At 44.5% G+C, this 115,343-nt stretch carries 106 protein-coding genes, 5 tRNA genes, 1 riboswitch and 1 other annotated feature (1 of these 113 running past the window's edge); of the genes, 25 read left to right on the top strand and 86 right to left on the bottom strand.

Features of this window, described 5'->3' with window-relative positions:
- The 14 genes from DWW81_RS03350 to DWW81_RS03285 all read right to left on the bottom strand — a co-directional run.
- A protein-coding gene (locus DWW81_RS03350) for a 1-deoxy-D-xylulose-5-phosphate reductoisomerase (protein WP_117896682.1) crosses the window boundary here: on the bottom strand, positions 1–561 show its start. Its footprint begins 585 nt before the window's first position; 561 of the gene's 1,146 nt are visible here — the first part of the coding sequence; its start codon is at positions 559–561; its stop codon lies beyond the left edge, outside the window.
- 124 nt (positions 562–685) lie between these two features.
- Entirely contained in the window at positions 686–1,516 is an 831-nt protein-coding gene (locus DWW81_RS03345; RefSeq protein WP_046440001.1) for a phosphatidate cytidylyltransferase, read from the bottom strand.
- Positions 1,517–1,519: 3 nt separating this feature from the next.
- Positions 1,520–2,251 carry an isoprenyl transferase gene (locus DWW81_RS03340; protein WP_117896683.1) on the bottom strand — a complete coding sequence of 244 codons (732 nt, stop codon included), beginning with the start codon at positions 2,249–2,251 and terminating at the stop codon, positions 1,520–1,522.
- A gap of 3 nt (positions 2,252–2,254) precedes the next feature.
- Positions 2,255–2,809, bottom strand: a complete 555-nt coding sequence (gene frr / locus DWW81_RS03335; RefSeq protein ID WP_117896684.1) for a ribosome recycling factor — start codon at positions 2,807–2,809, stop codon at positions 2,255–2,257.
- A gap of 29 nt (positions 2,810–2,838) precedes the next feature.
- Positions 2,839–3,543, bottom strand: a complete 705-nt coding sequence (gene pyrH / locus DWW81_RS03330; protein ID WP_022287393.1) for a UMP kinase — start codon at positions 3,541–3,543, stop codon at positions 2,839–2,841.
- A gap of 94 nt (positions 3,544–3,637) precedes the next feature.
- The gene (locus DWW81_RS03325) at positions 3,638–4,033 is read right to left on the bottom strand and encodes a secondary thiamine-phosphate synthase enzyme YjbQ (RefSeq protein ID WP_041337162.1); all 396 of its coding nucleotides are present in this window, start codon (positions 4,031–4,033) and stop codon (positions 3,638–3,640) included.
- A 29-nt stretch (positions 4,034–4,062) separates the two neighbouring features.
- Entirely contained in the window at positions 4,063–5,067 is a 1,005-nt protein-coding gene (locus tag DWW81_RS03320) for an NAD(P)H-dependent glycerol-3-phosphate dehydrogenase (RefSeq protein WP_117856597.1), read from the bottom strand.
- A 13-nt stretch (positions 5,068–5,080) separates the two neighbouring features.
- Positions 5,081–5,740: a glycerol-3-phosphate 1-O-acyltransferase PlsY gene (gene plsY / locus DWW81_RS03315; RefSeq protein WP_022287396.1), complete on the bottom strand. Its 660-nt coding sequence runs from the start codon at positions 5,738–5,740 to the stop codon at positions 5,081–5,083.
- Positions 5,741–5,758: 18 nt separating this feature from the next.
- Positions 5,759–7,090: a ribosome biogenesis GTPase Der gene (der, locus tag DWW81_RS03310; RefSeq protein ID WP_117896685.1), complete on the bottom strand. Its 1,332-nt coding sequence runs from the start codon at positions 7,088–7,090 to the stop codon at positions 5,759–5,761.
- 222 nt (positions 7,091–7,312) lie between these two features.
- A complete protein-coding gene (gene rpmF / locus DWW81_RS03305) occupies positions 7,313–7,495 on the bottom strand; it encodes a 50S ribosomal protein L32 (RefSeq protein WP_022287398.1) in 183 nt (60 codons plus the stop codon).
- 52 nt (positions 7,496–7,547) lie between these two features.
- On the bottom strand, positions 7,548–7,991 hold the full coding sequence (locus tag DWW81_RS03300) for a DUF177 domain-containing protein (protein ID WP_117896686.1): 444 nt from the start codon (positions 7,989–7,991) through the stop codon (positions 7,548–7,550).
- Positions 7,992–8,107: 116 nt separating this feature from the next.
- Positions 8,108–8,512: a hypothetical protein gene (locus DWW81_RS03295; protein WP_022287400.1), complete on the bottom strand. Its 405-nt coding sequence runs from the start codon at positions 8,510–8,512 to the stop codon at positions 8,108–8,110.
- 96 nt (positions 8,513–8,608) lie between these two features.
- On the bottom strand, positions 8,609–9,940 hold the full coding sequence (locus DWW81_RS03290) for a glucose-6-phosphate isomerase (RefSeq protein WP_117856600.1): 1,332 nt from the start codon (positions 9,938–9,940) through the stop codon (positions 8,609–8,611).
- Between the two features lie 151 nt (positions 9,941–10,091).
- Positions 10,092–11,303, bottom strand: a complete 1,212-nt coding sequence (locus DWW81_RS03285) for a D-alanyl-D-alanine carboxypeptidase family protein (RefSeq protein WP_147338955.1) — start codon at positions 11,301–11,303, stop codon at positions 10,092–10,094.
- Positions 11,304–11,523: 220 nt separating this feature from the next.
- On the opposite strand from DWW81_RS03285, the gene DWW81_RS03280 reads away from it, so the two are divergent.
- Positions 11,524–13,242, top strand: a complete 1,719-nt coding sequence (locus DWW81_RS03280; RefSeq protein WP_117896688.1) for a phospho-sugar mutase — start codon at positions 11,524–11,526, stop codon at positions 13,240–13,242.
- A gap of 655 nt (positions 13,243–13,897) precedes the next feature.
- Here the strand turns inward: DWW81_RS03280 and DWW81_RS03275 are convergent.
- Positions 13,898–14,713: an Mrp/NBP35 family ATP-binding protein gene (locus tag DWW81_RS03275; protein ID WP_046439988.1), complete on the bottom strand. Its 816-nt coding sequence runs from the start codon at positions 14,711–14,713 to the stop codon at positions 13,898–13,900.
- A 249-nt stretch (positions 14,714–14,962) separates the two neighbouring features.
- Here DWW81_RS03275 and DWW81_RS03270 point away from each other — a divergent pair, with 249 nt between their 5' ends.
- Positions 14,963–15,310, top strand: a complete 348-nt coding sequence (locus tag DWW81_RS03270; RefSeq protein WP_022287405.1) for a type II toxin-antitoxin system PemK/MazF family toxin — start codon at positions 14,963–14,965, stop codon at positions 15,308–15,310.
- A 159-nt stretch (positions 15,311–15,469) separates the two neighbouring features.
- Here DWW81_RS03270 and DWW81_RS03265 read toward each other — a convergent pair whose 3' ends face one another.
- Entirely contained in the window at positions 15,470–16,219 is a 750-nt protein-coding gene (locus tag DWW81_RS03265) for a putative ABC transporter permease (protein WP_117896689.1), read from the bottom strand.
- Positions 16,219–17,472, bottom strand: coding sequence for a DUF975 family protein (locus DWW81_RS03260; RefSeq protein WP_117896690.1), 1,254 nt, complete (start codon positions 17,470–17,472; stop codon positions 16,219–16,221). Before DWW81_RS03260 ends, DWW81_RS03265 begins: the two co-directional genes overlap by 1 nt.
- Positions 17,473–17,727: 255 nt before the next feature.
- Here DWW81_RS03260 and DWW81_RS03255 point away from each other — a divergent pair, with 255 nt between their 5' ends.
- From DWW81_RS03255 to DWW81_RS03245, 3 genes are all read left to right on the top strand, one after another.
- Positions 17,728–18,744 (top strand): stage V sporulation protein AD, encoded by a 1,017-nt coding sequence (locus tag DWW81_RS03255; protein WP_117896691.1) that lies wholly within the window; start codon positions 17,728–17,730, stop codon positions 18,742–18,744.
- Complete coding sequence (gene spoVAE, locus DWW81_RS03250; RefSeq protein WP_117896692.1) at positions 18,744–19,100, top strand: stage V sporulation protein AE; 357 nt, start codon at positions 18,744–18,746, stop codon at positions 19,098–19,100. Before DWW81_RS03255 ends, spoVAE begins: the two co-directional genes overlap by 1 nt.
- A gap of 65 nt (positions 19,101–19,165) precedes the next feature.
- Complete coding sequence (locus tag DWW81_RS03245) at positions 19,166–19,984, top strand: AraC family transcriptional regulator (protein ID WP_117896693.1); 819 nt, start codon at positions 19,166–19,168, stop codon at positions 19,982–19,984.
- 281 nt (positions 19,985–20,265) lie between these two features.
- On the opposite strand, the gene DWW81_RS03240 is transcribed toward DWW81_RS03245, so the two are convergent.
- The 16 genes from DWW81_RS03240 to DWW81_RS03165 form a co-directional block, all read right to left on the bottom strand.
- Positions 20,266–21,471, bottom strand: coding sequence for an LL-diaminopimelate aminotransferase (locus DWW81_RS03240; RefSeq protein ID WP_041337153.1), 1,206 nt, complete (start codon positions 21,469–21,471; stop codon positions 20,266–20,268).
- 130 nt (positions 21,472–21,601) lie between these two features.
- Complete coding sequence (gene carB, locus DWW81_RS03235; RefSeq protein WP_117896694.1) at positions 21,602–25,657, bottom strand: carbamoyl-phosphate synthase large subunit; 4,056 nt, start codon at positions 25,655–25,657, stop codon at positions 21,602–21,604.
- A 321-nt stretch (positions 25,658–25,978) separates the two neighbouring features.
- Positions 25,979–27,061: a carbamoyl phosphate synthase small subunit gene (locus tag DWW81_RS03230; RefSeq protein WP_041337647.1), complete on the bottom strand. Its 1,083-nt coding sequence runs from the start codon at positions 27,059–27,061 to the stop codon at positions 25,979–25,981.
- Between the two features lie 148 nt (positions 27,062–27,209).
- Positions 27,210–27,953: a pyruvate formate-lyase-activating protein gene (gene pflA, locus DWW81_RS03225; protein ID WP_117896695.1), complete on the bottom strand. Its 744-nt coding sequence runs from the start codon at positions 27,951–27,953 to the stop codon at positions 27,210–27,212.
- Positions 27,954–28,209: 256 nt separating this feature from the next.
- Positions 28,210–28,461: an autonomous glycyl radical cofactor GrcA3 gene (gene grcA3 / locus DWW81_RS03220; protein WP_022287416.1), complete on the bottom strand. Its 252-nt coding sequence runs from the start codon at positions 28,459–28,461 to the stop codon at positions 28,210–28,212.
- A gap of 75 nt (positions 28,462–28,536) precedes the next feature.
- Positions 28,537–28,764, bottom strand: a complete 228-nt coding sequence (locus DWW81_RS03215) for a hypothetical protein (protein ID WP_117896696.1) — start codon at positions 28,762–28,764, stop codon at positions 28,537–28,539.
- Entirely contained in the window at positions 28,754–30,832 is a 2,079-nt protein-coding gene (gene pflB, locus DWW81_RS03210) for a formate C-acetyltransferase (RefSeq protein WP_117863209.1), read from the bottom strand. The genes DWW81_RS03215 and pflB overlap by 11 nt, the downstream gene beginning before the upstream one ends.
- A 188-nt stretch (positions 30,833–31,020) precedes the next feature.
- Positions 31,021–31,269, bottom strand: a complete 249-nt coding sequence (locus DWW81_RS03205; protein ID WP_117896697.1) for a hypothetical protein — start codon at positions 31,267–31,269, stop codon at positions 31,021–31,023.
- A 28-nt stretch (positions 31,270–31,297) separates the two neighbouring features.
- Complete coding sequence (gene pyk / locus DWW81_RS03200; protein ID WP_117878010.1) at positions 31,298–32,716, bottom strand: pyruvate kinase; 1,419 nt, start codon at positions 32,714–32,716, stop codon at positions 31,298–31,300.
- 199 nt (positions 32,717–32,915) lie between these two features.
- A complete protein-coding gene (thiE, locus tag DWW81_RS03195) occupies positions 32,916–33,557 on the bottom strand; it encodes a thiamine phosphate synthase (RefSeq protein WP_117856612.1) in 642 nt (213 codons plus the stop codon).
- 22 nt (positions 33,558–33,579) lie between these two features.
- Positions 33,580–34,050 (bottom strand): GNAT family N-acetyltransferase, encoded by a 471-nt coding sequence (locus tag DWW81_RS03190; protein ID WP_117896698.1) that lies wholly within the window; start codon positions 34,048–34,050, stop codon positions 33,580–33,582.
- A gap of 140 nt (positions 34,051–34,190) precedes the next feature.
- Positions 34,191–35,009: a hydroxyethylthiazole kinase gene (gene thiM / locus DWW81_RS03185; RefSeq protein WP_117856614.1), complete on the bottom strand. Its 819-nt coding sequence runs from the start codon at positions 35,007–35,009 to the stop codon at positions 34,191–34,193.
- Positions 35,009–35,530 carry an energy coupling factor transporter S component ThiW gene (gene thiW, locus DWW81_RS03180; RefSeq protein WP_117896699.1) on the bottom strand — a complete coding sequence of 174 codons (522 nt, stop codon included), beginning with the start codon at positions 35,528–35,530 and terminating at the stop codon, positions 35,009–35,011. Before thiW ends, thiM begins: the two co-directional genes overlap by 1 nt.
- A 321-nt stretch (positions 35,531–35,851) precedes the next feature.
- Positions 35,852–37,165 carry a phosphomethylpyrimidine synthase ThiC gene (thiC, locus tag DWW81_RS03175; RefSeq protein WP_117896700.1) on the bottom strand — a complete coding sequence of 438 codons (1,314 nt, stop codon included), beginning with the start codon at positions 37,163–37,165 and terminating at the stop codon, positions 35,852–35,854.
- The gene (gene thiD / locus DWW81_RS03170) at positions 37,162–37,965 is read right to left on the bottom strand and encodes a bifunctional hydroxymethylpyrimidine kinase/phosphomethylpyrimidine kinase (protein ID WP_117896701.1); all 804 of its coding nucleotides are present in this window, start codon (positions 37,963–37,965) and stop codon (positions 37,162–37,164) included. The genes thiC and thiD overlap by 4 nt, the downstream gene beginning before the upstream one ends.
- A gap of 62 nt (positions 37,966–38,027) precedes the next feature.
- Positions 38,028–38,134, bottom strand: a riboswitch (TPP riboswitch).
- Between the two features lie 171 nt (positions 38,135–38,305).
- Positions 38,306–39,274: a C40 family peptidase gene (locus DWW81_RS03165; RefSeq protein ID WP_117945373.1), complete on the bottom strand. Its 969-nt coding sequence runs from the start codon at positions 39,272–39,274 to the stop codon at positions 38,306–38,308.
- A 669-nt stretch (positions 39,275–39,943) separates the two neighbouring features.
- On the opposite strand from DWW81_RS03165, the gene DWW81_RS03160 reads away from it, so the two are divergent.
- The gene (locus DWW81_RS03160; protein WP_181982653.1) at positions 39,944–41,107 is read left to right on the top strand and encodes a leucine-rich repeat domain-containing protein; all 1,164 of its coding nucleotides are present in this window, start codon (positions 39,944–39,946) and stop codon (positions 41,105–41,107) included.
- A gap of 195 nt (positions 41,108–41,302) precedes the next feature.
- On the opposite strand, the gene DWW81_RS03155 is transcribed toward DWW81_RS03160, so the two are convergent.
- The 9 genes from DWW81_RS03155 to DWW81_RS03115 all read right to left on the bottom strand — a co-directional run bounded on the left by DWW81_RS03155 (position 41,303) and on the right by DWW81_RS03115 (position 48,329).
- A tRNA-His gene (locus tag DWW81_RS03155) sits at positions 41,303–41,380 on the bottom strand.
- 54 nt (positions 41,381–41,434) lie between these two features.
- Positions 41,435–41,511, bottom strand: a tRNA-Arg gene (locus DWW81_RS03150).
- A 49-nt stretch (positions 41,512–41,560) separates the two neighbouring features.
- A tRNA-Gly gene (locus DWW81_RS03145) sits at positions 41,561–41,634 on the bottom strand.
- Between the two features lie 139 nt (positions 41,635–41,773).
- On the bottom strand, positions 41,774–42,514 hold the full coding sequence (locus DWW81_RS03140) for a VTT domain-containing protein (RefSeq protein WP_117896704.1): 741 nt from the start codon (positions 42,512–42,514) through the stop codon (positions 41,774–41,776).
- 13 nt (positions 42,515–42,527) lie between these two features.
- Positions 42,528–43,070 carry a hypothetical protein gene (locus DWW81_RS03135; RefSeq protein WP_046439958.1) on the bottom strand — a complete coding sequence of 181 codons (543 nt, stop codon included), beginning with the start codon at positions 43,068–43,070 and terminating at the stop codon, positions 42,528–42,530.
- 6 nt (positions 43,071–43,076) lie between these two features.
- Complete coding sequence (locus DWW81_RS03130) at positions 43,077–43,700, bottom strand: DnaJ domain-containing protein (RefSeq protein ID WP_117896705.1); 624 nt, start codon at positions 43,698–43,700, stop codon at positions 43,077–43,079.
- The gene (locus DWW81_RS03125; RefSeq protein WP_117896706.1) at positions 43,697–44,596 is read right to left on the bottom strand and encodes a DUF5685 family protein; all 900 of its coding nucleotides are present in this window, start codon (positions 44,594–44,596) and stop codon (positions 43,697–43,699) included. Before DWW81_RS03125 ends, DWW81_RS03130 begins: the two co-directional genes overlap by 4 nt.
- Positions 44,597–44,830: 234 nt before the next feature.
- The gene (locus DWW81_RS03120) at positions 44,831–46,597 is read right to left on the bottom strand and encodes an ABC transporter ATP-binding protein (RefSeq protein ID WP_117896707.1); all 1,767 of its coding nucleotides are present in this window, start codon (positions 46,595–46,597) and stop codon (positions 44,831–44,833) included.
- Complete coding sequence (locus DWW81_RS03115) at positions 46,590–48,329, bottom strand: ABC transporter ATP-binding protein (protein ID WP_117896708.1); 1,740 nt, start codon at positions 48,327–48,329, stop codon at positions 46,590–46,592. Before DWW81_RS03115 ends, DWW81_RS03120 begins: the two co-directional genes overlap by 8 nt.
- A gap of 370 nt (positions 48,330–48,699) precedes the next feature.
- Positions 48,700–48,938, top strand: a binding site (T-box leader).
- A gap of 64 nt (positions 48,939–49,002) precedes the next feature.
- Here DWW81_RS03115 and tyrS point away from each other — a divergent pair.
- The 4 genes from tyrS (at position 49,003) to DWW81_RS03095 (ending at position 53,875) form a co-directional block, all read left to right on the top strand.
- Entirely contained in the window at positions 49,003–50,220 is a 1,218-nt protein-coding gene (tyrS, locus tag DWW81_RS03110; RefSeq protein ID WP_117878221.1) for a tyrosine--tRNA ligase, read from the top strand.
- A gap of 232 nt (positions 50,221–50,452) precedes the next feature.
- Positions 50,453–51,181: a polyphosphate polymerase domain-containing protein gene (locus tag DWW81_RS03105; protein ID WP_117896709.1), complete on the top strand. Its 729-nt coding sequence runs from the start codon at positions 50,453–50,455 to the stop codon at positions 51,179–51,181.
- Positions 51,174–51,878: a DUF4956 domain-containing protein gene (locus DWW81_RS03100; RefSeq protein ID WP_242989557.1), complete on the top strand. Its 705-nt coding sequence runs from the start codon at positions 51,174–51,176 to the stop codon at positions 51,876–51,878. Before DWW81_RS03105 ends, DWW81_RS03100 begins: the two co-directional genes overlap by 8 nt.
- Positions 51,879–51,976: 98 nt before the next feature.
- Positions 51,977–53,875 (top strand): carbohydrate-binding domain-containing protein, encoded by a 1,899-nt coding sequence (locus DWW81_RS03095; protein ID WP_117896710.1) that lies wholly within the window; start codon positions 51,977–51,979, stop codon positions 53,873–53,875.
- Positions 53,876–54,104: 229 nt separating this feature from the next.
- Here the strand turns inward: DWW81_RS03095 and gap are convergent, their stop codons facing one another.
- Positions 54,105–55,142: a type I glyceraldehyde-3-phosphate dehydrogenase gene (gap, locus tag DWW81_RS03090; RefSeq protein WP_117896711.1), complete on the bottom strand. Its 1,038-nt coding sequence runs from the start codon at positions 55,140–55,142 to the stop codon at positions 54,105–54,107.
- 252 nt (positions 55,143–55,394) lie between these two features.
- Here gap and DWW81_RS03085 point away from each other — a divergent pair, with 252 nt between their 5' ends.
- Entirely contained in the window at positions 55,395–56,477 is a 1,083-nt protein-coding gene (locus DWW81_RS03085; protein WP_117896712.1) for a HAMP domain-containing sensor histidine kinase, read from the top strand.
- Between the two features lie 91 nt (positions 56,478–56,568).
- Here the strand turns inward: DWW81_RS03085 and gpmI are convergent, their stop codons facing one another.
- The 25 genes from gpmI to DWW81_RS02960 form a co-directional block, all read right to left on the bottom strand.
- Positions 56,569–58,092 carry a 2,3-bisphosphoglycerate-independent phosphoglycerate mutase gene (gene gpmI / locus DWW81_RS03080; RefSeq protein WP_022287440.1) on the bottom strand — a complete coding sequence of 508 codons (1,524 nt, stop codon included), beginning with the start codon at positions 58,090–58,092 and terminating at the stop codon, positions 56,569–56,571.
- A gap of 35 nt (positions 58,093–58,127) precedes the next feature.
- Positions 58,128–58,577: a hypothetical protein gene (locus DWW81_RS03075; protein ID WP_117896713.1), complete on the bottom strand. Its 450-nt coding sequence runs from the start codon at positions 58,575–58,577 to the stop codon at positions 58,128–58,130.
- 118 nt (positions 58,578–58,695) lie between these two features.
- Positions 58,696–59,472 carry a triose-phosphate isomerase gene (gene tpiA, locus DWW81_RS03070; protein WP_022287442.1) on the bottom strand — a complete coding sequence of 259 codons (777 nt, stop codon included), beginning with the start codon at positions 59,470–59,472 and terminating at the stop codon, positions 58,696–58,698.
- A gap of 126 nt (positions 59,473–59,598) precedes the next feature.
- Positions 59,599–59,916 carry a TfoX/Sxy family protein gene (locus tag DWW81_RS03065; RefSeq protein WP_117896714.1) on the bottom strand — a complete coding sequence of 106 codons (318 nt, stop codon included), beginning with the start codon at positions 59,914–59,916 and terminating at the stop codon, positions 59,599–59,601.
- 9 nt (positions 59,917–59,925) lie between these two features.
- A complete protein-coding gene (locus DWW81_RS03060; RefSeq protein WP_117896715.1) occupies positions 59,926–60,474 on the bottom strand; it encodes a hypothetical protein in 549 nt (182 codons plus the stop codon).
- A complete protein-coding gene (locus tag DWW81_RS03055) occupies positions 60,471–61,094 on the bottom strand; it encodes a hypothetical protein (protein ID WP_117878208.1) in 624 nt (207 codons plus the stop codon). The genes DWW81_RS03060 and DWW81_RS03055 overlap by 4 nt, the downstream gene beginning before the upstream one ends.
- 74 nt (positions 61,095–61,168) lie before the next feature.
- Complete coding sequence (locus DWW81_RS03050; protein ID WP_117896716.1) at positions 61,169–62,392, bottom strand: phosphoglycerate kinase; 1,224 nt, start codon at positions 62,390–62,392, stop codon at positions 61,169–61,171.
- Between the two features lie 138 nt (positions 62,393–62,530).
- Positions 62,531–64,798 carry an ATP-dependent Clp protease ATP-binding subunit gene (locus DWW81_RS03045; RefSeq protein WP_117896717.1) on the bottom strand — a complete coding sequence of 756 codons (2,268 nt, stop codon included), beginning with the start codon at positions 64,796–64,798 and terminating at the stop codon, positions 62,531–62,533.
- 40 nt (positions 64,799–64,838) lie between these two features.
- Positions 64,839–65,717, bottom strand: coding sequence for a CvpA family protein (locus DWW81_RS03040; protein ID WP_117896718.1), 879 nt, complete (start codon positions 65,715–65,717; stop codon positions 64,839–64,841).
- A gap of 16 nt (positions 65,718–65,733) precedes the next feature.
- Positions 65,734–67,383, bottom strand: coding sequence for a DUF5711 family protein (locus DWW81_RS03035; RefSeq protein WP_117896719.1), 1,650 nt, complete (start codon positions 67,381–67,383; stop codon positions 65,734–65,736).
- A complete protein-coding gene (truA, locus tag DWW81_RS03030) occupies positions 67,349–68,119 on the bottom strand; it encodes a tRNA pseudouridine(38-40) synthase TruA (RefSeq protein WP_242989180.1) in 771 nt (256 codons plus the stop codon). Before truA ends, DWW81_RS03035 begins: the two co-directional genes overlap by 35 nt.
- Positions 68,120–68,130: 11 nt before the next feature.
- Positions 68,131–68,415, bottom strand: a complete 285-nt coding sequence (locus DWW81_RS03025) for a hypothetical protein (RefSeq protein ID WP_117896720.1) — start codon at positions 68,413–68,415, stop codon at positions 68,131–68,133.
- A 10-nt stretch (positions 68,416–68,425) separates the two neighbouring features.
- Entirely contained in the window at positions 68,426–69,229 is an 804-nt protein-coding gene (locus tag DWW81_RS03020) for an energy-coupling factor transporter transmembrane component T (RefSeq protein WP_117878195.1), read from the bottom strand.
- A 77-nt stretch (positions 69,230–69,306) separates the two neighbouring features.
- Positions 69,307–70,170, bottom strand: a complete 864-nt coding sequence (locus tag DWW81_RS03015) for an energy-coupling factor transporter ATPase (protein ID WP_022287451.1) — start codon at positions 70,168–70,170, stop codon at positions 69,307–69,309.
- Between the two features lie 12 nt (positions 70,171–70,182).
- Positions 70,183–71,031, bottom strand: a complete 849-nt coding sequence (locus DWW81_RS03010; RefSeq protein WP_117896721.1) for an energy-coupling factor transporter ATPase — start codon at positions 71,029–71,031, stop codon at positions 70,183–70,185.
- Between the two features lie 24 nt (positions 71,032–71,055).
- Positions 71,056–71,355 (bottom strand): hypothetical protein, encoded by a 300-nt coding sequence (locus tag DWW81_RS03005; protein ID WP_117896722.1) that lies wholly within the window; start codon positions 71,353–71,355, stop codon positions 71,056–71,058.
- Positions 71,356–71,427: 72 nt separating this feature from the next.
- A complete protein-coding gene (locus DWW81_RS03000) occupies positions 71,428–72,324 on the bottom strand; it encodes a PfkB family carbohydrate kinase (RefSeq protein ID WP_117896723.1) in 897 nt (298 codons plus the stop codon).
- 28 nt (positions 72,325–72,352) lie between these two features.
- A complete protein-coding gene (locus DWW81_RS02995; RefSeq protein WP_117896724.1) occupies positions 72,353–73,216 on the bottom strand; it encodes a class I SAM-dependent methyltransferase in 864 nt (287 codons plus the stop codon).
- A 21-nt stretch (positions 73,217–73,237) separates the two neighbouring features.
- Entirely contained in the window at positions 73,238–73,918 is a 681-nt protein-coding gene (locus DWW81_RS02990; RefSeq protein WP_347562317.1) for an NAD(P)H-dependent oxidoreductase, read from the bottom strand.
- A 21-nt stretch (positions 73,919–73,939) separates the two neighbouring features.
- Positions 73,940–75,283 carry a phosphoglucosamine mutase gene (gene glmM / locus DWW81_RS02985; RefSeq protein WP_046441646.1) on the bottom strand — a complete coding sequence of 448 codons (1,344 nt, stop codon included), beginning with the start codon at positions 75,281–75,283 and terminating at the stop codon, positions 73,940–73,942.
- Between the two features lie 230 nt (positions 75,284–75,513).
- The gene (ruvB, locus tag DWW81_RS02980; RefSeq protein WP_117896726.1) at positions 75,514–76,551 is read right to left on the bottom strand and encodes a Holliday junction branch migration DNA helicase RuvB; all 1,038 of its coding nucleotides are present in this window, start codon (positions 76,549–76,551) and stop codon (positions 75,514–75,516) included.
- A 16-nt stretch (positions 76,552–76,567) separates the two neighbouring features.
- On the bottom strand, positions 76,568–77,167 hold the full coding sequence (gene ruvA / locus DWW81_RS02975) for a Holliday junction branch migration protein RuvA (RefSeq protein WP_117896727.1): 600 nt from the start codon (positions 77,165–77,167) through the stop codon (positions 76,568–76,570).
- Between the two features lies 1 nt (position 77,168).
- Positions 77,169–77,672, bottom strand: a complete 504-nt coding sequence (gene ruvC, locus DWW81_RS02970; RefSeq protein ID WP_117896728.1) for a crossover junction endodeoxyribonuclease RuvC — start codon at positions 77,670–77,672, stop codon at positions 77,169–77,171.
- Positions 77,673–77,890: 218 nt separating this feature from the next.
- Positions 77,891–78,400: a Gx transporter family protein gene (locus DWW81_RS02965; RefSeq protein WP_117896729.1), complete on the bottom strand. Its 510-nt coding sequence runs from the start codon at positions 78,398–78,400 to the stop codon at positions 77,891–77,893.
- Between the two features lie 10 nt (positions 78,401–78,410).
- On the bottom strand, positions 78,411–78,782 hold the full coding sequence (locus tag DWW81_RS02960; RefSeq protein ID WP_181982652.1) for a NusG domain II-containing protein: 372 nt from the start codon (positions 78,780–78,782) through the stop codon (positions 78,411–78,413).
- Between the two features lie 481 nt (positions 78,783–79,263).
- Here DWW81_RS02960 and DWW81_RS02955 point away from each other — a divergent pair, with 481 nt between their 5' ends.
- From DWW81_RS02955 to rlmH, 4 genes are all read left to right on the top strand, one after another.
- The gene (locus tag DWW81_RS02955; RefSeq protein ID WP_117891504.1) at positions 79,264–80,550 is read left to right on the top strand and encodes a UDP-N-acetylglucosamine 1-carboxyvinyltransferase; all 1,287 of its coding nucleotides are present in this window, start codon (positions 79,264–79,266) and stop codon (positions 80,548–80,550) included.
- Positions 80,551–80,619: 69 nt separating this feature from the next.
- Positions 80,620–81,444: an HAD family hydrolase gene (locus DWW81_RS02950; protein WP_117896731.1), complete on the top strand. Its 825-nt coding sequence runs from the start codon at positions 80,620–80,622 to the stop codon at positions 81,442–81,444.
- Positions 81,445–81,446: 2 nt separating this feature from the next.
- Positions 81,447–82,232: an MBL fold metallo-hydrolase gene (locus DWW81_RS02945; RefSeq protein ID WP_117896732.1), complete on the top strand. Its 786-nt coding sequence runs from the start codon at positions 81,447–81,449 to the stop codon at positions 82,230–82,232.
- On the top strand, positions 82,229–82,714 hold the full coding sequence (rlmH, locus tag DWW81_RS02940) for a 23S rRNA (pseudouridine(1915)-N(3))-methyltransferase RlmH (protein ID WP_046441652.1): 486 nt from the start codon (positions 82,229–82,231) through the stop codon (positions 82,712–82,714). Before DWW81_RS02945 ends, rlmH begins: the two co-directional genes overlap by 4 nt.
- A gap of 57 nt (positions 82,715–82,771) precedes the next feature.
- On the opposite strand, the gene DWW81_RS02935 is transcribed toward rlmH, so the two are convergent.
- Both DWW81_RS02935 and DWW81_RS02930 read right to left on the bottom strand, forming a co-directional pair.
- Complete coding sequence (locus tag DWW81_RS02935; RefSeq protein WP_147338953.1) at positions 82,772–84,085, bottom strand: hypothetical protein; 1,314 nt, start codon at positions 84,083–84,085, stop codon at positions 82,772–82,774.
- A gap of 172 nt (positions 84,086–84,257) precedes the next feature.
- Positions 84,258–86,138, bottom strand: a complete 1,881-nt coding sequence (locus DWW81_RS02930; RefSeq protein ID WP_117896734.1) for a GGDEF domain-containing protein — start codon at positions 86,136–86,138, stop codon at positions 84,258–84,260.
- Between the two features lie 459 nt (positions 86,139–86,597).
- Here DWW81_RS02930 and DWW81_RS02925 point away from each other — a divergent pair.
- Positions 86,598–86,690: transfer RNA gene (locus tag DWW81_RS02925), tRNA-Ser, on the top strand.
- Positions 86,691–86,778: 88 nt separating this feature from the next.
- Positions 86,779–87,267: an NUDIX domain-containing protein gene (locus DWW81_RS02920; RefSeq protein WP_117896735.1), complete on the top strand. Its 489-nt coding sequence runs from the start codon at positions 86,779–86,781 to the stop codon at positions 87,265–87,267.
- A gap of 252 nt (positions 87,268–87,519) precedes the next feature.
- Here DWW81_RS02920 and DWW81_RS02915 read toward each other — a convergent pair whose 3' ends face one another.
- Positions 87,520–88,374 carry an amino acid ABC transporter substrate-binding protein gene (locus tag DWW81_RS02915; RefSeq protein WP_117896736.1) on the bottom strand — a complete coding sequence of 285 codons (855 nt, stop codon included), beginning with the start codon at positions 88,372–88,374 and terminating at the stop codon, positions 87,520–87,522.
- A gap of 158 nt (positions 88,375–88,532) precedes the next feature.
- Positions 88,533–89,090: a CYTH domain-containing protein gene (locus DWW81_RS02905; RefSeq protein ID WP_117896738.1), complete on the bottom strand. Its 558-nt coding sequence runs from the start codon at positions 89,088–89,090 to the stop codon at positions 88,533–88,535.
- A 141-nt stretch (positions 89,091–89,231) separates the two neighbouring features.
- Between DWW81_RS02905 and DWW81_RS02900 the strand changes: the two genes are divergently transcribed.
- Both DWW81_RS02900 and DWW81_RS02895 read left to right on the top strand, forming a co-directional pair.
- The gene (locus DWW81_RS02900; RefSeq protein WP_117896739.1) at positions 89,232–90,122 is read left to right on the top strand and encodes an ATP-binding protein; all 891 of its coding nucleotides are present in this window, start codon (positions 89,232–89,234) and stop codon (positions 90,120–90,122) included.
- Between the two features lie 76 nt (positions 90,123–90,198).
- Positions 90,199–90,274: transfer RNA gene (locus DWW81_RS02895), tRNA-Thr, on the top strand.
- Between the two features lie 137 nt (positions 90,275–90,411).
- Here DWW81_RS02895 and DWW81_RS02890 read toward each other — a convergent pair.
- The 11 genes from DWW81_RS02890 to iorA all read right to left on the bottom strand — a co-directional run bounded on the left by DWW81_RS02890 (position 90,412) and on the right by iorA (position 106,067).
- A complete protein-coding gene (locus DWW81_RS02890) occupies positions 90,412–91,896 on the bottom strand; it encodes a glutamate synthase subunit beta (protein WP_117896740.1) in 1,485 nt (494 codons plus the stop codon).
- Positions 91,897–91,973: 77 nt separating this feature from the next.
- Complete coding sequence (gene gltB / locus DWW81_RS02885) at positions 91,974–96,506, bottom strand: glutamate synthase large subunit (RefSeq protein WP_242991639.1); 4,533 nt, start codon at positions 96,504–96,506, stop codon at positions 91,974–91,976.
- Positions 96,507–96,881: 375 nt separating this feature from the next.
- Positions 96,882–97,520, bottom strand: a complete 639-nt coding sequence (locus DWW81_RS02880) for a M15 family metallopeptidase (protein ID WP_117896742.1) — start codon at positions 97,518–97,520, stop codon at positions 96,882–96,884.
- 53 nt (positions 97,521–97,573) lie between these two features.
- Entirely contained in the window at positions 97,574–99,124 is a 1,551-nt protein-coding gene (locus DWW81_RS02875; RefSeq protein ID WP_117896743.1) for a L,D-transpeptidase family protein, read from the bottom strand.
- Positions 99,125–99,344: 220 nt separating this feature from the next.
- Positions 99,345–100,550, bottom strand: coding sequence for a transglutaminase domain-containing protein (locus tag DWW81_RS02870; protein ID WP_117896744.1), 1,206 nt, complete (start codon positions 100,548–100,550; stop codon positions 99,345–99,347).
- Between the two features lie 537 nt (positions 100,551–101,087).
- Positions 101,088–101,258 (bottom strand): 4Fe-4S binding protein, encoded by a 171-nt coding sequence (locus tag DWW81_RS02865; RefSeq protein ID WP_117878416.1) that lies wholly within the window; start codon positions 101,256–101,258, stop codon positions 101,088–101,090.
- A 155-nt stretch (positions 101,259–101,413) separates the two neighbouring features.
- A complete protein-coding gene (locus DWW81_RS02860) occupies positions 101,414–101,848 on the bottom strand; it encodes an ACT domain-containing protein (RefSeq protein ID WP_117896745.1) in 435 nt (144 codons plus the stop codon).
- A gap of 18 nt (positions 101,849–101,866) precedes the next feature.
- Positions 101,867–103,174 carry a phenylacetate--CoA ligase gene (locus DWW81_RS02855; RefSeq protein ID WP_117896746.1) on the bottom strand — a complete coding sequence of 436 codons (1,308 nt, stop codon included), beginning with the start codon at positions 103,172–103,174 and terminating at the stop codon, positions 101,867–101,869.
- A gap of 64 nt (positions 103,175–103,238) precedes the next feature.
- Entirely contained in the window at positions 103,239–103,736 is a 498-nt protein-coding gene (locus DWW81_RS02850) for an HD domain-containing protein (protein WP_117896747.1), read from the bottom strand.
- A complete protein-coding gene (locus DWW81_RS02845; RefSeq protein WP_022287481.1) occupies positions 103,736–104,311 on the bottom strand; it encodes an indolepyruvate oxidoreductase subunit beta in 576 nt (191 codons plus the stop codon). The genes DWW81_RS02850 and DWW81_RS02845 overlap by 1 nt, the downstream gene beginning before the upstream one ends.
- 28 nt (positions 104,312–104,339) lie before the next feature.
- The gene (gene iorA, locus DWW81_RS02840) at positions 104,340–106,067 is read right to left on the bottom strand and encodes an indolepyruvate ferredoxin oxidoreductase subunit alpha (RefSeq protein WP_117896748.1); all 1,728 of its coding nucleotides are present in this window, start codon (positions 106,065–106,067) and stop codon (positions 104,340–104,342) included.
- 432 nt (positions 106,068–106,499) lie between these two features.
- Here iorA and DWW81_RS02835 point away from each other — a divergent pair, with 432 nt between their 5' ends.
- Genes DWW81_RS02835 through DWW81_RS02810 form a run of 6 tightly spaced genes read left to right on the top strand, consistent with a single transcriptional unit; the run spans position 106,500 to position 111,600 of the window.
- The gene (locus DWW81_RS02835; RefSeq protein ID WP_347502986.1) at positions 106,500–107,741 is read left to right on the top strand and encodes a galactokinase family protein; all 1,242 of its coding nucleotides are present in this window, start codon (positions 106,500–106,502) and stop codon (positions 107,739–107,741) included.
- Between the two features lie 13 nt (positions 107,742–107,754).
- Positions 107,755–108,291, top strand: coding sequence for a hypothetical protein (locus tag DWW81_RS02830; RefSeq protein ID WP_022287484.1), 537 nt, complete (start codon positions 107,755–107,757; stop codon positions 108,289–108,291).
- Positions 108,292–108,309: 18 nt separating this feature from the next.
- A complete protein-coding gene (trmB, locus tag DWW81_RS02825; protein ID WP_041337508.1) occupies positions 108,310–108,978 on the top strand; it encodes a tRNA (guanosine(46)-N7)-methyltransferase TrmB in 669 nt (222 codons plus the stop codon).
- Entirely contained in the window at positions 108,978–109,472 is a 495-nt protein-coding gene (locus DWW81_RS02820; RefSeq protein WP_117896750.1) for a hypothetical protein, read from the top strand. Before trmB ends, DWW81_RS02820 begins: the two co-directional genes overlap by 1 nt.
- Positions 109,473–109,510: 38 nt before the next feature.
- Complete coding sequence (locus DWW81_RS02815) at positions 109,511–110,074, top strand: sigma-70 family RNA polymerase sigma factor (RefSeq protein ID WP_022287487.1); 564 nt, start codon at positions 109,511–109,513, stop codon at positions 110,072–110,074.
- Positions 110,071–111,600 (top strand): hypothetical protein, encoded by a 1,530-nt coding sequence (locus DWW81_RS02810; RefSeq protein ID WP_117896751.1) that lies wholly within the window; start codon positions 110,071–110,073, stop codon positions 111,598–111,600. Before DWW81_RS02815 ends, DWW81_RS02810 begins: the two co-directional genes overlap by 4 nt.
- 221 nt (positions 111,601–111,821) lie before the next feature.
- On the opposite strand, the gene ilvC is transcribed toward DWW81_RS02810, so the two are convergent.
- The 3 genes from ilvC to ilvB form a co-directional block, all read right to left on the bottom strand.
- Positions 111,822–112,847: a ketol-acid reductoisomerase gene (gene ilvC, locus DWW81_RS02805; RefSeq protein WP_041337504.1), complete on the bottom strand. Its 1,026-nt coding sequence runs from the start codon at positions 112,845–112,847 to the stop codon at positions 111,822–111,824.
- Positions 112,848–112,915: 68 nt separating this feature from the next.
- The gene (gene ilvN / locus DWW81_RS02800; RefSeq protein ID WP_022287490.1) at positions 112,916–113,413 is read right to left on the bottom strand and encodes an acetolactate synthase small subunit; all 498 of its coding nucleotides are present in this window, start codon (positions 113,411–113,413) and stop codon (positions 112,916–112,918) included.
- A 118-nt stretch (positions 113,414–113,531) separates the two neighbouring features.
- Positions 113,532–115,157 carry a biosynthetic-type acetolactate synthase large subunit gene (gene ilvB / locus DWW81_RS02795; protein ID WP_117896752.1) on the bottom strand — a complete coding sequence of 542 codons (1,626 nt, stop codon included), beginning with the start codon at positions 115,155–115,157 and terminating at the stop codon, positions 113,532–113,534.
- Between the last annotated feature and the right edge of the window lie 186 nt (positions 115,158–115,343).

Genomic DNA, 115,343 nt, shown 5'->3' with positions numbered 1-115,343 from the left:
CACGCCCTCCAGGTCAGACTTTGTTTTGCCGAAGAATGGTCCGCCCGAAGCTGTAAGTATTATCCCTTTGAGCTTGTTGCCCTCGTTGCCCTGCAGGCACTGAAAGATAGCCGAATGTTCACTGTCCACAGGATATATCTTCACTCCCTTTTCAGCAGCCGCCTTTATAACAAGCTCACCGCCTGCCACAAGTGTTTCCTTGTTGGCAAGGGCAATGTCAGTGCCTTTTTCGATAGCCGTAAGGGTTGGCACAAGACCCACCATGCCAACGACTGAGTTGAGCATGATATCGACCCCGTCCATTCTTGCTATCTCTTTAAGTCCCTCCATGCCTGTGGATATTTTTATGCCAGTGCCACTGAGAAGCTTTTCAAGCTCTGCCTTTTTGTCCTCACGGTAGATACACACACGTTCAGGCATAAGCTCCTTAGCCTGAGCCGCAAGCTTTTCAACGTCAGAATTTGCCGCAAGCGCCTTTACTTTAATATTATGCTTTGCAGCCACTTCTAATGCCTGCGTGCCTATAGAACCCGTTGAACCGAGTATGGTCATTGTTTTCATTTATTGTCCCTCATCATATAAAATAAATTCAGGCAATTCCGCATAAAGATGGTTTGCAAGCGGTGTTGCCTTAATAACGCTTAAAAGGGGTAAGCCTAAGCCTGCCCCTAAAAGTCATAATTTTCTATTTAAGTATAAGCCCCTGTGTGAACATATAGTACATAAAAGGTGCAACGAGCAGAACGCTGTCAAAGCGATCCATTATTCCACCGTGACCCGGCATTATGTTGCCATAGTCCTTTATACCTGTCTGTCTTTTTATCACCGAAGCTGTAAGGTCGCCCACAAGTCCGATAAGAGCCGCAAGCATACCTGCGATTAGAACGCCTAGATAGTGGATAGGCTCGCCTTTAAGTACGAACTGATAGAACAGGCTTATTACAAGCATAAGAATACCATTTGAGATAACGCCGCCTATAAGACCCTCCACAGTTTTCTTAGGGCTTATTTCAGGGCAAAGCTTTGTTTTGCCGAAGAAAGTTCCTGCAAAATAAGCACCGCTGTCAGCCAGCCAAGCCGCTGCAAGAGTAAGAACTATCATAAACACGCCCTTGCCGCCCAAGCCTGCCATTGTGACCAAAGTTGAGAATGAATACGGCAGAAGTATGCCCACGCCCAGCATGAAGAAAAACTCTGTATACTGGAATTTTGTATGCTCTTTAAGATAAAGCAGACACATTGCTATAACGAAAAGTCCCATGTAAAGCTTGTAGCTGAAAAAGTACAGCCAGCCGTGTCTATAGAACACAGGCATGAAAGCGTCCACAAAGGCAAACGCACAGCAGGCAATGGTCTGATACTTATGCTCTGTCATTTTTGTCGCCCTGAATATCTCATATATTGCAAGTGCAGAAATTGCGCCCACCGCAATGTTGAACAGGAACGTTCCGTGTGCGATAAGCAGTATCACTGCGATAACAATGGCAACTGCCGCAGATTTAATACGGGTAGACATTTTTTACACCCCTCCAAATCTTCTGTTTCTTTCGCTGTATGCGATAACAGCCTTGTCAAGGTCGCTGCCTTTGAAGTCAGGCCATAGGATATTTGTGTAATAAAACTCCGCGTAAGCCGCCTGCCATATCATAAAGTTTGACAATCTTTGCTCTCCGCTAGGTCTTATAACAAGGTCAACAGGAGGTATCTCCTCAGTGTAGAGATTTCTCTCTATCATATCCATGGTGATATCCTCAGGCTCTAACTTACCCTCTTTCACCTGCTGAGCCAATGTCTTAGCCGCATGGCAAATCTCGTCCCTGCCGCCGTAGTTGATAGCAAGCACAAGGGTCATAGAGTCAAAGTCCTTTGAGTCCTCCTCAACGGAAGCCATTTTCCTTTGCAGATTTTCGCTGAGCCTTGTTCTGTCGCCTATAAAGCGCACCCTGATATTCTCCTCAATAAAGTCCCTGACCTCGTCAAGATACTTTTCAAAAAGATCCATAATTGCGTCTACCTCGTCCTTAGGTCTTTTCCAGTTCTCGGTAGAAAACGCATAGTAAGTTATATACTGTATTCCAAGCGCCTTGGCGTGTCTTGTTATGGCACGAAAGGTCTTTGCGCCCTCTCTGTGTCCGAACTTTCGTGGCATGCCCCTCTTTTTCGCCCATCTACCGTTACCGTCCATGATAACGCCCACATGAACAGGCACAGACACGTTCTCTCCAAGGCTTATCTTCTCATTATTCGCCATGGCTTAGATAGAGAGTATCTCTTTTTCCTTTTCGGCAACGTGACCGTCAACTTCCTTAACGAACTTGTCAGTAAGCTTCTGGATCTCGTCCTCGCAGTCCTTAAGATCGTCCTCTGTGATCTCGTTGTTCTTCTTCATTGCCTTGAACTTTTCCATAGCGTCACGTCTGATAGAACGGATAGCGACCTTACACTCTTCGCCCATTTTCTTGATGTCCTTAACAAGCTCCTTACGTCTGTCCTCAGTGAGCTGTGGGAAAGTAAGTCTTATAACAGTGCCGTCATTCTGTGGATTGATGCCGATATCAGAAGCCTGGATAGCCTTTTCGATAGGCTTGAGAGTTGACTTATCCCATGGCTGTATAACAAGCACTCTTGCCTCAGCAACAGAAACCGCTGCCATCTGTGTAACAGGTGTCATCGCACCATAATATTCTACCTGGACTTTATTGAGTACGGACGGATTAGCTCTGCCTGCTCTGATGCCTGCAAAGTCCGAAAGCATAACGTTTATGGATTTCTCCATTTTTGTCTTAGCATTTTCCTTGATCTGTTTCATATTCAAACGATCCTTTCTTGATTTCTTTATTATTTTACGAGAGTGCCTATATTTTCGCCCATGCAAGCGTCATAGATATTGTCTGGTCTTGCAAGATCGAAAACGAGTATCGGGATATTGTTGTCCTTACACATTGCCGCAGCGGTCGAGTCCATTACCTGAAGACCCTTTGCAAGGATATCAGCAAATGTAAGTGTGTCATACTTAACAGCGTCTGGATACTTGTGAGGATCCTTGTCATAAACACCGTCTACCATGGTAGCCTTAAAGAATATGTCAGCCTCGATCTCAGCCGCTCTCAGTGCAGCAGCCGTATCAGTTGAGAAGAATGGGTTACCAGTGCCGCAGCCGAAGATAACTACTCTGCCCTTTTCAAAGTGACGCATAGCCTTGTTTCTGATGTAAGGCTCAGCCACCTGTGGCATGGATATAGCTGTCTGTACTCTCACTTCAAGACCGCAGTTCTCAAGGCCGTCTGCAACAGCAAGTGCGTTCATAGCAGTTGCGAGCATACCGATATGGTCGGCTCTTGTTCTGTCCATTGCACCGCTTGATCTGCCTCTCCAGAAGTTTCCGCCGCCTACAACGATACCTACCTCAACGCCGGCGTCAACACATTTTTTTATGCTCTTGCCGAATGAGGTGATAACGTCATAATCAAGACCTATCTTCTTATCGCCTGCAAGAGCCTCGCCGCTTAATTTGAGCAATATTCTCTTATATTTAGGTTCCATATTTCAAAGCACTCCTTAACACATATTTCGTTGGAATTATCCATATTAATTATACAATATTTTCAGCAGATTGTAAAGAGGAAAAACGCCAAAATCAGCCCTTTATTATCTTCACAAAAAAGTTTCTTGTTCTCGGTCCGTCAAACTCAGCGAAATAGATACCCTGCCAAGTGCCGAGAAGAAGTTCGTTATCGTCGATGATAACAGTTTCCGAAGCACCAACACAGCTTGACTTCATATGAGCGTCAGAGTTTCCTTCAGCGTGACGGAACTGCGGTCTGTTCGGAAATGTTTCCTCCAAAGCGTAAAGAAGATCCGTCTTTACGTCGGGGTCGGCATTCTCATTTATGGTTATCGCCGCCGTGGTGTGTGGACAGAATACCACCGCAATGCCGCTTTGCACTCCTGATTCTGTGACAGCCTGCCTTACATAGCTCGTGATGTTGTAAAGCCCTCTGCGTTCTGTCTTGATAGTGTATCTTTTAAGCATATGTATCCGTCCTTTCAACGGTCGCTTTCCTAGCTCAGAAAAGTTGACTCAGTTTCATTTCTGCTCGGTCTGCCCATAAGATTTTTGATAGCGTTAGCCGCAGGCTCACCCTCAAAAAGCACCTTTGCAAGCTGTTCTGTGATAGGCATTTCAATTCCCATTCTCTTTGAAAGCTCCCATGCGTTTTTGGTGCATACATAGCCCTCAACAGTGCCCACCTGTCTTACAGCTTCCTCAGGGGTAACTCCCTTGCCTATGAGAATACCCGCACGGCGGTTTCTGCTGTGCATTGAACAGCAGGTAACGATAAGGTCGCCTATGCCGCTAAGTCCGCCAAAGGTTTCAAGCTTTGCGCCCATTGCAACCCCAAGACGTGATATCTCTCTGATACCCCTTGTCATAAGTGCAGCCTTTGTGTTGTCACCAAGTCCAAGGCCGTCGCAAACACCTGCCGCCAAAGCGATGACGTTTTTCAGCGAACCGCCTATCTCGCAGCCCATAACGTCATCATTAACATACACTCTGAACGTATCGTTAGAAAGAGTGTTCTGTATATAATATGAAACCTCCCTGTCGTCAGAAGCAGTAACAACAGTAGTGGGAACTTTTCTTGCCACTTCCTCTGCGTGTGACGGACCGGTAAGCACCGCAACATGATTGTTCGGAAAACACTCTCTCGCCACACAGCACATAGTTTTAAGGCTTCCGCCCTCAAGACCCTTTGCTGTGTTCACAACTATCGTTCTGCTTTCAAGATAAGGCACAACGCTTTCGCAGACCTCTCTGAGAAAAGGCGAAGGTATGCCAAGTATCACCATGTCTTTATCCTTAACACAGCTTATATCCGTTGTAAGCTCGATAGTCTTGTTCACCTGAACACCAGGGAGCTTTGCTTTAAGCTCGCCTGTTCTCTTGATAGCATCTATCTCGTCCTGAAACTTTGACCATACTGTTACTTTATGCCCTGCATTGTCGCACATTATTGCCAGTGCAAGACCAAATCCGCCTGAACCGAGTATAGTAATATCTGCCATAATAAAACCTCCCTTACGCCTTTTTCTTGCTTCCGAATTTGTTTTCGGTGCCGTTCATAAGGCGTTTGATATTAGGTCTGTGCATATAAATGATAAGCAGACCGATAGCCGTTGCCATAAGAGTATTTGCAAGAACGCCGTCGCCCTTGATGATAAAAAGCTGAACGATAGGCGTAAAAACAGGATATGCGATAGCGGCGCATATAGAACCTACAGACACATATTTTGTTGCCGCAAGCACGATAGCGAAAACAGCCACCGAGAAAGCACAGGTCAGCGGGTCGATAGCGATAAGGGTCGTTGCCGCAATAAGAACGCCCTTTCCACCGTGAAAACCATAGAATACCGGGAAAATATGTCCAAGCATTACAAAAAAGCCCGCAAGATATCCGATAAACTTATCGTCATGAAAAAATGTCACGCCGAAGCCGTTTGTCACCACAAGTCGGCAGATAACTACCGCAAGCACGCCCTTTGCAAGATCGCACAACAGAGTTGCCGCCGCAGGCCCTTTTCCGAATACTCTCAGAACATTGGTCAAACCTGCGTTGTTGCTTCCGTAATCACGGATATCCTTATGCTTTAAAACTCTGCACACGATTATGGCAGAATTAAGACTTCCGAACAGATAGGAAAAAATTATAGTGAATGCCAGACTTAAAAATATGTCCACAAAATAACCTCCAGAATTTTATTTAACGTCGTCCTTGTCACGCTCTCTTATCTTGAAAACGATAGGCGTGCCTTCAAGTCCGAAGGTCTCTCTTATCTGATTTTCAATATAACGCTGATAGGAAAAATGATACAGATCGGCTCTGTTTACAAAAAACACGAATGTAGGCGGTTTGGTAGAAACCTGCGTCATGTAGTATATCTTCAGCCTTCTGCCCTTGTCAGACGGTGGCTGTACCCTCTGGGTAGCATATGCAAGAACATCGTTAAGTCTGCCTGTCGGTATTCTGATAGAGTTCTGCTCTGCAACGAACTTGATAGTATCAAAAAGCTTGTCCATTCTCAGACCTGTTTTTGCAGAGATGAACACAAAAGGCACATAGCTCATGAAGCTGAAATCGTCCTGAAGCTTTTTCTGGAACTCGTTCATGGTGTTAGTTTCTTTCTCGATAGCGTCCCACTTGTTCACCGCAACAACGCAAGCCTTGCCCTTTTCGTGAGCATAGCCTGCCACCTTTGAATCCTGCTCAGTAAAGCCCACAGTTGCGTCAATAACGATAACCGCAACATCGGCTCTGTCAACAGCCATATAAGCCCTCAGCACAGAGTATTTCTCAATAGTCTCCAGCACCTTTGACTTACGTCTGATACCAGCCGTATCTATGAAAACGAACTTGCCCTTTTCATTTTCCACAACCGAATCAGTAGCGTCACGGGTAGTGCCTGCGATATTTGATACGATAACACGTTCCTCACCGCATATCTTGTTTATTATAGAGGACTTTCCAACGTTAGGCTTGCCGATAACAGCGACCTTTATCGAATCATCGTCATCGTCCTCTTCATTTTCCTCCGGAAGATATTTCAGCACCTCGTCAAGAAGATCGCCCGTTCCGTGGCCATGGACAGAAGAAACAGGGAACGGTTCGCCCAAACCGAGATTATAGAACTCATACAGCTCCATAGGCGGTTCGCCCACATTATCCACCTTGTTCACACAAAGCACGATAGGCTTGCCCGATTTCAAAAGCATCTGTGCCACCTCATAATCAGTAGCAGTAACTCCGCATTTAAGGTCTGTCACAAGAATGGTGACATCAGCTTTCAGTATAGCAAGCTCCGCCTGTCTGCGCATCTGAGCTAGGATAATATCATCAGACTCAGGCTCGATTCCGCCCGTGTCAACCAGCATGAACTCGTGTCCGAGCCATTCGCACCTTGCATATATCCTATCTCTTGTGACTCCAGGGGTATCTTCAACTATAGAAAGTCTTTGACCGATAAGCTTATTAAAAAGAGTAGACTTACCAACATTAGGTCTGCCCACTATCGCAACGATCGGCAATGACATATATATCGACCTCATTTCATATAAATTTGCACATTGATACATCATATAGTATAACACAATTTCTCACGTTTTGTCAACCATACGAGAAATACAGCACCCACATTCCATAGATTTTTTACTACAAATATGTAGAAGTAAACAGCGTTTGCCCGCCTTTTTCACTGCTACAACAAAAAAGAGCAGAACGGCCTAAGCCATTCTGCTCTATGTGCTTATCAAAAATTATGCTTCCTTCTTGATAACCTCTACGCCCTTATAATAACCGCAATTCTTGCAAACCTTGTGTGGTGAAGTAAGCTCACCGCAGTTAGAACATTTACAAAGTGCAGGTGCGTCAAGCTTCCAAACTGCTGAACGTCTCTTGTCACGTCTAGCCTTGGATACTTTTCTCTTTGGTACTGCCATTCTGGCACCTCCTCGTCAGTAAAATCATTATAGTCTGTTCAGCTATTTCCCGTCAAGAGCAGTTACATTTGCCCTCATTCAAATCCTGTCCGCAAACGTAACACAAACCCTTGCAGTCATCCCTGCAAAGAATTTTTGTAGGCAGCTGTAACAACAAATCTGAAATAGCTAATTCGTCCAGATCAAGAGCATTGTTCTCGCAGACCACATAATCGTCCCTGTCGCTTTGAACACTTCTCACCAAAGTGTGTTCAAAGCCATAAACATACTCCCTGCTGAACTCCTTTAGACATCTGTCACAGGTGTGATCCATAGTAAAAACAGTCTTGAACCTGAGCGTTACCACCCCTGCCCTGTTCTCTATCTCACCTGTTACCGCAACGGGCGATGCAAAAGAATATCCGCCATACTCCGACAGCTTGTCTGCTGTTATGGAATAATCGATCGTTTTTCGCTCTCCGATTATATCGAAAAGTTCCTTCAACTGTACATTCATACTTGCACCTCAAACATCACAAATTCCATTATAACCTGAGAAACGTGATTTGTCAATACTTTTTTTCAATTTTTTCGTTTTTGCTATCAAAATACCAATAAACGAAGCGCAAAGCCTTACTTGATGAAAGCCTTTACCTTTGCAGGCAGCTCGTCAACGTCAGCAGATACTGTGAAAGTAACGTTTACGTCCTTTGTGAGAACTGCTACCTTTTCAAGCATATTGCCAAGAGCGTCATAATCTCTGCCGCCGATCTTCAGGATACCGTCAACGAAAACTTCCTGAATGTCATAGTTGCCAGCCATCAGACCTGCAACAAAGCCATAGAAGCTGTCAAAGCTGTTGATACCGTATTCTTCAGCGTCAGCCAATCTTACATTATGAGGAAGGTCATAGGTAAGCTGCATACCTCTTTCGATGCAAACAACGTTGCCTGTAGCATTTTCAGCAGCCTTCTTGATAGAATCAACAAGTATCTTAGTCTTGCCTGTGCCCTTTTTACCTGGAATCAAATTAATCATATAAACTCTCCGTTCCGCTTATTAAAGCATTTATTTTAAGAGCAGACCCCTGAAGGGGACACGCTCAAAATTTCCTTTTGTTCTGCCTTTAGGATATTAGCCCAGCTTAGCCTCGAGTTCAGCCTTCTGTGACTCATAACCCGGCTTGCCGAGAAGAGCGAACATATTCTTCTTGTAGCTCTCAACGCCCGGCTGATTGAATGGGTTTACGCCAAGCATATAACCTGAGATAGCACAAGCCTTCTCGAAGAAGTAGATCATCTCGCCAAGGTTTTCCTCATCAAGCTTATCAACATCTATAACGATATTAGGAACGCCGCCCTCAGTGTGAGCAAGGATAGTACCCTGATATGCCTTTTCATTTACAACTGACATATTCTGATTTGTGAGGAAGTTAAGTCCGTCAAGATTATCCTTGTCAGGCTCCAAGAACAGGTCGCTCTTAGGTGTCTTGATGTGCATAACTGTCTCAAACATAAGCTTTGAGCCGTCCTGAATGAACTGACCAAGTGAGTGCAGGTCTGTAGAGAATGTAGCGGCAGATGGGAATATACCCTTATCGTCCTTGCCCTCGCTCTCGCCGAACAGCTGCTTGAACCACTCGCCCATCATTGTAAATGAAGGGTCATATGAAACGAGCATCTCAACGCTCTTGCCTTTTCTGTAGAGAATGTTTCTGAGTGCTGCATACTTATAGCAATCGTTGTTATCATCAGCAGAATACTTCTTCATACCCTCTCTTGCGCCAGCCATAAGCTTGTCGATATCACAGCCTGCTGCTGCGATAGGGAGAAGGCCAACTGCTGTAAGAACTGAAAATCTTCCGCCAACGTCATCAGGAACAACGAATGTCTCATAGCCCTCTTCGTCAGAAAGCTGCTTAAGAGTACCCTTAGCCTTGTCTGTTGTAGCGAAAATTCTTGTCTTAGCCTCTTCCTTGCCATACTTATCTTCAAGAAGTTTCTTGAAAATTCTGAAAGCAAGTGCAGGCTCAGTTGTTGTGCCAGACTTTGAAATTACGTTTACGCAGATATCTCTGCCCTCGCAAATTGAAAGCACTTCATTGAGGTAAGCCGAGCTGATATTGTTTCCGACAAAATAGATGTCAGGAGTATCCTTCTTAAGATTGTTGTAGAATGGCGACTTGAGCAGCTCGATAGCAGCTCTTGCACCAAGATAAGAACCGCCGATACCGATAACGATGAGAACATCGCACTTTTCCTTGATCCTTGCGGCAGCAGCCTTGATCCTTGCAAATTCTTCCTTATCATAATCCTCAGGGAGTGTTACCCAGCCGAGAAAATCGTTTCCAAGACCGTTTCTGCTTACAAGAGTGTTATGAGCTGCAGTTACCTGCGCAGCCATACCCTCGTATTCATGTTCACTTACAAAACCCTCAAGATACTTTGTGTTAAGTTTTAATGACATTATCCTTCATTTCCTTTCCTTACCTGTCGGAGAGCGTGATACCATAAAACACGTTTCTCCGTTAATACTAGATAAATTATACTATATTTTTGTGAACATTTCAAGAGTTTTATAAAGCGAAATCATCTTTTGTGCATTTTAAACAAATCTCTCATTGCATACTCAGCAGATTGTACACAAGCTTTTTTATGCCGCAGATAAAATTCATTTTCTTCACCTCTTTGCAGGCGACTATCTTTCCCTCTAATATCACCTCTCCGCCCATGGTGTATCTTATTTCTCCCGCAGTTTCGCCATTTTTCACAGGTGCGTCAAGCTTCTCCTCTGCCGTAAAATCGCACTCCACCATACGATATGTTCCCCTCGGTATAACTATAGGATAAAGCCCCTCGGGAGCAAGCCCCACAGAAAGCTCCTCTCCTCCGCACACCACAGTTTCCTTTACCATATCCTCAGGAAGTTCAGGGGTGTATATCTCATATGTATCGAACGCCAGGTTCAGAAGCTTCTTAGCCTCAGCATTCATATCCTCCTGCGAATCACAGCCGTTAAGCACTACGCATACTGACATATCCCCTTTTTCAGCCGTTGCCGCAATACAGCTCCCTGCCTTTTCACTTCCCCACGCTTTCATACCTGTTACGCCCTTGTAAGTACGCACAAGCCTATTAAGGTTCACAAGCTCCGCCTTGCCGTCTCTCACAGTGTCAAGCCAGCAAGTAAGATAAGGAGTGAGATTTTTGTATTTTGCAAGTTCCGAACAAAGCAAAGCCGTGTCCTTCGCTGTTGTAACATTGCCCTCTCCCATGCCAGTACAATCAGTGTAAACAGTGTCATTCATGCCAAGCATTTTCGCACGGCTGTTCATAAGTTCCACCGCCTTGTCTGCCGAGCCTGCCACCTTTTCCGCAAGCGCTGCACAGCCGTCGTTTGCATTGCCTGCCGACACTGATTTTATAAGTTCCTCCACAGATATCTTCTCTCCTTTGTCAAGCCATATCTGGCTTCCCTGCTGAGAGTTGGCATACTCCGACACCACTGACGTGTCGCTCATGGAAAGCTCACCGCTGTCTATCTTTTCCGCCGTGAGCAAAAGCACCATGAGCTTCGCATAATGACCGCACTCACACTGCTCCTGCGGCTCTTTCTCAAAAAGCACCCTGCCTGTGGTCATCTCCGTCACCACCGCAGACCTAGCCGTAAGCCCCTCTATAATATCGCTCACCGCCACAGTGTCCGCAGGCACAAAGTCTTCCGCTGACAGCGCACCTGCTTTTTCTTTTCCCTCCGCCAGCGAACACACCATAAACACTGCTACCGCCGCACATAACACTGCCGAGCATATTTTCCTTAATATTTTCACATTTTCCACCTCTCACATATACTATTTTTATATTTATATTCACCCTGTCCCGAAATTAGCATTATGCCCCAAAATGTTTCCGGAAACTCATTTGTAAATAGTTGCAGGAATTTGTTAAATAACTGTTACAACTCTTGAAATAAATAGGGGAGTGTGCTATAATGTATCCTATAGAAATATGTATTTTATAAGCGAAATATTTATATGAGGTGATTTAACAATGACAGAAATGGAACTTTACAAGCTTTGGTGTGAAAAGGCTGTTGACGATCCTGATCTCCAGACAGAGCTTAAATCTATCGAGGGCGACGAGGCTGCAATTCAGGACAGATTTTACAGAGATCTTGAATTTGGCACAGGCGGACTCAGAGGAGTTATCGGTGCAGGCGCATACAGACTTAATGTTTACACTATCAGACGTGCAACACAGGGTCTTGCAGACTATGTAAACGGCGCATTTGAAAACGGCAGCGTAGCTATCGCATATGACAGCCGTATCAAGTCTGACAAGTTCGCAAAGGAAGCTGCTGCAGTTCTGGCTGCAAACGGCATAAAGGTATACATCTATTCAGAGCTTATGCCTACACCAATGCTTTCTTGGGCTGTAAGAGAGCTTAAATGTCAGGCAGGTATCGTTATAACTGCATCACACAATCCTGCAAAGTACAATGGTTACAAGGTTTACGGCGAGGACGGCTGTCAGATCACACTCGATGTTGCAAACACAGTTATCGGCAAGATCAACGCAGTTGAGATGTTCGGTGGTGCAAAGGTAATGGACTTTGAGGACGGTATCAAGTCAGGCAAGATCGAATACATCAAGCAGGAAGTTATCGACAAGTATCTTGACAAGGTAGCACAGCAGGGCGTACATACTGATCTCGTAGCAGACAGCGGTCTGAAGGTAGTATACACTCCTCTTAACGGCACAGGAAACAAGCCTGTAAGAGCTATCCTTAAGAAGATAGGCATAAAGGAAGTAACAGTAGTACCTGAGCAGGAAAATCCTGACGGAAACTTCCCTACCTGCCCATTCCCTAACCCTGAGATAAAGGAAGCCCTTGCAAAGGGACTTGAGCTTTGCAAGACAGTAAAGCCTGATCTTCTTCTTGCAACAGACCCAGACTGTGACAGAGTTGGTATCGCAGTACCAGACCCAGATGGAAACTATGTACTGTTCAGCGGAAACGAAGTAGGCGCAATGCTTCTCAAATATATTTGTCAGGAAAGAACAGCCCTTGGCACAATGCCAAAGGACCCTGTAGCTGTTAAGACTATCGTAACAACAGACATCTGTAAGAAGATCGCAGCAGAATACAATGTAGAGCTTAGAGAAGTTCTCACAGGCTTCAAGTTTATCGGCGAGCAGATCGGTTTCCTTGAGAAAGAGGGACAGGACGACAGATATATCTTCGGATTTGAAGAGAGCTATGGTTATCTTGCAGGCTCATATGTAAGAGATAAGGACGCAGTAGTAGGCTCAATGCTCATTTGTGAAATGGCGGCGTTCTACAGAACAAAGGGCATCTCACTGCTTCAGGCAAGAGAAGATATGTACAAGAAGTACGGCAACTATCTCCACAGCCAGAAGTCATTCCAGTGCGAGGGTGCAAGCGGAATGGAGAGAATGAAGGAGATCATGACAGATCTGAGAGCTGATCCACCTAAGGCTATTGGCGGACTCAAGGTAGTAGACATAGCAGATTATCTTGCATCTGAGGAAACAAACCTTGAAACAGGTGCAAAGACAGTTCTTACACTGCCTAAGTCTGACGTTATCGCATTCAAGCTTGAGCAGGGTGCAAGTGTAATAATCAGACCTTCCGGCACAGAGCCAAAGATCAAGGCATACTACACAACTATCGGCGACACAAGAACTGATGCAGAGGCACAGGAAGAAAAGCTTATTGAAGATTTCAAGGGCATTCTTGGTTTCTAATAATTACTGAATATATCGAACGCAGGCGGTTTTTTGACCCGCCTGCTTTTTTTTATTTGCGATATCCACACAATGCTTGGCGTTTCACAAACCATGTAGGGGAGCAGCGCAATTTCTGCAAGCAGAAATGCGACGTCCCGCTTCTCGTTTGCCTGTCCAATTCTACGTTATCCGCACAACGTTCGGCATATTTTTTCAAAACACTGTACGGCACAACATTTCCGCACACGGCACGTCTACACAAATTCATGAATAATCAAACCTTACCGCTTCGAGCGGGCTGTCGAGGGCGCCAGCCCCTACATCTTGTTCAGACAAATTCGCTGTGCCGCAAAATCGCTACGCTCTTTGCGGATTTTACGTTGTGCTATGGGATAGAAAAAGCGGTGCAGAGTTTTTTACTCCGACACCGCTTTGATTTTGCTTTTAGTTTGTTTTTCTTCTATTGCTTTTCTGCACCGCTTTTGTAGGCTTGCGCCTATTGAGGCTCTGCCTCAAACTCCGACAGGGCTTTGCCCTGTACCCACAATGGGTTTCACCCCTTGACCCTGACCAGGGGCGTGCCCCTGGACCTTTTGCTCGCTTCGCTCGGTGTTGACTTTTACTTTATGCTTGTGACTTGTTCGGTTGGCTATGCCATTCCTCACTCCTCACTTTAACCGAGAAGTTTATCCGCGATCGTATCCAGCCAGCCGCCCTCGACTTCTTCTATCTCACCGTTATCGCAAGCTTTCGCAAACTTCGGGTCTATAGGCATTTTCGCCACAGCGTCGATACCAAACTTCACTGCCGCTTCGTCCACATGGCTCTCACCGTAGATATTATGCTTCTTTCCACAATCAGGACACTCAAAATATGACATATTCTCCACTATTCCAAGCACCGGTACTTTCATCATATCCGCCATATGCACCGCTTTCTCGACTATCATGGAAACCAATTCCTGTGGCGAAGTGACGATAACTATGCCGTCAACCTTAATGGATTGAAAAACTGTCAGTGGCACGTCGCCTGTTCCTGGTGGCATATCTATAAACATCACGTCAACGTCGTTCCATGCCACATCTGTCCAAAACTGCTTCACTGCACCTGCGATAACAGGGCCACGCCATACAACAGGGTCAGTTTCATTTTCAAGAAGCAGATTAAGGCTCATTATCTCGATACCGGTCTTGCTCACCGCAGGGATAATGCCATACATATTGGTATTAGCTCTCTCGTGGATATTAAACGCTGTCGGTATAGACGGGCCTGTTATGTCAGCGTCCAGCACAGCGGTCTTAAAACCACGTCTTTGTGCCGTTACTGCAAGCATACTTGTCACCAAAGACTTGCCTACGCCACCCTTTCCACTCATTACTGCATATACCTTTTTCACAGAGCTCGCAGCATTAAGCTCCTCTTTCAAGCTCTTTTTATCAGAGCATTTTGAAGCACAGTTTTCGCAATCATGTGTGCAGCCTTCGCTCATAGAATCATTCCTTTCAAGGCATTTTCGCCTTTATTTACTATGTTAAGTATATCACTTTGACCGTGAAAAGTCAACCAATACTGACTTTTCACCCAAAGCACTGCTGCCGCATAAAATAAAACAGCCCTGCACCTTGTAACAAAATAGATACTTTGGTATAATACCCCGATAATAAGGCAATAATAGGAACAAGCAGGAGCAAAAGCCTGCAAATCAAGGCGAAAGCCCATAGAATAGGAGTGTTTACAAGTGACTGTACACAGGGGCGATATATATTATGCAGATCTCAGCCCAGTGGTAGGCTCAGAGCAAGGCGGTATGCGACCGGTGCTGATAGTACAAAATGACATAGGCAATAAGCATTCACCCACAGTGATAGCAGCGGCAATAACGAGCCGCCTTGATAAAGCGAAACTGCCGACACATATAGAAGTTGGCGGCGGCACCTGCGGACTAGCAAAAGATTCCGTGGTATTGTTGGAACAGATCCGTACATTGGACAAGAAAAGGCTAAAGGAGAAAATGGGAACACTTGACGTAAGCTCCATGTCCGCAGTAAATTCGGCATTATCAATAAGCTTTGGATTAAAGCTCTAGTTTAATGAGGAATGAGGAGTGAGGAATGACAACGTCAAACCGAACAGATCACAATAACAAAACAAAGCGGTGTCGGAGTGAAAACTCTGCACCGCTTTTCTATCCCAAAAAAATCCGTAGGGGCGGTCAAAAACCGCCCTTATAATAGTCACATCAAACCTATCCGAGAATATCAGAGTGTAACAATAATAATTCCTCACTCCTAACACCCAACTCCTCACTAATCACGACCCTGTGAAAAGGCAGATTGTAAGCCGCATAATCAGTTATGCCCTTGCCCTGATTAGGATTAGCCTTTGAGTAAACAGCGTCACAACAGAATAATACAACAAGTATCACGCACGCCGCAAACCTTGCCTTGAATGGTATCTTCTTCAAAAGATCATCAAAAAACGGTGCCATGATGTATATTCCTGCACAGCCTGCAAAGCCAAATATCAACGCTCCCTCAAGACATATCCTGCCATTGATGTTGCAGAAATATCCCGTGTAATCCCAATATTTCATGTGCTTGAACGTTTCAAGATACCAGCTCGTTGCATATTCGACCACCGAGCATAACCCCACAACAAGGAAAAAAGTCGCCACATGGTGGTCTATGAACCGCTTCAGCAGTATGATACCGCACACACCGCCAAAACCATATATAGGAAGCCATGGACCAAACATGGTTCCTCGATTGACGAAAACTCCGTCCTCAACGATGTGTATGCCCACTTCCCATATCCAGCCTATAAATGCGAATATGAAAAACAGCAGTATATACGTCATGAGTGTATAGTTTCTGTGATAGTCACGGTGAACTATAGTCTTGTTGGCAAATCGGCTGAAATGCGCCTTTCTGTCTACCGCAAGACCGGGGTATTGCTCAAATTCCCGCAGATCGTCAAGCGTCAGCGTTCTCTCCATTATTCACCGCCCCCATTCTCATTATTTTCAGGCACTTTTATCGTGCATATCGGTATGCTTCTAACAATGTCAGGATTTTCGCCCTTTTGTGCAGCTTCCTCAGCCATAAGCTCTTCCAGAAGGTCAAGGTCAAGCAGCTTGTCGTTAAGCTCCTCATAGCCCTCTATCTTGTTCCTGATAGCCTCACGCCTTAGCTGTAAATACACCTCTGCGTCTATCGCAGTTGTGTATGGGTTAGACCAGAATACTCCCACCGCACCGAACGATATGCTCGAAAGCAGTGTCCAGCCTATCATAGAAAGATCCACCTTGAAAAGCTGCCACTTGTATCCCCTAGTCATGGCGATAGAAAGCTTTATTGCCTTTCTCGTCTTGATGTTAGGGTTTTCCGCACATATGAACGGCACCATTGAATAGGCATAATGTTTTATAGGATATCCCACGATAGTAAACGCCCATAAGGTCTGATATATGCTGGTTACAAACATAGTCCTTGCGGGGTGAAGCGTTCTCTCGCGGAAAAGAAAGCCTAGTCTGCCTATCTTCGTTTTCTTGTATGTGTGATTTTCAAGGAAAAATCTTCTCTCACATACCCATAGCACATTAACTATGAATATGGTGAACATCAACTGGAAAATAAAATACACGAATGAAACTATAGTATCCCATGTGGATTTTTTTCCTAAAACATTCATTATCGCCGTGAGCAATGAAAACTGATAGGAATTAGAGCTTGTTGCACTGTCAAAATAAACCGAAGCAGAGGCTGTAAAATTATTGAGCCTGTCATTAAGATAGGTCTGTGCCTTTTCCTTTGCATTTCGGCTAAAAGAAAAAGCGTCTGCCAGTGCTTCAAGATTAGAAGTGTCGTTTGATGAACCAAAGAACGTGACTTCCTTTGAATTCAGTCCGTCAACTCCGTATTTTTTATAAGCGTCCAGCCACTTTTTTACAGCGTCAGGGTTATCTATCTGCCACTTGTCACTGACCTGCTCTGCTGTAAGCTCATTTTTAACCATGTCCTCAATGATCTCTTCCTTATCTTCGGCGTCATATTTAAGATCAGCAACGTGAGAATTATCATAGCTTGACACATTCTGCGTGGTCGAGCCATATTCTCCTGCAATAAATACCATTATGAAGCACACTGCTATGCAGGCGATATAATTTCGCTTCACCCTGCCTTTAGCCGACTGCTTTATTTTTTTTCGGTCAAGCTTTATGACCACCGGCTTATCTTCATTATTCTTCATCTAAAACTATGCCCCCGACGGGACATATCCTCCCTTCACACATACCACTTAACAAAACACTACATGATCAACAATAAATCGACTATTTAATTATATCTTTTTTTTGTGAATATGTCAACGATTTTGAGATCAAAACAAGTCTATTTTAAGATAGTTTTAAGTTTACGTTTAAAACGCCAAACTTTTTTTGCATATTTTCATCTGCAATGTAGAAAATAACATCAAATGACGATATTCATTAATAGGAGTGATAAAATGAAAGCCACTAAGCTTATGAAAACCTCACCCTCTGTCATCTCTTTCGCAGCCATAGGCGGCAAGAAAGAAAACGAAGGACCTTTGGGCGACTATTTTGACAAAATAAACGATGATCCCTATTTCTCCACAGATAGCTTTGAAAAGGGCGAAAGTCAGCTTCAAAAGCAGGCAGTGCTTCACGCTTTGGATAAAGCCGCCCTCTCCCCCGAAGATATAGACGTGCTTTTCGGCGGCGACCTGTTAAATCAGTGTGTCGGCACTACCTATGGCGTAAGAGCCTTTGGAATGCCCTTTCTCGGCATTTACGGAGCCTGCTCCACCATGGCGGAGGGACTACTCCTCGCCTCTCTTTTCGTTGACAACGACCTCGCAAAAAAAGCAATGGCGGTCACATCTTCCCACTTCTGCACCGCTGAAAGACAGTACCGCTTTCCCCTCAACTACGGTGGACAGCGCACTCCCACATCTCAGTGGACAGCCACAGCCTCAGGCTCATTGGTGGTTGCCCCCTCGGACAAGCCCCCCTACATCAGGGGCTGTACTATCGGAAAAATAGTTGACTTGGGCGTGAGCGACGCCAACAACATGGGAGCAGCCATGGCACCTGCCGCATTTTCCACTATAAGCACCTTTTTCACCGACACAGGCATGACCCCCTCCGACTTCGATTATATCGTCACAGGCGACCTTGGCAAAGTTGGAAGCCGTATTCTCTGTGAGCTTTTCGAGCGTGAAAATATAAATATCCGTGACAATCATAAAGATTGCGGCATGATGCTCTATGACTTTGACGAGCAGGATATCCACGCAGGGGGAAGCGGCTGTGGGTGTGCAGGAAGCGTTCTGTGCGGCTATTTTCTCCCGAAGCTCCGTGCAGGTGAAATAAAAAATATCCTCTTTGCTGCCACGGGTGCGCTAATGTCACCAACAGTAAATCAGCAAGGGGAATCTATTCCATCTATATCACATCTCGTGTGGCTGTCAGGGGAAAAAGATATGAAAGGAGCAAACTAATGGACTATCTAATGGCTTTTCTTATAGGAGGTCTTTTTTGTGCCATAGGGCAGGTGCTTATGGACTTCACAAAACTGACCCCCGCACGAATACTGGTGGCATACGTCACAGGCGGCGTGCTTCTGGGTGCGCTGGGACTTTATAAACCACTTATAGACCTCTCAGGCTGTGGCGCAACTGTCCCTCTCACGGGCTTCGGCTATCTTCTCTATAACGGTGTCCGTGAACAGATAGATAAAATAGGCTTCCTAGGCATTTTCACAGGGGGACTTACCGCCTCCGCCGCAGGCATAACTGCAGCCATGACATTCGCCTTTATCTTTTCGCTTTTCTTTAAAAGCTCAGCAAAAGAATAGTTTTATCTTGACAAACCCCAAACCCAGTGGTATTATAAAGATATGTAAATTGGGGGTGCAGAATAATGTATAAACAGATATATCCCGTCATAGGCGACGAAAAAAACCTGCCCTTTTATGTGGTAGGTCTGGGACTTGAAAGCTGGCAGTTTCCAATAAAACGTGCAGATGGCTACGAGTACCCACAAATATTTTTGTCACGCTCAGGGGAGGGCGAGGTCATAATAAACGGAGAAACCACAAAAATACCGCCCGATACTGTTTTCTATATCCCCCCATTCTGTCCACATGAGTATCATGCACTAAGCGATGCGTGGTATCTGGATTGGATAGCCTTTTCCGGCTCACAGGTCATTTCCCTCTTGGAGCAGTGGAAGCTAAATAAGTTCACCGCCATTCAAGGGGTAGATATGGACAGATTACGCCGTATCATAACACGCATCTATTATACTCTGAAAAGTGATAAGCTTTATGGAAATCATTACGCTTCAGCACAGCTTTACGACTTTCTTATAGAATATCGTAAAATAGCTGATAACAGGCTCTCGTCATTTTATACCGCACAATCTGTTGCCTTGGCAGACGTATTGCAGTATATTGAAGAGCATTATCCGGAGCAAATAAAGCTTAACGAGCTTGCAAAAATCGCAGGAGTATCCGAGCAGCACTTATGCAGACTTTTCAAGAAAAATTTTCAGCTCAGACCTATGGAGTATCTTGCGCAAGTAAGGGTACAGCACGCAAAGGATCTGCTTGTGTATTCCAACAAGACCATAGGCGAGATATCAGATGAAACGGGCTTTCAGGACGGATCTTATTTCTCCGTGGTATTCAAGCGGTATGAAAATATGACTCCGGGAGAGTATCGGAGAATAAAGGTGTAGGCTAAGTGAAGAGTGAGGAATGGCATAGCCAAACCTAGCAAAGAGCCACTACCAAGTAGAAGAAACACAAACTAAAGCAAATAACAAAGCGGTGTCGGAGTAAAAAACTCTGCACCGCTTTTACTATCTCATTTTACAACCCCATCCCGTAAAGAGCGAAGCGATTTTGCGGCGGTAGAATTTGCGAACAAAAAAAGAGCGGTCAAAACCGCCCTTTTAAAATCATATAAAACCTATCCGAGAATATCAGAGTAAAAGCAAGAATAATTCCTAACTCCTCACTACTTAGAAAGCAGCTTCTTTATTCTCTCCATAGCCTCAACAGTTCTGTCCTTGTCACCAAAAGCAGTAAGTCTGAACCAGCCTTCGCCGTTCTTGCCAAAACCTGCGCCAGGTGTGCCAACAACATTTGCATTCTCAAGAAGATAATCAAAGAACTCCCATGAACCCATGTTGTTAGGGCATTTCAGCCAAATGTATGGCGAATTCTTGCCGCCTGTGTACTTGATACCAAGCTCGTCAAGTGTGGAAGCCATTACCTTTGCGTTGTTCTGATAGTATTCAATGTTTGCTCTTGTCTGCTTCTGACCCTCCTCAGTGAATACAGCTGCAGCAGCACACTGAACAGGATATGATACACCATTGAACTTTGAGCCTTCACGTCTGCCCCAAAGCTGAGCGATAGAAACTTCGCTGCCGTCAGATGCCTTAACAACAAGCTCGTGTGGGATAACTGTATATCCGCATCTCATTCCTGTGAAGCCTGCTGTCTTTGAAAGTGAACACATCTCGATAGCACATTCCTTTGCACCCTCAACAGCAAAAATACTTCTTGGTACGTCCTTTTCTGTAATGAATGCCTCGTATGCAGAATCGTAAATGATGATAGCGTTGTTCTTCTTTGCATAGTCTATCCAAACTTTAAGCTGCTCCTTAGTGTAAACAGAACCCGTTGGATTGTTAGGTGAGCAAAGATAAATAATGTCGCACTTTACGTTCTCGTCAGGCATAGCCGCAAAGTTGTTCTCCTCGTTTGAATCAGCATAAATTACCTTTCTGCCGTTCATAAGGTTTGTGTCAACATAAACAGGATATGCAGGGTCTGTGATAAGCACTACATTGTCGTCACCGAAAATGTCAACAATGTTTCCGCAGTCAGACTTTGCACCGTCGTTTATCCTGATGTCGTCAGCAGGAATGTCAACGCCGAAGCTCTTGTAGTAGCCTGCAACAGCCTCTTTCAGGAAGTCATATCCTGCACCGCTGTCCTCATAGCCCTTGAATGTTTCCTTGACGCCCATTTCGTCAGCGCCCTTTTTCATTGCCTCAACAACGCACTTTGCGATAGGCTGAGTAACGTCGCCGATACCCATTCTGATGATGTCAGCCTCAGGGTGTGCCTCAGTGAAGGCCTTTACCTTCTTGGCAATGTTTATAAAAAGATAATTCTTTTCCAGCTTGAGAAAATTTTCGTTGATACTTGGCATAATTCCAACTCCTTTTCATTTTTGCGACCCGAAGTTTCACGGGTCAAACTTATAAAACGCACACAGCCGCAAAGCACATTCAAAACGCTCTGCGGCTGCCGCTTTTTTAACGCAGTGTCCGCTGCGAAATTTACATTACGATGTGACCTGAGAATACTGTTACAGCGTCGCCTGTAAGATATACAGCCTCGTCTGTGTATCTTATCTTAAGAGTGCCTCCCTTAAGTATAACAGATATTTCCTCGTCCTTTTTGCAGAATCCGTTAAGAACAGCCGCAACTGCTGCTGCACAAGCACCGGTGCCGCAAGCCCAAGTCTCGCCTGAGCCTCTCTCCCATACTCTCATCTTGAGTGTGTGGTCATCGATCACCTTGATGAACTCAGCGTTCACTCTCTCAGGGAATATCTTGTCATGCTCGAACTCAGGACCTACCTTGTCAATGTCAAGGCTGTCAACATTGTTCATGAATACAACAGCGTGTGGGTTGCCCATTGAAACGCAGGTGATGTTGTAGTCATTTCCTGCAATATTCACCTTTCTGTCAACTACCCTGCCGTTCTCGTCAGGCTCAAGTTCAACAGGAACAAGGTGAGGAGCAAGAATAGCCTTGCCCATGTTTACAGTAGCACCGCTTACCTCACCGTAGTGACGGATAAGTGAAACTGTCATGATACCCGAAAGTGTTTCGATAGTCATTTCGTCCTTGTCAACAATGCCGTTATCTCTCATGAACTTAGCAACGCATCTGATACCGTTTCCGCACATCTTGCCCTCAGAACCGTCAAGATTGAACATTCTCATCTTAGCGTCTGCGACCTTTGAACGGCAAATAAGGATAACACCGTCACCGCCGATACCGAAGTGTCTGTCAGACAGATTGAGTGCCAGACCCTCAGGATTGTCTATTCTCTGGTCAAAGCAGTTGAAGTAGATGTAGTCATTGCCGCAGCCCTGCATCTTTGTGAACTCAAATGTCTGCTTTTCAGTTCTCATGTTGTTTATATCAACTATCTCAGTAGTTGACTCAGTGTATTTACTTCTGATAGATGCCGCAATAGCGTTTGCAGTGTCGATAGAAGTCAGACAAGGAATGTTCCACTCAACTGTCTTTCTTCTTATCTTAACAGAATCTCTTGTAGGTATTCTTCCCTTTGAAGAAGTTGAGATAACATAAGCTATCTTTCCGCTCTCGATAAGTGTGAGAGTGTTGTTGTCCTCGTTCTCGTGTATCTTAGCCACTACCTCAGCGTCAATGCCGTGCTCGTGAAGCACCTTAGCAGTGCCGTTTGTAGCGTATATCTTAAATCCAAGGTCAGCGAACATCTTAGCTGTCTGTGGTATCTCGCCCTTGTCAGAATCTCTAACGGTGATGAATACTCCGCCTTTCTTGCCAAGCTTGTAGCCAGCAGCAGTAAGGGCCTTATACAGTGACTCTTCAAGAGAATTAGAAACTGCAAGCACCTCACCTGTTGACTTCATCTCAGGTCCAAGGTGGTTGTCAACGCCGATAAGCTTCTCGAATGAGAATACAGGAACTTTAACGGCAACATATGGTGAATTTCTGTAAAGACCGGTGCCGTAGCCCATGTCCTTGAGCTTCTCGCCAAGCATACACTTAGTTGCAAGGTCTACCATAGGAACGCCCGTTACCTTAGAGATATAAGGGATAGTTCTTGAAGAACGTGGGTTTACCTCGATAACATATATCTCGTCATGGTATGCAATATACTGAATGTTTACAAGACCCTTTGTGTTAAGTGCGATAGCAAGTTTCTTTGAACACTCGATAATTCTGTTTATCAGGCTGTCAGAAACGTTCCATGCAGGATAAACCGCAATAGAGTCGCCTGAGTGGATACCTGTTCTCTCGATATGCTCCATGATACCAGGGATAAGAATATCCTCGCCGTCACAGATAGCGTCTATCTCAAGCTCAGTACCCATAAGATACTTGTCTATAAGTACAGGGTTCTCTATTCCCTGGTCGAGAATGATAGCCATGTATTCCTTGATATCGTCATCGTTGAATGCGATTATCATGTTCTGTCCGCCAAGAACGTAAGAAGGTCTCATAAGAACAGGATAGTGTATCTTGTTTGCGACTTCAAGAGCCTCGTCACAAGTCATGACAGTGAAGCCCTGAGGTCTCTTTATTTTCAGCTGTTCAAGCAGCTCGTCAAATCTCTCTCTGTCCTCAGCAGCGTCGATAGCGTCAGGAGGAGTACCCAGAATGTTTACACCATGCTCAGCCATATGCTTTGTGAGCTTGATAGCAGTCTGTCCGCCGAATGCCACAACAACTCCAACAGGCTTTTCAACTCTGATGATGTTCATAACGTCCTCGTCAGTAAGAGGCTCGAAATAAAGTCTGTCAGCAGTGTCAAAGTCAGTTGAAACTGTCTCAGGGTTGTTGTTTACGATAACAACGTCATAGCCCTTTTCTTTCAAAGCCCATACGCAGTGAACTGACGCATAGTCGAACTCGATACCCTGACCTATTCTGATAGGACCTGAACCGAATACTATAACAGTCTTTCTGTCATGACCCCTGTTTGCAATGAACTCGCTTGCCTCGTCCTCGTTGTCATATGTTGAGTAGAAGTAAGGCGTCATAGCCGCAAACTCAGCCGCACAGGTATCAACCATTTTAAATACAGCATGAACAGGCTTTTCTATCTTCTTGCCTGTTATCTTCTCGATGACCTTATCAGTATAGCCTATCTTCTTAGCCTCAAGATAAGTTTCCTCGTTGAAGTTATTTTTGAGCGTCTTTTCCATGTCAATAAGCTTGCAGAGCTTGTAGAGGAACCACTCGTCTATCTTAGTGATGCTGTGTATCTCATCAACAGAAACACCACGTCTGAGAGCCTCGTATACAACGAAAAGTCTTTCGTCTGTGCAATCAGAAAGTCTGTCATGGATAGTCTTGTCATCAAGGTCAAGCATCTTAGGTGAGATAAGGCAGTCATGACCTATCTCAGCTCCTCTTACAGCCTTCATTATAGCCTGCTCAAAAGTAGAGCCGATAGCCATAACTTCACCAGTAGCCTTCATCTGTGTACCAAGCTCACGCTTAGCATAAACGAACTTGTCGAAAGGCCACTTAGGAAGCTTAACAACAACATAGTCAAGGGCAGGCTCAAAGCAAGCATAAGTCTTGCCTGTTACAGCATTCTTTATCTCGTCAAGAGTATAACCTATAGCTATCTGAGCTGCGACCTTAGCGATAGGATAACCTGTCGCCTTAGAAGCAAGTGCGGAAGAACGTGAAACTCTAGGGTTTACCTCGATAACAGCATACTCGAAGCTGTCAGGATTAAGAGCGAACTGACAGTTACAGCCACCCTCTACTTTAAGAGTATCGATTATCTTCAAAGCTGCGGAACGGAGCATCTGATATTCCTTATCAGCCAGCGTAACAGCAGGAGCTATAACGATAGAGTCGCCTGTGTGAACACCAACAGGGTCAAAGTTCTCCATTGAGCAAACAGTGATAACATTGCCCTTAGCGTCTCTCATTACCTCGAACTCTATCTCTTTCCAACCTGCGATACATTTCTCAACAAGCACCTGAGTGATAGGTGAAAGATAAAGACCATTTCTTGTGATCTCCTTGAGCTCTTCCTCGTCATTAACGATTCCTCCGCCTGTACCGCCAAGGGTAAAAGCAGGTCTGATGATAAGAGGATAACCGATACCGGGCTGATTAGCGAAGTCAACAGCGTCCTCAACAGTATTAACGACCTTAGAAGGGATACATGGCTGACCGATAGACTCCATAGTATCCTTGAACATCTGTCTGTCCTCAGCCTTGTCGATAGTTTCAGGGTTAGCACCAAGAAGCTTAACATTATACTTGTCAAGGAATCCCTCCTTAGCAAGCTGCATAGAAAGCGTAAGACCCGTCTGACCGCCAAGGGTAGAAAGCAGGCTGTCAGGGCGTTCTTTTTTGATAACTCTCTTAACAGTTTCAAGAGTAAGCGGCTCAATGTATATCTTGTCAGCCATAGCATTGTCCGTCATGATAGTAGCAGGGTTAGAGTTTATAAGAATAACCTCCAGACCCTCCTGCTTGAGCGCGCGGCAAGCCTGTGTACCTGCATAGTCAAACTCAGCAGCCTGACCTATAACGATAGGACCCGAGCCGATAACGAGAACTCGCTTTATATCTTTATTTAAAGGCACTTAAATTCAATCCTTTCTGAAAAGTTTAGGGAAACGCTGAAAGTGAGGAGTGAGGAGTGAGGAGTTATCCCTTCTCACACTCTCGAAAACCGCACCCAGCAACCCTCTGTGTTAAAGCTTAACGACCTCAGTAAAACATAATGTAGGGGCGAACAGCGTTCGCCCGTTCACTATCACGACCGCCCCATATAAAAGCCGCTCGAATAATGAACACTACAATAGTCATATCAAACACATTCCGTCAGCCACGGGCGAACACTGTTCGCCCCTACTGTTGCAGAAACTGAGATCAATAATTTCTATACTTCAAAAAATCAGAGCTTATTTCTTGTTAGTGTCAATGAGCTCAATAAACTCATCAAACAAGAAGTCAGTATCATGCGGACCACCACAAGCCTCTGGGTGGAACTGTACAGAAAATGCAGGCTCGTTGAGATATCTGATACCCTCACAAGTGCCGTCATTGGCATTTACATAAAGCACCTTTGCTTCACCCTCAGGGAGCGAATCGTTCTCTACTGCATATCCATGGTTCTGTGATGTTATGTAAACTCTGCCTGTTTCTGTGTTCTCAGCAGGCTGGTTCGCACCTCTGTGACCATACTTCAGCTTGTGTGTCATCGCACCATGTGCAAGCGCCAAAAGCTGATGACCCAGACAAATTCCAAAAGTAGGTATCTTCATCTCAGAAAGCTTTTTAAGCTCCTCGATTATCTCCACATTCTCCGCAGGATCTCCAGGGCCGTTTGAAAGCATTATGCCGTCAGGTGCAAGCTCCTTTATCCTCTCTGCCTTTGTGTATGCAGGAACAACAGTTACCTCGCAGCCTCTCTTAACAAGCTCTCTTCCAATGTTGTGCTTTGCACCAAAATCGTAAAGCACTACCTTCCTCTTGACCTCTCCCTCAGGCTCGAATGTTTTCTCCTCCGAGCAGGTCGTGTTCTTTACAGCCTCAACTATCGTGTAGTTCTTAAGATCTGTCAGTCCGAAGCTTGAACCCTCAGGAACGATCTTTCCGTTCATAACACCCGACTCACGAACTATTTTTGTGAGCTGACGAGTGTCGATACCGTAAAGACCTACGATGTTATGCTGCTTTAAAAAAGTGTCAAGATCACCCTCACAACGGAAGTTGCTAGGCTCTTGACACCAATCTCTAACAATATAAGCTTTAACATGAGGACATTCACTTTCAAAATCCTCAGGAATAACGCCATAGTTACCAATTAACGGAAATGTCTGAACAACTATCTGTCCGTAGTAACTAGGGTCAGTAAGTGTTTCGAGATAGCCTGTCATAGCCGTAGTAAAAACAATTTCGCCAATAGCTTCGCCAGCTGCGCCGAAACTTTTACCCTCGAAAATAGTACCGTTCTCCAAAATCAGATACGCCTTCTGCACTATAAGCTCCTCCTTTTTCACGCAAATTTTTACGATTACTATTATAACACAACCGCCTGCCTTTGTAAAGGCTTTTAACACTTTTTTTAGTTTTTATTTTTCAGTGTAAATTAAAAAAAACGAGCAGACCGAAGTCCACTCGTCTAAAATACTATTTTCTCTTTTTCAACGCCGCTTTAAGCCCTCTCATGATAACATCTCTCGCCTTAACAGCGTCCTCCTTGTCAAGAGGCGGCGTGTTACCAAGAGGATAATCTATACCAAGCTGCTGGTACTTCACCTTGCCCATAGTGTGATAAGGCAGAACGTCAAGCGCTTTCAAAGTCTTTAGCTGTGAGATAAACTCGCCCAGCCTGAAAAGATATTCTTCCTTGTCCGTGATACCCGGCACAACAACATGACGTATCCATATAGGCACACCATGCTCCGACAAAAACTTCGCAAACGCAAGAATGTTGTCATTGTAGTGCCCCGTAAGCTTCTTGTGTTCCTCACGGTCAATATGCTTGATATCCAGCATAACAAGATCGGTGCATTTGCAAAGCCTTTCAAACTTTTCCGTGCTGTCAGGCGTAAAAGTGATGCCCGAGCTGTCAAGACAAGTGTGTATCCCCTTTTCCTTAGCCTTTTCAAAAAGTTCCGTCACAAAGTCTATCTGCACCAAAGGCTCGCCGCCCGTGCAGGTAATGCCGCCGTTTTTCATGAACTCTTTTACCGAGTCATATTCCGCCAGCAGACTTTCAACCGTCCTCTTTGTACCTGTGCCTATCTTCCAAGTATCAGGATTGTGGCAGTAAAGACATCTCATAGGACAGCCCTGAAAGAAAATAACAAACCTTATCCCCGGTCCGTCCACCGTACCAAAGCTTTCCGTAGAATGTATAAATCCCTCCATGGGATATCCCTCCTTTTTTATTTCGCATGAACGCACGCCCGTTCAGCCTGCACAAACAATTCTGTAGGGGACGGCACCCTCGACGTCCCGTTTCTGCTCGCTCACAAATTTATATCACCGCATACCTATCCGCAAAAAGCAACAAACGAGCGGCAGCTCTCATCCACATAAAACAAGAAGTTCCATGTAAGACGACGCCGACCGCCCGTGTGCATATTATCCGCAAAGAAACTCATTCTATGCGGCAAAGCTCAAATTAAAGGCTCTTGTGGAACGTTCTTGAAATAACGTCGTCCTGCTGCTCCTTAGTAAGCTTTACGAAGTTTACAGCGTAGCCTGAAACTCTGATAGTGAGCTGTGGATACTTCTCAGGGTGAGCCTGAGCGTCCAGAAGAGTTTCTCTGTTAAGTACATTTACATTAAGGTGATGACCGCCTTTTTCAGCATATCCGTCAAGAAGTCCGATAAGGTTGTCTACCTGTGCCTCTGTTGGTTCAAAGTTTGCCATAGTATTACATTCCTTTCTTAGTATTTATGGAAAACAAGCGGAGAACGAACCTCCGCCGTTTTCTAAAATAGGGAGTTAATCTTCATCTCTGTCAACAGCATCCTCTTCTGTAGGCTGACAGCAAGCCGTCTTGCCGTCACCGCCACAATCGGAAGTGCTGTAAGTTTTAACGTTCAGACCTTCTTCGGTTTCGTCAACGTCTATCGTAAGATGACCCTGACCACCCATCATAAGTCTGTCAATGACGTCAACAAGCTCGTTTACCTGAGCCTCGTCCTCGTCCTTTTTAACATTAAACCCCATCTTCGTTAAGCTCCTTAGCTATGCTTTCGATATCAAGGTCGCCCATGAATACCTTGTCGTCCTTGCCAAGAGCGTCAGGAATGATAGAGAATGTGTTTGAGATACCGTCCTGGGCGTGTCTGAATGGCAGCTTAGCAACTGAAGAAAGTGATGCAGAAGCGCCGTGAGTATCTCTGCCGTGCATTGGGTTAGCACCAGGAGCAAGAGGCACACCGATCTTTCTTCCGTCAGGTGTAGAACCAGTCTTCTTACCATAAACAACGTTAGATGTGATAGTAAGGATAGACATTGTAGGAACACCATCTCTGTATGTGTGGTGCTTTCTGATCTTGTCCATGAATGTTCTAACGAGGTCAACTGCGATCTTGTCAACTCTCTCGTCGTTGTTGCCATACTTAGGGAAATCGCCCTCAACTTCGTAGTCAGTTACGATTCCGTCCTCATCTCTGATGCACTTTACCTTAGCGTACTTGATAGCAGAAAGTGAGTCAGCTACAACTGACAGACCTGCGATACCAGTAGCGAAGTATCTCTTAACATCTCTGTCATGAAGAGCCATCTGAACTCTCTCATAAGAATACTTATCGTGCATATAGTGGATAACGTTCAGTGTATTTACATACAGACCAGCCAGCCACTCCATCATATCGTCATACTTAGCCATTACATCATCATAATCGAGGTAATCGCCTGTAACCGGACGATACTTAGGACCTACCTGTATCTTAAGTCTTTCGTCAACACCGCCGTTGATAGCATAAAGCAGGCACTTAGCAAGGTTAGCTCTTGCACCGAAGAACTGCATTTCCTTACCGATCCTCATTGAAGATACACAGCAAGCGATAGCGTAGTCGTCACCGTGTGTAACTCTCATAAGGTCGTCGTTCTCGTACTGGATAGCAGAAGTCTTGATAGAAGTCTTAGCACAGAACTTCTTGAAGTTTGAAGGAAGCTTTGTGCTCCACAGAACTGTCATGTTCGGCTCTGGTGCAGGACCAAGGTTCTCAAGTGTGTGGAGATATCTGAATGAAGTCTTTGTTACCATTGGAACGCCGTCGATAGAAACGCCGCCGATAGACTCTGTTACCCAAGTTGGGTCGCCTGAAAACAGTGAGTTATACTCAGGTGTTCTTGCGAACTTAACAAGTCTGAGCTTCATGATAAAGTGGTCAACAAGCTCCTGAGCCTCCTGCTCTGTGAGGATACCTCTGTCCATATCTCTCTTGATATAGATATCGATAAATGTAGAAGTTCTGCCAAGTGACATTGCAGCACCGTTCTGCTCCTTAACAGCAGCAAGGTAGCCGAAGTACAGCCACTGGATAGCTTCCTTAGCGTTCTTAGCAGGACGTGAGATATCGTAACCGTAGATCTCGCCAAGCTTCTTGAGTTCGCCAAGGGCTCTGATCTGCTCAGAAAGCTCTTCTCTGAGCCTGATGTTCTTAGAAGTCATTCTTACCAGTGAAGTAGCAAGCTGATCCTTCTTGTCCTCAACAAGATAGTCTATACCATAAAGAGCAACTCTTCTGTAGTCGCCTATGATCCTTCCTCTGCCGTAAGCGTCTGGAAGACCTGTGATGATAGCAGCGTGTCTGGCAAGCTTCATCTCAGGTGTGTAAGCGTCAAAAACGCCCTGATTGTGAGTTTTTCTATATTCAGTAAAGATCTTTACAACTTCAGGATCAACTGTGTAGCCGTTCTGCTCGCAAGCATTCATAGCCATTCTGATACCGCCGAAAGGCTGAAGAGAACGCTTGAAAGGCTTGTCAGTCTGGAAACCAACGATCTTCTCAAGATCCTTGTTAAGGTAACCAGGACCGTGTGAGGTGATAGTAGAAACGATCTTAGTGTCCATATCGAGAACACCGCCGGCTTCTCTCTCCTTCTTTGAAAGCTCCATTACCTGTTCCCAGAGCTTAGTAGTTGCTTCTGTAGGGCCTGTAAGAAAGCTGTCGTCACCGTCATATGGTGTGAAGTTCTTCTGGATAAAATCACGAAGATTGATAGAAGTGTTTGACCATCTGCCGGGCTTAAAGCCTTCCCATTCGTCATAAAACTGTCTTTCCATTTTATACTCTCCTGACATAAGATTTCGGGCAGCACATATTACCTCAATATTCAGTATTGCATACCTATTAATAATACTACCGCTCGTATGTTAAAATAATAACATACTTCAAAATCAAAGTCAAGTCACATTCAGAAATATTACTCTTACGCCATACTTCTTTCATATGTTAGAATCGGTTACCCAATTCACGGAAAATTATTTGAATAAAAAAAGTGATCGCCTACAAAAAGCTCAAACATTTTTTGCAACAAAAGCGGTGCAGAGCATTCCGCTCCGACACCGCTTTGTGATTTATTTTTTGCAATTCTTCTGTTGCTTTTCTGCACCGCTTGCAGGCTTACACCTATCAAGGCTCTCTCCGCAGACCTTTTGCTCGCTTCACTCGTGGGTGCTTTTACTTTGTGTTGGTGATTTGCTCGGTATGGCGCTGCCATTCCTCACTCCTCACTCCTCACTTAAAAACTACGCTCTCTCGACTTTGAGCAGATTTGTCGTTCCGCTCATTCCAAGCGGTACTCCTGCTGTAATAACGACAAGGTCGCCCTTCTTCAGATAGCCAAGCTCCACAGAACGCTCCAGAGCGTGTCTGATGAGTTCGTCAGTGTTTGTTTTCTCTTCGATAACGCCTGCTCTGATACCCCATGAAAGGCTGAGCTGATGATATGTTGTATCGTCAGTTGTAAGTGCGATTATAGGACAGTTCGGACGGAATTTTGAAAGCGTTCTTGCTGTTGTTCCGCCCTTTGTTACTGTCAGGATCGCTACAGCATTAAGGTCATGGGCAGTTGTAACAGTAGCGTGTGAGATAGCATCAGTGATAGATGAATTTCTCTCGTCTGCTCTTTTCTTGAAACGTGAGATATAGTCGATATCCTTTTCGGTCGTTTCTGCAATAAGGCTCATGGTCTTGACAGCCTCAACAGGATATTTACCCGCGGCAGTTTCCCCTGAAAGCATTATAGCAGACGAGCCGTCATAAATAGCGTTTGCAACGTCGGTTATCTCGGCTCTTGTAGGACGTGCGTTTGTTATCATAGACTCCAGCATCTGAGTTGCTGTGATAACGTTCTTGCCTGCGTTGTAGGCTTTTCTGATAAGCTCTTTCTGGATAGCAGGTATCTGCTCGAAAGGTATCTCAACGCCCATATCACCTCTTGCTACCATTATTCCGTCAGCAGCGTCAAGGATCTCGTCAATATTGGCAACACCCTGAGCGTTTTCTATCTTAGCGATGATTCTAGGATTGAACCAGCCAAGGCTCTGGGTAAATTTTCTAAGATAAATAACGTCAGCACCTGTTCTTACGAATGAAGCTGCGATATAGTCAAATCCCATTTTTGCGCCAAATTCAAGGTCAGACATATCAGCGTCAGAAATGTAAGGCATAGAAAGGTTTACGTCAGGAACGTTGATACCCTTGTGGTCGGAAACAACTCCGCCGTGGATTACTTCGCAAACGATGTCAGTGCTGTCAACTCTGGTAGCTTTCAGCTCGATATTTCCGTCATTGATAAGTATTCTAGTGCCTACAGAAACGTCCTTTGGAAGCTGTGGGAATGTGATAGAGCAGATAGTTTCGTCGCCCTCCACTTCTCTTGTGGTAAGTGTGAATGTATCGCCGTCCTTGATAGTAACAGGCTTGTGATCCTTAAAGTTTTTAAGTCTTACCTCAGGTCCTTTTGTATCAAGAAGAGTTGCAATATTAACGCCAAGTTCTTCCCTTAGCTTGCATACAGTTTCAAAGCGAGCCTTATGAACACTGTGGTCAGAGTGTGAGAAATTGAATCTCGCAACGTCCATGCCGTTTTTCATAAGCTCACGCATAATGTTTTCGTCATCTGTGGAAGGTCCGATAGTGCATACGATCTTAGTTTTTTTCATTTTTACTCTCCTAACATACATTGCTATTTCAACGCATTAGCATTTTAATCTAAAAAACAAAGCTTTTTCATTTATTATAACCGATTTTAACTTAATCGTCAATAGCGCAATGTATAATTTGTGTAAAATCGAAAGACAATATCAGACATTTGTTTTAAAACAAAAAACGGACGATATCAATAACCGCCCGTTCAACATCTTATCTTCCGAAGCAATCCTCGCAAAGCTCACGAAGATCCTTTGCCGCCTTTTCAATATCAGGCTGAGAAACCACCGCAGAAACTACCGCAGCGCCGTCAATACCCATACCCTTAAAGTTCGGCACAGTTTTTTGATTAACTCCGCCTATTATTACGATAGGGATATCCACAGCGGCTCTTATTTCTACAAGTTGTTCCTTTGTGACAGCTCTTGCGTCTGTCTTGGTGTTGGTGGCATACATTGCACCAACGCCAAGGTAATCTGCACCGTCTGCCTGTGCTTTTTTAGCTTCTTCAAGAGTTGCCGCAGAAATACCTATTATCTTGTCCTCACCGAGGATTTTTCTTGCAACTGCACACGGCATATCGCTCTGTCCAAGATGAACGCCCGCACAGTCAACAGCCTGTGCAATATCAAGTCTGTCGTTGATGATAAGCGGCACATTGTATTTGTCCGTTATCTTTTTTACTCTGACTGCAAGCTCATAGAATTCTCTTGAAGTGCAGTCCTTCTCTCTTAGCTGGATAACTGTACAGCCGCCTTTTACGCCCTCCTCTACCGACTGCTCGATAGTTTCGCAGGACATAAGCCCACGGTCAGTGCAGAGATAAAGCGTGTAGTCAATTTTCGATTTGTCCATTTTTTTACCCTCTTATCTTTTATCATAAAATAACTTCCATACCTGTCTTGTATGGCTTCAACCCTGCTTTTTCGTAAAATTTTCTTGCCGATGGATTGCACTCCCACACGTTGAGAGTAACATTATAACAGCCCTGCTCCTTAGCGAATTTCTTCACTGCCTCGTAAAGTACCGAGCCGATATGCTGACCTCTGCATTTTTCATCAACACACAGATCGTCGATATACAAAGTTTTTATATCCGTGAGAACATTGTCGCCCTTATGCTCCTGAAACACACAAAAAGCGTAGCCCTTCATAACATCATTTTCATCAACTGCGGCAAATATAGGCTTAGTTTTATCCTTTAGCATATCCTTAAGCTCGTTATCAGTATACTTTTTCGCACCCTCTTTAAAAAGGTCAGGTCTGCCCTGCTGATGAACTCTCTCTACCTGATAGAGCAAGCTGTTCATTTGCGGTATATCCTTTTCACAAGCAAATCTTACGGTCATTTTTCATTCTCCTTTGTATGAAAAAGTATAATATGCAGTGCAAACGGACGAACACTGTTCGCCCACGCAAGCAACATCACCACATAAAATTTAGTGGCATCACATTGATATGATACCACTAGATCTGAAATATTGCAATACTAAACTTCTTCTATCTTAGCCTTAGCCGCAAATACCTGACTATTCATTTTGCTGATTGCGTCAATGATAGAAATATGGAAGCTTCCTGAGCCTATCTCTCCAGCATTTTCATATGCGAACTCGCCTGCTATGCCCATGCTTGCAATGCCTGTTACAGCGGCGGTATACATATCGTCGCAAGCACCTGCGAATGAGCCTACAAGTCCTGTTGTCATACAGCCTGTGCCTGTTACCTTTGAAAGATATGGGTGACCGTTTGATATCCTTGCGACTCTTTTTCCGTCTGTTATTGTATCCACCGCACCTGTGATAGCTGCAACGCAGTTATACTTTGCGGCTGTTTTTTTCGCAACGGAAACAGGGTCGTTTTTCTCGTCAGCTTCCGAGGTGTCAACACCCTTTGTGGAAACTTCTAGTCCTGCAAGATATGACATTTCAGAAAGATTTCCTCTGAGTATGCTTATCTTCACATTTTCAAGTATACGCTTTGCAGTTTCATTTCTGAAATTTGATGCTCCTGCTCCAACCGGGTCAAAAACTACAGGAACGCCAAGCTCGTTGGCTTTCTTTCCAGCAGCTACCATTGACTCGACCGTTCTTGCATTGAGAGTACCCATGTTTATAACGAGAGCCTTTGATATAGAAGTTATATCTGCTGCTTCTGCGATATCGTCTGCCATGATAGGTGAAGCACCAATGGCGAGAATGCAGTTTGCAACGTCATTTACAGTAACATAATTTGTGATACAATGCACCAAAGGGCATATATCTCTTACCTTGTCTGCTGCTTTCGCACAGCTTTCAATTATAGAACCCATTATGCTCTTACCTCCTTTGAGAAGCCAAGGAAATTATCAAATACTTTTGCCTTTTTAAGAGCTGTAACGATAACGATAGCAAGAACTGTACCGCCTGCACAGCTTACAAAGAAAGGCAGGATATAAACTGTTATTGCTGCGGCTGGTGCGCCAACGAGAAATCTGGCAACAGGATATGCAAGAAGTCCGCCGAGGACTGATGTGCCGAAAAGCTCGCCAACATAAGCGGCAGGGAGCTTCTTTATGTACTTATAGAGCATACCTGCAACGAATGCGCCAACCATTGAACCCGGGAACGCAAGGAGAGAGCCAAGTCCCGGAAGATTTCTGAGAAGTGCGGCTGTGAAGCCAACGCCCACTGCCCATGCAGGTCCAAGGAAAACTGCACCGATTATGTTTACAAGGTGCTGAACAGGTGCGCACTTTGAAGCGCCGATAGGGAACGAAACAAGCGAGCCTACCACTGCAAGGGCTACCAATACTGCTGCGAATACCAATTTGTGAATGTTTGTCTTTTTCATTTTTATTCCTCCATATCGTATCGCACCGCCGAACGAAAAAGAGCAAGTTATCCAGCGGCGCACAGACCGTGGCTATGCTATCCGCTCACGATCTGACGTAAATTATTTTCGGTCGGTGCTCCATTGCACCCTCTCACCCCGAAACACGGGTTCCCTCGCTGAATACTTTTTATGAAAAAGTTCGCAAGACGCTCCTCTTGCACATTACATTCTTTTTATATCTGCTCTCATGCAATTGTCCGATTTTTTGTACAATTGTCGAGCTGACATTCAATTTTTATATCATGCGGGCGAACGCTGTTCGCCCCTGCATCGAGTTTTCTACTTCTCTGAGCAGAATTTAACCTCTTTGCCCTCGAGTATCATGTTTGTTGTTCTAACGGCACACATCTTGCCGCACATTGAGCAGGTATGTCTGTCGGCAGGTGGGGTCTGCTCAAAGAATCTTCTTGCCTTTTCACCGTCAAGTGCTATCTCGAACATTTCGTCCCAATCCATTTTGTGACGTGCTGCTGCCATTTTATCGTCCATATCTCTTGCACCCTTTACGCCCTTTGCGATATCTGCGGCATGGGCTGCTATCTTGCTGGCGATAATGCCCTCCTTAACGTCGTCAACGTCCGGAAGTCTGAGATGCTCGGCAGGAGTAACATAGCAGAGGAAGTCTGCACCGCTTGCTGCGGCTATTGCTCCGCCGATAGCTGATGTGATATGGTCATAGCCAGGTGCGATATCTGTTACCAGAGGTCCAAGTACATAGAAAGGTGCGCCGTGGCATATCTTCTTTTCCATTATCATATTTGCGGCGATCTCGTTCATTGCCATATGGCCAGGACCCTCTACCATTACCTGAACGTCCTTTTCCCACGCTCTCTTTGTGAGGTTGCCAAGCTCGATAAGCTCGGAGATCTGAGCGGCGTCGGAAGCGTCTGCAAGACATCCCGGACGGAGTGCGTCGCCAAGTGAGATAGTAACGTCATACTCTCTGAGTATTTCAAGCACCTCGTCATAATACTCAAAGAATGGGTTCTCATTGCCTGTCATCATCATCCATGCGAAGAGCAGTGAACCGCCACGGGAAACGATATTCATTTTTCTTCCCTCACGTCTGAAAGCTTCGATTGCACGTCTGTTGATACCTGCGTGGATAGTCATAAAGTCAACGCCCTCTTCTGCATGGGCTTTTACTACCTTAAGAAAGTCCTGAGCGGATATCTCAAGGAGGTCTTTATCAAGGTAGCCGATAGCGTCATACATAGGAACAGTGCCTATCATGGCAGGCGACTTTGCTACTAGCTCTTTTCTGAAAGTATTGGTCTTGCCGTAGTTTGACAGATCCATGATAGCTTCAGCGCCGAACTTGATAGCCATATCCACTTTCTGCATCTCAATGTCATAATTCTTAGAGTCCCCTGAGATACCGAGATTTACGTTTATCTTAGTTTTAAGACCTTTACCGATACCCTCGGCAGAGAGAGCAGTATGGTTCACGTTGGCAGGGATCGCCACCTGACCTGCTGCAACAAGAGCCATAAGCTCGTTTACATCCATATTTTCTTTTTTAGCCACTGTTTCCATTTCAGGGGTAACGATACCCTTTTTAGCGGCTTCCATTTGAGTTTTATAATTTCTCATAGAACAGTTCCTTTCAAGTCGTAATAGTCATAAAAGTGATTAACGGGGCTATGTCCTTTGCCCACTGTGAATGATTTTTCTATTGCCTCGGTGATATAGTTTTTCGCCTTTGTTACAGCAGAGAGCATATCCATACCGTGGGCAAGGTTTGCAGTTATGGCAGATGACAAAGTACAGCCAGTGCCATGGGTATTAGGCGAATCAACACGCTTGCAGGCAAGCTTATGAACGCCCTCTGGGGTACAGAGATAATCCACAGCGTCGCCGGTGAGATGACCGCCTTTGACGAGGACGTTTTTTACGCCCATATCCATTATTATCCTTGCGGCTTTTTCCATATGGTTTTCATTCTTTATCTCCAAGCCTGAGATAGCTTCGGCTTCGGGGATATTCGGTGTAAGGAGCGTAACTATAGGAAAGAGCTTTTCCCTCATGGTGGAAACAGTTCCGCCCTCAGAGAGAGCGTCTCCGCTTGTAGCGACCATGACGGGATCGCAGACGATAATACTTGGTTTATACTCATTAAGCTTATCCGCAACTGCTGAAATAATTTTGGCAGTTGGGAGCATACCGAGTTTTACGGCATCGACGTGGATATCCTCAAACACAGCGTCTATCTGTTTTTGTATCTCCTCAACGGGTACGTTGAAAACAGACAGCACACGGGTAGTATTTTCAGCGACGACAGATGTAATAACGCTCATGCCGAAAGTTTCATTAGCGCTGAAGGCTTTAAGGTCGGCTTGTATACCTGCGCCACCGGAGCAATCCGAGCCTGCCACTGACAAACATTTTAACATACTTTATTCCTTTCTTATGGAAAAGGGGAAACAAAAAAACCTCCTGACCATGCAGGAGGTAAATTTACACAAAACTTGCTTCCTACACTGGTCTTGACCAACAGGTTCAAAGGGTCAGGTTTTACCTTCTCAACCCAGCGTTTTCGCTTGGGTCCCCCTGCAAACTTTATTCGATTTTTCGCAGTTTTTCTGCTTTTTTATTATAACACTGGTCAGCGAGATTGTCAAGGAAAAATTGTGCAGATATCGCAAGTATTATCGAGCAAACAAAATCGGGCTGTCGAGGGCGCCAGCCCCTACAGTTATTCGACAGTTTGTTATGCCGCAAGATCGCTCTGCATTACAGTATTCTCCTGATAGTGTTTATCTTTCCGCAATACTTGATATTTGCAAGCGGCTGTATTCTGATCCCATAATATGTACTCATGGCATGGACTATTTTCCCACCGCCTATATACATTGCTACATGGCCATAGTTATTACAGATTATCAGGTCGCCTGCTTCTATATTCTTCAAAGACACTGCTTTTCCCATTTTCGCCTGCGAATATACGCTGTTATACATATTCACACCGGCTTTTCTATAGGCTTGCATTGTCAATCCACAGCAGTCCGTTGCCTTATACTTTGTTCCGCCCCAGACATATCTTCCGCCGTTCATGCTTGCGGCATAATCAACGGCTGTTTTTATTCTTGCTTTTCTCTCAGGTGTACGCCTCACACCTTTTCCTACCTTGACGTACTTACCCTTATGATCGCCTTCATTGATAAGGACATAATTTGCTCCGCCGATATTCTTGTTCTGACCTGCCACACGCTTATTTTTATCGGTAGTAAGAGTACCCGACACAGCCACAGAGGCTTTTGTTTTTGAGGATTTCTTGAACTTACCGTTTTTAAAGCTATAAAGCTGAACGTTTTTATCTATATAATAGTATGTTTTTGCTGCTGTCTTTACGTTGAGGACCGATGACTCTGACTTGGCACTGCCGTTTACCGCTTTGACAGTGACTTTATATTTTGTGGAAGCTTTAAGATAAAGCTTGCCGTCATCGGTTATATTTATATAGTTATCCTTTTTAAGTGCCTGCCATGTATATTTTCTTACATAGCGTCCGTTTACATATACCTCAAATGTAGTCTTTGAGGAAAAGCTGGTGAGATTTTTTACTCCTGCTTCTATTTTGTTTGAATACGCTTGTCTTTTTATCAGAACAGGTTTTGTCATCGAGTCAGCAGCAGAAGCTGTTATAACATTCACATAAGTCTTAGCGGATCCCTGCGGTGCAAATGCCACAAAGCTTATCATTATAACTGATGAAATTATCACTGCTGTTATTTTTCTTATTATGTTGATAACGGATCAGTCCTTTCCAGTTTTTGTATTCATGTACTTATACGATTTCATGTATATTATTATACATCGTTAATTATTACAATCTGTAATAATTAAGTTTCTATTTTGTAAACCTTTATGATAGTATTATACATTTTTGCTTATTGTTAGTATATTAATCTCCTATTTTAATGCAGTTGTTGGTGTTTTCTTTCATTATCATGAACGGCATATCATTTTTTATTAACATTATATAAATATAATTTATGACAATCTTACAAATATAAGAAAAACATCATCCTATGGTTTGGTCGATTTAATCAAGCAAATTCTACAAATTGGTATTAGTCTTTTGCATCATTTGCGAAAACGTTTGCTACTATAAAATTACAGCATTCTCAAAGATTGAGAACGATATGTGAAAACTAAAATTATTTCGCGTAAATTAATTGTGAAAAGTGACAAAAAAGCCGTTCACAATCAGTGAAAAAGTTCTGAAAATTAATTTTTTATAAATAAAATATTGCGAATACCATTGACAAACATAGTTTACTGTAGTATAATTTCATTAGAAAATACAGAAAACGTTTAAGTTCAGTTACGAGGTATATATTTATAGTGGGTATAATGGAGGTCACGCTGATGAAAAGCATTAATTTTATGGGCGACAATGGTTTCAAAAAAGCACTTGAGAGCGTTGGTGTAACTGCAAGTAGCAGTATCAGCAGCGAGAAGATCTCGGGCTGTTTTAAATATGTTACGGCTGACGATATGTGTATTATCACTGGATACTGCGGTGACAGCCATATCGAAGTGCTGGAGCTTCCTTTTGAGCTTCGTGGCAAAAAGGTCATAGCTGTTGCAGGCGGTGCTTTCGCACATCTTTATGACCTTAAATGTGCTGTTATCTCAAAGGACGTTGTTATCATCGGAAGAAAAGCATTTTACAAATGCTGTTCACTGGTGAATGTGACTATACCTGAGAGCGTAAGGTTTATTGGTGAGATGGCATTCTGCGGTTGTGAATCTCTGAGATTTGCGACTATACCTGATGGTGTGGAAAGGATACTGCCTTTCACATTCTACAATTGCGACAGTTTGGAGAGAGCTGACCTGCCTGAGAGCATCAGAGAGATCGGTGAGTCTGCATTTGGTTTCTGCTCTTCAATGAAAGAAATTTATCTTAATGAAAATATAGTTTCCATAGGAAACGGAGCTTTCCAGAACTGCATTTCTCTTAGAGAGCTTGAGATACCGACAGCTATGATCGAGATCGCAGAGAATGCTTTCACATTCTGCTCAGGTCTGGAAGCGATCTCTATACCATTTGGAATCGAGGCTGTTGGCGACTACGCATTCTTCGGCTGCTCTGCTCTGAAAAAGGTTGAGTTCGCAGGATCTGTAAGAAAGATAGGCGAGTGTGCATTTGCACTTTGTGAGAAGCTCGAGAGCGTTTATCTTCCTGATTCCGTTAGCAGGATAGGCAAGAGAGCGTTTGCTCAGAATACCGTAGTTAAGACGGTGAGAATATCAGGCAAGATCGCTTATGTTGGAAGCGAGGCTTTCCGTGGCTGTAAGACTTTGAGAGAAGTTGTTATCCCATCATCTGTGAAGAAGCTTGGTGCAAAGGCTTTCGTGGATTGCTCTGAGTTAAGAAGCGTTGTTATTCAGCATGGTGCCGATGGCATTGCGGAGGACGCTTTTGAGAGAGGTGCAGCCTTGATCACTGCTGACGCTGTTCCTGCACTTGATGACGAAACATTCAGGATAGCCGAGGCTGTTTACAACAAAAATTTCGCTTTATAAAATATATAACCTCTGGATCTGGGCGGCAGCTTTTAAGTTGCCGTCCTTTTTCTGTCTATTTGCAGGTGGGATATAATGATCCAAGTCGTTAGGATATAGGTCATTGTCGGTGGTACATAAAAAACGAGCGACCAAAGGTCGCCCTGCGATATGTAAACAAAAAAATACGCTCTGCTTAACGCAGAACGTATTCAGTGGGGTGGGTAGTGAGATTCGAACTCACGGTCTTCAGTGCCACAAACTGACGCGTTAGGCCAGCTACGCTATACCCACCATACATATTAGAAGAAAATACTCGCAGCAGATTTTCATCTGGAACGAGTTTAATGGTACGCCATACTGGATTCGAACCAGTGACCTACCGCTTAGAAGGCGGTTGCTCTATCCAACTGAGCTAATGACGCATACTGTACTCATTGATATCTCAAACTCGGATAAAAGTTTAAGATATATTGGAGCGGGTGATGGGAATCGAACCCACATGACCAGCTTGGAAGGCTGGAGTTCTACCACTGAACTACACCCGCATACTGCCTGACCAGGCTTTTTTGGTGGTCTTTCAAGCTTACCGCTCAATCAACGATATTTATTATACCACTACAAGAGCCTTTTGTCAAGCACTTTTTTATATTTTTTTCATCTAATCTCAACTTTGTGCAACTTTGCTTATTTGTTCTTCTTATGTTGTTTCATTTTATTCACTATAACATCTTTAAACAAAAAGCCAACGATACCTGCTACTAGAGCTACTCCAAGCACCACAAGTGCAACTGTGAAGTTACCGCTTTTTACATTGCTCCCCAAAATCGTGGAGAGCATTATTGCTGGAAGTCTGCAAGGCATGACATAATAGAAAAAATCCTTCTTGCTTATGGGAGTCAGGGGAACGATATATGAGATAACGTCCTTGGGTATTCCCGGTATGAGATAGAGGATTATAAGGATAACGGTTAGCTTTTTCTCATTTTGCAGGAATTTGAATTTTTTTAGCTGTTTCTCGTCAACAAAGGCTTCCACTATCGGTCTGCCAAATTTTTTCACAAGCACGAATATTGCCATTGTGCCAAGGAGCGTACCTAAGAATGATAGCAAACCGCCCCAGAACCAGCCGAACAGCACTCCACCCACCACTTGTATAGGCGGTATGACCGCTATGACCACTTGAAGAGCTTGTATGAAAGTAAAGATAAGCACTCCCACAATGCCACTGTAGTTATCTAGTTTACGCTCCAAGGCCGCAATGCCTGCCTCGCTGTGAAGCGCTTTTATAAGAGGTATACACGCCACTGTAGCCATTGCTATGACCGCTATTATTGCAACAAGGCTTATTATCTGTATTTTTTTCTTGTGCCTTGCAGTTTGTATTTTCGCCTCGTTTAATATTTCTTTCTCTTGTTCTTCGTTCATAAAAACGTCACCGTCATTTTCTTCTGAGTATTTTTTTTCTAAACCAATTTATGTACATATCTGTCAACTGTGTGAGGGCATAGTCATAAATAAAGAAAAACAGGTTTGCCGCCGCCCACAGAACAAGCACGGCATACTTGCCAAACATCTCCATGCCCTCGAGCATATCCACCGAAGTAAAGATATACTGAAAAGCCAAAAAGAATATGACTATCGCCACATTGAACACTGCGAGCTTTATTGCCCACACCAACAGGCGGTTTTTCTTTTGGTCGAGATAATATTTAAGTATTGGATAATACCCCATGAACAATATGAAAAGCAGGGTTGCTTCGTAATTTGGGGTCACGAAAATGCTCAGCAGGCTCACTGCACAATAGGTGGCTATCGCCCAGTTTTTATCCACCTCCACTATCATCACAACCATCATGAAGCCGGCGAAGGTAGGGATAGTATAATCCAGCATGGGCAAAAAGCTGCTTGAAAACATCAAAAGCAGGCAGACAGCAGAGCATATGCCGCCAAGTGCCACTCGAAAAGCTATTTTATTTCTCATGGGTCTTTAGCAGCACGGTATAAGGTCGCCGCCCATCATTTCACAGCAGCAGTCTGCACAGCAAAGGGAGGAACAGCAGTCAGGACCGCTCATGCCGCCTGCTCGGTAGCCTTGGGTTGGGTTGCCGCTCATATAGCCGCTTCGCTGTCTGTTCATTTGTGCCAGCACGCTTTGATACTCCATATTATTAGGGTCGAGCTGGACGGCTCTTGTGAAGTTGTTATAAGCCTCATTGAGCCAGCCTCTGCGGTGGCAGATAGTGCCTTTGAGGAAATACCACTCGGCATTTCTTTCGGAGGAGGACACGTTATCAAGTATCTGGTCTGCCTGTGTGTAGCTTCCGCTTTGGATAAGGCTTCTCAAATAGCCTGAGTCAAAGCCCTGTGAGGAGGCATAGCCGTCATAGCCGCTTTCTGCGGACTGGTATCCTCCGCCACGTCTTGAAGTCATGATCTGATCGTAGGCGGCGTTTATCTCGGACATTTTCTCCTCAGCTACGTCAGCCAGGGGGTTATCCTGATACTGGTCGGGGTGATATTTTTTCACAAGCTCTTTATAAGCTGATTTTATTTCAGCGTCTGAAGCTGTTGGGGATACACCTAAAATTTTGTAAGGGTCTTTGGAGATCATTGATCGTTATTTCCTTTCCTGTTATTGCGGAATTTTCCGCTTCTTATTTGAGTATAGACATTTTTAAGTCCAAGATACACGATATTATCAAGTATATCACGATATCTTTTAAGATCGAGCTTCACATAGATATCTGCCATTTCCCCCAGTGTGAAGTTTATGCTGTCATCGCAAAAGGCGTGAACTTGTTTCAGATAGTCCGCATTTATGCCCTCGGTGGTTGGAAATTTTGCAAGGAGCGGATTGTAGCTTTCACTCTCGTGGTCGTCGGGCAGATCGTCAAGAGCGTCGCAGATATAGATAAATCTGCCGAGGAGGTAGCCGAATCGTTCAAGGAGCGGTCGGCGTTGGTCATGCTTGCTTGTAAGTCCGCCTGCGACTGCTTGCATCATAAGTGCGGTAGGCTCGCAGGCAAGGTCTATGCCTGCTGTTTTTTCACGCTCTATTTTATTTTGCAATTCCATTGCGTTTTCAACGGCAGGGGCAAGATCCGGATAAAGGCGAGCCGCTTTCTTATAGGGCTTTTTGAAAAAAGGCAGAAGAGCAAATGCGGCAAGCTTGCCTTTTAGCCCTTTATCGGCTATATCGTCACGGAGCTTATGATATGTGAGTATCACGGCGGCTGAGGACGTATATTTAAGATTACAGGTACACTTTGCGCACATAGTCTTTTTAAGAGGGTGTGCGATACAGCGTTGCTTTTCTGCGTCAAGCTTTACTCCCCTCACAGAGAGATCCATAAGGGAGAGAAATGCGAAATCATAGCTAAGGGTAAAGCGTGTCACAAAGCCATAGCGCCTGCCCATATCCTTACAGAGTCCGCAGTAGACAGCTTTATAGATATCATATTCAAACATTCGCATATAGGGTTTGAAAGGGCGGACATATCCGAACATAGGCACTCCTTAGGTTTTCGTTACTATACATTATAAAACACGATTGTGTATATCCCGTGAAATATATAACATTATACAACAATTTTAAGATAAAAGTCAATAATTTTTATGATAAAAATAAGGGTGGGGTAATGGAGGGATCGAAAAGACGGACGGGATAAAAAAATAGGGCAAAATACAAAAGGGCGACCAAAGGCCGCCCCTACATCAGGTTTTTATAAACAAACGCCGGGATCAGGTCACAGCAAACTGTGAGTTATAGAGATCGGCATAGAAACCGTTCTTTGCCATAAGCTCATCATGACTTCCCTGCTCTACTATGTGTCCTGAATCCATTACTATGATAGTATCTGCGTTCTTGATAGTAGAAAGTCTATGGGCGATTATAAAGCTCGTTCTGCCCTGCATCATTTTCTCAAAGGCACGCTGTACCAATATCTCCGTACGGGTATCTATAGACGATGTAGCTTCGTCCAGAATGAGCATTGGCGGCAGAGAGAGCATTACTCGTGCGATACAGAGAAGCTGTTTCTGTCCTGCGGAGATAGTGCTGTAGCTGTCTGAAATAACGGTATCATAGCCCTTTGGCAGACGCTTTATAAAGCCGTGACAATGAGCTGACTTGGCGGCGGCTATCATTTCTTCCTCGGTGGCGTCAGGCTTGCCGTAGCAGAGGTTCTCTCTTATGGTGCCTGTTTTCAGCCACGTTTCCTGCAAAACCATGCCGTACATACTTCTCATGGAGTCACGGGTACAATCCTTTATAGGCTCGCCGCTTATGCGTATCTCGCCGCTATCGGTGTCGTAAAATCTCATAAGGAGATTTATCATGGTGGTCTTGCCGCAGCCTGTTGGTCCTACGATAGCTGTACGCTGACCGCTCTTTACATGGAGGTTAAAATTCTCGATAAGCTTCACATCAGGCACATAGCTAAATGACACGTTGTCAACGTCTAATGTGCCGTCAACGGAGGTAAGGACAGTAGCGTTAGGGCTGTCAGGTATCTCCTCTGTTTCGTCTATGACCTCAAAGACACGCTTTGCAGAAGCGAATGCACTTTGAAGCTCGGTGATAACGCCTGATATTTCATTGAAAGGCTTTGTATACTGATTTGCATAGGTGAGGAAACAGCTAAGGTTACCAACTGTGAAGCCCACGCCTTTTATTACGGAGAATGCGCCTACGATACCGACAGCCATGTAGACAAGGTTGTTTACAAAACGTGTACAAGGGTTGGTGAGTGAGGAGAAGAATGTGGCGTTAAGTCCAACTTTTTGGAGTTTCAGGTTCACTTCTTCAAACTGCTCCTCAGCTTCTTCCTGATAGCCGAATGCTGTTACTACCTTCTGATTGCCTGTCATTTCCTCAACAAGGCTGGTCATATCGCCTCTTGCAACTGACTGCTGGTGGAAAAGCTTGAATGTGTTCTTGGCGATAAATCTTGCGACAAATAGGGAAAGCGGAGTGAGGATAACCACGATAAGAGTTATTTTCACGTTGATGGAGAGCATGAATCCAAGTGTACCGAAAATTGTACACACGCCTGTAAAGAGCTGTGAAAAGCCCATGAGAAGTCCGTCTGACACCTGCTCCAAGTCGGAGATTATACGGCTGATTATATCACCGTGAGGGTGGGAGTCGATATAAGAAAGTGGTAGCTTTTGGAGCTTTGCGAAAGCATCGTTTCGGATATCTCTTACCACGCAATAGGTTATCTTATTTGTACAAAGTGACATGAGCCACTGGGCAATGCCTGTTACGGTGACTGTTACGCCAAGCTTTATTATTATATTAATGATGCCGTCAAAATCAACAAAGCCCATTTCTACGATAAGGTCAACGGCGTTGCCGACGAGGATAGGTGCATAAAGTGTGGTGGCAACGGTTATGACCGCAAAGACCATGGACAGTATGAACAGCCACATATGCGGTTTTGCGTATTTGAGAAGCGGTCTGAGAGCTGAGGTATCAAGCTTGTTTTTTGTGCTTTGCTTAGCCATTTGCCTGCGCCTCCTTTTCTGAAAGCTGTGAAAGGCATATTTCTTTATATACCTCGCAGCCGTTATAAAGCTCTGAATGAGTGCCGATACCTGCTATTTTACCATCGTCAAGAACGATTATCTTATCGGCACTTTTTATAGATGAGATTCTCTGTGAAACTATGAAAACGGTCATGCCGCTTGTTTTTTCGTGGATAGCTTTTCTGAGCCTTGCATCTGTGGCAAGGTCAAGGGCGGAGGCTGAGTCATCGAGAATGAGTATCTCAGGATCACCAACCAATGCTCTTGCAATGGTAAGTCTTTGACGCTGACCGCCTGAGAGGTTTTTGCCCTCCTGCAAGATCATTTCGTCAAGCTTATCAGGCTTTTTCTCTACAAAGTCTTTTGCCTGAGCAATGTCAAGAGCGTTCCAGATATCCTCGTCCGTGGCGTTTTTATCACGCCACTGCATATTGTGTCTTATAGTACCCTTAAAGAGGACAGCTTTCTGAGGAACAATGCCTATCATACCTCTGAGCTGTGAGAATGGGTACTCTTTTACGTCAACGCCGTCAACAAGGACTTCGCCCTGACGGACGTCATAAAATCTTGGTATAAGGTTGATAAGAGAGGTCTTACCTGAGCCTGTACCACCGATTATACCGATAGTTTCGCCTTTCATGGCTTTGAAGCTTATATCCGAAAGAGAGTCGGCTTCGGCTGATGCGTACGAGAAGAAACAGTTCCTAAACTCTACGCATGGGGCATTACCGTCAGTTGCGACAGGCTTATTATCCTTATCGGATACACTTGGCTCGACTGCGAAAACGTCGTTTATTCTGATAGCAGAAGCCTGCATTTTGGTGATATTTGTAACGAGTATCGCCATAGCAAGGAGTGCTAAGAGTATCTGGTTCATATAGTTTACAAGGGCTATCACTTCGCCCTGTGAGATAAAGCCTGTATAAACCGTTTTGCCGCCAAACCAAATGATAGCGATGATAGCGAAGTTTACGATAACATAGGTGGCAGGGTTCATAAGGGCGGAAATTCTTCCTGCGGCTATCTGCTGACGTCTAAGTTCTTCGGTATTATCAGCGAACTCTTTTTCCTCGTCTTTCTGACGGGAAAAGGCTCTGATAACTCTTGCGCCTGTGAGAGTTTCGCTTGTCATAAGGTTAGTTTTATCCAGTTTTTTCTGGATATTCTTATACTGCGGTATAGTGATGTGCATTATAAGGTAGATAACATAGGCAAGGCAAGGTGCGATTATCAGGAAGATAAGGGTAAGCTTCACTGAGATAGAGAATGCCATTATGATTGAGCCTAAAACGATAAAAGGCGAACGAAGAAACAGACGAAGGAGGATATTCACACCCTGCTGAGCGGTATTGATATCCGCTGTCATTCTTGTGACGAGGGTATGACTTCCAACGCTGTCTATTTCCGCATAGGACAGTGAATTGATATGCTTGAAAAGGTCACGTCGGAGGGCTGTTCCAAAGCCTAGGGACGCTTTTGCGGCGAAATACTGTGCGGTCAGTGAACACGCAAGTCCGCAGAATGCAAGCAATATCAGCACGCCACCCATTTTATAGATATAGGGCTTATCTTGATTTTTTATACCCACGTCAATGATATTAGCCATAACGAGTGGCACTGCAAGCTCGAAGCAGGCTTCGATAAGCTTAAACAGCGGACCGATTATGCTTTCTTTTTTATAGTTTTTCAGATACCTAAAAAGCTTCAGCATTTTTCTATCTCCCAACTAAATAAAATCATATAAATTTTATTATATCATATGTTTTTGTACATTTGTAGACGAATAAGTTAATTCTTTAAAAAAGTGGGGGATAATGCAGGGGCAAAAAGGTCGCCCGTCTTTATACGCCGGCATAGTTTGTGAAAATTCAAGCCTCGCACCTCCGAGCGGGACGCCGAGGGCGTCGTCCCCTATGATTCAGAATTTATGCAAATTCTGAGCACAGGTGACCTCAGGTCGCCCCTACAATAAATAATCATCGCCGAAGGCGATACCTTCATTCCTCATTCCTCACTCCTCACTTCTAACAAAAAGGGGGTTGACAAAAGGGTGAAAGTGTGCTATAGTCATATCAATAGGTTTAAATGCTATGACGGAAATAAGTAGCCTTTTGCGAAATTTCAGAGAGCTTTCGGTCGGTGCGAGAAAGCATTTCTACAAAGTGTGAATACATTCCTGAGCTGTTCGCTGAGAAAGCTTTTGCGTAAGGCGAAACGGTTTGCACACGTTACAGTGCTATGGCTTCGCTTTCTGCTGAGCCTGTAAGGTCGGGAGTTTCCCCGATAAACTGAGGTGGTACCACGATAATTCGTCCTCTGACAGATATTCTGTCAGGGGATTTTTTATTTATGTACCGCAAAAAAATAATACGGAGGTATGAAAAATGACAGTATTTGAAGAACTGAAAAGAAGAGGTCTTCTCGCTCAGCTTACTGATGAGGAGGAAATAAAGGAGCTTATCAACGCTGGTAAGGCTACTTTCTACATTGGCTTTGACCCGACCGCTGATTCTCTACACGTTGGTCACTTTATGGCACTTTGCCTTATGAAAAGACTTCAGATGGCAGGCAACAAGCCTATCGCTCTGCTGGGCGGCGGAACAGGCATGATAGGCGACCCTTCGGGCAAGTCTGACATGAGAAAGATGCTCACAAAGGAAACTATCGAGCACAACGTTGCTTGCTTTAAAAAGCAGATGAGCCGTTTCATTGATTTCTCTGACGGCAAGGCTCTTGTGGTAAACAACGCTGACTGGCTCATGGACCTTAACTACATCGACGTTCTTCGTGACGTTGGCGCTTGCTTCTCTGTAAACAAGATGCTTACATTCGAGTGCTACAAGCAGAGAATGGAAAGAGGACTGACTTTCCTTGAGTTCAACTACATGATAATGCAGTCCTACGATTTCTACAGACTTTTCCAGGATTACGGCTGTAATATGCAGTTCGGCGGTGACGATCAGTGGGCTAATATGCTGGGCGGTACTGAGCTTATCAGAAAGAAGCTTGGCAAGGACGCTTATGCAATGACTATCACTCTCCTGCTCAACTCTGAGGGCAAGAAAATGGGCAAGACAGAAAAGGGTGCTGTATGGCTCGACCCTGAAAAGACTTCTCCATACGAGTTCTATCAGTATTGGAGAAACGTTGGTGACGCTGATGTTATCAAGTGCCTGAAGATGCTCACATTCGTTCCTATCGAGGAGATAGAGGAAATGGAGAAACACATGGAGGGCGCTGAATACAACAAGGCTAAGGAGCTTTTGGCTTACGAGCTGACAAAGCTTGTTCACGGCAAGGAGGAGGCTGACAAGGCTGACGCTGCGGCAAAGGCTATTTTTGCTGGCGGTGGAAACAGCGACGATATGCCTAGCACGACTATTGCGGCGGCTGATCTGACTGACGGCAAGATAGGTATTCTTACGCTTCTTGTTAAGTGCGGACTTTGCCCTTCAAATGGCGAGGCTAGACGTCTTGTTACTCAGAACGGCATTGCGGTGAATGGCGAGAAGTTCACTGACCCTAAGGGTCTTGTTGATCTCTCTGAGCCTGTTGTTATCAAAAAGGGTAAGAAGATCTTCCACAAGGCTATTGCGGAATAGTTTGCAAGGATGACCTTAGATCATCCGCTGACAGTTTGCTTATATACAAAACACGGGCGGACAGAAGTTCGCCCGTGTTTTGTATATAAATATAAGGAATTTTGCAATATTCATAAACTTTTACACAAAATACATATAAGGTTTAGCTATATTTAAAGTTATTCATATATACTTTTAATCAAAGGAAAGTTTACACAAGACATACGAAAAAATCACGAAAAGAGGCGTGGATATGAATGGCAGTCAGGAAGTGTTCAGACGGATAGAGAAAAAATATATCGTTGATGAACCGACTTATGAAAAGCTTATAAAAAAGCTCGATGGGCATTTTGTCAAAGACAGATATTACAAAAGCACTATCTGCAACATTTATTATGACACACCAAGTCATCAGCTTGTGAGAAACTCCATTGAAAAGCCTGTTTACAAGGAAAAGCTGAGAGTGAGGAGCTACGGCGTACCTAATGATGAAGACATGGTCTTTGTGGAGCTTAAAAAGAAATACAAGGGTGTAGTCTACAAGAGGCGTATTGAAATGACCCTTGCACAGTCCCGTGACTTCTTTGCAGGCAGAGAGATACCTCACAGAAATCCGCAGATAGAGAACGAGCTGAAATACTTTCTCAAATTCTATGAGGGCATTGCTCCTGCTATGTATCTGAGTTATGACAGACTTGCTTACTGCGGTGCAGAAGATCCGTCCCTTAGACTGACCTTTGACACGCACATTCTTTACCGTGAGGAGCAAAAGGAGCTTGACAAGGGCATTTGGGGAAAAGAGCTTCTGCCTGCCGGCATGAGGGTAATGGAAATAAAGATACCAAACGCTATGCCTCTTTGGTTATCGGCTATACTTGATGAACTGGAGATATATCCTGCGTCATTCTCAAAATACGGAACTGCATATCTTAACGAGTTTTCTGAAAAAATACATAAAGGTAAGGTGATAAGCTGTGCTTAATTCAACTACTCTTGCGGCTACTACTGTGACCACCACTGAAACGACCGTGGCGGCGATAACTACAAACGAATTTATTTTCTGCACTGCGGCTTCGTTGGTGCTTGGTCTTATAATCGCATTTGCATTCAACTTCAAGCAGAAAAAGACAAAGAGCTTTATGATGACGCTGGCTTTACTGCCTGTGATAGTACAGGTAGTGATAATGCTTGTAAACGGAAACATCGGTACTGGCGTGGCTGTTATGGGTGCATTCAGCTTGGTAAGATTCCGTTCTGTACCGGGAAGTGCCATGGACATATGCGCTATATTCCTTTCAATGGCGGTTGGTCTTGCAACGGGCACGAACCACTTGGCACTTGCTCTTATGCTTGCTGTGTGCGTGAGCCTGCTGAACATTATTTACACGCTTCTGCCTATTGGCAAAAAAAAGTCGGGTCACAAGGAGCTTAGTATCACTATCCCTGAAAGCCTTGATTACACTGAGGTATTTGACGATATATTTGAAAAGTATCTTTCAGAATGTGAGCTTGTTTCGGTAAAGACCACAAATATGGGAAGCCTTTTCAAGCTGAAATATCGCATAGAGCTAAAGGGTGACGCTAACGAAAAGCAGCTTATTGACGAACTTAGATGCAGAAACGGCAACCTTGAGATAATGTGTGCAGTGGCAGCAGACATTGAGGAACAATCATTCTGACAAAATAACAAAAGTATCCATAAGCAAAACCGCACAAGGCTAAAGCGGTCTTGTGCGGTTTTTTTCAACCTTTTTTACCATACAAGGGGGTATTTTTCATGAATATTTCGGACACTAAAAAGCTGGCAGCTATCACGGCGGCGTTTTTTATCACGGTCACAGCTTTTTCAGGCTGTTCAGAGAGTGCAAATTCTTCACAGACCACAAGCAGTGTTTCTCAGGCGGCAAAGTCTGACATTGACGCAAGCATTGCGGCAGAGGACATTGACGTTGGGTATGACGAGGAAAGATCAGTAGGGATTACATTTTCTGACGGCAGTGCGGCTATAGACGGTGAGGGTGCGACCGCTGAGGGGGAAACTGTTACCATATCGCAGGCAGGCACTTACATTCTTTCAGGCACGGCGACCAACGGCAGAATAATCGTTTCAGCGGACAAGACGGCTGAAATAAAGCTTATTTTCAATGGAGTTGACATAACTTGTGCTGACAACGCTCCCCTGCTCGTGAGCAAAGCTAAAAAAGTTTATATCGTGCTGGAGGACGGCACAGAGAACGTTTTGACGGACAGTGCAAGCTACTCTTTAGGAGAAGATGACAGCAACACAGACGGTGCTATTTTCTCCAAAGCAGACCTTACTATAAACGGCAGCGGTACACTTACTGTGAATGCGAACTACAAGCACGGCATAGTTTCAAAGGACGATCTTGTTATCACTGACGGCAATATCAATGTGACCTCGGCTTCAACCGCCATGGAGGGCAAGGACAGCGTTAAGATATCTGGCGGAACATTCAACATTTCCGCAGGCACGAACGGCATAAAATCCACTAACACAGAGGCTTCTGACAAAGGCTTTATAAGCGTGACAGGGGGAAGCTTCACAGTAGTCGCAAACAATGACGCATTCGAGGCGGAAACTGTGCTTTCTATCGAGAGCGGAAGCTTTGACATCACCACAGGAGGTGGAAGTGCAAACGCTTCTATGAAGTCTGACGGCACGCCAAACAGAAATTGGCAGAACAACATGGGCAACGGTGGTGGTGGTCCGAACGGAATGGGCAGACCTGACGATAACGGAAACGGCACAGGAGGCGAACCGCCTGCAATGCCTACGGCTGACAACACAGATACAACGGACAGCACTTCAACATCTGCAAAGGCTTTAAAGGCAGGCAGCGAGGTAAACATAAGCGGCGGCGAGTTCAAGATAGATTCGGCAGACGATTCAGTACACAGCAACGGAAACATTGTTATAACAGGAGGAAATATTTCTGCGGCGTCGGGTGACAACGGAATGCACGCTAACGGAAATCTGACCATATCCGACGGCACTGTAAACATCACAAAGAGCTACGAAGGTATTGAGGGATCTATCGTGACAATAGACGGTGGCAACGTATCAGTGGTAGCAAGCGATGACGGAATAAACTGCGCAGGCGGAAGCGACACTGGATCAACAGACAGAATGGGTGCTGACCAATTCTCGGCACAAGAAGGCGTTGAGCTTAACATTAACGGAGGAACTGTAACCATTAACGCTGAAGGCGACGGACTTGACTCAAATGGCAACTTCACTATGACAGGCGGTACAGTTTACGTTTGCGGACCTACTAACGGTGGCAACGGTGCACTTGACTACAACGGCACTGCAACTGTAACAGGGGGAACGCTCATCGCCTGTGGTGCAGTTGGAATGGAAGAAGGCTTCGGTGACAACTCCACACAATACAGTGTTCTGCACGATCTTGGTTCGACAGTTTCAGCAAACGAAAAACTGACTATCACTGACAGTGACGGCAAGGAGATACTTAGCTTCACGCCAACAAAGACTTGGCAGAGCGTTGTATTCACAAGCGCTGACCTGAAGAAAGGCGAAACTTACACCATTACGGCTGGGTCGCAGTCGGAAACCGTGACTATTGACGGCATTGTTACTTCTAATTCCAAGGGAAAGAACTTTGGCGGAGGTCATGGCGGAAGACGTGGTTTCTGATATGAACGAAAAAAGGACGAGCTTGGGGTTCGTCCTTTTTATTTGGCTGATTTATCGTTCATAGTATGCGGGACGTCGAGGGCGCCGTCCCCTACATTTGTGTAATATAAATCGTAGGGGCGAACAGTGTTCGCCAGTTTTTGCTCACCTTTGTTGTATACATACGCAAAAAAAGACCGCCTCATGATGAAGCGGTCTTTAGTAAGCAATTTAGTTTTGGCTGTGCAGATTATGCAAGCTCAGCAAAGTACTTGATTGTTCTTACCATCTGTGATGTGTAAGAGTTCTCGTTGTCGTACCAAGAAACTACCTGTACCTCATAAAGGTCATCAGCGATCTTAGATACCATTGTCTGAGTAGCATCGAAGAGTGAGCCAAATCTCATGCCGATAACGTCAGAAGAAACGATTGGATCCTCGTTGTAGCCAAATGACTCAGAAGATGCAGCCTTCATAGCAGCGTTGATGCCTTCAACTGTTACGTCAGCACCCTTTACAACTGCTGTAAGGATTGTTGTTGAACCAGTTGGAACTGGAACTCTCTGTGCAGAACCGATGAGCTTGCCGTTAAGCTCTGGGATTACAAGACCGATAGCCTTTGCAGCACCTGTTGAGTTAGGAACGATGTTTGCAGCACCAGCTCTTGCTCTTCTCAGGTCACCCTTTCTGTGAGGACCGTCAAGAATCATCTGGTCGCCTGTGTAAGCATGGATAGTGCTCATGATACCGCTCTGGATAGGAGCATACTTGTTAAGAGCATTAGCCATAGGAGCAAGACAGTTTGTTGTGCAAGATGCAGCTGAAATGATTGTATCGTCAGCTGTAAGTGTCTTCTCGTTTACTGAGTAAACGATAGTCTTGAGGTCGTTACCAGCAGGAGCTGAGATAACTACTTTCTTAGCGCCAGCGTCGATATGAGCCTGGCTCTTCGCCTTTGAGCAGTAGAAACCTGTGCACTCGAGAACTACGTCTACACCGATCTCACCCCAAGGGAGCTTAGAAGCGTCTGCTTCCTTATAAATTGTAAGAGTCTTGCCGTCAACAGTGATAGTATTAGCCTCATCGTCAGCTGATACTGTGTGGAGATTCTCACCGATCTTACCACAGTAACCGCCCTGAGCTGTATCATACTTAAGAAGATCAGCGAGCATTGAAGGCTTTGTCAGGTCGTTGATTGCAACTACCTCGTAGCCCTCTGCGCCAAACATCTGTCTGAATGCAAGACGTCCAATACGTCCAAAACCATTAATTGCGACTTTAACTGCCATAATTAATTTACCTCCTAAAAATTTTTCTGTATTTATTATACTACATTTTTCTATACATTGCAAGTGTTTTTACAAAAAACTTAGAACTTTTTTTCTTTAAGGCAATACCGCAAAGCCACCTGCGTCCTGATTCGTCAAAGCACTGCTAAATTCTTTAAAATGTGATCAAATATTGATGATTTTTTATTGACTACCCCGACAGTTTAGGTTATAATATTTACATGAGATCTTTATGAAAGGCAGGCTAACAAAGTGGAACTGACATCTTCTGTGAAAGAGATATACGCTCAGTCTGAGGAAAACATTATCCTCACTGACGCTGAGCTTAATGTCATTTGGAAAAATCATGGCGATCTGCCTGATGTTATAGATATTTCTGCTTTATGCGATACTCCGGAAAACGCTTTCATTTTGCCTGTTGAAAAGACAGCTACCTTTGAATATAAGGGCAGGTTTGCAGACTCGGCGGCAATGCGGTTTGAACCGCTGAGAGATAATGGCATTATAACGAATTATCTCATACACTATTACTCCTGCACGGACATAGAACGTCTTTCGGACAAGTCTGGATATTTACGCTTCAAATCGAATTTTCTCGGCAACATAAGGATGGAGCTTTCTAAAATGTTAGCGATGCTTGACAGCCAAAAGGAATCCTTTTCTTCAAAAGCCGGCACTGAATATGAGCATTTTGACCATGAGGCAAGGCTTCGTATACTGAAGACATTTTCCGCAACGGTGAACATGACAGAACTTGCAAAATATTTCAGTGGCAATTTCACAACTGAATATCAGAGCCTATCAGACATATGTGGTGAGGTGTGCGACGAAGAAGGCAATTTGCTTGAGGAGGACGGCTGTATTTTCAGATACTCCATTGACCCGTGCATTTATTTTGAAACAAACAAAAGCCTTATTAAAAATGTGCTTGTAAATCTGCTTGTGAACGCATATATGTACAATGACAAGGAACAGCGGCAGGTGGAGCTTATCCTAAAAACTGAGGACGACAGGATAATACTGTCAGTAAGTGATAACGGCAACGGCATGACAGACGATGTATGGCAGGCGGCTATCACGCCATTTGGCACATTCCAGAAATACAGTAGCAGCGAGGCGTTGGGGCTTGCACTGGCAAAATGCTTTTGCGACCGTTTTGACGGTGAACTAAGTTATCGCAGCGAGATCGGCAAAGGCACTTGTGTGACCATGAGTTTCCCATGTGACAGCCGTGGTTTGCCAAAAGAGTTTCATGTGAGCAGAATGCCACCCATACCGAACCCATACGGCAGTACCTACTGCATAATGGCTAAAGGGCTTGACCCGCTGAAATAGGGTTTGGGCAATATACAGAGCAAGTGAATAGATGGGATACAAAAAAGGCAGTGCCGATTTTCTCGGTACTGCCTTGATTGTTTTATGGAAATTAGTCCTTGATGATAGACTTACCTGTCATTTCCTTTGGCTGCTCCAGACCCATGAGTTTGAGCATTGTTGGTGAAAGGTCAGCAAGAACGCCGCCCTCTCTGATAAGAACATTGCCTGCGCCTGCGATAATAAGAGGTACAAGGTTTGTTGTGTGGGCTGTGAATGGAGAACCGTCCTCTTCCATCATCTTATCTGCGTTGCCGTGGTCTGCTGTGATAAGTGCTATACCGCCCTTTGCAAGAACTGCGTCAACCGTTTTACCTACGCACTCGTCAACTGCTTCTACTGCTGCTACGGCTGCGTCGAACACGCCTGTGTGACCTACCATATCGCAGTTTGCATAGTTGAGGATAATTGCGTCATACTTGTCAGACTCTATTCTCTTGAGAACTTCGTCGCAAACAAGATATGCGCTCATTTCAGGCTGGAGGTCATAAGTTGCTACCTTTGGTGAATTGATGAGGGCTCTGTCCTCGTTCTCAAAAGGAGCTTCTACGCCGCCGTTGAAGAAGAATGTAACGTGAGCATACTTCTCTGTTTCAGCGATTCTAAGCTGTGAAAGACCCTTCTTTGCGATATACTCGCCGAAAGTATTTTCAAGGCTTGCTGGCTTGAATGCAACGTCAACGTTTGGCATTGTTGCGTCATACTGTGTCATGCAGACATAGTAAAGTGGGAATCTGCCGTTTCTTCTCTCAAAGCCTGTGAAGTCGTCGTCAACGAGAGTTCTTGTTATCTCTCTTGCTCTGTCAGGACGGAAGTTGAAGAAGATAACGCTGTCGTTAGCGGATATCTTGCCGTTCTCATCGATAACTGTAGGAACAACGAACTCGTCTGTAACGTCAGCGGCATAGGAAGCCTTGATAGCGTCAACTGCGTTATCAGCCTTATTGCCCTCGCCGTATACCATTGCGTCATAAGCCTTGCCTACACGCTCCCAACGGTTATCTCTGTCCATTGCATAGTAACGTCCCATTACTGTTGCTATCTTGCCGACACCAATTTCCTTGAGCTTTTCTTCAAGCTCAGCTACGAAGTCAACTCCGCTTGTAGGAGGAACATCTCTGCCGTCCATAAAGCAATGAACGTATACCTTTGTAAGACCTGCTTTCTTAGCAAGCTCCAAAAGACCATAGAGGTGTGAATTATGTGAGTGAACGCCGCCGTTTGAAAGAAGTCCGAACAGGTGGAGTGCGCTGTCATTTTTCTTGCAGTTCTCAACGGCTGCTGTGAAAGCTTCGTTTGAGAAGAATTCGCCGTCCTTGATAGACTTTGTAATTCTTGTAAGCTCCTGATAAACTATTCTTCCTGCGCCGATATTTGTATGGCCTACCTCTGAGTTACCCATCTGTCCCTCAGGAAGTCCAACGTCCATGCCGCTTGCACCGATAAGAGTGTGCGGATAGTTGGCAAGAAGTCTGTCGATATTAGGTGTTTTGGCAGCTCTGATAGCGTTGCCGTAATCCTTGTGATTATAGCCGAAGCCGTCCATAATGATAAGTGCTATGGGTTTCTTTGACATATTTCTTAGTCCTTTCAACATCATTTATATTCGTATTATCCCCAATAACCGCCATTTTCAAGAAAATCTATTACATATTCCTTAAATTCCTTGGCGGTATCGTCGCTTGTGTAATAGGTCTTTGCGCCGATACGGACATAGTTACTCTCTCTTGCCTCATAGTAGATAGAGGTGCCGTCTGAACACTTTATATCCAACCAATCACCGCCATAAACAGTTTCATGTGATTCAGGCTCTTTCTCCTCTGCGTTTTCAGTTACATTTTTGGTGAACTCTGCTGTCTTATCGAGAAGCTCACTGTCATTGAACTCTACGCCCTCATGAAGTTTACTAGAGTCCATTCTGATAGTCACATTTTCAAGCTTAGCCTCAGATGTTGTCTGAGAGCTTTCTGCCGCTGGCGCGCTGCTTTCGTCAACGCTTCCGCAGGCTGCAAATGACATACACATGGATAATACTAATGCTGCAAATATTAATTTTTTCATGCTGTCTTCCCCCTGTTCAAAAAAAAGCAGAGGACAGCCGCAGCCGTCCCCTGCGGAACTTTTTATTTGTTTGTTCTTGTGACGAATGATATTTTGCCCCTAGATATCCGTCTGTTAATTAGCCCTCAACAGCTGCCTGAACGATAGTGTTGAAGTCAGCAGCCTTCAGTGAAGCACCGCCGATAAGACCGCCGTCTACGTTCTCCTTAGAAAGAAGCTCTGCGCAGTTCTTAGCGTTCATTGAGCCGCCGTACTGAATTGTAACTGCCTCTGCTGTAGCCTCGTCATAGATCTTAGCGAGTGTTGCTCTGATGAATGCGCAAACTTCCTCTGCCTGATCTGCTGTAGCTGTCTTGCCTGTACCGATAGCCCAAACTGGCTCATAAGCGATAACGGACTTCTTAACGTCCTCTGCTGATACGCCGAAGAAATCAAGCTTTACCTGTCTTGCGATAACTTCCTCTGTGATGTTGCACTCACGCTCCCAAAGAAGCTCGCCAACGCAAACGATAGGCTTCAGACCAGCTGCAAGAGCTGCCTTTGTTCTCTTGTTTACTGTTTCGTCTGTTTCACCGAAATACTGTCTTCTCTCTGAGTGACCGATAACAACGTACTCAACGCCAAGCTCAACGAGCATATCTGCTGAGATCTCGCCTGTGAAAGCACCGCTCTTCTCAAAGTGAACGTTCTCTGCACCGATCTTTACGTTTGAGCCTGCTGTTGCGTTGATAGCAGTTTCAAGGTTTGTGAAAGGTACGCAAGCGATAACTTCTACCTTGCCCTCAGCGTTTGCAACAAGTGGCTTGATAGCTTCGAGAAGCTCCTTAGCCTCAGGTCTTGTCTTGTTCATTTTCCAGTTTCCTGCAATAATTGCTTTTCTTACAGCTTTTTTCATGATAAAAAACTCCTTTATTTTTTATAGGGAACAGAAAAACTGCTCCTGCTAGTTTTCCAAGTCTATTATACAACATTCCCTCGTATTTGTCAACTAATTAACAAAGAACCTCCGCTGTTTTTTACCTTATTTTTTCTTTGATCTTAGCGGTGGGAGCTGTTCATACATTGCTTCCACAAGCCCTTTGAGATAATCCTTATCATCGGTATTATCCACAAGGTACATTGGCTTTGCACCCTCATAGGGCATCTCAAACGTTATGTCTTTAAGATGATCTTCTGCGGCTTTCACGGGCTTCACAAGAAGTCTGTTATCATAAATGCCGCCGAATATTCTGTCCTTATAATATAGTATATACTCACCAAACATTCTTCTTGCTCGGATATCTTCAAGCTCGCTGAGCTGTTCGAGTATGTATTCAAAATAGCTCTCATCAGTTGGCATATTTTCTCCTTACAGCTTGTCTATAAGCATAACGACACCGAAAACGCCAAGCAGGACACCGATAGCGATAGCCGCATAGCCAAAAGGCGTTTTCTCCTCTTTTTCCTCGGCTTCCTTTTCCTCCTCAGTGACTTCCACCTTTGATTTTTCGTCGTCAAGATAAAACTCCTGCGGATTCTCAGGATTATACTTTATATCGATCATATCCCCTTTATTATAACCGTTGTCTGTAACTATCTGGGTATACTTTTCTCCGTTCACAGTATAACCTATTTTCCATTCAACAAAGACCTGATCTTCACCGCCGCTAAAAGACGGCATTGTTGTTTTTACCTTCTGCAAAGCCTTTGCCTGCATTGGCTCATAATGGTCTTCTTCGGGAATATTCTGTTCTTGATCCGGGAAAAACCGATAGCCTTTAAGCGCCTTGATACCGAAATATATCAGCCCTATTCCTGTAAGGAACAGAATTATCCCTCCGATTCCCTGCCAGCCAAGGTTAACGCCTGCCAAAACACTGACCTTGAAATTTTCAGCTAAAAGCATTAATTCGTTCATTCCGTCACCTCGTTTCTTTCAGAGGAATCGGGCGAGATAATGACAATATGTCCGCTTTCCGACCCGCTGTCCTCGAAGGTTTTCATATTAAAAGTATGTATGAAAGTCATTATAGAGATTACAGCAAACACCGCTGCAAAAGCTCCGAAAAAAATTCTCATGCTTATCCCGTAAACAAATTCGCCGCGGCATTCATTTTCAATTTCGGCGATACCGTCTGCATAATCCGAAAGGTAAAAATCGTCGGGATCATTCTCACCATAACATATATTTACATAGCCGTCGTTAAGAATGTTTTCGATAAATTTGCGGTAAACTATGCCGCTTTGATCTGTATATTCGATTTCAAGCTGGTTTACATAGGAAGTATACGCTCCCCTGCTTTCGGAAAAATCCTCATATTCGGATCTGCTTTCCCCTACTACCTTAGCAAACGTTTTAACATATTTACTGCAATCATCGGAACTTTCTGAATTTCCGTAACGCTTACAGCCGATCTTTACAAATCCAACTGCCGCCAGTGCCGACGCAACAGCCAATATACAGGCAAAAACAAATGCCGCAGTAATACTGCTTTGTGAATAGTATACTGTCAAAACCAAAGGTTCACGGTAAATCATTGATACCCCCATAATTAAAAAGGGGCAGGCAAATGACTGCCTGCCCCAGCTTTTAAGTCGAGCAAATATATAAATTACTTGTCGGCAATAACGTCGATACCCGGAAGAACCTTGCCCTCGAGATATTCAAGAGAAGCTCCGCCGCCTGTTGAGATGTGTGACATCTTATCAGCAAAACCGAGCTGGATAACTGCTGCTGCTGAGTCGCCGCCGCCGATGATAGTTGTAGCGTCTGTTTCAGCAAGTGCCTTTGCAACTGCGATAGTACCCTTTGCAAGTGTTGGGTTCTCGAACACGCCCATAGGACCGTTCCAAACAACTGTCTTTGCAGACTTAACAGCCTCACCGAAGAGTTCCTGTGTCTTTGTGCCGATATCAAGGCCTTCCTTGTCAGCCGGGATCTTATCAGAATCAACAACTTCTACGTCGATAGGGGCGTCGATAGGATCAGGGAAGCCTGCTGCAACTGTTGTGTCGATAGGGAGAAGAAGCTTCTTGCCGAGTTTTTCAGCCTTTGCCATCATTTCCTTGCAGTAGTCGATCTTTGTATCGTCAACGAGGGAAAGACCAACTTCCTTGCCCTGTGCCTTAAGGAATGTATATGCCATACCGCCACCGATGATAAGTGTATCGCACTTCTCGAGGAGGTTTGAGATAACGTTGAGCTTATCTGCTACCTTTGCGCCGCCGAGAATAGCAACGAATGGTCTAACAGGTGTTTCAACTGCATTTCCGAGATAGTTGATCTCTTTCTGCATGAGGTAACCAACTGCTGTTTCCTTAACGAACTTTGTAACGCCTGCTGTAGAAGCATGAGCTCTGTGAGCTGAACCGAAAGCGTCCATTACGAATACTTCGTCGTCAACGAGGTCAGCAAGTTCCTTAGCGAAAGCTTCGCCGTTCTTTGTTTCCTCTGCGCCTCTGAATCTTGTGTTCTCAAGAACAACGATATCACCGTCAGCCATTTCAGCAACTGCCTTCTTAGCGTTGTCGCCAACTACTGTATCGTCAGCAGCGAATGTTACCTTTGTTTCAGGAAGAAGCTCTGCAAGTCTTGCAGCAGCAGGAGCAAGTGAGAACTTAGCCTCTGGGCCGTTCTTTGGCTTGCCGAGATGTGAACACAGAACTACCTTGCCGCCGTCAGCTACCAGCTTCTTGATAGTTGGGAGAGCAGCTGTTATTCTGTTATCGTTTGTAATAACGCCGTCCTTAAGAGGAACGTTAAAGTCAACTCTTACGAGTACCTTTTTGCCCTTTACATTAATGTCATCAACAGTAACTTTGTTTAAACCTGCCATTTTAAAGACACCTCTCAATTTAATTTTTTAATTCACGTTGTTAAAAAACTAACAACCTTACCTTTATTATATAACATACCGTCATAAAAATCAAGTATTTTTTTATATTTTTTACCCTGATTTTATAACTTTAGGCTTTTAAAGTGCGTCCACCTTTATCTCTCCGTTGTCAGCGGATATTGCCACGGCGGACACCGCTCCCTCGCCCTTGTCTATAAGCAGTTCGGCTATCTTATCCTCCACCTCGTTTCTTATGACACGGCGGATATCTCTTGCACCAAGCTTCTGACCGTATGCCTTATGTGCAATAGTTTTCAGAGCTTCATCTGTATATCTCAGGCTGATATGTTTCTCCTCCAGCGGCGACTTCATCTCGTCTAGCATAAGACCTGCTATACCTGCGAAATTCTCCTCTGTGAGCGGATTGAACACAACTATCTCGTCTATTCTTCCAAGAAACTCAGGTCTCAGGAACTCTCTCAGTGCTTTCATTGCCTTATCCTTGGCGATATCACTGTCTGTCTTATTGAAGCCCACGCCTGTATCTCTATCAGTCGAACCTGCGTTTGATGTCATGACGATAACGGTATTTTCAAAGGAAACGCTTCTGCCCTGTGAATCGTTGATACGTCCCTCGTCAAGTATCTGAAGGAGTATGTTCATAACGTCAGGATGAGCCTTTTCTATCTCGTCAAAGAGCACCACGGAATATGGTCTGCGGCGCACCTTTTCGGTAAGCTGACCTGCTTCGTCAAAGCCTACATATCCCGGAGGTGAGCCGATAAGCTTTGATACAGAGTGCTTCTCCATATACTCGGTCATGTCAACTCTGATAAGCGGCTCGGTGGCGTCAAAAAGCTCTTCTCCAAGGACTTTCACAAGCTCTGTTTTTCCAACGCCTGTTGGGCCGACGAAAATAAATGAAGCCGGTCTGCGACGTTTTGAAAGCTGAACCCTTGTACGCTTTATTGCCTTTGCGACCTTATCAACCGCTTCGTCCTGGCCGATAACACGCTTTGAAAGGGCTTCTTTAAGATGCTTTATCTTATCATACTCGGTCTGAGCTATCTTATTGGCAGGGATACCTGTCCAAAGCTCTATTACCTTTGAGATATCTTCCTCTGTGACCTGAACGTTTTTAAGAGTTTCTTCCACCTCTTTGAGTCTGTTCTGGATCCTGAGTATCTCGCCCTTTTCCTTTGCGATTATCTCATAGTCAGGGTCTGACTTCTGTTCGTAGTCCTCAACGAGCTTTTCATGTTTTTTAAGCTCCTCGTTAAGTGCGTCGAACTCCTCTATTTCAGGTGTTCTGATACTTGTGCAGGCGCAGGCTTCGTCAAGAAGATCTATCGCCTTGTCAGGGAGAAATCTGTCGTTGATATATCTTTCAGAAAGCACTGCACACTCTCTGAGCATATCGTCTGAAATTTTTACTCTATGGAAATTCTCGTAATACTGCTTTATGCCCTCAAGAACCGTGATAGTGTCCTCAACTGTCGGCTCGGAAACTGTTACAGGCTGGAAACGTCTTTCAAGTGCAGAGTCCTTTTCGATATACTTTCTGTACTCCTTGAAAGTCGTTGCGCCTATTACCTGTATCTCGCCTCTTGAAAGGGACGGTTTCAGGATATTAGCTGCGTTCATCGTTCCCTCATTGTCGCCTGTGCCAACAAGGGTATGCACCTCGTCGATAAAGAGGATAACGTTGCCCTGCTCTTTTACTTCCTCTACAAGACCTTTACAACGGCTCTCGAACTGTCCTCTGAACTGAGTGCCTGCAACAAGTGCGGTAAGGTCGAGGAGGTAAAGCTCCTTATCCTTGATATGGAAAGGCACATCTCCGCCAACTATCCTCTGTGCGATGCCCTCGGCAATGGCTGTTTTACCAACGCCAGGTTCGCCTATAAGGCATGGGTTGTTCTTCTGACGTCTTGACAGGATATGGATAACTCTTGATATCTCCTTATCTCTTCCCACAACGTTATCAAGCTTGCCCTCTCTTGCTTTCTGAGTAAGATTTGTGCAATAGTTGTTGAGAAATTTAAGCTTTTTCTTTTTATCCTTTGGCTTGTTCTCTCCGCCCTCATCGGTGGCTTTAGGCATACCTCCTGCGAGGTTGCTGAAAAGATTGGCTGCGTCACCGCCGAAAAGATTGCTCAGGAAGTTCGTTCCGCCCGGCTCAAAATCGTCCCCGTCGGAAGCCTCCATAAGCTGATTTGACATTGCTTCAAGGTCATCGTCTGAGATGCCCATTGCCTTCATATAATCGTCCACCTGCGAAATGCCAAGCTCCTTGGCACAAACAAGGCAAAGTCCCTCGTTCTTCTTGTGCTGAGGGTCCTTGGCGTTCATCTGTGAGATGAACACCACAGCAGGACGCTTTTTACATCTTGAACACATTAACATTTTTATTTGCTCCTTTCCTTACTGATACACCTTACGGTAATCATTTATACAGAATATCAAAGAAGTAACTGAACAGATAGGTATTTTCAAAAACAGCGCTGTTGAACTTGGGAAGCTTGTTCTCGGTGGCATTTATCACAGTGCAGACCATAAAGGCTATCAACACCAGATACAGACCGCCTTTGCAAAGACCAAGCGCCATGCCTGCGAAACGGTTTGCCGCTGTCAGACCTGCCATTCGGGTAAAAACTCCCGACAGCCGCAGGATAAGCCTTATGACTATCTCCATAAGCACATACACCGTCATGAACACGCAAAGCCTTATAAAAGTCAGAGCGATCGGTCGGAAAATGTTCTTTTCCAGATACTCAGCGCCCGTTCTGCCGCCCTCAGAGAGAGCCTTTACGGCTTCGTCTATCTGCTCGGCAGTGAACTTCACCGCCTTAGACAGACTTTTTCCAAGCTTATTGCCCTCCAACTTTTCGCTGAGCTTTTTGGGCATAACGCTGTGGATATACTCTGAAAGCTCCTCACCCTTTTGCTGAGCGGTATCAAGGTCTGTTCCCTTTGAAACAAGCAGCTTTTCGGTATTCTCCGCAAGAGTGCCTGCCCCTGACAGTACGTTTTTTATCTCCTCATCTGAAAGGTCGATATCAACACCCTCGTTTTTCAGTTCATTGCTCACAAGCTTTGAAAGATCCGTCTGTTCAGCGGCGTTTTCAAGGCTCGTTATAAGCTGTGTTTTGAAATATTTGTTATATACATTTTCAGCCGACATATTGGCTATAAGAAAAGCCACAAGAACGGCTGCCACTGTTCCGAGCATTGTGATGACATATCTCACAAAGCCCTTACAGTATCCTGTCAGAGCGGTCACGATAAGGATCATTATAACTGCTCCGTCAAAAAAATATGCCATATTTTCCTGCCTTTCGTCAGGTCTCGAAAGCTATTTTGTTTATCTCATGCAGACCTAGGAAATAAACGCTGTCGTTGAGGTAAACAAAGTCAAGATACTCAGAGGACACTGCCGCTGTTGCAAGTAGATTTCCTGCACTGTCATAGGCTTCTATATTATCCTCGCCGAGTAGGATCACCTTCTTGTTCTCTGCGGTCATTTTCTTAGGCTTGCCGCTTTGAGTATAAACAATGCTATCAGGCTTATCTCCGTCAGAGTCCGAACGGAACACCGCAAGAGTTCCTGTTTTACGCTGTATGCCATCGAATGCTACTGCGGCAGTGGTATCTGTCAGGGCATAGTCTGAAAGCTCCTCAGGATATTCATACTGCATAAGTATTTTACCATTGCTGTCAAGCTTGTAGAAGCAGGTATCGCCCACTACCCAATAATCGCCGTTATCGTTTCGCTGAACGGCAACTGCGAGAGTTTCAAGCTGTTCGCTCTTCATCTTCTCCTCTGTGCTGTCAAAGGTCACATAATAGATGACCGAGCGTAACGCTCCGCCACTGCTGGAAAATGTTGAGATACAACAGCCGCTTCCGTCCTTATCAAAGCTTATATCAAGTATTCTTCGTGAGCTTGACCACTGATATATCTCTGCTCCCGAGGAGTCATAAACTGTCAGAACTGCGGCATATTTCTCAGTCTGGGTGACCACTGCAACTGTGCTGTCAGGGGCTATCTCCGCCAAAAGTATAGACTGGTCTATATCCTTTGAGAGCAGCTCGCCCTTTTTATTCAGCACTCTGAAAGAATTTCCACCGTTATCGTAAACAAGCACACGCTTTCCGGATGTTCTTACAACAGGGTTTGCAAAGTTGTGAGAATTATCCGATACCTTATTGCCAGACTCGTCATAAAAAGCAATGTTCCTGTCGTCAACTCGAACTATACCGTCGGAAAGCTGTTTTATAACGTTAACGGAGCTTTCATCAAAGGTCAGCGGGAAATTTCCGCTTTGCTTTTTGCCGTCGTTTACTATAGTGGCATGAGGTCTGTCCAAAATGCCCTCAAGCTTCGGCACCCACACTCCTCTTGAAGCATAAACGCCCACACCAAAAGCGACCACAACTGCTATGGCGGCTATCTTTTTATAGAGCTTTTTGTTTTTCTCTTTCTTTCTTGCCGCTCTTATATCGGTGACGTTGGATATCTCCTCGTCAGACCTCTCTGCTTTCTCTGCTTTCTCAGCCTTTTTCTCTTTTCTGCTTTTATGCTCGGATTTTTCCTCTTTGCTTTCTGAAGCCTGCTCTTTTTTTTCACCGCCTGATACTGTTATCTTGCTTTCATCAGCTTTTTCAGGCTTTTCCTCCTCGGCTTTATCCTCGGTGTTCGTCAGCTCTATTCTGCTTCGTGACTCCTCGGCTTCTTCCGCTTCTTTTCGGAGCTGTTCTTCCTGCTCACGTTCCGCCGCTTTCTGAGCCGCCTTTTTCTGACGCTTTATCTCTCTGAAAGTAACGTTCGGCATAGGCTCTTCTGCACCGTGAAACTCGTCACGCTGAACAAAATCCGTCTGCTTGGTTATTCTTATTGTTTTTTCTTCTTTGGTAGGCGGATTTTTCTTTCTCCGCCTGCTCTTTGATCTTTTATCATTCACCTTGTTCAGATCCTTTATCTTTATCATAATACACTTCGTTAAGATACAATCCCTGTGGCGGAACGGTCTTTCCGCCTCTTGTTCTGTCCTTTGACGCAAGTATATCGGGTATTTGAGTTTCTCCTATCTTGCCCTCATTTATAAAAATAAGCGTGCCTACCATTATCCTTACCATATTGTACAGAAAGCCGTCTCCCGAAACTGTGAATATCACAAGCTCGCCCTCACGTCTTACATGGAAAGAGAATATAGTCCTAACTGTATTCTCCTTTGTGCAATCGGTGGAACACATGGCTTTGAAATCGTGCGTTCCCACAAAATCCTGTGCCGCTTTATCCAGCTTTTTCTCGTCTATTGGAAACCAACTGCGGTAGGCTGTATCTTTATAAAAAGGATTTTTTATCTCGCTGTTATGTATAATATACTCATACTCCTTGCCGCTGCACATATATCTTGCGTGAAAATCAAGGGGGACTTTTTCGCACTCCAGCACTGAGATATCGTCCGGCAGCTTTGAATTAAGTCCGAAAACTATCCCACGGCAGGTTATTGTGGACTCTATAAGAAAGCTTGCGCAAAATCTTCTTGCGTGCACTCCTGCGTCTGTTCGTGAACAGCCGTTCACTGTGACGGTCTGTCCCGTCAGCGAGAGGATAGCTTCTTCAAGCACCTGCTGGACGGCAAGGGCGTTGTTCTGCCTTTGCCACCCATGATAGGCCGTGCCGTTATAGGCAAGTATTATCCTGAAATTTGTCATGAGCATATCCCGTTTCTTTAGTCGAGTGTTATGGAATCTATATTGTCAAGTCTTACTATCATGGTGCTGTCGCTTTTCTTTTCGTGGATGATAAGCTTCACCCACTCGTCGTCTGCATCAAGAACTGTGCATCTTGTATTATAATAGCCATCGCCGTCAATGGTACATTCTCTGCCGATAAGTTCTTTTATAATACCTGACATTTTATTTCCCCCATTTGCATTTCTCTCAAGTTTCTTGACTTTTTTTTCCAAAGTGTCAAGTCTGTCATCTTGGTCCATATCTTTAAAAACACTGCTCATAATACCCCTCCTATATGACTATATTTATGACGATAACGCCTGCAAGGAACAGCACGCAGAATATCGAGCCGTAGAGGTCGACTATGCTCATATGGAGCTGTTTCATTCTTGTTCTGCCCTCTCCGCCGTGATAACAACGGCATTCCATAGCAAGGGCAAGCTCCTCAGCGTGCCTGAACGACGCCACAAAAAGCGGTATGAGCACTGGAATAAGGGCTTTAGCTTTCTGTATCAGCGAGCCTGTTTCCATATCCGCTCCTCTTGCTTTCTGGGCTGACATTATCTTGTCTGTTTCCTCGATAAGGGTCGGGATAAATCTCAGGGCAATAGTCATCATCATTGCAAGCTCATGGACAGGCACTTTTATCTTTTTCAGCGGTGAAAGCAATCTTTCGATAGCGTCTGTCAGGTCGATAGGCGAGGTGGTGTAGGTAAGAAGCGAAGTGCCGACAATAAGGCAGATTATCCTTATCATCATGAACACTGCCGTGTCAACGCCTTCATCGGTTATCTTGAGAAATTTCCATTCAAAATAGGCTTTGCCCGTTCTGATAAAAAGCAGATTGAGTATCGCCGTGAATATTATTATCGGCACGATAGGCTTCAAGCTTTTTAGCATGAGTTTGCCGGGTATTTTCGATATGATAAAAGTGAGAATAGTAAAAGCTATGCCCACAAGAAGTCCCCACACGCTGTTTGCGGCGAAAAGCATTACTATGAAAACCGCCGTCATTATTATCTTTATTCGTGCGTCCATTCGGTGAATGACAGAATTTCCGGGAAAATACTGTCCTATAGTAATATCCTTTATCAAGGTATATTCCTCCAATTTTCTATCTCAACTTACACAGTCCTGCTCTCTGCTCATATGGGTCAAAGGCAGTCCGCTGCTTACTTATTCTTTTTTTGCTCCAGCATTTCAAGTATGACCTTTTTCGCATAGCCAACTGTATACACATCGTCCTTAATATCTATGCCCATGGCTTTGAGCCTGTTTATAACTCTTGTTATCTGTGGCACTGCAAGTCCCATTGACACAAGCTCCTCAGAGCGGTGGAACACCTTTACTGTATCATCATAGCAGAAAAGCTTCGATTCGTTCATGACGAGTATCTTTGAAACGTTCTTTGCGATATCTTCCATAGAGTGGGATACCAGCAAAACAGTGTTTTTCATCTGCTCATGATACTCTCTTATAAGACCAAGTATCTGTTCTCTGCCCTTAGGGTCAAGACCCGAAGCAGGTTCGTCAAGGATAAGCACCTTTGGGTTCATTGCCATAACGCCTGCTATAGCCACACGCCTTTTCTGTCCGCCTGAAAGTTCAAAAGGCGATTTGTCAAGTATCTCAGGGCTTAGTCCTACCATTCTTGCGGCTTCTTTGACATACTTGTCTATCTGATCTTCCTTGATACCCATATTCTTAGGTCCGAATGCGATATCCTTATAACAGGTCTCCTCAAAGAGCTGATATTCAGGATACTGAAACACAAGACCCACCTTAAATCTTATAGGGCGAAGCCTTGATTTATCGTCCCACAGCCTTTCTCCGTCTATATAGACGCTTCCGCTCGTGGGCTTCAAAAGGCCGTTGAAATGCTGGATAAGGGTAGATTTGCCTGAGCCTGTATGTCCTATTATACCCACCATTTCGCCGTCATTTATCTCTATATTAACATTGTCTACGGCTGTTTTGCGAAAGGGCGTACCCTCGCCGTAAACATAAGTCAGGTTTTCCGTTTTAATTACTGCCATTGTTACTCCCTATCATTTAAGCATTTCATAAAGCTTCTGAACGCACTCGTCCTCGTGGATTATCTCGGTGGAGATGTCATAGCCTGCCCTTTTAAGCTCCCAGCAAAGCTCTGTCACCTGCGGCACGTCAAGTCCCAGATTTTTCATGGTTTCCACATTTGAGAATATCTTCTTCGGAACATTATCCATTATTACTTCGCCGCCGTCAATGACCACCACACGCTGTGCCTGTGCGGCTTCCTCCATATAGTGGGTGATAAGCACGATAGTAACGCCCTGCTCGTTGAGCATTTTGACAGTTTTCATTACCTCGTCCCTGCCGTGAGGATCGAGCATGGCGGTAGGCTCGTCAAGAAGTATACAATCAGGCTTCATTGCGATTATGCCTGCGATAGCCACACGCTGTTTCTGTCCGCCTGAAAGCTTATGGGGTGCATGAAGTCTGTATTCATACATACCGACGGTTTTAAGAGCCTCGTCAACACGCCTGCGTATCTCATTCGGCTCGACGCCCATATTTTCAAGGGCGAAAGCCACGTCCTCCTCCACGATAGTTGCAACTATCTGGTTATCAGGGTTTTGGAATACCATGCCCACCTTTTCTCTTATAGGCAAGAGGTTATTTTCGTCCAAAGTGTCCATGCCGTTCACATAGACAGCCCCCGACTCAGGAAGATTTATAGCGTTTATGCACTTTGCAAGTGTAGATTTGCCTGAGCCGTTATGACCAAGCACTGCCACAAACTCGCCTTTTTCTATGTTCAGATCAATGCCTTTAAGCACCTCCGTTTTAACAGGCGGCTCTTCAAGGTCGTTCACATAGGAAAAGTGCAGATCCTTTATTTCAATAAAACTGCTCATTTTACTTTCCTTACCAAATTTAGTTTATTCCTTATCTTCAGGCTGTTCTTTCTGTTCAGCCTTTCTTTCCTTATGCTTTTCGTAAACATTTTCGGCTTTGTCTATTCCTTTATCAAGGAGCTTTTCAGCCTTGTTCTTTACCTTTTTGCCCGTTTCGCTCTCTGCGATCTCGTGGGCTTTTTCCTTCCCCTTTTCAAACAGCTCTCCTGCCTTGCTCTTTATCTTCTGCCCCTTTTCACTTTCAGCAGCCTCGTGAGCTTTTTCTTTGCCCTTTTCAAGCATATTTCCTGCCTTGTGTTTAAGTTCATCAAAATCAAAAGACATAACCTTTCCTCCTGTCTGAAATTTCGGTTTATACCTTATTATAATATATGGGTATGCGAACGCTGTTCGCCCCTACATATTGCCCATAAGCTTTTCAATATCTTTTACTGTCGGCGGATAAAGTGCGATAGGGAACTTTTCCACCGCCGCACCTGCCACAGCACAGGCTGTTTTCACCAATGTATCGTCATCAAGACCTTTATAAAGCCCATATACAGCGCCCGCCTTAAAGCTGTCCCCTGCGCCAAGTGTTGACACTACGTCTACTTTAAATGCAGGGCACATCTTTGGCACAGCACCCTTTCTGCCATACATCGCACCCATTTCGCCAAGGGTAAATATCACAAGCCCGTCTGTATTATCTGTATAAAGCATGAAAAGCTCATCATAGCTTTTATCCGGATAATATTCATCAAGGTGCTGATGAGATATGCAATTTACTGCACAATGCTTATGGATATAGCTGTCATAGGCACAATCTATGGTGACGTATTTCTTGCCATATTTTACGCAATACTCAGCTATCTTATCACCAAAATAAGGGTCAGCCGCAACGCAGGCTGAATTTTTCACTGACTCCTCCGAAGGCTGTTCATAAAAAGCATTCGGACGTGAATAAAGCTTATCCCACTCGCCAAAACAGGTGCGTGTATTTTTATCTATGATAACATAGTCGGTCACGCCTTCAAAGTCCTCCGTTACAAGCTCCGAAAGGTCAGCAGTCTTGTCTGAAAAATAATCCTTTATAAGCTTTTCATTGCCGCTTCCAAGGTGAGTACCGCCAAGCTTTACAGGCAAATTCAGACTGCAAAGAACAGCCGCCGCTGTTCCGGTCTCACCACCGACAAGGTGATATTTTCCCTTTATCTCTGCCGTGCCGTCTGCCTTTGGAAAATCACCGTCAAGAAGAAACGAACAGGTGGAGATCATTTGACCGTACATATAAACATAATTCTCAGTATATTTCATGTGAACACCATACCTTACTATAGCAAAGCTATTTCTGCCAAATTGCCGTTGAACCGCATGGAAGCACACCGCCTGTTGCCTCCACAGGCAATCCTATCTCATCAGCCGTGACGTTTCCGCCAAACCTCGTGCCGAGGACATCTCTAAGGATATATGCCATAACTGAGGGTGAAAGTCCTGTGGTATAGCTGTTGAGCAGGAAGAAAAGCGGCTCATCGCTCAAAACGCCTGAGCAGGTCTTTACAAGGTCATAGATACAATCTTCAAGTTTCCATATCTCTCCGCCAGGTCCTCTGCCGTAGGACGGAGGATCCATAACGATAGCGTCATAGGTCTTGCCACGGCGTATCTCACGCTGAACGAACTTTTCGCAATCGTCCACAAGCCAGCGAATAGGCTTATCGGAAAGCCCTGACACAGTGGCGTTCTCTCTTGCCCACTGCACCATGCCCTTTGATGCGTCAACGTGTGAAACGCTTGCACCTGCTTCGGCACAGGCAAGGGTAGCTCCGCCTGTGTATGCAAAGAGGTTTAACACCTTTATCTCTCTGTCTGCGTTTCTTATTTTATCAGCCATGAAGTCCCAGTTCACAGCCTGTTCAGGGAAAAGACCTGTGTGCTTGAAGCCCGTTGGTCTGATTATAAACTTCAAATTCTTATAGCCTATGTTCCAGCTTTCAGGCAGGCGCTTTCTGTATTCCCATTCGCCGCCGCCCTTTGAGGAACGGTGATAAACGCCGTCAGCCTTTGTCCACAGCTCCGAACGCTTTGGGGACTTCCATATTATCTGAGGGTCAGGTCTTACAAGCACCTTTCCGCCCCAGCTTTCAAGCTTATCTCCGCTTGAAGTATCTATTATCTTATAGTCTTTCCAGTTTTCTGCAATTCTCATATTTTTTATCCTTATATAAAATTACTTTTTCCACGGCCTTTTATTTTCCGTCCAGCCCTTTGCCTGCCAATATGCACTGTCAGCAGGGTTCCAGCCCTTTTTGTTTGCAAAGTGGAAAATGGTGAAATACATTCTGCCTTTAAGGCTGACCTTTGGCTCCAAGCTGTCGTTTTTAAGCTTTGCGGCAATGCTGTCGGTCTTTTTCTCTATCTTTGCAAGCATTTTGTCGGAAACCTTGCTCCAGCTCGTTGCGTGTATGCCGAAGCCTATCTTATATATCTTCGGTACGCCCCAGAAAGAAAGGCTGTCAGCCATATCCTTGTTAGTGCTTTTCATGCCTGCACCTGCGGCTGTGGATATCACCACGGCACGTTTTGAGAACATTTTCTCCTCAGGTCTATGGACTATCCAGCGCCAGCCGTAATGGTCGAGCCATGCTTTCATTGAGCCTGTGCAGTGGTAGACATACACAGGGGAAGTGAGTATCAGCACATCTGCTTCGTCCACCGCTTTGGTGATAGGCTCAAGCTTTTCAAAGTGAGGACACTTTTCTTCGCCTTTCATAAAGCAATTGGTACAGCCGCAGCAGAACTCGCCGAAATCTCTTGGCAGGAAGAACTCTGTCACCTCGCCGCCAAGTTTATCGGCTAACATTCTGCCTATATGATATGTAGAGCCTTTATGGTTTTGACCGTTTATCAAAGCTATTTTCAAAATATCACCTTACATTTTTTCGATAAGCTCCGCTATCTTGTGTGCATATTCTGTGATGATGCCTGTTCTCTTGCCCTCTATCATAACACGAACGAGAGGCTCTGTGCCTGACTCACGGACAAGTATCCTGCCCTCGTCACCAAGCTTTTCGGAATACATCTTTATAGCGTCTGTTATCTCAGGGACTTTATCCCACATACCCTTTTTGTCTGCTGTTATCTTAACGTTCACAAGCACCTGCGGATAGCACTCCATGCATGAAGCAAGCTCGCTTGCCTTTTCGCCTGTACATTTGAGGACTGTCAGAAGCTTTGTACCTGTCAACTCACCGTCACCTGTGTTTGCATAGTCAAGAAGAATGATATGACCTGACTGCTCACCACCGATATTATAACCGCCCTTGAGCATTTCTTCAAGAACGTATCTGTCGCCAACCTTTGTGGTAGCGGCAACGATGCCGTTTGCCTTTGCATACTTGAAGAAGCCGAGGTTTGTCATAACTGTAACAACGCAGGTGTTGTTTTTGAGTATGCCCATGCTCTTCATATATTTTGAGAAGATAGCAAGTATCTTATCACCGTCGATTAGCTCGCCCTTTTCGTCAACTGCAAGACATCTGTCAGCGTCGCCGTCAAAGGCAAGACCTATATCGCAATGGTTATCAACAACTGCCTTTTGAAGACCCTCGATATGTGTTGAGCCGCAATCCTTATTTATATTCGTTCCGTCAGGCTTATCGTTGAGCATTATGCACTTTGCACCAAGTCCCTCGAAAATTCTCTGTGCGCACACGGAAGCTGAGCCGTTTGCACAATCAAGCGCCACACGGATACCGTTGAAATCTGTCTGAACTGTTTTCATAACGTAGCGGATATAATCCCAAGCTGCGTCCTTTTCGTAATAAACGTGACCTATATCACAGCCGTCCTTAAGCTCTATCTTTTCAGGTGTGTCCAGGATAAGTGCTTCTATCTCGTTTTCTATCTCGTCAGAAAGCTTGAAGCCTGTGCCAGAGAAAAGCTTTATGCCGTTAAACTCAACAGAATTGTGTGAAGCGGATATCATAACGCCTGCGTCTGCGTTGTATTTCTTTACAAGCATTGCTACGGCAGGGGTAGGAACAACACCGAGTATATGAGCGTCTGCACCAACTGAGCAGATACCAGCCACCAGTGCGGACTCCAGAATGTCGCCTGAGATACGGGTATCCTTGCCTATGATTATCTTAGCCTTGTGGTTTGTTTCCTTCGTGAGTACCATTGCGGCAGCTCTGCCTATCTGCATAGCAAGCTCGCAGGTAAGCTCTGTGATAGCTACTCCTCTTGCGCCGTCAGTTCCAAATAATCTTCCCATAATAATTAGCTCCTTTTCGAGGTCATACCTCTATATTATTTTTTATTTATGTAAACTCTATATTAACACACATATTAAATTGATCCGATAATAAAATTTTCCCAAAGATAGAAAGTGCAGTGGCAGGTGAACAGTGTTCACCCCTACAGAACAAGAAATTCATCGCCGCAGGCGATACCTTAATTCCTCACTCCTCACTCCTCATTCCTCATTAAGCATTCCTCACTAAATCAAAGATGCGTTTGTCCGTCCTTGAGAAATCCCAGATGATCGTAAGCAAGCTGAGTCGCCACACGTCCCCTTGGGGTCTTTGAGAGGAAACCTAACTGCATAAGATACGGCTCGCAAACGTCCTCAATGGTGACTGACTCCTCGCCGATAGCCGCCGCAAGGGTTTCAAGTCCCACCGGACCACCGTCATAGCCTTTTATTATCATAGTCAGCAGACGTTTGTCGAGAGAGTCAAGTCCCAGCTTGTCAACGTCCATTCTATTAAGGGCTATCTTTGCAATGTCTGCGGTTATCCTGCCGTCACCCATGACTTCGGCAAAATCCCTTACTCTTCTGAGAAAGCGGTTTGCTATTCTCGGCGTTCCCCTGGAGCGCTTCGCTATCTCCTCTGCACCGTCATCATCACAAGCCACGCCAAGTAAAATGGCGGAACGCTTTACGATATCAGAAAGCTGTTCTGTATTGTAAAGCTCCAAACGCTGGATAACGCCGAAACGATCTCTCAGCGGTGCAGAAAGCGAGCCTGCTCTTGTGGTCGCACCTATAAGAGTGAACTTGTTAAGCTCAATTCTTATAGATCTTGCCGCAGGACCTTTGCCCATGATTATATCCAAGGCATAATCTTCAAGGGCAGGATAAAGAACTTCCTCCACCTGTCTTGAAAGGCGGTGTATCTCGTCTATAAAAAGCACGTCGCCTTTTTCAAGGTTGGTGAGCAAAGCTGCAAGGTCGCCCGGCTTTTCAATGGCAGGGCCTGAGGTTATCCTGATGTTAACTCCCATTTCGTGGGCGATTATGGCAGAAAGAGTGGTCTTACCCAGACCAGGCGGGCCGTAAAGCAGAACGTGGTCAAGGCTGTCGCCCCTGTTTTTTGCCGCTTGTATATATATTTTCAGGTTCTCCTTGACCTTTTCCTGACCGATATACTCGTCAAGTGTTTTAGGTCTAAGGCTCACCTCGAAATCGTCAGTTGTTTCCGCCTGAGTTTCTTTCGGAGTGACTATCCTGTCTATATCAAAATCTCCTTTTTCGATCATTTATGGAGTTCTCCTCTCAAAATTTCGCAAGTCCGATAAGGGCTTTCTTTATAAGCTCTTCAACGCTCAAATTCGGGTCAAGCTTTGATATCACTGACATTGCTTCGCCCTCGGTATATCCAAGCACCACAAGGGCTGTGACAGCTTCTTCGACAGCTCCGCTCGGAACAGCCGCAAAGCCCTGAGCCCCATTTCCTCTGACGGATATGGTATTCTCTTTTGCCACCTTATCTTTAAGTTCAAGGACTATCCTTTGTGCTATCTTTGTACCGATACCCTTTATCTTTGTGAAAGCCTTTGAATCCCCTGTTGCAACCGCAAGCGCAAACTGTGACGGAGTGCAGGCTGAAAGTATGGCAAGACCTGCCTTCGGGCCTACTCCGCTGACAGATATGAGCATACGGAAGCTTTTAAGTTCCTCCTTAGTTGCAAAGCCGAAAAGCTCCACCGCGTCCTCCCTTACGGAGAGGTGAGTGTAAAGCTTGACCTCGCTTTTGCCTGCAATCTGCTGCAAGGTAGAAAATGTTGTTTTGCAGGCATAGCCCACGCCTGCACATTCTATTACGGCAAGGTCGCTCTCGGTATGAACGAGCTTTCCGCTAAGTGAATATATCATATTATTTCTCCTCAAAATTTTTCATAACACGCCTTGTGTTCACTGAAAGTCCGTGAGTTATAGCAATAGCCACTGCGTCCGCTGTATCGTCAGGCTTTGGGATAGCTTTAAGATGAAGCATGGTCTTTGTCATTTCCTGCACCTGCTTTTTCTCGGCACGTCCATAGCCGACTATGGAGCATTTCACCTGCAAAGGCGTATATTCATAAATGGGAATATTTCTTATTATGGCAGGAAGCAGGGTCACTCCCCTTGCCTGTGCAACGTCAATGGCGGTCTTTTCATTGGTATTGAAAAAAAGCTTTTCTATTCCCATTTCATCAGGCTTATAGGTGGTTATTATCTCGGTCATATCATCATAGATGACTTTCAGCCGTCTGTTGAAATCCATATCCGCAGAAGTGGTTATTGCACCGTAGTCAACAACAGTGAATTTTCCGCTGTTGTATTCAAGCACTCCGAAACCCACAATGGCGTAGCCCGGGTCGATACCAAGTATTCTCAAATCCACTCCTCCGTTCAATTTCAACGCTATCCTATAATGACCCTATTATAACAACTAATTATACCATATTTTTCGGTCAAATGCAAGCAAAACGCTGAGTTTTCACCTATTTCTCACAAGGCAAAAATGTAGAAATGCCACTTTGTGAAAAGTCTGTTTTTGGCTAAACTGACTATAGAACAAAACAGCGGTCATCAGGTATGCCCCTGACACCGCTGTTATCTTTTTATGCTGTATTTTCTAAGCGGCGACTTCCACAATCTTTGGAGGATAAGACCATTGAGCGTGCCTGTGAGAATGCCGCTTATTATGAGATAAGGCAAAAGGCTGAACACCGCCCATGTGCCTGATATCACTGCCGCCGCACAAAGCTGACCTATATTATGAAAAAAGCCACCAAAAACTGATGTCACCCAAAGCTGGTTTTCACCAACTCTCGAAACCGCAATGTACATGGCGAGATACGCTAAAATTCCGCCTGTGAGTGAGAATGCAAAGCTTACCACAGTTCCGTAAAGCCCTGCCGCAAGGACTATCCTCAAAAGCAGCACCAAGCCTGCCTCTTTTCTGCCGATAAAAAGCATCGCTGCCATAGTGACGATATTGGCAAGCCCAAGCTTCATGCCGCCTATGGGCATGACAGGGAATTGTGCCTCCACCATGAAAATGATAAGTGACAAGGCGGTAAAAATTCCTATAAGGGCGATTTTTTGTACTGATATCTTCATGCTTCCACCCCTATATCACAGCGTCGGCAGATGTCTCACCGACTATTTTTATCACAAGCTTGTGCGGTGCACAAATGACGGTCTGTCCTGCGTGGGATATCTTTCCTGCATGAACACAGGTCTGGTTCGAGCAATCTGCGACAGACACCCAAATGCTTCCCTCGCCAACGGTTATGGTATTAGTGCCGTTTTCTGTTTTTATCTCAAAGGAATACTCCTTATCGGGGGAAAGGTCAGAAACAGTCTTTATGAGCTTGCCGTTTTCATATATCTCGGCAGAATTTTCTCCGCTCTTTCCACCTGTGAGAAAAATAAATATCAGGCACGCAGCGATAACAGCCGCAAAAACTGCCGCCCATATGAGATTCTTTCTTTTTACCACTGCCGCACTCCCCTTTTTACAGTATATCTGTTGTTATGAGTATACCACAGCCGTTCTTTTTCGTCAAGACAAACGGCAAGTGTCTGATTTTTTGTACTTAAATATTACAGCAAGGTTACAATAAGGTACAAGATTTCGTACAGTTGTAACATTGCTGTAATTTTCACCGAAAAAGCCGAAAAAATTGTCGAAAATTTATCAAAATATCCTTATTCACTATTGATTTTTTGAATGGGGTGTGTTAAAATATAAGAGTTGGATATTCTATTGTTAAGAGTATGTGAACATTTGTTCTTTTTATAGACCGCCATAGCCTGCATTATATGGGCAGATTAAACGATTGCTTGGGTGTATGTTAAATGATTTTAACCAAATCGTTGAAATTCTTGCTTTTTGCTTTTATTTTGCCTGCGGCTGTGGTATAATAATCTGAGCGTCGGCAGAGAGAGAAGCCGACAATCTCGTTAAGGAGTGTGTAAACTTGGAGAAGTTTGTTATACATGGAGGTAAGCCGCTGCATGGTACTGTGCAGATAAGCGGTGCAAAAAACGCTGCTGTTGCATTGGTTGCGGCAACTATCCTGTGCGACGAGCCGTGCGTTCTTGAGAACGTGCCTGAGATAAGCGATATAACTAAGTGCATGAAGATCCTGCGTGAAATGGGCGCAGAGGTCAGACTTTTAGATAAAAATACTATATATTTTGACACAAAGGGCATTGAAAAGCCTGAAGTGCCATATGAGCTTGCAAGAACCATGAGAGCGTCATGCTATTTTCTTGGCACGCTGCTTGGAAGATTTCACGAAGCTTTTGTTCCGATGCCGGGCGGCTGTGACCTTGGTGACAGACCTATAGATCAGCATTTGAAAGCTTTCAAGGCGCTTGGTGCGTCTGACGAGATAGTGAACGGAGCTAATCATGTCACAGCGGACGAGCTTGTGGGCAATCAGATATACTTTGACTTTGTTACAGTTGGCGCAACTATGAATGCAATATTTGCCGCTGTAAAGGCAAAGGGGCTTACTATAATCGAAAATGCGGCGAAAGAGCCTCATATCGTTGACCTTGCGAACTTCCTTAACTCAATGGGTGCTGATATCAGAGGCGCAGGTACAGACGTTATCAAGATAAGAGGCGTTGATTACCTCAAAGGCGTTACCTATGCGACTATCCCTGACCAGATAGAGGCAGGCACTTATATGGTAGCGGCGGCTGCCACAAAGGGCGACGTTGTTATCGCAAATGTTATCCCTAAACACCTTGAGTCTATCACGGCAAAGCTCCGCAAGGTAGGCGTAAACGTTGAGGAAAGCGACGAGAGCGTTCATGTATGGGTGGACGGTCCGCTCGTGAAAACTTCTATAAAAACTATGCCGCACCCTGGCTTCCCTACTGATATGCAGCCGCAGTTCTCAACACTGCTGACGCTTGCAGAGGGTACGAGCATCGTTACAGACGATATTTTTGACAACAGATTCAGATATGTGGCTGAGCTTAGAAGAATGGGCGCTGACATTTCTGTTGACGGCAAGGTGGCTGTTATACAGGGCGTTGGCAAGCTCAAAGGTGCTCCTGTTGTAGCAACTGACCTGAGAGCAGGCGCTGCCATGGTGATAGCAGGACTTGCCGCAGAGGGCACTACTGAGATAGACAATATTTTCTACATCGAAAGAGGATATGAAAAGATAGATGAGAAGCTCAGAGGGCTTGGAGCTGACATTCAGCGTGTTTACAAGCCTGACGCTAACGAAATGGAGCTTAGCGGCTGATAAATATTGATAACACTGCGGCGGCATATTATTTGCCGCCGTTTTTTACAGCATTTGAGAGGACATGATATGGAGCTTTTTATTTCCGACCTTGACGGAACGTTGCTTAACGGCAATGCAGAGGTGACAGAGTTCACGAGGGACACTTTGAACAGACTCATGGCAAAGGGGCTTAACTTCACTGCTGCCACGGCAAGGACGCTTGCTTCCGCAGGAAAAATACTTTCGGGGCTTGACCTGAAGCTTCCCGTTATACTTATGAACGGCGTGCTTATTTATGATATGGCGGAGAAAAAATACGTCAAGATAAACAGTCTTTCCAGGGAGCTTTGCGGTCTTATCATAGGTCTTTCAAAAGGACTTGGTTTAGAGCCTTTTATGTACTCGGTTTCAGATAACCAGCTTTCCACAAGATATGAGAGGCTTATTTCACCTGCAATGAAGAGCTTTTACAACGAACGCAGAGAGAAATATTACAAGTCTTTCACGCAGGTCAGTGACCTTTCTCAGTACATCGACAATGTGATATACTTCACTTTTATTGCAGAAAAAGAAAAACTTGTACCGCTGTATGACGCTCTTAAAGAAAATGAAAAGCTGAACATCACATACTATTATGATGTTTATGACCCCAAGCTTTGGTATCTTGAAGTGTTCTCTTCGGCGGCTTCTAAGGAACAAGGCGTGAGGTATCTTCGTGAGAATTACGGCTTTGACTTTGTCACGGCTTTTGGCGACAACACCAACGATCTGCCTATGTTCAAGGCGGCTGATAAAAGAGTGGCAGTAAAAAACGCCTGCAAAGAGGTGCTTGAAGGCTGTGACGAGGTGACAGGCACAAATGAAGAAGACGGTGTAGCAGAGTATCTTCTGAAAACTTTTGAAAGGAATTAGTTATGGCAAGGATATATCCACTTTTTTCATCAAGCAAGGGCAACAGCTCTTTTATCGGCAACAGTGACGGCGGGATACTTGTTGACGCAGGAGTATCCTGCAAACGTCTTTGTGAGGCTTTGAAAGCTAACGAGATCGACCCTGCTGTGATACAGGGAATTTTTATCACACACACTCACTCTGACCATGTTTCTGGGCTTAAAGTTCTCACGAAGAAATATCATATCCCTGTATTTGCCCAAAAGACCAATCTTGAGATACTTGTATCTGACGGCAAAATAGACCCCGCCTGTGACGTCAACGAAGTGGACGGCAATGAAGTGTGCATAGGAGATTATGCCGTAAAAGGTTTTGCAACATTTCATGATACCCCTGCAAGCTGTGGATATCAGATAAAGACCCCTGACGGCAAGCAGGTATGCGTATGCACCGACCTTGGCACTGTTACAAATGAGGTCGATATGCACCTGAGCGGTTCTGACCTTGTTTTGCTGGAGTCAAATTATGATGAGTCAATGTTGAAAAATGGACCTTATCCATACGAGCTGAAAAGGCGCATCGCTTCAGACCATGGACACCTTTCAAACTCAGCCTGCGGAGAACAGCTAAAAAAGCTTATGGCAGCAGGTACATATAAATTTATTTTAGGGCATTTAAGTCAGGAAAACAACACGCCTTTGCAGGCTGAAAACTCAGCTGTGGGAGCACTTGGGGAATACGAGCGCAACAGCGACTATATTTTACATATAGCAAAGCCTGAGGGCAGCGGAATGGCGGTGGCATTTTGATAAGGATAAATCTTATTACAGTTGGAAAGCTGAAAGAAAAATACTGGCGTGACGCAGCGGCGGAATACTCAAAGCGGCTGGGGGCGTTCTGCAAGCTTGAAATAGTTGAGCTGAACGAGTCGAGGTTATCTGACAACCCTTCTGAAAAGGAGATAGCGGCGGCGCTTGAAAACGAAGCAAAAGCCATGAAAGGCTACACTGACATCAAGGGCGCATACAATATTGCAATGTGCATTGAGGGCAAGCAGCTTTCAAGTGAAAAGCTGTCCAAAAAGCTCAGCGAATGCGGTCTGAACGGATTCAGCACAGTGAATTTCATAATAGGCTCGTCATTCGGCATTTCCCCTGAGATAAAGGCGAAAGCTGACCTGCGCTTGTCAATGTCGGAGATGACATTTCCGCACCAGCTTGCAAGGATAATGCTTTTGGAGCAGGTTTACAGGGCGTTTCAGATAAGTGCTAATACTAGGTATCATAAGTGAATTTCGGATATGACAAAACCGCCGCAGCCAAACTCGGCTGCGGCGGTAATTTTTATCTTACGAATTATTCTTGCTGTAATACTCTGTCTGCTTATCATAGACCACTTTCGGCGTGTAACGCTTTATGGCCTTGTTGTTCACCTTGATGTCAAGCTTTTCTACCCAGCTTGTTAATTTCTTCTGAAATTCATCGCTCTTCATTTCTTTTAGAAGATCTTCATGATTGTCCTTGGCATATTCTGTATCTCTGTCCTTAACATCGCCCTTGATAAGAATGTAATATGCATTATCGTCCTCATAAGCTGTTGCAACGTCTGTGCTCATACCGCTTACTTCTTTGAGTATCTTGCCGTTTGTGGTGTCCTTCTGAGAATCGTCCATTGTGCCGTAATTCATCATCTTTTCATTTGCATACGGGTCAGGTGCAGAAGAAGAACTGTCTGTGGAAGAATCTGTGTCTGACGCTGCTGTGCTTGAATCTGCTGTGCTGTCAGATACAGAAGATGTATCGTCGGAAGCTGTGGAGCTTGTGTCGCTCTCTGCTACAGAAGACGTGTCGTCAGAAGTCGTGCTGCTGTCTGCGGCTGATGAATCGCTGTCAGTGGCGGAGCTTGAATCTGAGGCTTTCTTTGAAGCAACATAGTCGTTGTACTCGTCTATAATGCTGTCGAAATCGTCAAACGAAACGCCCTGAGCCTTTTCAAGGAACTCATCTCTTTTTGCCTTGGCTTCCTCATTTGCAGCGTCTGCTGAGTCTGTAGAAGAATCGGTGGCTGATGATGAAGAATCAGTTGATGCTTTAGTTTTTGCAAAGGAAATGGATTTATATCTCAGGTAGTTATCATCAAGATACTTCACCATTTCATCGTCTGAAACGGCTTCCTCGCCGCCCTCTGCATAGTAGTGATCAAAAAGCTCTTCCCTCATTTTCGAGCCTTTGAGTGCAAGCTTTACAGATTCCTTTGAGATACCCTCTGACTCGTAAAACTCACCCTGAGAATCCCATGTGCTGCTTATGCTGTCATTAATAGACTTTATATCCTCATCTGAAAGAGTAAGTCCAAGCTCGTTGAACTTGTCAACTACAGCCGCATACTCCTTAGTTGCAGTGAGAGCATAATCTGAAAGATACTCGTCAAATGCCTTTCCGTCTACCTTCTGATCGAAATAGTCATTTTTGATGCCTTTCTGATAATACATCATCGTCATTTGATAGGACATTTCTGTAAGCTCATTATAAATGTAGATACCTGCGTTTATCTTGCTGTCACCTACTGTCATCACATAGCTTGTGTCCGAGCAAGCGGTAAGGCTCGCAGTACAAAGCAATGCGGCAGTAAGAGCAGCCGTTATTTTTTTAGCTTTAGCCATTTTATTATCCATTCCCTTTCCGAAAAATCGTCTTACTAACAGGCAGAAAACCGCCTTAACTTTTACATTATACTACATTTGCGCCTATAAGTCAAGTGGATATGTGTCTCTCACACGCAAAAACGGACGATCACTGACCGTCCGTTGTAATGCACTGATATTTTATCTATTGCTATTTCCTGTTTTTATGTCTTTCCAATTTACTTGCGTACATTATCTTATCCGCCTGTGCAAACATACCTTCAAGCTCGTGGATATCTGTTATATGTTTGCATACACCGCCTATACTGACGCTGACCTCAAACTCGTTACCTGCAAACCTGTTATATACCCTAAGCCGGTCGTTGACCCTTGCAGAAAATCGTTCAGGATAGTTGTCGTTATAGTCGTTACAGCCTATCACAACAAACTCATCACCGCCTACCCTTGCACAGATCTCATGATTTTTTGTCGATGCCAAAACTGCGTCTGCGATCGCTTTTATTGCAATATCACCGCTGTTATGGCCAAAATTATCATTTATCTTTTTAAGGCAGTCCAGATCGCAGACAGCGATAAAAGCCTTATTTTTCGGATCTGACATTCTGTCAATAACAAACTGGATATTTTTCTCAATGCCTATTCTCGAATAAACACCTGTCATGGCGTCACGGACTGCAAGATTAGCTATGGAGTTTTGTATCCGCATTGATTCCAGAGCATTGCTTACATGATTTGTCCAATTACGATAAGTGATATCTATAGTTTTTATTTCGTCACCGTAAGACAATACGGCATAGCCATAGCACCGATCTATAAAATGTACCGGAGTTATAAAGAATGCACAAGGGCTTTCACGCTCTTCTTCCAGATCAGGAAATATCTCTTTGAGTTCAAAAGGATCATGGAGAGTTCTGCTTTTGCCGTCAACATTTCTTATATAAAGCACCATATTTTCTGTATATTCCTTTGGAACAGCGGATATCTCACCGACTATCTCATGCTCTCCAAGGCAATCCTCATTAAGGCAGAGATAATATCTCTTCTGATCCAGTATAAGATAGAGAAAATATTGTATCCTGGCCATCAGATCATCGGGATCTTTAGAGCAAGCCATTATATCGGTCATACTGCTGTCCAAAAAGTCATGATAATTCATCTTGTTCTGAGGAGATAGCAAATCACGCTTTGTATAGCTATAATCCTCATGACAGCCGCAGGAAGCACCTATCTCCACCTTGCCGCCGTCCTCTATAAGACCCTGTGGTTCAACGCCTCTGATCCTTGCCTCAATGGTCATTACTGCGTTCACACCAGTTTCAAAGATCGGCGGTGAGCAAGAGGTTATAGCCGGCACGCAATGGATAGCCTCGTCTATTGCGTCATAACCTGCAACTATCATATCCTCAGGCACGCTCAGCCCGTTTTTCTGATATTCATGAACAACGCCTATGGCCATATAATCACCGCAGCAAACGATAGCGTCAGGTTTTTTACGTCTGCCATAAATAATATTATTTGCCACCTCTGCCGCTTTATCATACCAGAAGCCTCCGTCAAAGCAGACAAAGTCTGGATCATACTCTATGCCATGCTTTTCAAGGGCACGCTTATATCCTGCAAGTCGTTCACGAGTGGTGGCAGTCTCCAGCGGACCGCTCAAAAAAAGTATCTTCCTGCATCCATGGACCTCGATAAGATGTTCTGTCAATTGCATAAAAGGTATTTCATCTCGAGTATAAATACTTTCATAGTCCTTATAGCTTCCATCTATAAAGACCACAGGAACATGACATTTCTCATCTATATCCCTGCATATTTTGTCAAAAAGCCCAGGCATTTTCAACGTATCTGCCAGAACGATGACGCCATCGAGCTTATCATAATTTATAGCGTCATATATCTGCATTTCTCCAACAGACACTGCTTTTAAGAATGACTCTTTAACAAAGCTCGTGAAGATAAGCACATCATAGTCAAGCTGAAAAGCCTTTGTCATTACGCCTTTCAGCAATCTTTCCTGATAATAGCTTTCTGCCTCAGACAATATCACTCCAATGCGTTTTCTTCCCAAAATGTCTCACCTTCTCCATAATGTCGCATTTAGACGCACTGCACCCTACCTTTGTTCAGATATTATACCACATTTGGTTTGATTTGTCAAAGTTGTTTTGTGAATTTTCGTAAATATTTTAACGACTTTTTTATTTTTGTGATAAAATTATTAAGCTATTTTCAATATTATCAATACCGTTTATTTGATTAAATTTGTTGCAAATAAACTAAACAATTCACTTAATCGATTTCCAAATTGCGAAAATTTTCGGTAGCATGTTCATATAGACAACAAAATAAAAACTTTCAAGAATATTGTTAATAAATAAAACATCACAGAGAGATCTTTTTTTACACGGTAATATCGAGCAAGAAAAGAACAAAAAAAGTTTCAAAAATGTCTTGACAAGTAAAAGATCATATGGTATAATATTAAAGTCGCTTGGATAGTGTGACACATATAAAAAAATGATAAACTGGAGAAGTCGCCTAGCCCGGTTTATGGCGCACGACTGGAACTCGTGTATGGGTTAATAGCTCATCGAGGGTTCGAATCCCTCCTTCTCCGCCATAAGTCCACCGTAATTTTGATAGAATTGCGGTGAATTTTTATGCTATAATGAGTTAGACAAATCGGAATTTATGGAGAAAAATGAAGTATGGAACTGTGGGACGCTTATGATAGAGATTTCAAAAAGATTCAAGGTGTAACTCTGGTTCGAGGAGAGGCAATTCCGGAAGGTTTTTTTCATTTGGTCTGTGAAATAATCGTTAGACATATAGATGGAAGTTATCTCATCATGCAAAGGGATAAAAGAAAGCATTTGGGCGGAATGTGGGAGGCTACAGCGGGTGGTTCTGCTTTACAAGGTGAAGCCCCTGTAACCTGTGCCGCTAGAGAACTTCATGAAGAAACGGGAATTACCTCCGATAATTTAGTGGAAATAGGAATGGTGCTCCACCACAACCATAAATCGTTTTATGTGGAGTATCTTTGCATTACGGATATAGATAAGGATAGTATCGTTTTGCAAGAAGGAGAAACATCTAATTATAAATGGATTACGGCTGATAGATTGCTAAAACTGTCCAGGGATGAGTTGGCAACGCAGCGTATTCTAAATTTCATTGAAGAACTTAATTTATAAATTCTGGTTTGACGTGGAGTGGCAGTGGAGTTGTCAAAAACAATGCACCCCCTCAAATCGAGAACTGCACCCCCCTCTGAACCGAAGTTGCACCCCCTTTGATGGTTTCTATCAAATTACGGTTCTTTGCCAAAAAATCTCGTAAACACGTTGTTTGCGAGACTTTTTATTTTCTAAAGATATGACACGCAAAAAACTTCATAAAGCAAAAAATCGGACAGCCCGAAGACTGTCCGATTGAATGTTTTGTGATTATTCTATGGTCGTGATGTCGCTTCCGAACCAAGTTGTTGATATCTCAGCAAGCTTGCCGTCCTGCTTCATTTCGTGAAGGATCTCCTCGATCTTGTCGCAAAGTGCCTGATCGCCAAGTCTGAAGCCGATAGCGTACTCCTCTGGGTCAAGGCCGTCAGGAAGCACCTTGTAATCCTTGCCTGATGTGGATATCTCGTAGTTTGCAACTACTGAGTCAAGGAACGCTGCGTCTACCATGTTAAGCTCCAACTGCTGGAGGGCTTCAACATTTGTTGCAAGCTCTGTTGTTGTCGCACCATTTGCTACAACGTCAGATGCAAGAAGTGTTTCCTGTGCTGTTGAGCCGTTCTGTACGGCAATGTTCTTGCCTGCAAGGTCAGCCTGTGAAGCAACGTCGCTTGAGCCGTTTACAACGAACACCATTTCATTCTTCATGTAAGGCTCGCTCATGAGCATTACTTTCTTTCTCTCATCGCTGACAGAAAGGCCGTTCCAGATACAATCTATTGTGCCTGCATTAAGGTCCTGCTCCTTTGTATCCCAGTTTACAGAGTAAGTTTCAAGCTCTACACCAAGTCTTGAGCAAACTTCCTTTGCAACGTCGATATCAAAGCCTATGATGTTGTCGTTCTCGTCTGTGTAGCCCATTGGCTTGAATGTTGGGTCAAGACCGAGCACAAGCTTGCCTGAATCAAGAACTTTCTGAAGTGAGTTATCCTCGCCTGTTGCAGCGGCTGTGCTGTTTGCACCTGCTGATGATGAAGAATCAGATGTGCTTCCGCAGCCTACAGCCAAAAGCATCATGGCAGCAACGGAAAGTGATGCGATAGTCTTAAAAATAGATCTTTTCATTATTAACTTCCTTTCGGGTATCTTCAAAATACCATTTCATACGTTTTAACACTTTAATATAATAACATATTATAACGTCACTGTCAATTATCATTATTGCCCAAACCTTTGCAGGCTGTGGGTGCTTTTTCATAGAAAATGACCGCAGATAGGCGAAATCAGCACTTACCAAGCTTTTTCGCTCTTTCCATGAACCTTGCATACTTGCCTATTACCGCTTCTCCCTGTGTGATACCTGCATTTTTCAGTATCTCCAAAGGCTTTTCGGGATAGTCTGCGGTGTATTCAAGTTCAAGCTCATAGTCTGTCAAGCCGAGATATTCGCTTTTGTCAAGGCATATCTCAACATGGTCGAAATCGGTGCAGAGCTTGCGCTGAGTATGCAAAGAGCCTGCAAGGTCAGCGGCAGGGAAATCTCTCCCCACAAGCTGTGAAAGCTCCTGTGCGGTGAGCTTTTCAGGCAGGCTGTCAAGCTGTTGTTCATACTCTTTTTTCACATGAAGCGCACCGTTTTCAGAGATAGGTGCTTTAAGCTGTAAAAAATACCTATCCCCTATTTGTCTTACCCTGATACTTGTCATGCCCGTATCCTGCTGTGGAATATAATAAAAATTGGTCTGCTCTATTATTTTGCCCCACTGAAAAAGCTTTTCAGCGGTCTTGTACTGCTCCTGTGTGAGAGAAATTTTTATCTCACGCTCTATATTTTCGCTCATGGTAGCCTCCTGAATATATTATCATTTTACTATATTATAGCAGTATCATGCCCTAAAGTCAACTGGCGTAAAAGGTTGACAAATTCCCATAAAAATAGTAGAATTTAATTAGTAATTTGATTATTTTAAGGAGAGTTTGAGATGTCAAGAATATTGACGCCACAGCAGAAGATAGAGCGGAGCATCGTTACTGATTTTCGCAGAGATATATGGAACAAGTTCGTAATGGGATATGAGCGTTACGATATGATAAAGCCGGGGGACAAGATAGCGGTGTGCATATCAGGCGGCAAGGACTCAATGCTTCTTGCTAAGTGTATGCAGCATTTGCAGAAATATCAGGGCATGGATATCGGGCTGGAGTTTATTGTAATGAACCCCGGTTACAGCGACGCAAACAGGCAGAGAATAATCGACAATGCGGCACTTATGGGCATACCCATAAAAATGTTTGAAACAAAGGTCTTTGATATTGCATACAACACAAAACGCAACCCATGCTATCTTTGTGCAAGAATGAGACGTGGCTGGCTTTACAAATTTGCGCAGGATCTTGGGTGCAACAAGATAGCTTTGGGACATCATTTTGATGATGTTATAGAAACCATACTCATGAGCATGGTATACGGAGGACAGATTCAGACTATGATGCCGAAGCTACACTCGAGGAACTACGCAGGCATGGAGCTTATCAGACCCCTGTACATGGTGAAAGAGGCGGACATTATCCGCTGGGTGGAGCAGAACGATCTGCATTTTATCCGCTGTGCCTGCCGTTTCACTGAGAGCTACGAGGGGTTAGAGAAAAAGGGTGAGGTATCAAAGCGGCAAGAAATGAAGGAGCTTATAGCAAAGTTTCGTGCCACCAATCCCAACATTGAAAACAACATTTTCAAGAGCGTTTATAACGTCAATCTGCGCACTGTGATACAATACGAATACAAGGGCAAGAAGTACAATTTTATGGACACATATGATGATTACGACCCAAGCGTTCAGGCAGATGACGTTGATGATGAAGGGATAGAGTAAAACAGAGCAAAAAAATTGAGAAAAGGGCTTGACAAAGCGGCAGAGATAGTGTATAATATATTACTGTAATTGGTTTGCTGCTATGGCTCAGTAGGTAGAGCACGTCCTTGGTAAGGACGAGGTCACCGGTTCAAGCCCGGTTAGCAGCTCCAGCAGGTGCTTGCACCTGCACCCAGATCCGCTATCATTTATGGTAGCGGATTTTTTTGTCGCCGCCCATTGGTACGATACCCTACACACAAAAAACACCGCCCGAACTCCTCGGACGGTGTTACATTTTTATCTCGTATTACAGATTTGTATACTCCATAAGGCTCTTATCCACCTCACGGGCAACATCTCTGCCCTCTCTGATAGCCCATACTACAAGTGACTGTCCTCTGCGCACGTCACCTGCCGCAAAGACGTTCTTCACGTTCGTCTGATGTGTGCCGTCGGCTGTTGCGATATTCGTTCTGCCGTCTACCTCAACGCCAAAAGCCTTTGTGAGATAGCTTTCAGATCCCAGAAAGCCTGCCGCAATAAGAACAAGCTCGGTTTCTACCTTGTATTCGCTGCCCTCAACAGGCTTCATTATCGTTCTGCCTGACTTAGGGTCTTTCTCTGGGGAGAGTTTTACAAGCACTGCGCCCTTAAGATTGCCCTTTTTGTCTTTGAGAAACTCCTTGACAGTTGTCTGATAAACTCTCGGGTCATGACCGAACACACCGATAGCTTCCTCCTGACCGTAATCTGTCTTGCAGACCATTGGCCACTGCGGCCATGGGTTGTTCTCGGCTCTCGTGTCAGGAAGCTTTGGCATCATTTCAAGCTGCAAAACGCTCTTTGCACCGTGTCTTACGCTTGTACCAACGCAGTCATTTCCCGTATCTCCGCCGCCTATTACCATGACGTTCTTGCCCTTTGCGGAAATGTGGTTTTTATCCGTAAGACCGCCATTCAGCAGCGCCTTAGTTGTGGATTTCAGAAAATCCACTGCAAAATAGATACCATTTGCATCTCTGCCCTCGGCTTTTATATCTCTAGGGTTTGAAGCACCACAACAAAGTATCACTCTGTCGAAGTCCTTGAGAAGCTCAGCCGCTGTGATATCCTTGCCAACATTAACGCCTGTGCGGAACTCGATGCCCTCTTCTTTCATTATGTTTATCTTACGCTCGATAATCTGCTTTTCAAGCTTCATGTTCGGTATGCCATACATAAGCAGACCGCCCACTCTGTCCTCACGCTCGAAAACTGTTACACTGTGACCTCTCTGATTGAGCTGATCAGCGGCAGCAAGACCTGACGGGCCTGAGCCTATAACAGCGATAGTCTTTCCCGTTCTTACCTTTGGCACTCTTGCTGAAGCATATCCGCAGGCATAGGCATTTTCAATAATGCCGTATTCGTTAGCCTTTGTGGTAACAGCGTCGCCATTAGCTCCGCAGGTGCAGGCTTTTTCGCAAAGTGCAGGACAAACTCTTGATGTGAACTCAGGAAAATTGTTCGTCATATGAAGTCTGTAATATGCCTGCTCCCAGTTGCCCTTGTATATAAGGTCGTTCCATTCAGGGATAAGATTGTTAAGCGGACAGCCTGAAAATGCGTTGCCTATCTTCATTCCTGCCTGACAGAACGGCACACCGCAGTCCATACATCTTGCTCCCTGCTTCTGCTGCTCCTCCTTTGAAAGAGGAGTGTGAAATTCATTAAAATTCTTTATACGTTCCTCAACGGAGAACGCTGCTGCGTCCTCACGCTTATAGTCCATAAAACCAGTTGGCTTTCCCATATCTCAACTATACTTGCTTTCACGGCAAGTATATCCTCCTTTCGATTTTAAAAGTACAATATCTCATGTGCGCAGGCTTACTGCTTGCCGTTGATGATCTGATAGAATGCTTCTATCTGCGCCTGATCGCTGCTCATGCCCTTTTCTTCCATTGAAGCTATAGCAGACATCATCTTCTTGTAATCGTGAGGGATTATCTTCTTGAACTTAGGCAGATATTCCTCAAAGTTATCAAGAATACGCTTGCCCTTTTCAGAGCCTGTTGCGTCAACGTGCTGCTGGATAAGGTCTTTGAGCTGAATTATATCGTACTTCTCCTTGACCTCAGAGAAAAGTACCATTTCCTTGTTGAGTCTTGTGTAAAGGTGTCTGTCCTCGTCAAGAACGTAAGCTACACCGCCCGACATACCTGCCGCAAAGTTTTTGCCCGTCTTGCCGATAACTACCACACAGCCGCCTGTCATATACTCACAGCCGTGGTCGCCAACGCCCTCGACAACTGCCACTGCGCCTGAGTTTCTTACGCAGAAACGCTCGCCTGCAACACCGTCGATGAACGCCTTACCGCTTGTTGCGCCGTAAAGTGCAACGTTACCGATAATGATATTGTCCTCGGCTTTGAAAGTGGAATCCTTCGGAGGATAAACAACGAGCTTACCGCCTGAAAGTCCCTTGCCGAAATAATCGTTAGAGTCGCCCACAAGCTCGAGGGTCAAACCATTCGGGATAAATGCGCCGAAGCTCTGTCCGCCCGAGCCGTTGCAGACTATCTTGTATGTATCGTCAGCAAGTGTGTTATAATACTTTCTTGTTATCTCTGAGCCGAAGATAGTACCGAATGAACGGTCTGTGTTCTTGACATTTACCGTGATAGACTTCTTCTCACCACTCTTAAGATTTTTCTCGAACTCCTTCATGAGTACCTTTTCATCAAGAGTGTTTTCAAGCTTGAAGTCATACTTGGATTTCTTGTTGTATTCTACCTTTTCTGAAACGTAATCAGAGTTGATGATATTAGAAAGGTCAACTTGTGCCGCAGTGCCTGTGATACCAGCCTTTGGCTTGATAAGGTCAATTCTTCCCACAAGCTCGTCAACTGTTCTTACGCCAAGCTTTGACATATATTCTCTAAGCTCGGAAGCCACGAATATCATAAAGTTCATTACATATTCAGGCTTGCCGGGGAACTTCTTTCTAAGCTCCGGGTTCTGTGTTGCAACACCAAATGGGCAAGTATCAAGATTACATACTCTCATCATTGCACAGCCGAGTGTTATCAGCGGAGCTGTTGCAAAGCCGAACTCCTCTGCGCCAAGGATCGCTGCGATAACAACATCACGGCCTGTCATGAGCTTTCCGTCTGTTTCGATAACGACCTTGTTTCTAAGACCGTTCTTGATAAGGGTCTGATGTGCTTCTGCAAGTCCAAGCTCCCATGGAAGTCCTGCATTGTAGATAGAGTTTCTCGGAGCCGCACCTGTACCACCGTCATAGCCTGAGATAAGGATAACACCTGCGCCTGCCTTTGCAACGCCTGCCGCAACTGTACCAACACCGCACTCAGAAACGAGCTTTACAGAAATTCTTGCGTTCTTGTTTGCGTTTTTCAGGTCATAGATAAGCTGAGCTAAGTCCTCGATAGAATAGATATCGTGGTGTGGTGGAGGTGAGATAAGCGACACGCCAGGTGTGGAGTGTCTTGTTTTAGCTATCCATGGATAAACCTTTTTGCCGGGGAGATGACCGCCCTCGCCAGGCTTTGCGCCCTGTGCCATTTTTATCTGTATCTCATCAGCAGATGTGAGGTATCTTGAAGTTACACCGAAACGTCCCGAAGCCACCTGCTTGATAGCTGAACATCTGTCCTCAGAAGTACCCTTTGTGAGAAGTCTGTCAAGGCTCTCACCACCCTCGCCTGAGTTTGACTTGCCGTGAAGTCTGTTCATTGCGATAGCAAGTGCTTCATGAGCTTCCTGCGAGATAGAGCCGTAGGACATAGCGCCCGTCTTAAATCTTCTTACAATAGAGTCAACGCTCTCAACTTCCTCCAGCGGAACAGGATTTTCAGCAAAGTTGAAATCCATAAGACCTCTGATGTTCACAGGGTCCATTTCCTCAGAGATAAGCTTTGAATACTTCTTGTATGTTTCATAGTCGCCGGTCCTTGCAGCCTGCTGGAGCAGATAGATAGACTGAGGATTGTAGAGATGCTCCTCCTTGCCGCTTCTGAACTTGTGGCTTCCTCTTGATTCAAGCTCTGTGTCTGTGCCAAGTCCAAGAGGGTCAAAGGCTGATGTATGAAGTCTGTCAACGTTTTTCTCGATGTCAGATATTGTGATACCGCCTATTCTGCTGACTGTACCTGTGAAATACTTGTTTATAACATCCTGACCGATACCGATAGCCTCGAATATCTGTGAGCCTTGATATGACTGTATAGTAGAGATACCCATTTTTGAAGCTATCTTTACGATACCATGGAGAACAGCCGCATTATAATCGTCAACAGCGGCATAGTAATCCTTGTCGAGAAGGTCGTCAGCAATAAGCTCGTGGATAGTTTCCTGAGCAAGATAAGGGTTGATAGCGGAAGCACCATAGCCAAGCAGTGTTGCAAAGTGATGGACTTCTCTAGGCTCGCCGCTTTCAAGGATAATAGCAAGAGATGTTCTCTTCTTTGTAACAACAAGGTGCTGATGAAGCGCTGATACTGCAAGCAGTGACGGGATAGCAAGGTGGTTCTCGTCAACTCCCCTGTCTGAAAGGATAAGGATATTTGCGCCCTCGCTGAACGCCTTGTCTGCTTCTATATAAAGTCTGTTTATAGCCTTTTCAAGTCTTGTGTTCTTATAATAAAGTATAGGGATAACAGCTACCTTAAAGCCGGGAATGTGCATATTCTTTATTTTAAGGATATCTGTTGAGGTAAGGATAGGGTCGTGTATCTTCATTACCTTGCAGTTTTCAGGCTTTTCTTCAAGAATGTTGCCGTCCTCACCAATATAGACAGTTGTGGAGGTAACTATTTCCTCTCTGATAGCGTCTATAGGCGGATTTGTTACCTGTGCAAAGAGCTGTTTGAAGTAGTTGAACAGTGGCTGAGGCTCTTTTGAAAGCACCGCAAGCGGGCTGTCTGTACCCATAGCGGCAATAGACTCAGAGCCGTTCTTTGCCATTGGCAGGATAGATGTCATAACGTCCTCATAGGTATAGCCAAAAGCTTTCTGAAGTCTTTGTCTTTCCTCGTAGCCGTGTTCCTCTACCTTTATGTTTGGTATCTTAAGGTCTTTAAGTCTGACAAGGTTGCTGTCAAGCCACTCGCCGTAAGGCTGCTTTGAAGCATAGTATTCCTTAAGCTCGTCATCGTCGATAACTCTGCCCTGAACAGTATCAACAAGAAGCATTTTGCCCGGGCGAAGTCTTTCCTTTTCAACGATATTGTCTGACGGGATAGGAAGTGCGCCAACCTCAGATGAAAGGATAAGATTGCCGTCCTTTGTGATATAATATCTTGACGGACGCAGACCGTTTCTGTCAAGCACTGCACCCATGATATCTCCGTCAGAGAAAAGGATAGAAGCAGGTCCGTCCCATGGCTCCATCATAGTTGCGTAATACTGATAGAAGTCTTTCTTAGCCTGACTCATCGTGCCGTTGTTATCCCATGGCTCAGGGATCGTTATCATGACAGCCAGTGGCAGATCCATTCCACTCATGACCAAAAATTCAAGTGTGTTGTCGAGCATTGCAGAGTCAGAGCCTTCTGTGTTTACAACAGGTGTGACCTTATCAAGGTCGCCCTTCAAATGCTCAGACTTCATCGTTTCCTCACGGGCGAGCATTTTATCAGCATTGCCTCTGATAGTGTTTATCTCACCGTTGTGAACGATCATTCTGTTAGGATGAGCCCTCTGCCAGCTTGGGTTTGTGTTGGTAGAAAATCTTGAATGTACCATAGCGATAGCAGACTCGTAGTCCTTATCCTGAAGGTCAGGGAAGAACTTTCTGAGATCCTGCACCAAGAACATTCCTTTATATACTATAGTTCTGCTTGAAAGTGATACAACATAGGTGTCCTCGTTTGACTGCTCGAACACACGTCTTGCAACATATAGCTTGCGGTCAAAGTCAAGACCCTTTTTAACGCCCTTTGGACGCTTGATGAAGCACTGCATTATGGCAGGCATACACTGGGCAGCTCTCTTGCCAAGCACCTCAGGCTTTGCAGGAACGACTCTCCAGCCAAGGATCTCCAGACCCTCTTTTTCAGCGATTATCTCAAACATCTTCTTTGCCTGATTTCTCGCAAGCTCGTTCTGTGGGAAGAAGAACATACCAACGGCATAATCTCTCTCCTCGCCAAGCGTGATCCCAAGCTCAGCGGCGGCGATCTTCTTGAAGAATTTATGTGAGATCTGAAGCAGGATACCTACTCCGTCACCTGTTTTGCCCTCTGCGTCCTTACCAGCACGATGCTCAAGCGTTTCAACGATAGTCAGCGCATTTGCAACAGTATCGTGGCTCTTTTTGCCCTTAATGTTCACAACAGCACCTATTCCGCAGTTATCATGCTCGAATTTCGGTGAATACAGGCTTTTTACATTAGTCATATCCTCCATGCGTTCCATTTTTATCACCCTTTCCTGCCAAACTGTAAAAAAATTATAGCTTATCGTTCAGCAACGTATGTTATTTCACGGCTCATAGCCGATTTTTAGCTGTTTTTAACAAAAAACTTGCAGGAAGAAATTAAAATCCTGCAATCCTGCATAAGTGCAAACAAACTCAAAGTGTGGTTTTTCGCACAAATGCAAGGAAATAGCCTTTTGCCGTCTTTTTTGACGGCTTAATCATTATAACACACATTACAGCAAAATGCAAGAGCGAATGATAAAACTTGCATAAAATCATTATTAATTTTTAGTTAATCAGTATACATATATAACTTATGATTTCATATCGTTTTCCTAGGTAAACCTTGCAAACTAACGTAACAACGCTCTTTTCAGCTTATTTACAGCCATTTTCAGCGGAGAATCGTACTCTTTGTAAAAATGCTGATAATCCTTAGAATTGTTCCAGTCACCGCCCCATTTCCAGCCGTGGCGCCTGAAAATGCAATAGCAAAGGTCTGTTCTGTCAATCTTGTGATCAAAAGCCTTGTCACGGTCCGCATACTCTGCAGCATTGGCAGGCATGACCTTATTCCCCACTATATAAGGATTGATAAGAGGGTTTATGTCTATCGCCCTGCCGTAGCTGTGAGCCGAAATAGTGTTGGTACCAGCCACCACCCTATAGTTGAAGGCAGAGGAATTGTTATCCGCCATTGACCTTTCATCATCAGCGTCATACTCGTCAACGAGCCTGATTTTTTCTATCTCATAACCGCCCTCGAAAAGCTCATAGAAGATATCCAGAACCTCCTGCGCAAGCTTTCTCGCCACGATAAGCTCCCCCGACTGCACCTTATGCTCAAAGTCATAATATCTCACACGCAGATAGGCAAGGTCGCCCAGCTTCACATAGGGATTTTCCTTATAGGAAACGCCTTTGATACGCTCTATCACCTCATTTGGAAGCTCCTCAGCCGTAAAGCCCTCTCTGTATAATATCTTTTCCATAAAAAACACTCCTTACAAAAAGCGGTCAAGGCATGATACCTTGACCGTCCTTATTATTTATCCGCAGACTTGTAGTACATAACAACAGGCGTACCGTAAGGCACGTTGTCATAAACATATTTGGCGTCGTCATAGCTCATATTTATACAGCCATGAGAGCCGTTATATTTGTATATCTCACCGCCGAAATATCCGCCTCGCCACGTTGAATCGTGAAGACCTATTCCGCAAAGAGAAACGTTGTTCCAGAAGTTGCACTTTGTATCCCACTCGTCGCCGTCGGCATTTGTGTCTTTCATACGCTTGTTGGTCTCCTTTGACCACAGCTTATAAACACCGGGGAGAGTTGTTCTCGCCTTAGATGTGGTCTGACCTGAAACTATATAGGTATCGAGCTTTTTCTTGCCCTTTTCATAATACCACAAGTGCTGGTCGGTAAGGTCTATCTCAATATAAGTGTCGCCTATATCATCATCCTTGCTTCTCGCAGACTCAACGCCTGTAAAGTCATAATAACCGGTACTGTAATAGATAGGGTCTACCTTGTCAACGCTCTCGCCCTTTTCAAGCATATCCACAAGATCGTCACAAGTCTTTTCCTGATCTATCCACCAGCCGTATTTAGCATCAGAGCTTGTCGGCACGATTATGTCGCCCTGCAAAGTTGCGTGGAATTTTCTCTTAGTATTATATGTATCATACTTCTTTGCGAGCTTTTCCACATACTCCATGGCTTTCTTTCTGTCCACAGTGTAGCTTCCGTCATCTTTGAGCTTTATAATCTTCATAAGCTCCTCGCCCGTGAGAGTTTCTGTGGTGTAGTCAAAATCGTATGTGACAGAAAGCTGGAAAACGTCATTTCGTTTCTTGCAATCGTCCTCAAGGTCTGCGCTCTTCACCTTTGGAAGAGAATAACAACCTGTGTCCTTGTCAAGCTCAACGCTAAGCTCACCTGCCGCCACGCTTTGCGTAACATAAGCTTCAAGCTTTTTCATATCGGTTATCTTGTTTCCCTGCACCTCAGAGGTGATAACATAAGCCGTCTTATCCTCGTTAAGGCCAAGCTTTGCATCGGCAGTTTCAACATCGCCCCAGTTTGCTTTCTCCACAAGCTTCTGAAGCTTCTCAACATCAAATGTGATGTCCTCATTAAAGCTATAGGTGGAATTTTGTATAAATCCAGAGAACCATGTTTTTCTGTTCACGCTGTCATAGATCTTCTGAAGCTCGTCCTTGCCGCTTAGTCTGTAATCAAAATCAGCCGTCTTGAAAACAACAGACGTGCCGTCGATAGTTTTGACCGTAAGCTCATAAGGCATATCATTCACCCCGAGCAGGTCGCAAGCCTGTTCAAATGTCCTTCCGCCCACGTCAACGCCATTCACTGTTGTGCCGCTCAGAAATCTGTTGCTATAGTAAGCTCTTCCAATGAAATATCCTCCGCCCACAACTATCACGATAGCCGCTGCCGCAGTGCCGCAGATAATGCCGATATTGTTGCGTTTTTTCTTTCTTTTCTTATTCTTTGACGAACCTTTGGCAGAGCTGTTTTTCTTCACAGTTGCCGCAGTCTTTTTCTTTATTTTTGTGGAATTTTCCGTCATCAATTATCCTCCTGTACAAAATGACGTTCGGCATTTGCCGACAATGTATCAAGAATAATTATATCATGCTTTTTTCCTTTTGTCTATAGGATAGACTGAAAAATTTGTCACAAAAAGAGTGTCGGATATTCTTATTTAATGTACAAATAAACGTACTGCAAAAAAATACACGCAAACACAGTAAAAAAATATCGGGCAGATAACTCCACCCGATACAATATCAGTCTTTTATATACTTGTCCTTGACCTCGCTGTAGGTCTTGCAGAAGCGGTCATGGGAGATATACGCTCCCCAGCTCATGTTATCGTCCACCTGAGGATCCATAACATATACCTGACCGTTTATCGTTACCTCCACCCACATATGATAGCCGTAACCGCCTGCCGCCATAGCGGTCTTTCCGTCAACGGTCTTTGCGTCAAAGCCTATGTAGTTGAGCATTGCGGCGTAAACATAAGAATACTCTGTGCAAGTGCCGTAACCGTCCTCAAGAACAGCCTTGACAGGATTTGCCCAGCCGCCGTAATCATAGACCGTGTTCTTTATAATATAATCGTAGCAAGCCACAGCCTTTTCGTAGTTTGTCATATCATCTGATATTATCTTATCGAGATATTTCAGAAGTATCTTTTCTTCCTTTGCGCTGAGCGTCGCCTTTGGATCAAGCACTGCAGAATTAAGTCGCTGTGCAGGGGTCTTGCCGTTGTCGACAACAGGCGCAGTGGTTGTAGTTGTAACAGGCTTTTTAGTTGTTGTCACCTTAGCGGTGGTGGTCTTTTTCTTGGTAGTAGTCACCGCAGGCGTTGTGGTCGTAACAGGGGCAGTTGTTGTCTTTGCAGTGGTAGTAGTTTTTGCAGTAGTAGTTTTCACTGTTGTAGTCTTTTTTGTAGCCTTTGAGGCAACAGTATCGCTATCAGTAGTGCTGACAGGGGCGGAAGTAACAGCAGAAACCTTTGTTTCAGACTTTGAAGCCTGCTGAGTTTTCTTTGTCACAAGGCTTACTGATATGCTAAGCTTTGTGTCAGCGGAAGTCACGCTCTGCACTGCGGTAACTGACGCTGGCTTCTGTGATATTACAGAGGTCGTTACGCTCTCTGTTTTCAAAGCTGTTTCAGAAGCTGACTTTGTTGACTTTGTTGTTTCGCTTTTTGCAGTTTTTACAGCCTTTACAGCCTCAGTCTGAGAATTTTTCGCAGATTTCTTGACGGCTGATGTTGTAAGAACAGTTGTGTTATCCCCGATCTGCTCAGATGTTTCCTTGTCAGAAACAACAGAAATGACCTTTGCATTTTCAGGCGGCATGACCGCACATGGCTGGATAACATTTTTATCAAGTGTCGCAAAAGTCACAGCAGATACTGTCACAACTCCGCAGGCAGAAAGCACAGCCACACAGCGGGATATACCCGACTTCAAATAACCCAATTCAGAACGCTCCTTTCAAATGTGATAAACTACACCATATTATAATGAATAAGGTTACAAAAGTCAAGGGGCATTGTAATCAAATTGTAATTTTCAAGCCGTTTTTTCGCTCGTTTATGAAGTTTATATGAACGTTAAGTTACAACCATTGTACATTTTATATCCCAGAAACGACAATAAGGGTTCTATTTTTATCACTTTTAACAAATTTCGCAAAACTTTTATTAATAATACCGAAAAACGGACACCTGCGTTACAAAAGCCCATATTTTCCACGATATTTTACATATCTATCCACAAAATCGCCCACGCAAAAAAAGAACGCTGACACAAGCCAGCGTTCCCTTTTTGAAGTATATGAAGTATATATGGAGAAAAAAGTATATGTGTAAATTCTTTTGTCTTTCTCTTATTGTATTTATATTATACTCCGCCAATGTGACAGTTTTATGATAACGTGCTGAAAACTAATACACAAAAAATAAGTGCAAAAAAACGCCTGCCATATGACAGACGTTTTCTCTTAGTTTAAGTAAATTACTCAGCCTGAGGTGCTCCTACAGGGCAAGTACCTGCACAAGAACCGCAGTCGATGCACTCGTCAGCGTTAATAACACACTTACCATCAGCCTCGGAGATAGCTCCTACTGGACATGCGTCCATGCAAGCGCCGCAGCCGATGCACTCATCACTAATCTTATAAGCCATTTTCACAGACCTCCTTGCATAAATTCTACAAGTATCATATCAAATACTATACTTATATAATAACACATTTTCTGAAAAAATCAAGAGGTTTTCGGCATTTCATAAAAATTTCACATAGATTTTAAGTGATTTTTCAGTTAGTATTTACTAATCAGCTAGATGCTTGCCAATTCCTGCTGTGAGATAAGTGCAAATCCTGCTTCATTCAAAGCATCCTGAGCGGCTGTAACGTTCTCTACTCTAAGGATAAGATAAGCCGTGTTTTCCTTAGTGTTTATGAATGCAGAATACATATACTCAACGCTGATGTTATCATTGTAGAGAGCTTTCATTGCTTCTGAAAGTCCGCCTGGGCGGTCATTTATCTCCACTGCAAGAACCTGAGTGGTGGTAACGGAAAAGCCCTCTGTTTTCAAGGCTGAAACTGCTTTTTCAAAATCGTTAACGATAAGTCTGAGAATACCGAAATCCTTTGTGTCAGCAAGGGACATTGCACGGATATTCACATCATTATCCCCAAGTATTTTTGTAACGGCAGACAATCTGCCAGGTCTGTTTTCAATAAAAACCGAAAGCTGTTTTACTGTCATAAAATTACCCCCTGTCTTTTAGACAAGCTTTCTCTTGTCGATAACTCTTACTGCCTTGCCCTCAGAACGTGGAATGCTCTTTGGCTCAACAAGTCTTATCTTCGCCTTGATGCCAAGGATATTATGGATATCGCTGGATATCTTCTTTTCAAGATCCTCGATAGACTTGACAGTATCAGAAAACATATCGTCATTAAGCTCGACTCTTATCTCGAAAGTATCAGAATTGTTCACCCTGTCAACGACTATCTGATAGTTAGGGCTTGCCTTTGATATCTTAAGAAGCACTGACTCTATCTGCGATGGGAACACGTTTACGCCCTTAATGATGAGCATATCGTCGCTTCTGCCCATTGGCTTGCACATTTTGACGAGAGTTCTGCCACATGAGCATTTCTCTCTTGTAAGAATACAAATATCTCTTGTTCTGTATCTCAGCAGAGGGAAAGCTTCCTTTGTGATACTTGTGAATACAAGCTCGCCCTTTGAGCCTTCAGGAAGCACCTCTCCTGTGTCAGGGTCGATTATCTCTGCGATAAAGTTGTCCTCATTGATGTGCATACCAGACTGTGCTTCGCACTCGAAAGCTACGCCTGGACCGCTTGTTTCTGTCAGACCATAGATATCGTAAGCCTTGATACCAAGAAGCTTCTCTATCTCATGACGCATTTCCTCCGTCCAAGGCTCAGCACCGAAGATACCAGCTTTGAGCGTAAGCTCCTCCGGCTTTATGCCCATTTCCTTTACAGTTTCACCTATATAAGCGGCATATGACGGAGTACAGCAAAGGATAGTAGAACCTAGATCCTGCATGAACTGTATCTGTCTTTCTGTGTTTCCTGATGACATCGGCAGAGTAAGACAGCCCACCTTATGAGAGCCGCCGTTAAGACCTGCTCCCCCTGTAAAAAGTCCATAGCCATATGCAACGTGGCAAACGTCGTCTTTTGATCCGCCTGCGGCAACTATAGCTCTTGCACAGCAATTTTCCCAAAGGTCGATATCATGCTGAGTGTAGAAAGCCACAACTCTCTTGCCTGTGGTTCCGCTTGTAGAATGTATTCTCACGCACTCTGAAAGCGGCTTTGCAAGCAGACCGTAAGGATAAGCCTCACGCAGATCAGCCTTTGAAAGGAACGGCAGCTTGTGCAGGTCCTCAATGCCGTGGATATCATCAGGCGTTACACCCTTTTCTTCCATAAGCTTCTTGTAGTATGGCACATTGTCCCAGACGTGCTTGACCTGCTTGACAAGTCTTTCACTCTGGAGCTTTTTCATGTCCTCGTGCGCCATGCACTCGATCTCTTCGTTCCAATATTTTCCCATTGGAACACACCTCCTGTTAAAATGGTTTCGGTCATATTACTCGGGTATCAACTTTGCACAAGTATCATACGCCGTACATTTCTTCAAGCATCTTAATGCCTGTTTTCGTTTTGAACACCTTGTCACGGAAGCTTTTTATGCTCTCTTTGGAAAGGCTGTCCTCGAAAGCGTTCACAAGGAAATCTGCTTCCAAGAGTATCTGCCAGTCAAGCCCCTGGACGCCCTCATAGGTGTGATGATGTGCGATAAGAAAGCACACCCTGTCTATGATATCCTCGTCAAAGTCAAGCTCTGTGAGCATTTTCCGTGCAGGCTCAGGACCTAACTGTTCCTGAAGCTTTCCGCCGCAGTGACCCTTGCCGTATCTCTCCTCCGCAGGCTTTATGCCTATATCATGCACCACCGACGCAACGTCAAGACAGTACATAGTGCGGATATCAAGCCCCTCTGTCCTGCCGATAACACGGGCAAAGGTATGCACCTTTATAAAGTGCTGTATACGCTTAGGGTCGCCGCCGAAAAACTCGGTCATTTTTATGATAAGACCGCTTATCTCGTCCATTATTTTACCTCTCTGCCGAGAGCGAACGCCTTTTTATTCAATTCAAGGAACTTTGCAGGAACACAGTTTTCAAGAGCCTTCTGCCAAACGTCCTCGTCAAAAGCCATTTTAGTTGACACAACGCCCATGAGAACAACGTTTGAAGCCTTTGCAGTACCAGCCTGCTCCGCAAGTGCCAGTGCGTCAACAGCGATAACGTCAACGCCCTCTGCTTTAAGCTTGCCTATGATATCCTCAGGATAAACAGCCGCACCTGTGATAACAGGCATTGGGTCTATCTGCTGAGTTGAAGTGATGATATGTCCGCCCTTTTTGAGATATGAAACATATCTTGCTGCCTCAAGCTGTTCAAAGCTGATGATGATATCTGCCTCGCCTTTTTCAACTACAGGCGAGCATACCTCGCTGCCGTACTTAACGTATGTAACAACAGAGCCGCCACGCTGGCTCATACCGTGTACCTCGCTGACCTTTACATCAAAGCCCTGTGAGAGAAGCACGTTTCCTATTATTCTTGACGCAAGCAGAGAGCCCTGTCCGCCTACGCCCACTATCATAATTGATCTTGTTTTCATTATTTACACCTCGAAATATATGTTATCATTAGTCGCATATCGCACCCAGCTTACACATTTCCTTGCATATACCGCAGCCTACGCACTGTGTATGGTCGATAACGCACTTGCCGTCATGGATAGATATAGCAGGACAGCCTATCTTCAAGCACTGCTTACAGCCAACGCACTTATCCTTGTTTACCTTGAGCGGTGGATTGTGCTTTACATATTTAAGAAGTGCGCATGGACGTCTTGAAATAATAACGCTTGGCTCTTCCTTGGCAAGCTCTTCCTTGATAACAGCTTCTGTTTCAGCCATATGATATGGGTCAACGACTCTTACGCTCTTGATACCAAGTGAATGGCAGAGCATTTCAAGGTCAACGGCATAAGCAGGGTCGCCCTTAAGGTTTTTACCGGTTGTAGGGTTCTGCTGATGACCTGTCATACCTGTGATAGAGTTATCGAGAATGATAACAGTTGAATTTGTGGCGTTATATGCAACGTTCACAAGACCTGTCATACCGCTGTGCATGAATGTAGAGTCACCGATAACGGCAACAGACTTCTTCTCAGCCTCTGCGCCTCTCGCCTTGTTAAATCCGTGAAGTCCGCTGATAGAAGCACCCATGCAGATAGTTGAATCCATAGCACAAAGCGGTGCTGTTGCGCCGAGAGTATAACAGCCGATATCGCCTGATACCATAACGCCCAGCTTATGCAGGCAATAGAACAGACCTCTGTGAGGACATCCCGGACACATAACAGGAGGTCTTACAGGCACGTTATCCTCAAATGTGATATACTCAGGCTTCTCGCCAAGTATCTTTTCGGCAACGATAGTCTGTGATATCTCGCCCATAAGGCTGAAAAGCTCCTTGCCGATAACGTTCACACCGTTCTTTTTGCAGTGTGTTTCGATAACATCGTCAAGCTCCTCGATTACATAGACCTTTTCGCACTTTGCGGCAAAGTCTTTTATTATCTGAATTGGCATTGGGTTTACGATACCGAGTTTGAGATATGAAGCCTTGTCGCCCAGAGCTTCCTTTGCATACTGATATGAGATACCGCTTGTGATAACGCCTATCTTTGTATCGTTCATCTCTACCTTGTTGAGAGGTGAAGTTTCGGCATAATCAGCGATAGCTTTCATTCTTGCTTCAACAACAGGGTGACGGCGGATAGCGTTACCAGGCATCATAACATATTTCTGGATATTCTTTTCATATGGGATATTCTCCCTTTCCTCTCTCTCGCAAAGTTCAACGGCTGACTGAGAGTGAGAAACTCTGGTGGACAGTCTTACGATAACAGGAACATCGAACTTTTCAGAAAGCTCGAAAGCAGCCTTAGCAAACTCCTTGCACTCCCCTGAATCGGAAGGCTCTATCATCATTGTCTTAGAAGCGATTGCATGGTGACGTGAATCCTGCTCGTTCTGTGACGAGTGCATACCAGGGTCATCGGCAACAGCTATTACCATACCTGCCGTTACGCCTGTGTAGCCTGCTGTGTAAAGAGGGTCAGCGGCAACGTTAAGACCAACGTGCTTCATTCCGCAGAAGCTTCTTGCACCACCTATAGAAGCGCCAAGAGCCACTTCCATTGCCACCTTTTCATTTGGCGCCCACTCAGCATATACCTCGTCATATTTTGCAACAGCTTCTGTTATCTCAGTTGACGGAGTACCAGGGTAAGATGATACCACCTTACAGCCTGCCTCATACAGACCTCTTGCAAACGCCTCGTTTCCAAGCATTAGTTTTTTCATACAATAAATCTTTCCTTTCACTGCACCGACCATTTTTTCGTGGTCGGTAGAAATAAACAATAATTAAAATAGATACAAGTAATTATACCACAAATTTCACCAAAATGCAACAACTTTTTTGATTTAAAGCACCAATAGAGTGTTATAAAAAGTTTGCTTACGGCAATTTTGTCAGTTTGCATAAAATATCAAGGGAGCTTCTGTGCAAAAATTTATGCCAGCTTACACGTTTTGAGCAACAAAAAATAAATCGCCGCCAGGCGATACCATAATTCCTCATTCCTCACTCCTCATTCCTCATTCTTCATTCTTAACACTCCTCATTTCTCATTCTCACCTCCTCACTTGTTTAAAAAATTGTACTTGAAAAAAGAGCATAAATGTTGTATAATAACAAAGTATACTTAAATTTACGTTCGGAGGATATACATGATGAAAAAATATACACTTGACGAGGTCTACACAGCCGATATGACGGCGTTTCAGAGAGAAAGATATAACAGAGTTGCAGATGAGTTTGAAAAACTTTTCGGTGAAAAGCCAACTGCTTTCTTCTCAGCTCCAGGCAGAACTGAGGTAGGCGGCAACCACACCGACCACAACTTCGGCTGTGTCCTTGCGGCAGGCGTTTCACTCGACGTTATTGCCGCTGTCGCTCCTGACACCGAAGAGAACGTTATTACCATACAGTCTGAGGGCTTCCCAATGGACACTGTAAACGTTGATGACGACACTATCTACGAGGAGCAGAAAAACACATCTGCGGCACTTATAAGAGGTATGTCCGCAGGCTTTAAGAAGAATGGTCACAATGTCGGGGGCTTCAAGGCTTATGCAACTTCAAACGTGCTCAAAGGCTCCGGACTTTCTTCATCTGCGGCTTATGAAGTGCTTATCGGCACTATCCTCAATGGTCTTTTCAACGAGGGCGAGGTATCTGCTGTGGAAATAGCTCAGATAGCTCAGTTTGCGGAAAATGTATATTTTGGCAAGCCCTCAGGTCTTATGGACCAAATGGCTTCATCAGTAGGCGGATTTATCACTATCGACTTTGCTGACGAAAAGCACCCTGTTATCGACTCTGTAAAGTTCGATTTCACAAAAAGCGGTCACGCACTGTGTATCGTTGACACAAAGGGCAACCATGCCGACCTCACCCCTGAGTATGCGGCTATCCCAGCGGAAATGAAGTCTGTTGCGGCTTTCTTTGGCAAAAAGGTGCTGAGAGAGATAACAAAGGAACAGCTTCTTAAAAACATCTGTGCTGTTAGAGAAAAGTGCAGTGACAGAGCTGTGCTTAGAGCACTCCACTTCTTTGACGATAACGAGAGAGTTGGCAAGGAAGCTTCCGCACTTTCAGAGGGCGACTTTGACGCTTTCCTGAGCCTTATCAATGAATCAGGAGATTCATCATTCAAATATCTTCAGAACATCTATGCTTCTTCTGCTCCAAACGAGCAGGGTCTTTCACTGGCTTTGTATCTTGCAAAGCAGGCTCTTGGCGGTGAGGGTGCTTGCAGAGTTCACGGCGGTGGCTTTGCAGGAACTATCCAAGCGTTCGTACCTGAAAAGAAGCTTGAAGCTTTCAAGGCTGAAATGGAGAGAGTATTCGGTGAAGGCTCATGCTATGTGCTGTCCATAAGACCTGTTGGCGGCGTGCAGATCGACCTTTAATATAGGAGTTGTCATGAAAAATCCATTTGCAGGCTTGAAGAAAAAGCAGGTGAAGTTGCAGTTTTCCACCTGCGGAGAGATAATGATAGACGGACTTCCCTTTGCTTTCGGAGTGGAGAGTGCAGGGAAAGCGTCAGACAAAGGGCTTTGCGTTTCGATATCCGGTGAAGCTGTCAATGACGGACGTGTTACCTTTTCAAACCTTGAATACTACGAAAACCATGGCGGAAAGATAACCCTTGTGAAGCATGGCTTTTCACTTGTCACCAAAAAGGACGGCAAGAAAATTTATCAGGCAAAGTTTACCAAAATACCTATCACCGAAAAGGACACCTCAGTGCTTTTCAGAAAGCTCACCGAAGAAGAGGTCGTTCAACGGCTCAACTGCGAGATAGCTTTTAAAGTGACGCCTCATTTCAGCGGTGAAGACACCCCGGAGGTCATGCTGACAGTTTATCCTTATGAAAATATGCTCACAGGGTCGGCTGTGCAGTGGCTAAAGGTCACGTCTGACAAGGACTATTTTCTGCACAAATATTCTAATAAATAACAGGAGAGTTTATCCCATATGAGAATGAGAAGAAAGAAAAATCTTGAGGCACGTCTTGAAGCCTGCGGAGATTATATTTTATATCTTGACCGTGACGAGAAGAATTTTCAGGACAAGTCAAACAAACAGCTTATTGACTTTGAGAAGATCTTCGGAAACAGCAATCCCCTTGTGCTGGAGATAGGCTGTGGAAAGGGTCAGTTTGCAAGAGAGATAGCAAAGAGAAATCCTGACAAGAATTTCCTTGCAGTAGAAAAAAGCAGTAACGTTATAGTTGACGCCGCACAAATGGCTATAGACGAGGGCATACCGAACCTGAGATTTGCAAGGGGCGAGGCTGAATATCTGGATTGCTTTATCCCTGAAAAGTCAGTGGAGTGTATCTACCTTAACTTTAGCTGTCCGTATCCTAAAAATACATATGCACGTCATAGGCTCACATACCGAGCTTTTCTTGAAATATACAGACGTATTCTTGTGGACAAAGGCGAGATATACCAAAAGACCGACAATATGCACTTCTTTGAGTTCTCCTTGGAGGAGTTCTCTGCGGCAAATTACGGACTTAAAAACATTTCTCTCGACCTTCACAACAGCGGCTTCGAGGGCAATATCGTAACGGAATATGAGAAGAAATTCTCAGACATGGGTATGCCTATCTACAGATTGGAGGCGTTCGTAAAATAATGAGCGAGCATATAAATCCAATTGTCAGCGAGGAAGATATGGGTTCTGACGGCAAGCTTCGCAAATGGTCAACAGCCAGAAAAGTCAAGTGGATAATTTGGATAGTCGTTATTCTTGCAGTAGCACTCGGCTTCTGGCATCAGCACTATATGCGCTCCGACAGCCAGATAAAAGCCGTTTTCGATGACAATAAGGCTAACTTTCAGACCACTGCGGAGTTTATGATAGAAAGCATTTCATGCGAAAAGCCGACACTACCAAAGGGCAAATGCTCCATTAAATCGCTCACTGAAAACAATGCCTGCAAGTCTGTGAAGAAAGAGCTTGAGGAGCTGGAGCGCAGGAACGTTACATACATCGACAGCGACGGCTTGACAGTGAGATTTTATACCATTTATGACCATTACTATATTTACCGCTCACCCATAAGCTCATCAGGGGGCGAGGATAACCTCGGTGACGGGTGGTCTTATGTAAAAACAAGCAAAAGCTGATTTTTTATGGACGAAAAATTTTTTTCGTCCATTTTTTTATGCAATCAAACGGTCTTTACATTCGTGTTATAGATGAAAGGCTTTTCAAAACAACAAAGGAGGTGACAGCTTTGACAAGAGATATTGACTACATAGTTGACAAATTTTCAGACGATATCTACCGAGCGGCACTGGCAGTCACAGGCAGCGTTCACGAGGCAGAGGATATAGTCAGCGAGGTCATAATAAAATATTTCACAAGGCAGGGTGAGCTTTTCTTCAATGATGACGAGCATCTTAAAGCGTGGCTGCTGAGAACGGCGATAAATCTATCCAAAGACCTGCTAAGGTCGGCAGGCAGACGTCTGCGTGCAGAAAATGAGGTAAGTGCAAGCAGCGATTTTTCATCACCTGATATGCAGATAGATGTGCAAAACGCTATAAACAGGCTGGATAAAAAATACAGGATAGTGCTTTATCTTTTTTATTATCAAGGCTGCAAGACCGATGAGATAGCCGACATTTTGGGAACAAGCAAGGGCACGGTCACATCAAGGCTGAAAAGAGCAAGAGAAAAACTAAAGCTTTCACTTTCAGACTACGAAAAGGAGATGAGCGTATGAACGAAAGAGATATAAAGAATTATTTTGCAAACGCAAGCCTATCGGAACAAAAGAAAGATCAGCTCAAAGAAACGCTCAAAAAGCGTTTTCCACAACAAAACGGAGATATAAATACGGATACTTTCACACCACAAACCGAGCCGACACAGCCTGCCATAGTCGCAAGACACAAGGGTGCAAAGGTAGTTGCGGCAGCGGCGGCAGTGGCGCTTGTAATGTCAGGCGGAATTTACATGACAAGAAATATCCATGACTACGAGCCGAACGCAGGCACAGCTCCACCTGCAAACAGCAGCGTATCCGGCGATACAGGTACACTGCAGTTGTGTTCAGCAGACTTTATAAAGCTTGCAGACACAGTGCTTGAAAGCGCAAATTCTACGGTAGGAAATCTCGACATAATACAAAACAGCCCTGCATACTGCGATATAGTCTACAGCGGCAACTATGACGAAAATATCGAGGGCAAGGAACACAGCACAAGGTATTACGTTGACCTGCTGGAGAAAACCGACAGCGGACTTCCAAGCGTGGATTTTTTGACAGATGATAACAGCTATGAGACAAATTCTTTGATAATCGATATCCTGTCGGAGATAAAAACCCTTGATGAGGACGCTTTTAACAAGGCGGTGAATTGCAGAATAGAAGCCCATATTGAGAATAACAACTGCAAGATAACCATTTCAGACAGCGATAACAGCGTTTCTCTCAAATACGGAAGCGGCGAAAGCTTCACTGAAAATGCCAAAATTATAGCTCAAACCCTCAAAAATGACCTGCTGGATATCTATGACGAAAGCTCTATGAAAAACCCAGACAATGCCATTTTTAGCTACTCCCCTGCTGACTATAATTATTACAACGATATCATGAACAGCAACAATACAACAGAATATGTAAAGTCAGACTATGCGCAAAATGGATATATCACAAACGAAAGTCTGAACCTCCTGACCCTGAATATCGTCAACGATTCGGACATACAGTTCAATATGGCGACAGATTATTTCACTGTGGATATGTTCACAAACAGATTTACTCTGTATAGCTACGCCAATGACGGAAGCTGGGCGGTGTATGATTCCGCTCCGTTTTCAAGCACCAGCACTGTGGAAGCTGACCCGTCAGCCACGGCGCAGTATATTTTTGAAAAGGCGCAGGCGCTGGTAACAAAGTATAACACCAGCGGCAAGAAGCTTCACTTTGATACTGTAAACTCACTTGACCTTTCGAAGGAGCTTGCGCTGTCTAATGTGCCCGATATTGATAGTTCAGATAACGTCACGGCGCAGCTTTTTGCATATGAGCTTTGGCTCGATATGCTGTCACACGATAGAGAATACGGCGATCTTGACCTGTCGACCATTGATTTTTCGGTATACTTTGAAAAGGATAAGGACGGCAGCGCTTATGATGTGAAGCAGGTCGATGTCACGATCGAGGGAGATACGGTCTATTCATATACCACCGATGAGCACGACAGCGTTGAAACTTATGATGCAAAGGACAGCGCATTATCTTGACAAAACAACGGATGACCATAGGAGTCCCCTGCATTTAATATGTAGGGGACGGCGTCCTCGACGTCCCATTGCTCGACAAGTGCAGTAACGTTATCGGGCGACTAACGTACAGCTATTAACAAACATAGAGTAGCGATGTTGAAAAAGCGAATTAAAAAGAAAAAAGACGACTTACGTTTGCAAGTCGTCTTTTCTTTATGCAATAATATTAATTCTGCAAATTAGTTGTTGATGAGCTTCTCGTCATCATTGTTCCAGCTGTAGAGCTTTCTGATCTCCTTACCAACCTTCTCAGAAGGATGCTCAGCATGGAGCTTTCTCATAGCCTTGAAGTGTACCTGTGAACCAGCGTCGCTCATATCAAGGAGGAAGTCCTTAGCGAATGTACCGTCCTGAATGTCAGACAGAACCTTCTTCATAGCCTTCTTAGTGTCCTCAGTAACGATCTTTGGACCTGTGATGTAGTCGCCGTACTCAGCTGTGTTAGAGATAGAATATCTCATGCCCTCGAAACCTGACTGATAGATAAGGTCAACGATGAGCTTCATCTCATGGATACACTCAAAGTATGCGTTTCTTGGGTCATAACCAGCCTCGCAAAGTGTTTCAAAACCAGCCTGCATAAGTGCGCAAACACCACCGCAGAGAACTGCCTGCTCACCGAAGAGGTCTGTTTCTGTTTCTGTTCTGAATGTTGTCTCAAGAACACCTGCTCTTGCTCCGCCGATACCAAGTGCATATGCAAGTCCGATATCCTGTGCGTTGCCTGTTGCATCCTGCTCAACTGCGATAAGGCAAGGTGTACCCTTACCAGCCTGATACTCAGAACGTACTGTGTGACCAGGAGCCTTAGGTGCGATCATGATAACATTGACATTCTTTGGTGGTACGATGCAGCCAAAGTGAATGTTAAAGCCGTGTGCGAATGCAAGAGTCTTACCTTCTGTGAGGTATGGCTCGATAGATTTCTTATAAAGTGCAGCCTGCTTCTCATCAGGAATAAGGATCATGATAATGTCAGATGTCTTTGCAGCTTCCTCAGTTGTCATAACTGTAAGACCCTGCTGCTCAGCCTTTGCCCAGCTCTTAGAACCTTCGTAAAGACCTACTACTACGTCAACACCGCTCTCCTTAAGGTTGAGTGCATGAGCGTGACCCTGTGAACCGTAACCGATAATGGCAACTCTCTTACCCTTGAGTACGTTAATGTCGCAATCCTGCTGATAGAATATTCTTGCCTGTGCCATTGTTAATTCCTCCAAATTCAGAAATTTAAGATTTATTTTATGTAGCCTTTCGGCTATATAATCAAAGTTTATTTGCCTGCATTGAATGTGTCAGAGCCTTTCTCTATTGCGATAGTGCCTGTTCTTACCATTTCGATTATTCCGTAAGGTGCTATGACCTCCTCAAATCTGCAAAGGTGAGCGTAAGTGTCGCAAAGCTCCAATGTCATTGTCGTAAGCGTTATATCCATGACCTTAGCCCCTGTGATATCCGCAATAGTCATTATCTCACTGCGTCTGTTTGCGACCGCAGACACCTTGACTATCATAAGCTCTCTTGCGAGATACTCATTAGCCTCAAATGTCTTTACCTTGATGACCTCTATAAGCTTATTGAGCTGTTTCTCGATCTGCTCAACTGTATGCTCATCACCGTCAGCAACTATCGTTATTCTTGAAACGTCGGGGTCATGAGTTGGACCTACTGCAAGGCTCTCGATATTGAACCCACGTCTTGAAAACAGTCCGGAAATTCTTGATAGAACACCGCTGTGGTTTTCTACAAGAACTGAGATCGTATGTTTCATAAATCAACCTCCATAAGGAAACCTTTCCTTGATTTTTAATTATATCAGTTTATTATTAAGATTTCTTGAACGTAAACGCTATATACTGTAAACGCTACAGATAGTTAAAATATTGGCCTTATAATGTTGGCATATCCTTATCCACAACGACTTCAACAAGGCAAATGCCCTTATGTTCAGCAAGCATTTCGACGCCCTTTTCCATAGTATCATCGTCATAAACTCTCATTGCAGGTATGCCGTAAGCCTCTGCAAGCTTGATAAAGTCAGGAGAACCGTCAAGGAAAACAGCAGTTTGCCTGTCATGATAGCCGTTTGTCTGAAGCTCTCTTACCATGCCAAGGCGGTTGTTTGTCATTACTACCACCTTTATATCAACGCCGAACTGAACGGCTGTTGCAAGCTCCATGAACGACATCTGAAAAGCTCCGTCACCGCATATAGCAACTGTTGCTCTGCTGTCGTCAGCCATTTTTGCACCTATCGCCGCAGGCACAGAATAGCCCATCGTACCCATGCCGCCTGAGGTAAGAAGTCTGCCCTCTTTGCGGAACTTATATTCAGTGCAGGTCCATATCTGATTTTGTCCAACGTCTGCCACAACAGTAACATTGGCAGGCATTTTCTTTGCAAGCCTGTCGATAAACACCCTCGGATTGACAGTACCCTTTGCAGGCTCAACATACTTTCTCTCGCCTCCAAGGGTCTTTATGTGAGCTATCCACTCATCGTGCTTCATAGGCTTTGCAAGCTCCGTCATTTGCTGTAAAACAAGCTTTGCGTCGCCAACGAGAGGCAGGTCAGCACCGATATTCTTGCCTATCTCCGCAGGGTCGATATCTATATGTATTATCTTAGTAGTTTTCTCCAGAGCCAAAGGTGTTTTAACGGCTCTGTCGCCAACTCTTGCGCCCACAAGGAACAGCACGTCGCACTCATTCACAGCAGCGTTAGCCATTTTGACGCCGTGAGTACCTATCATGCCGCAGAAAAGCTGATCGTCATCAGGGAAAACAGAAATGCCCATCATAGTTGTGATAACAGGTATCTGCATAAGGTCGGCAAGCTCTCTTATCTCATTCTCAGCGTGAGCGGCAAAAACGCCACCGCCAATACAGATAAGCGGCTTCTCAGCCTCTTCCAACGCCGCCATTACACGCCTTACCTGAACGTAGTTGCCCTTGGTGGTAGGCTTATAGCTTCTTATCTCGCACTTTTCAGGGTACTCAAAGTCGATAACAGACTTCTGAACGTCCATAGGGATATCTATAAGAACAGGACCCGGTCTGCCGGTGCCTGCTATATAGAAAGCTTCCTTGAAAACTCTTGCAGTGTCCTCCGGTTCTTTGAGGAGATAGCTGTGCTTAACGAACGGCTCAGCCGAGCCTGTAATATCAGCCTCCTGAAAAACGTCAGATCCTATCTGGTCGGTATTCACCTGACCTGTTATGCACACGATAGGTATAGAATCCGCATAAGCGGTAGCAATAGCAGTAATAAGATTAGTTGCGCCCGGACCTGACGTTGCGATACATACCGCAGGCTTGCCTGAAATTCGTGCATAGCCGTTAGCCGCATGACCGCCGTTAGCTTCCTGTCTCACGAGCACCTGCCTGATGTCGTTTTCAGCATCCAGCAAAGCGTCATAGAAAGGACAGATAGCAGCTCCGGGATAGCCAAAGACGACTTTTACGTTCTCAGCTTTCAAACATTCAACCATAGCCTGACTTACAGTCATCTTCATAATAAAGTCGCCTCCATAAAAAATTTTCTGTATAAATTATCATATAAAGTGATAAAACATACAAAGCTGTGATTTATTATACCATATTTATAAGATTTCGTCAAGTATCGTTAGCATACGAAGGAATATTTATGTGTAGTGCTACAATAGATATTGGACAAAATTAAGAAAAAAGAAAAGAGAGAT

Source organism: Ruminococcus sp. AF17-1AC (genome assembly GCF_003461385.1).
GTDB classification, from domain to species: domain Bacteria; phylum Bacillota; class Clostridia; order Oscillospirales; family Ruminococcaceae; genus Hominimerdicola; species Hominimerdicola aceti.
The sequence above is the reverse complement of the archived record's forward strand: the minus strand, read 5'-3'. Positions and strand labels throughout refer to the sequence as shown.

Excerpts from the sequence above, each read along its gene's own strand:
- DWW81_RS03255 (WP_117896691.1), top strand. The coding sequence starts at position 17,728 with ATGAAAGCCACTAAGCTTATGAAAACCTCACCCTCTGTCATCTCTTTC.
- DWW81_RS03060 (WP_117896715.1), bottom strand. The coding sequence starts at position 60,474 with ATGAACGAATTAATGCTTTTAGCTGAAAATTTCAAGGTCAGTGTTTTG.
- DWW81_RS03025 (WP_117896720.1), bottom strand. The coding sequence starts at position 68,415 with ATGAGCAGTGTTTTTAAAGATATGGACCAAGATGACAGACTTGACACT.
- DWW81_RS02935 (WP_147338953.1), bottom strand. The coding sequence starts at position 84,085 with ATGGCTAAAGCTAAAAAAATAACGGCTGCTCTTACTGCCGCATTGCTT.
- DWW81_RS02880 (WP_117896742.1), bottom strand. The coding sequence starts at position 97,520 with ATGGAAAAGATATTATACAGAGAGGGCTTTACGGCTGAGGAGCTTCCA.
- DWW81_RS02830 (WP_022287484.1), top strand. The coding sequence starts at position 107,755 with ATGAAAAATCCATTTGCAGGCTTGAAGAAAAAGCAGGTGAAGTTGCAG.
- DWW81_RS02900 (WP_117896739.1), top strand. The coding sequence starts at position 89,232 with ATGTCAAGAATATTGACGCCACAGCAGAAGATAGAGCGGAGCATCGTT.
- pflB (WP_117863209.1), bottom strand. The coding sequence starts at position 30,832 with ATGGAAAGACAGTTTTATGACGAATGGGAAGGCTTTAAGCCCGGCAGA.
- DWW81_RS02850 (WP_117896747.1), bottom strand. The coding sequence starts at position 103,736 with ATGGACGAGATAAGCGGTCTTATCATAAAAATGACCGAGTTTTTCGGC.
- thiC (WP_117896700.1), bottom strand. The coding sequence starts at position 37,165 with ATGAGAAATTATAAAACTCAAATGGAAGCCGCTAAAAAGGGTATCGTT.
- DWW81_RS02845 (WP_022287481.1), bottom strand. The coding sequence starts at position 104,311 with ATGAAAACAAGATCAATTATGATAGTGGGCGTAGGCGGACAGGGCTCT.
- gap (WP_117896711.1), bottom strand. The coding sequence starts at position 55,142 with ATGGCAGTTAAAGTCGCAATTAATGGTTTTGGACGTATTGGACGTCTT.
- DWW81_RS02860 (WP_117896745.1), bottom strand. The coding sequence starts at position 101,848 with ATGACAGTAAAACAGCTTTCGGTTTTTATTGAAAACAGACCTGGCAGA.
- DWW81_RS03115 (WP_117896708.1), bottom strand. The coding sequence starts at position 48,329 with ATGCTGAAGCTTTTTAGGTATCTGAAAAACTATAAAAAAGAAAGCATA.
- gpmI (WP_022287440.1), bottom strand. The coding sequence starts at position 58,092 with ATGTCAAAGAAACCCATAGCACTTATCATTATGGACGGCTTCGGCTAT.
- DWW81_RS03260 (WP_117896690.1), bottom strand. The coding sequence starts at position 17,472 with ATGAAGAATAATGAAGATAAGCCGGTGGTCATAAAGCTTGACCGAAAA.
- DWW81_RS03290 (WP_117856600.1), bottom strand. The coding sequence starts at position 9,940 with ATGTCATTAAAACTTAACACAAAGTATCTTGAGGGTTTTGTAAGTGAA.
- DWW81_RS03295 (WP_022287400.1), bottom strand. The coding sequence starts at position 8,512 with ATGATTAATTTGATTCCAGGTAAAAAGGGCACAGGCAAGACTAAGATA.
- ilvN (WP_022287490.1), bottom strand. The coding sequence starts at position 113,413 with ATGAAACATACGATCTCAGTTCTTGTAGAAAACCACAGCGGTGTTCTA.
- ilvB (WP_117896752.1), bottom strand. The coding sequence starts at position 115,157 with ATGAAGATGACTGTAAGTCAGGCTATGGTTGAATGTTTGAAAGCTGAG.
- thiM (WP_117856614.1), bottom strand. The coding sequence starts at position 35,009 with ATGGGTTCTATAATTGAAAGCTGTGCGAAAGCAGCAGACAAGGTAAGA.
- DWW81_RS02920 (WP_117896735.1), top strand. The coding sequence starts at position 86,779 with ATGGAACTGTGGGACGCTTATGATAGAGATTTCAAAAAGATTCAAGGT.
- DWW81_RS03015 (WP_022287451.1), bottom strand. The coding sequence starts at position 70,170 with ATGGCAGTAATTAAAACGGAAAACCTGACTTATGTTTACGGCGAGGGT.
- pyk (WP_117878010.1), bottom strand. The coding sequence starts at position 32,716 with ATGAAAAAAACTAAGATCGTATGCACTATCGGACCTTCCACAGATGAC.
- DWW81_RS03240 (WP_041337153.1), bottom strand. The coding sequence starts at position 21,471 with ATGCCAAGTATCAACGAAAATTTTCTCAAGCTGGAAAAGAATTATCTT.
- DWW81_RS03325 (WP_041337162.1), bottom strand. The coding sequence starts at position 4,033 with ATGCTTAAAAGATACACTATCAAGACAGAACGCAGAGGGCTTTACAAC.
- DWW81_RS03245 (WP_117896693.1), top strand. The coding sequence starts at position 19,166 with ATGTATAAACAGATATATCCCGTCATAGGCGACGAAAAAAACCTGCCC.
- DWW81_RS03340 (WP_117896683.1), bottom strand. The coding sequence starts at position 2,251 with ATGGCGAATAATGAGAAGATAAGCCTTGGAGAGAACGTGTCTGTGCCT.
- DWW81_RS02875 (WP_117896743.1), bottom strand. The coding sequence starts at position 99,124 with ATGACGGAAAATTCCACAAAAATAAAGAAAAAGACTGCGGCAACTGTG.
- DWW81_RS02865 (WP_117878416.1), bottom strand. The coding sequence starts at position 101,258 with ATGGCTTATAAGATTAGTGATGAGTGCATCGGCTGCGGCGCTTGCATG.
- DWW81_RS02815 (WP_022287487.1), top strand. The coding sequence starts at position 109,511 with ATGCAATCAAACGGTCTTTACATTCGTGTTATAGATGAAAGGCTTTTC.
- DWW81_RS02810 (WP_117896751.1), top strand. The coding sequence starts at position 110,071 with ATGAACGAAAGAGATATAAAGAATTATTTTGCAAACGCAAGCCTATCG.
- DWW81_RS03050 (WP_117896716.1), bottom strand. The coding sequence starts at position 62,392 with ATGGCAGGTTTAAACAAAGTTACTGTTGATGACATTAATGTAAAGGGC.
- ruvA (WP_117896727.1), bottom strand. The coding sequence starts at position 77,167 with ATGATATATTCACTTAGCGGAAAGCTCGTTCATACCGAGAGCGACCTT.
- tpiA (WP_022287442.1), bottom strand. The coding sequence starts at position 59,472 with ATGAAAAAAGCTGTAAGAAAAGCAATTATTGCAGGAAACTGGAAAATG.
- tyrS (WP_117878221.1), top strand. The coding sequence starts at position 49,003 with ATGACAGTATTTGAAGAACTGAAAAGAAGAGGTCTTCTCGCTCAGCTT.
- DWW81_RS03275 (WP_046439988.1), bottom strand. The coding sequence starts at position 14,713 with ATGAGCGAAGGCTGCACACATGATTGCGAAAACTGTGCTTCAAAATGC.
- DWW81_RS02950 (WP_117896731.1), top strand. The coding sequence starts at position 80,620 with ATGGAGCTTTTTATTTCCGACCTTGACGGAACGTTGCTTAACGGCAAT.
- DWW81_RS03215 (WP_117896696.1), bottom strand. The coding sequence starts at position 28,764 with ATGGGGTTTAATGTTAAAAAGGACGAGGACGAGGCTCAGGTAAACGAG.
- DWW81_RS02915 (WP_117896736.1), bottom strand. The coding sequence starts at position 88,374 with ATGAAAAGATCTATTTTTAAGACTATCGCATCACTTTCCGTTGCTGCC.
- DWW81_RS02855 (WP_117896746.1), bottom strand. The coding sequence starts at position 103,174 with ATGGGAAAATATTGGAACGAAGAGATCGAGTGCATGGCGCACGAGGAC.
- DWW81_RS03075 (WP_117896713.1), bottom strand. The coding sequence starts at position 58,577 with ATGAAAAAATTAATATTTGCAGCATTAGTATTATCCATGTGTATGTCA.
- truA (WP_242989180.1), bottom strand. The coding sequence starts at position 68,119 with ATGCTCATGACAAATTTCAGGATAATACTTGCCTATAACGGCACGGCC.
- spoVAE (WP_117896692.1), top strand. The coding sequence starts at position 18,744 with ATGGACTATCTAATGGCTTTTCTTATAGGAGGTCTTTTTTGTGCCATA.
- pyrH (WP_022287393.1), bottom strand. The coding sequence starts at position 3,543 with ATGGAACCTAAATATAAGAGAATATTGCTCAAATTAAGCGGCGAGGCT.
- DWW81_RS03095 (WP_117896710.1), top strand. The coding sequence starts at position 51,977 with ATGAATATTTCGGACACTAAAAAGCTGGCAGCTATCACGGCGGCGTTT.
- DWW81_RS03345 (WP_046440001.1), bottom strand. The coding sequence starts at position 1,516 with ATGTCTACCCGTATTAAATCTGCGGCAGTTGCCATTGTTATCGCAGTG.
- DWW81_RS03010 (WP_117896721.1), bottom strand. The coding sequence starts at position 71,031 with ATGAGCAGTTTTATTGAAATAAAGGATCTGCACTTTTCCTATGTGAAC.
- DWW81_RS02945 (WP_117896732.1), top strand. The coding sequence starts at position 81,447 with ATGGCAAGGATATATCCACTTTTTTCATCAAGCAAGGGCAACAGCTCT.
- ruvB (WP_117896726.1), bottom strand. The coding sequence starts at position 76,551 with ATGATCGAAAAAGGAGATTTTGATATAGACAGGATAGTCACTCCGAAA.
- pflA (WP_117896695.1), bottom strand. The coding sequence starts at position 27,953 with ATGGAGGGATTTATACATTCTACGGAAAGCTTTGGTACGGTGGACGGA.
- DWW81_RS03120 (WP_117896707.1), bottom strand. The coding sequence starts at position 46,597 with ATGGCTAAGCAAAGCACAAAAAACAAGCTTGATACCTCAGCTCTCAGA.
- DWW81_RS03205 (WP_117896697.1), bottom strand. The coding sequence starts at position 31,269 with ATGGCAGCGCCATACCGAGCAAATCACCAACACAAAGTAAAAGCACCC.
- iorA (WP_117896748.1), bottom strand. The coding sequence starts at position 106,067 with ATGAAAAAACTAATGCTTGGAAACGAGGCGTTTGCAAGAGGTCTGTAT.
- DWW81_RS02965 (WP_117896729.1), bottom strand. The coding sequence starts at position 78,400 with ATGAAGATATCAGTACAAAAAATCGCCCTTATAGGAATTTTTACCGCC.
- DWW81_RS03140 (WP_117896704.1), bottom strand. The coding sequence starts at position 42,514 with ATGAACGAAGAACAAGAGAAAGAAATATTAAACGAGGCGAAAATACAA.
- thiD (WP_117896701.1), bottom strand. The coding sequence starts at position 37,965 with ATGTTAAAATGTTTGTCAGTGGCAGGCTCGGATTGCTCCGGTGGCGCA.
- thiE (WP_117856612.1), bottom strand. The coding sequence starts at position 33,557 with ATGGACAAATCGAAAATTGACTACACGCTTTATCTCTGCACTGACCGT.
- DWW81_RS03280 (WP_117896688.1), top strand. The coding sequence starts at position 11,524 with ATGACAGAAATGGAACTTTACAAGCTTTGGTGTGAAAAGGCTGTTGAC.
- DWW81_RS03005 (WP_117896722.1), bottom strand. The coding sequence starts at position 71,355 with ATGTCTTTTGATTTTGATGAACTTAAACACAAGGCAGGAAATATGCTT.
- DWW81_RS03135 (WP_046439958.1), bottom strand. The coding sequence starts at position 43,070 with ATGAGAAATAAAATAGCTTTTCGAGTGGCACTTGGCGGCATATGCTCT.
- DWW81_RS03105 (WP_117896709.1), top strand. The coding sequence starts at position 50,453 with ATGAATGGCAGTCAGGAAGTGTTCAGACGGATAGAGAAAAAATATATC.
- rpmF (WP_022287398.1), bottom strand. The coding sequence starts at position 7,495 with ATGGCAGTACCAAAGAGAAAAGTATCCAAGGCTAGACGTGACAAGAGA.
- DWW81_RS03055 (WP_117878208.1), bottom strand. The coding sequence starts at position 61,094 with ATGATTTACCGTGAACCTTTGGTTTTGACAGTATACTATTCACAAAGC.
- gltB (WP_242991639.1), bottom strand. The coding sequence starts at position 96,506 with ATGACTAATGTAAAAAGCCTGTATTCACCGAAATTCGAGCATGATAAC.
- grcA3 (WP_022287416.1), bottom strand. The coding sequence starts at position 28,461 with ATGGCAAACTTTGAACCAACAGAGGCACAGGTAGACAACCTTATCGGA.
- DWW81_RS02995 (WP_117896724.1), bottom strand. The coding sequence starts at position 73,216 with ATGAGAATTGCAGAAAACTGGAAAGACTATAAGATAATAGATACTTCA.
- DWW81_RS02820 (WP_117896750.1), top strand. The coding sequence starts at position 108,978 with ATGAGCGAGCATATAAATCCAATTGTCAGCGAGGAAGATATGGGTTCT.
- DWW81_RS03300 (WP_117896686.1), bottom strand. The coding sequence starts at position 7,991 with ATGAATGTACAGTTGAAGGAACTTTTCGATATAATCGGAGAGCGAAAA.
- DWW81_RS03160 (WP_181982653.1), top strand. The coding sequence starts at position 39,944 with ATGAAAAGCATTAATTTTATGGGCGACAATGGTTTCAAAAAAGCACTT.
- DWW81_RS02905 (WP_117896738.1), bottom strand. The coding sequence starts at position 89,090 with ATGAGCGAAAATATAGAGCGTGAGATAAAAATTTCTCTCACACAGGAG.
- DWW81_RS03265 (WP_117896689.1), bottom strand. The coding sequence starts at position 16,219 with ATGGAGAGAACGCTGACGCTTGACGATCTGCGGGAATTTGAGCAATAC.
- DWW81_RS03130 (WP_117896705.1), bottom strand. The coding sequence starts at position 43,700 with ATGATCTCCAAAGACCCTTACAAAATTTTAGGTGTATCCCCAACAGCT.
- trmB (WP_041337508.1), top strand. The coding sequence starts at position 108,310 with ATGAGAATGAGAAGAAAGAAAAATCTTGAGGCACGTCTTGAAGCCTGC.
- DWW81_RS03000 (WP_117896723.1), bottom strand. The coding sequence starts at position 72,324 with ATGAAATATACTGAGAATTATGTTTATATGTACGGTCAAATGATCTCC.
- DWW81_RS03165 (WP_117945373.1), bottom strand. The coding sequence starts at position 39,274 with ATGATAAGCTTTGTGGCATTTGCACCGCAGGGATCCGCTAAGACTTAT.
- DWW81_RS03065 (WP_117896714.1), bottom strand. The coding sequence starts at position 59,916 with ATGCCAACTGATGAGAGCTATTTTGAATACATACTCGAACAGCTCAGC.
- DWW81_RS03035 (WP_117896719.1), bottom strand. The coding sequence starts at position 67,383 with ATGATAAAGATAAAGGATCTGAACAAGGTGAATGATAAAAGATCAAAG.
- DWW81_RS03125 (WP_117896706.1), bottom strand. The coding sequence starts at position 44,596 with ATGTTCGGATATGTCCGCCCTTTCAAACCCTATATGCGAATGTTTGAA.
- DWW81_RS02835 (WP_347502986.1), top strand. The coding sequence starts at position 106,500 with ATGAAAAAATATACACTTGACGAGGTCTACACAGCCGATATGACGGCG.
- ilvC (WP_041337504.1), bottom strand. The coding sequence starts at position 112,847 with ATGGCACAGGCAAGAATATTCTATCAGCAGGATTGCGACATTAACGTA.
- frr (WP_117896684.1), bottom strand. The coding sequence starts at position 2,809 with ATGAAACAGATCAAGGAAAATGCTAAGACAAAAATGGAGAAATCCATA.
- DWW81_RS03045 (WP_117896717.1), bottom strand. The coding sequence starts at position 64,798 with ATGTTAATGTGTTCAAGATGTAAAAAGCGTCCTGCTGTGGTGTTCATC.
- DWW81_RS03320 (WP_117856597.1), bottom strand. The coding sequence starts at position 5,067 with ATGGCAGATATTACTATACTCGGTTCAGGCGGATTTGGTCTTGCACTG.
- glmM (WP_046441646.1), bottom strand. The coding sequence starts at position 75,283 with ATGGGAAGATTATTTGGAACTGACGGCGCAAGAGGAGTAGCTATCACA.
- DWW81_RS03190 (WP_117896698.1), bottom strand. The coding sequence starts at position 34,050 with ATGACCGTAAGATTTGCTTGTGAAAAGGATATACCGCAAATGAACAGC.
- thiW (WP_117896699.1), bottom strand. The coding sequence starts at position 35,530 with ATGAAAAAGACAAACATTCACAAATTGGTATTCGCAGCAGTATTGGTA.
- der (WP_117896685.1), bottom strand. The coding sequence starts at position 7,090 with ATGTCATTGCCGATCGTTGCGATAGTGGGCAGACCTAATGTTGGTAAG.
- DWW81_RS02890 (WP_117896740.1), bottom strand. The coding sequence starts at position 91,896 with ATGGGAAAGCCAACTGGTTTTATGGACTATAAGCGTGAGGACGCAGCA.
- DWW81_RS03040 (WP_117896718.1), bottom strand. The coding sequence starts at position 65,717 with ATGGCATATTTTTTTGACGGAGCAGTTATAATGATCCTTATCGTGACC.